This is a genomic window from Kribbella sp. NPDC055071 (assembly GCF_053608045.1).
In genome coordinates, this window is record NZ_JBSGUS010000001.1 from 1 (window position 1) to 113277 (window position 113277).

The following is a 113277-nucleotide window of genomic DNA, read 5'->3' on the forward strand; positions in this document are numbered from 1 at the left end:
GAGAACCGACAAGTTCATGGGATAACCCGTGAGTTGGCGGGCCAGTGGCGGGGTGGGTCTCGGGATGTGGCCGGGGGTGTCCGGGTGGCGGGATTGCCCTGGCGGGGAAGGGGGCTGGGAGGATCTTCTGCCCGGGACGGGATGTGTTCTGAAGGGACGGGAAGAGATCCTCCCGAGTCCGCGGGTCGCGGGCTGCTGGACCGGCGGGTGGATGAATCTGCCCGGGTCGCGACATCCCGAGCCCGGGACACCCCCCACCCCCCCCCGCGCGGCTGGGACGTGCACACCGGCGGACCCGGACCGGCCGGTCCACCGGGTTCTGCACCGAATCACACCGAACCAGACCGGCCCGGGACTACACCGACCAACCGGATCCACATCTCAGGCTCACAGCTCCCGGCGGGATCCGCGTAGCTGCGTCTTTGCCTGGTCGCGGTGGTGTGGGTCAAGGGTCGAGATCGCGCAGCGACGCCGAAGGCGCCCTTGACGCACGCCGCCGTGACTAGCACGATCACGCAGCGGAGACCGCGAACCACAGTCCCTTCGCAAGGCCAGACCTAACTACAGTCCAGCTCTTGCAGCCCCACTACATCTTCCGCGCCAATCGCAGCAGCGCGATGACGGCCCTGTACGGCGTGCGGCGTACGACCACGGTCGTAGGCCGCACTCACTCTTTTGGGTGAACCGACCCTGAGACCCTTGGTTCCGCTTCGTGCGGGTGCGAGTCTTGTCGCATGGGCGTATCGCAGCGCAGTCGACGGTGGTTGGTTCCGGTCACGGCAGTAGCGGTAGTGGCAGGTGTGGGGACGCTCGGGCCAGTGGTCGCGGATGCCTCACCGAAGCTGCCCGGGATCACCGCGCAGGATCTCCTCACCAAGGTGCAGACCGCGAAGGTCGACGGCCTGAGCGGCACGGTCCAGTCCGCGACGAATCTCGGCCTGCCGACGCTGCCCGGTGTCGGGGGCGACGGTGCGAACCAGGCGCTCGAGCTGCTGACCGGCGATCACACCGCCCGGGTCGCGTTCGCCACGCCGGACAAGGCGCGGATCTCGGTCCTGGACAACCAGGCCGAGCGGGTCTGGACGACCGACGGCAAGTCCGCCTGGGCCTACGACTCCTCCAAGCGTGAGGCCGTCAAGCTCACGGTGCCGGCGCACCCGGCCAAACCGGAGCAAGCGGCGCCGCAGGGCTACAACCCGCAGTCGGTGGCCAAGCAGTTCCTCGACGCGATCGACCCGACCACCACGGTCGAGGTCAGCGGCACGGAGAAGGTGGCCGGCCGGGACGCGTACAAGCTGCGGCTGGTGCCGAAGACCGACAAGACCACCGTCGGTTCGGTGACGCTCGCGATCGACTCCAAGACCTACGTCCCGCTCCAGGTGACGGTGATGCCGCGGACGGGCAACGACCCGGCCGTCCAGCTCGGGTTCTCCGCCGTGTCGTTCGACGTACCGGCCGCGAGCACCTTCGCGTTCACCCCGCCGAAGGGTGTGAAGGTGACCGACGAGAAGGCCCCGACCGGCCGTGAGCTCCCGAAGCAGATCACGCCGCCGTCCGGCAAGCCTGGTGTGACCAAGCCCGGGACGAAGCCGGGTGCGGCGCAGGGCGACAAGCCGACGATCATCGGCGAAGGCTGGGAGAGCGTGGCGATGATTCGTGGCGCGAAGCTGACGACGACCGGCAACGGTCCGCTCGACCAGCTCCTGGCGAACGCGCCGACGGTCCAGGGTTCCTGGGGCAAGGGCAAGGTCCTGACCACCAAGATGGTCAGCGCGTTGATCACCGACGACGGCCGCGTCTTCGTCGGCCTGGTCTCACCGGCGACCCTGCAGTCCGCCGCCGCGAAGGCTCCCCGCTAACCGTGAGCACGACGACCCCAGCCCCCACAGGGGCTGGGCACTCATCTGGCCCTTCTTCTGGGCACTCACCGATCATCACCCGCGGCCTCACCAAGCGGTTTCGTGGTGGCCAGATCGCGGTGAACGCGGTGGATCTCGAGGTCCCGGCCGGCAGCGTCTACGGGTTCCTCGGGCCGAACGGCTCGGGTAAGACGACGACGATCCGGATGCTGCTCGGCCTGATCGCGCCGACGTCCGGCTCGGTCGAGCTGCTCGGTGAGCCGATGCCGAAGGCCCACCTGCACGTGCTTCCGCGCGTCGGCGCGCTGGTCGAGGGTCCGGCGTTCTACCCGTTCTGGTCCGGCCAGGCGAACCTGCTCCGCTTCGACGCCGCCGACCGGACCGCCGATCCGAAGACCCGCAAGGCCCGGGCGGGCGAGGCGCTCGAGCGGGTCGGCCTGTCCAACGCGGCCGGCAAGAAGGTCCGCGCGTACTCGCTCGGCATGCGCCAGCGGCTGGCCATCGCGGTCGCGCTGATGCAGCGCCGCGAGCTCCTGGTCCTGGACGAGCCGACCAACGGCCTCGACCCGCAAGGCACCCGCGAAGTCCGGAACCTGATCCGTGAGCTCGCGAACGACGGCACCACGGTCTTCACGTCCACCCACCTGCTGGCCGAGGTCGAGCAGGTCTGCACCCATGCCGCGGTGATGAGCCGTGGCCGGGTGGTTCGCCAGTCCACCCTCGGCGAGCTCCGCGCCGAGCTCCGCCCGCGCCTGATCGTGCGTACGCCGGACCTCGGCCCGGCCGCCGAGACCCTCCAAGGCCTGGGCGTGACCGACCTCAAGACGACTGGCGAGACCGTCGAGGGTGACCCCGGCGAGCTTCCGATCGAGAAGTTCGCCGCCGCGCTGGTGGCCGCCGACGTCCGCATCCACGGCTTCGGCCTGGAGCGACCGAGCCTCGAGGAAGCGTTCGTCGCACTGACCGGGGAGGGCTTCGATGTCGCCGAGTAGCCAGGTCGCCGAGGCGGTGTCGATCAGCCGGCCCAGCGCCGGCCGGCACACGCTCGCGCTGTTCCGGTCGGAGTTGCGGCTCGTGTTCGGCCGCGCCCGGACCCAGGTCGGCCTCGGCGTCCTCGCGGCCGTCCCGCTGCTGATCGGGATCGCGGTCAAGGTCGCCGGCAACGACAACGGTGGCGGTGGATTCATCGACCAGATCGCCGGCAACGGGTTGTTCCTGATCGTCGCGAGCCTCGGGCTCTCGCTGCCGTTCTTCCTGCCGACCGCCGTGACCGTGATCTCGGGGGAGTCGCTGGCCGGCGAGTCCAGCCTCGGCACCCTGCGCAACCTGCTGACCGCTCCGGCGGGGCGTTCCCGGTTGCTCGCGGCCAAGATGGTCGCGCTGGCCGTGTTCTGCCTGGCCGCGACCATGACGATCTGGATCTCCGGTCTGATCGTCGGATTCATCCTGTTCCCGGTCGGCGACGTGCTCCTGCTCTCGGGGTCGACGGTTTCGCTCGGTGAAGGGCTGCTGCGCGCGCTGGGGATTGCCGTGGTGATCTCGGGCTCCCTGCTCGGCCTCGCCGGGATCGGACTGTTCGTGTCGTCGCTGACGTCGACGCCGCTGGCCGCGATGGCCGCCACCTTCGGCACGTTCATCGTGATCGGCATCCTGTTCGCGGTCCCGCAGCTGCACGCGATCCACCCGTGGTTGCTGATGTACCGCTGGCAGTCGTTCGCCGACCTGCTGCGCGATCCGCCGTACTGGCACGACATCGTCCGCAACCTGTTGCTGCAGGCCGGCTATCTCGCCGTCTTCTACACCGCCGCCTGGGCTCGCATCACCAGTCGCGACATCACGTAGGCGGCCTGAGAGACTGGGTCGGTGGAAGCTGACCTGGTCGCCGTACTGCGCTGTCCGGTCTGTGGCAGCGCACTCGCGTTGACCGATCGGACGGCTCGCTGCCCACAAGGCCACGCGTTCGACCTGGCCAAGCAGGGGTACCTCAATCTGTTGCCCTCGGCATCCACCGGCATAGAGGGCGACTCGGCCGCGATGGTCGGCGCCCGCACGGTCTTCCTCGGCGGCGGGCACTACGCGCCGATCCGGGATGCTCTGATCCTGGCCGCCGACCTCCAACCCGACGACGTCGTGGTCGAGGTCGGAGCCGGTACGGCGTACTACCTGTCCGGCGTCCTCGGTGACGCACCGAGCCGCCGCGGCCTGGCCCTCGACGTCTCCCGGTACGCCGCCCGCCGCGCGGCCAAGGTGGATCCGCGGATCGGGTCGGTGGTGTGCGACGCGTGGCAAGAGCTTCCGTTGCTGGACAACTCGGCCCAGCTGATGCTGAACGTGTTCGCCCCCCGCAATGCTGCCGAGATGGCTCGCGTACTCGCGCCGGACGCCACACTCCTCGTGGTCACACCGAACCAGCAGCACCTGACCGAGCTGGTCGGCGTCCTAGGGCTCGTCAGCGTGGATGAGGAGAAAGAACGCCGACTGCAGGAGTCCTTGGCCGGTGAGTTCGTCCGGACGGGCTCCGAGCTGGTCGAGGGCTCGATGCGGCTGGACCGGTCAGCGGTTGAGCAGCTGGTGCTGATGACTCCGAGCGCACGGCACGTGAACCACCGCGAGCTCATGGCCCAGATCGCCGTACTCCCGGAGCCAGAGATCGTGACGCTGTCAGTCACGGTGTCGAGTTGGCGACACCACTCACCAACCGCCAGCTGACCAGGAGCTGCCGGTTGGCGAGTGACGCCGTCCACCAGGTTGCTAGGCCGCGTTGGCGACCAGTTCGCGCGCGACCACGCTGCCGTGCTGCTCAGCGGTCGTGTGGGCCTCCGACTCGGAGACCTTGGCCGCGTCGATCAGCTCCTCCATCCCCGGGGTGACCGGGGCCAAGGTGAGCTCAGCCGCGGCGGTCCGGATGTTCATGCCGAGGACGTCGCCGAAGATGCGCTCCAGGTACGGCGTGCCGTGGTCCCAGCCGTGCTTCGGCGTACCGGGGGCGTAGCCTCCACCGCGGGCCAGCGTGAAGATCGCCGGGCGGCCGGCTGTCGGACCCGGGCCGCGAACCAGCTCCCGGTCGACCAGTAGCAGGTCGATCCAGGTCTTCACGTGCTGCGCGATGCCGTAGTTGTACAGCGGGATCGCCAGCAGGATCGCGTCGGCGGTCTTCACCTCGGTCGCGAGCTCGGCGGCCAGCGCCTGGGCCTCTGCGAGCGGCATCCGGTCGGCGCCGGTGAGGTCCGGCTGTCCGACCTGGGCCGAGGCCAGCGTGGGCCACGCGGTCGCGGGCAGCGGGTGCAGCCCGAGGTCGCGCCGGACCACGACGCCGTCCGGGTGCTCCGCCTTCCAGGCGGCCTCCGCGCTGTCGGCCAGGGCGCGGCTGACGGATCCGTCGAGGCGGATGCTCGCGTCGACGCGTAACAGGGTGCTCATATCTGGGGGTCTCCCTCGGGGGCGTTTGTTAGGTTGTGTCGAAGATAGTCTGTATGGCAGAACATCTTCAAGTCAGATCGTATTCCGAGTGGCGCACACCACGTACGATGGAGGCGTGAGTAGCTCTACGCCCGAGGTCGCGAACCGTGCCGTCCGCGGGGTCGAACCCACCGGCGCGCCGGTGGAGTCCGACCTCGGCTGGGCGCTGGGCGTGGTGTTCCGCAGATACGCGAAGGTGTCCGCCGCGGCGCTGGAGGACCTGCCGGGCGGCCCACGCGGCTATCAGCTGCTGGCGACCACGAACAGCGAAGGCCCGAAGCGCCAGCTCGAGCTGGCCGCGCAGCTCGGCGTGGACCGGACAGTGATGACGTATCTGCTGGACGACCTGGAGAAGGCCGGTCTGGTGCAGCGTCGTCCCGACCCGGCCGATCGACGAGCGCGCCTGATCGTTCCGACCGACCTGGGCGTCGAGACGCTGTGCGACCTCGAGCGTCGCCTGTCCACCGCCGAGGACGAGGTGCTCGGGATCCTGGACGAGGCCGACCGTTCGAGCTTCCGGATGCTGTTGCAGCGCGTCGCGATGATGGCGAACACGGTCGACCCCCTGCACAACGCCTGCGCCCTGGCCGACGAGACAGTCGACCTCGCTAGCACTTAATGCAGTGGCACGAAGCCTGACTCGTAGGCGCGGATCACGGCCTGGGTGCGGTCCCGTGCGTTCAGCTTCGACAGTACGTTGGCCACGTGCGTCTTCACGGTCTGCAGCCCGAGGATCAGCTCACCGGCGATCTCCAGGTTGGACAGGCCGCGCGCCATCAGCCGCAGGACCTCCTGCTCCCGCTCGGTCAGCTGGTACTCGTCCAGGCCGTTCGGGCGGTGTCCTTGCGCGCCGACATGCGCCAGCGCGAGCGCCCGGATCGCCTCGGGGAACAGCAGTGACTCGCTCCCGGCAACCGTGCGGATCGCCGCGATGATGTCGTCCGGCGGCGTCCGCTTCAGCAGGAACCCAGAGGCTCCCGCGCGGAGAGCGTCGTACACGTAGTCGTCGTTCTCGAAGGTCGTGACGACCAGCACCCGCGGCGCCGGATCCAGGTTCTCCAACAGGAGCCGGGTCGCCTGGATCCCGTCCACCGCGGGCATCCGGACATCCATCAGGACGACGTCGGCGCCGGTACGGCGGACCACCGGCAGCACCTCGGCTCCGTCACCGGCCTCGCCGACGACCGTGAGGTCGGGCTCGGCGTTGATGATGGCGCGCAACCCGCTGCGGATCAGCGGCTCGTCGTCGACCACGACCACGGACAGGTTCATGTCATCCCTTCGTCACGCCGACCGGCAGGGTGACCGCGAGCCGCCAACTCTCCTCGTCCGGGCCGGCGTCCACGCTGCCTTGCAGTACGGCGACCCTTTCACGGATGCCGGACAGTCCGCGCCCACCGCCGGAGGTGTCCGCCGAGCCGTTCACCGGGTTGGTCACGGCCAGTCGCAGACCGGACGTGTCGAGGCGGATCGACAGGTCGATGGTGAGCTTGTCGGCGGGGCGACCGGCGTGCCGGATCGCGTTGGTCAGACCCTCCTGGATGATCCGGTAGGCCTCGCGGGAGACGGCCGCCGGCAGCAGGTCCAGCCGTCCGGATCGCTCGATCTCCACGGTGATCCCGCCGGCCCGGGTGGCATCGACCAGCCGGTCGAGCTCGCCGAGCGTCGCCTGCGGAGTGGTCCGGGAGCCGGACCGGCGATCGTCGCGGAGCAGCCCGAGCACGTGGTCGAGATCGGCCAGCGCGGACCGCGCCGACGTTTCGATCGCGGCCAGCGCAGTCTCGGCGAACTCCAGATCGGTCGCGAGCACCCGGCGGGCGGCGGCGGCCTGGATCGTGACGAGGCTGAGGGCATGCCCGACGCTGTCGTGCAGCTCCCGGGCCAGACGGTTGCGCTCGGCAAGGGTCGCGGTCCGGCGTTCGAGCAGCTCGATGCGCTCCGCCGCGGTCGGTCCGAGCATGCGCGGGGCCAGATAGGCGAGCAACGCGCCGACGACGGCCGACAGCATGAACATCGCCGCGATCCCGGCCAGGGCCGCGGCCGGATACCACAGGTCGCGCGACGTGCCACTGATGTCGTACGTCAGCCCCGGAACGATGTCGCGCCGCCCAGGGGAGCGGAACGGCGCCAGCAACCACATGACACTGACTCCGACCACGGTCGCGCTGAGGATGCCGACGACGCCACCCGCGATCAGGTGGAGGCAGAACCAGCTCATCGTCCGGCGCCGCTGTGCCCAGGTCCGGGCCGGCCCGAGCGGGCGCTCCTCGAACCGCACCGCGAGCAGGGACTCGACCGTGATGCCCTCCACCTCACGAACCGCGGGCAGCATCCCGAGCACGATCGGCGGCACGACCACCAGAACCGTGAGGATGATGCCGGTGGCAACATTCGGCAACTGCAGATCCTGCGCGACCGAGCCGAGCGTGCTGTCCACCAGGATGAACGCCAGCACCAGCGCCGCACCGAGGAGCAGATAGACCCAGCGCAGGTACGTCGACGGCCGGACCAGGCTGGTGACCGCGTATCCGGCGTACGACGCCCAGCGCCGTACCGTCGACGGCGACGCCGATGTGCGCCGGCTGCCCGCCTCGGGCACCGGCTCCCGCGCAACTCCGTCCGTCACCCCCTCATGGTGTCAAATCCCGCCGCGGGTCACCTCCCTCCCCGGAGGGAGCGGGGAAACCCTTGCGCCGGACCCCTGAGCGTGGGCTGGGTCACCCCGAGTTCCGGGTTTACGCAAATTTGACGGGGTACGGACGAGTTCGGAGCCGATCGACGTCGCGATCTGCTGTCAAGGCAGGTACGGTCTGTGGTCGGGGCGGGATGCCTTCCCGGCGACGGGCAGGTAGGGGAACGGCTCCAGGACAGGTGGCCAGCGGGCTCAGCGAGGATCTGGCGCGGTGGACGTAAAGTCACCGTGAAGTCCACGTCGGCCGATTGACCACCTTTCCATATTTGATGTTTGATCAAATATCGGACGAGAGAGGTCGAGATGAGGTTGAGGCGTTCCGTCATCGCCATGGTGACGGTCCTGGGGCTCGCCCTGGTCAGTGCGTGCGGTGGCAACGACGACAAAGACAAGGCTGCGGACTCCGGCCTGCAGAAGGTCAGCTACCTGACCTCTTTCAACGCGTTCGGTCGCGAGGCGTACGCGTATGTGGCCCTGGACAAGGGGTATTTCAAGGACGCCGGCTTCGACGTCAAGATCAACCGGGGCTCCGGCACGGTCGACGTGATGAAGCTGGTCGCCGGGGGGCAGGCCGACTACGGCATCGGCGACTTCACCGCGGAAGTGATCACGCTCGGCAAGCAGAAGCTGCCGGTGACCGCGGTGGGCATGATCCACCAGCGCTCGATGGCCGCGATCATGACGCTGGACGGGTACGGCATCAACAAGCCGACCGACCTGGTCGGCAAGTCGATCGGTGACCAGCCGGGCTCGACCAACACGGTCATGTTCCCGGTCTACGCCAAGGCGATCGACATCGACCCGAAGTCGGTCAAGTTCATCCCGTCGCCGCCGGCCGGGCTGCCGGCCCTGCTGGCCAGCCGGAAGGTCGACGGCATCGGCCAGTTCACCGTCGGTGAGCCGCTGATCGAGAAGGCCGACCCGAAGCACCGCAAGGCGATCACGTTCGCCTACGGCGACAAACTGCCGGATCTGTACGGCAACGCGATCATCACCCGGACCGACCTGGCCAAGGATCACCCGGACCAGGTGAAGAAGTTCACCGGTGCGCTGCTCAAGGGCCTGCAGGACGCGTACGACGACCCGGCAGCGGCTGCCGCGACCCTGAAGAAGTATGTGCCGGAGACGGATCTCGCGGTCGCCACCGAAGAGCTCACCATCATGAAGAAGTACATCAAGCCCGATGGTTACGACGGTCCGCTCGGCGCGGTCAACCTCGACCGCGTCAACAAGATCATCGCGCTGCTGGAAGACGCCGACCAGATCAAGCCGAAGGGTTCGGTCAAGGCCGCCGACGTGGTCACGCTCGACCTCGCCCCGAAGGGTTAGGCCGAGCGCACAATGATCCGGCTGGACGGTGTGGGACAGGTCTTCGACGGACGCGAGGGCCGGGTCACGGCCCTCGAGAAGATCGACCTGCACGTCCAAGCCGGTGAGTTCGTCACGCTGATCGGCCGGTCCGGGTGTGGCAAGTCCACCCTGCTCCGGCTGATCGCGGGACTCCTCCCACCGACCTCCGGGACGGTCAAGGTGGCGGGCGACCCCGTCACCGGGCCTCGCCCGGACGTGTCGTTCATGTTCCAGCGCCCGGCCCTGCTGCCGTGGCGGTCGGTCCTGTCGAACGTGCTGCTGCCCGTGGAGATCGCGGGTGGCGGCGGTCGCCGCGGCAAGGCGGCGTACCGGGATCAGGCCCATCAGCTGCTCGAGCTCGTGGGCCTGAAGGGCTTCGAACGACGCCTCCCGCACGAGCTGTCCGGTGGGATGCAGCAGCGGGTGTCGTTGTGCCGGTCGCTGATCCGCGACCCGCAGGTGCTGCTGATGGACGAGCCGTTCTCCGCGCTCGACGCGCTGACCCGGACCGAGCTGTCCGAGGAGCTGCAGCGGATCAAGATGGAGCTGTCCACCACGATCGTGTTCGTCACGCACTCGATCGAGGAGGCCATCGTGCTGGCCGACCGCGTGGTGGTGTTGACTCCCCGGCCTGGGCGGATGCGGCAGATCGTCGACATCGACATCCCGCGGCCGCGCAGCCTCGGCCACAACACCCACCTGACCGAGGTCGCTCGCATCAGCGGGTTGCTGCACGGGCTGCTGGCGGAGAAGGCCGAGCCGGCCGAACGGCGGTTGCTCGACGAAGTGTGGCCGCGATGAGTCGACGTACCTGGTTGACGAGTTCGCCGGCTGCCGCCGTACTGCTCCCTGTTGTTGGGCTGATCGGCGCGATCGGGGTGTGGTGGCTGGCCACGGCCGCGTTTTCGGTCGAGTCGTACCTGGTGCCGAGTCCGCCCGACGTGTTCCACAAGTTCTTCGAGCAGCCGGGGTACCTGCTCGGACACACCGGGACGTCGTTGCTGGAGACGCTCGAGGGCTTCCTGCTCGCGATCGTCGTCGGCGTACCGATCGCCTTGGTGATCGTGTCGTCGACGATCCTCGAGCGGCTGGTCTACCCGTTGCTGCTGATGGTCAACGCGATCCCGAAGATCGCGGTCGCGCCGTTGCTGGTGATCTGGATGGGCTTCGGTCAGTGGCCCAAGGTCGTGATGGTGCTGCTGATGTGCTTCTTCCCGGTGGTGATCTCGACCGCGCAGGGGATGAAGTCGACCCCGGCCGAGCTGGTCGAGCTGCTCCGGTCGCTGAACGCGGGGCGGTCGCAGGAGTTCTTCAAGTTGCGGCTGCGCTACGCGATGCCGCAGATCTTCACCGGGCTGAAGGTCGCGATCTCGCTGGCCGTGGTCGGTTCGGTGATCGCCGAGTTCGTCGGCGCCACCAACGGTCTCGGGTACGTCATCCAGCAGTCCGGCGCGACCGCCGACACCACGCTGGCCTTCGCCGCGATCACGCTGCTCAGCATCATGAGCATCATCTTGTTCTACGGGCTGGTCCTGCTGGAGCACCTCCTGCTCCCATGGGCGCGGGAGACTCAGTGACGGCACAAGCCTCCGACGCGGATCGCCGCGTCCTGGTCCGGCCGGACTGGCTGGAAGCGACGGTCTCCGCGGTCTTCACCGCGCTCGGCTTCGACTCCGCCGACGCGGCCACGATCGCCGGGGCCCTGGTCGAGGCCGACCTGCGCGGCGTCAGTTCGCACGGCGTCATGCTCGTTCCGATGTACGTCGAGCGCCTGAACGCCGGCGGTGTCACCCGCGAACGCGAGCTCGACATCCTGTCCGACGCCGGCGCGGCGATGGTCGTGGACGCCCGCGGTGGGATGGGGCAACTGTCCAGCCCGCAGGCGATGGGACACGCGATCGAGCGGGCCGGCCGGTACGGGATCGGTCTGGTGTCGGTGCGCAACGCGCATCACTTCGGCGCGGCGAGCCGGTGGGCGATGCAGGCCGGCGAGGCGGGGTGTATCGGTATCGCGATGTCGAACACGACGCCGCTGATGCCGGCGCCCGGTGGCGCCGAGCGGGTCGTCGGCAACAATCCGCTGGCGATCGCCGTGCCCACGTCGGCCGGGGTGGAAATCGTGCTGGACATGGCCTTGTCGGCCGTTGCCCTGGGCAAGATTCGGTTGGCCTCGTCGGCGGGGCGGCCGATCCCGGACACCTGGGCGACCGACCAGTCGGGGACGCCGACCACGGACCCGGAGGAGGCCGTGCTCGGGATGCTGCTGCCGGCGGCCGGTCACAAGGGGTTCGGGCTGGCGCTGATGATCGACGTACTGACCGGCGTCCTGAGTGGTGGCGGTTGGGGTGACCAGGTCCGGCCGCTGTATCGAGAGCCGGACCGGCCGAACGACTGCGCACATCTGTTCCTGGCCATCGACCCGGAGTTGATGGGTGGGGTCGAGAGTTTCCGGCGGCGCTCCTCGGGGCTGGCCGCGCGGATCCGGGGCAGCGCGACCGCGCCGGGAGTGAACCGGCTGCATCTGCCGGGGGAGATCGAGGCGGAACGGGCAGCACAGCAGCGGCGGCACGGCGTACTGATCGAGAGGTCGGGGCTGGACGGGCTGCTGGCGACCGCGCGCGCGGTCGGCGCCGTCGTTCCGGCGGGAGGGTTACTGAACTGATGCCGAAGACACAGGTTTCGACGCCTGCGTTGCACACCCCGAACGGCGTGTTCTCGCAGGCCACGATCATCGAGGCGACCGGGCGGATGGTGTTCGTCTCCGGGATGACCGCACGGCGTCCGGACGGCAGCATCGCCGGGGTCGGCGACGTCCGGCAGCAGACCCGGCAAGTGTGCGAGAACGTGGCCGCGGCGGTCCAGGCCGCCGGGGGCACGCTCGCGGATGTGTGCCGGGTCGATGTGTACGTGCGCAACATGGAGGACTTCGCCAAGATCCACGAGATCCGGGCGCAGTACTTCACCGAGCCCCTGCCGGCCTCGACCATGGTCGAGGTCAGCAAGCTCGCGCACCCGGACTACCTGATCGAGATCAACGCGATCGCGGTCGTTTCATGAGGCGTGGGGGTGATTCTCGTGCGTGGCGTCGAGTGGACCTGAGATGCGGTACGTGATGGTGGAGCACGCCGGGGCAGAACGGCCCGGCGTGCTCGAGGGAGAGGTTGAGCTGCGCAACAAGGTGAGACACCCATGAGTGGTCCGATCGAGTTGTTGCCGGGTGGTGGCAAGGGGAGTCGTCGCACGCTCGCGGAGCATGCGGCGGCCGAGCTGCATCAATTGATCCTGTCCGGCGAGATTCCCAGCGGTACGCCGTTACGCCTGGTCGAGCTCGCCAGTCGGCTGGAGATGAGCCAGATGCCCGTGCGGGAAGGGCTCCGCCGGCTGGAGGCGCTCGGGCTGGTCGAGATCATCCCGCATCGTGGCGCGTGGGTGCGTGACCTGTCGGTCGAGGATCTGCGCGACACGCACGAGACCCGGCTGGCGCTGGAGTCTCTCGCCGTACGTGCTGCGGCTGTGCGGTTCAGCGCTACGGATACCGAGAAGGCTGCGGCCGCGTTGGGTGATCACCTTCAGCTCTCTCGTGCGCACGACTCCGCGGGTGCTCGGCAGGCGCATGCGGACTTCCACTTCGCCATCTATCGGGCGAGCGGGTCACAGTGGTTGCCGCGGGCAATCGAGCCGGTCTGGCAGAACAGCGAGCGGTACCGGTTCGGTAGCCGGCAGACCGCGTTCCTGATCGAGCGGAACCGGCAGGAGCACCAGGCGATCCTGGACGCGTGCGCCGAACGCGATCCGGACGGCGCCGAGCTTGCGTTGCGGGCTCACCTTTCGGGTGCGTTCCAGCGGATCAGCGACACCATGACGAGACGGGTCGAGGGAAACCAGCACGAGACGTCGAAGCAGCAGGAGACCTCGTGAAGGCGCGCTTCGACGCCGCGGGTGAGGTCGTGGTGATCACGGGTGGTGCGCAGGGCATCGGCGCGGCGCTGGCTGCTGCTGTGAACGCCGTCGGCGGCACAGCAGTTGTCTTTGACGTTAAACCACCGACTGACGGCGCGGTCGCGTATGTCGAGGTGGATGTGGCGGACCGGTCGGCTGTGCAGGCTGCGGTGGCCGGAGTGCTCGAGCACTACGGGCGGATCGACGGGCTAGTTGCCGGAGCGGCGATTCAGCCTCGGTCGTCGGTGCTGGAGCTGGACGCGTCTGAGTGGACCCGTGTACTGCAGGTGAACCTGGACGGCGTGGTCTGGGTGTGTCAGGCCGTCGTACCGCATATGGTGTCGCGGCGGTCGGGTTCGGTCGTCGTGTTCACGTCGGGGATGGCCGGGACCGGCTATCCGGGTGCCGCGGCGTACGCGTCGAGCAAGTCGGCGCTGGTTGCCTTCGCCAAGACGCTGGCGGCGGAGGTGGCCGAGCACCGGGTGCGGGTGAACGTGATCGCGCCGGGCGTGATCGACACCGAGCAGTTCCGCGGAGCGAACGCCGGTGCGGACCGGGAGCACTGGCACGACACCATAGGTATCGGCGACCCCGAGGACGTGGTCGGCCCGTTGCTGTTCCTGCTGTCCGACGCGGCCGCGATGACCGGGTCGGTGCTGACCCGGGAACGTGCGTTTGCCAAGCTCTCGAGCTCCTGGAGTGTGGAGTGACTGATCAGCTGCCTGTCGCCGTCGTGGGTGCCGGACCCATCGGCCTCACGACGGCCCTCGGCCTGGCGCACTACGGCGTACCGTTCGTGCTGCTCGAGGAGGACGCCGTCCTGTCGTCGGACACCAAGGCGGGTACGACGCTCAGCCGGACGCTGGAGATCTGGAACCGGTACGGCGCGGTCGACGGGATCCTGTCCGCCGCACTGCGGATCGACGAGATCGGTGACATCGACCGGGCCACCAACACGCCGCGGGCGTCGGTGCAGCTGGCCGAGCTGGTCAACGACACGCAGTTCCCGTTCGTGATCAACCTGCCGCAGCAGAAGATGGAGCCGATCCTCGCCGCGGCGCTCGATCAGGAGGTGCTGACCCGGCATCGGCTGCTGTCGTTCGACGTACTGGACGACCGCGTCGTACTGCATGTGGAGACGCCGGACGGGCCGCGCGATCTCGAGGCCTCGCATCTGCTCGCATGCGACGGCGGACGCAGCAAGATCCGGGATGCGATCGGTGTGAAGGTGGTGGGGGAGACCCTGCCCGAGCGGTACATGCTGATCGACGTCCTGGTCGATCTGGACGTCAACAACGCGCGCGACTACCCGTACCTCGCGTACTTCGCGGACCGGTCCGAGTGGATGGTTCTGATCCGCCAGCCGGACAACTGGCGTTTCCTGTTCCCGCTGAGCCCGGGTGCCGAGCCGCCGGGTGACGAGGATCTGCTGGTGAAGGTGAAGCAGTTCATCGGCGAGGTGGACCGGATCGAGCTGCTCGGCTCGGTCGTTTACAACGTCCATCACCGGGTCGCCGACCAGTGGACGCTGGATCGCAAGGTGTTCCTGATGGGCGACGCGGCCCACCTGATCACGCCGATGTGGGCGCTGGGTCTCAACACGGGTGCACTGGATGCTTCCAATCTGCCGTGGCGTCTCGCCTGGGTGCTGCGCGGCTGGGCGGACCCGGAGCTGCTGGACGGGTACGAGCAGGAGCAACGGCCGGTGGCGATCGAGGGCTCGGGTGAGATGGCCGAGGCTGCCCGCAAGTACATGGCGCAGCAGCGCGGTGCCGTCACGGAAGACACCGGCGCGTGGGCAACGGCGTACAACCGGACGCTGCTGAGTGTCCGGCTCGACGTGGAGGGTGTGGGCGACTGGTCGATGGTGGCGACCAGTGCCGCACCACCTGCCGTGCGTGCGGGTGACCGGGCGCCGGACCTGGCGCTGCAGGGTCCGACCGGGCGGGTGACGATCCACGACCTGTGCAAGCACTCGTTCGTCGCGCTCTACTTCACCGACGTACGGCGTCGCCCGGAGATCCCGGTGAACGATTCGCCGGCACTGAAGCACTACGCGGTGTCCCGGTGGGACGCGCCGCACGACTCCGGTCTGCGTGACCGCGCTCTGTTCGATCCGGGCAGCGTTGCCACGAACAGGTACGGCGTACCGCCCGAGAGCGTCGTACTGATCCGGCCGGACGGGCACATCGCGGCGGTGGCTCCGCTGAGCGCCGGTGTGGCCGAAGAGCTTTACGTGCGGATCACTGGCCGCCCTGTCCCCCGGGAGGTTTCGTGAGTTTTGACCAGCACCTGCAGGAAGTTCTCGTGCAGACCGAGGATCTGGAGTGGGTCGAGAAGTCCCTGGCCGGGCTGTCCCACAAGATGCTGTGGCGTGATCCTGAGACCGAGGCATCGATCGCTCTGGTGCGGTTCGAGCAAGGGACCGGGATTCCGACCGAGCACAAGCACGCGTCGAACCAGTTCATGTTCTGCCTCGCCGGGCGGTACGTGTACCTGCCGACCGGGACGACTCTGACGCCGGGCAGCTTCTACTGGAACCCCAAGGGCAGAGTGCACGGTCCGACGCGTGCCGAGGAGACGTCTGTCCTGCTCGAGGTGTACGACGGCCCGCACTATCCGCAGCGGCCGGAGTTCTACGACAACGACGAGGACGCCCGCTGATATGGCCGGCTGGGACATCCACACCCACCTGATACCGCCGACCGTGCTGTCGGCGGCGCACCGGGCTGAGTTCGGTCTGTCGATCGATGACGGCCGCCTGGTGATCGATGGACAGCGACTGCCACTTCAGCGCCTGGCTGACCCGGCCGCACTGCTGCGGTGGGTCGCGGATCAGGGGCTCGATGGTGCTGTGGTGTCCGTGCCGCCTGCGCTGTTCCGGTACGACGCCGGCGTCGAGTGGGCCGAGTTGGTGAACCAGGGACTCCGCGAGCTCGCCACACCGCAGCTGCGCGTCCTCGGCCACCTACCGCTGCTCGACCCGACCGCACCGGCAGTGGCTACCGCACTGGCACAGGAGGGCGTTTTCAGCGGGTTCGCGCTCGGTACGCCGAGCTATGCCGGGCTGGAGCCGGTCTGGCAGGCATTGCACGAGGTGGAGGCGTTCACGCTGATTCACCCCGGTAGCAGTGACGACAAGCGGCTTGATTCGTTCTATCTATCGAATCTGTTGGGGAATCCGTACGAGACCGGGGTGGCAGCGGCGTCTCTGGTTTTCGCGGATGTGCCGGGGCGGTTTCCGGGGATCCGGTTCTGCCTGTGTCATGGGGGTGGGGTGACGGCGGCGTTGGCCGGACGGTGGCAGCGCGGAGTCGATCAGGACCGGCCAGGTATCGAGCCGCTGTCTCTACCGGTCGGTGCGGCCCTGCGGCGCTTCTACGTCGACGATCTGGTCCACGACGACGCCGTACTGGAACTCCTGACGAAGACCTTCGGAGCCGAGCGGGTGCTGGCCGGTAGCGACTGGCCGTTCCCGATGGGCAGTGACTCGGTGTCCCCGGCGCGCTCGACGACTGCCGGCGAGCTGACCCAGCCGCTGGCGAAGGGGGTTGTCGCGTCGTGAGATCCGGCTTTTCGCCGAGGCAAGTTGTGATCAGATATCAAATGTGGGGAACAGGGATGTGCCATGAATAAGCGGGGGACCGTGTTGTTGAGTCATGGGCCGGGGGAGCAGCTGAAGGCCGAGGAGAGCGAACTCGTCGCCGGACCGGGCGAGACGCTGGTGGAGATGCGGGTCGCTGCCGTGACCCAGCAGGACAGGTCGGTGCTGGCGGGCAAGCAGCCCACTGTGCCGTTCACACCCGGTGTCGAGGGCGCCGGCGTGGTCATTACCTCGAATTCGCTGCTGGGCGGGACGCACGTAGTGGTTCGGGGCGCCGGTGTCGGTGTCACCAGGTCGGGTCTGTGGGGCCGGTACGCCGTCGTACCGGATGCCGCCGTACATCGTCTGCCGGCTGCACTGGATGCGGCCGATGCTGTTGCGTTGCTGACGCCTGCGCTGACGGCCCACACCGCCGTACGACGGATCGCAGCCCTGGGCGCGGGTGAGACGGTTGTGGTCACCGGGATCACCAGTCTGGTCGGCCGGATGTGTGCAGCGGTGGCACGGTCGGTTGGTGCCGCAAAGATCATCGGGGTAGCGCGCATCGGCGAGTCCGTCGAGTCAGCGGCCGCACTGGTCGACCAGATCGTCCGCGTGGACGAGCTGGGTCAGGTTGGTCGCGAGCTGCCCTGGTGTGATGCGGCGATCGACACCATGGGCGGCCCGGTGACCAGTGGGGTGCTCGGACACATCTTTCCGGGCGGGCGGATCGCCGTACTGGGTTATCAGGCCGGTGAGTTCACCACGATCGACCTGCATCAGCTGATCGGCCGGGACCTCCGAGTGCTGCCGGTGAACCTGCAGCGGACCGTTTTCGACCCTGGTGCGGTCGGTGAGGCGCTGGCCGACATCGCACCGGCGCCGTGGCGGCCGGAGTACGAGCTGGTCCCCGCGGACCGCCTCGATGAGGTGCTGGATGCGCCGGCTGGGCGGGTTCTGCTGGACCTGACCTCGTTGAGCTGAGCCTGCGCGTGGGCTACCCGGTCTAGGCCACTGACCCGGGTCAGGGCTCCCGCTGAGCAATATTTCCGCGGACGCCCTGAGATGCCCCGGCCTGCCGTACGGTTACCTCCCAGACTTGAATTCAGTGGAGGAGAGAGGCAGCCCGCAACCGATGACCCGACGACTCGAGCTCACGCCGGGAGGGCCGACCGGCCGCCGTACTCTCGCCGAGGAGGCCGCGGCCGAGCTGCACGAGCTCATCCTGTCCGGTGAACTCCCCAGCGGTACGGCGCTGCGGCTGGAAGAGCTCGCCAAGCGGCTGGACATGAGCCAGATGCCGATCCGCGAAGGACTGCGGCGGATGGCTGCGCTCGGGTTGGTCGAGATCGTTCCGCACAAGGGCGCCTGGGTCCGCGAGCTGTCGATGGAGGACCTCCGCGACACCCATGCGACCCGGCTGGCGCTGGAGTCCCTCGCGGTCCGTGCGGCCGCGACCCGGTTCACCGACGCGGACGCGACCCTGGCCCGGGCCGCACTGGCCGAGCACGTCCGGTTGTCGAAGCTCGGCGACAACATCGCGTCCCGGCAGGCGCACACCGAGTTCCACTTCGCGATCTACCGGGCCGGCGGCTCGCGGTGGCTGCCGCGCGCGATCGAGCCGGTCTGGCAGAACAGTGAGCGCTACCGGTTCGGATCGCGCCAGACCAAGGCCCGGATCGAGCAGACGCGCCGCGAGCACCAGGCGATCCTCGACGCCTGCGTCGCCCACGACGAGCTGGGTGCCGACACCGCCCTGCGCGACCACCTCGAAGGCGCGATGCAGCGCATCACCGAGACGATGGAGCGTCGCTCGGCGAAGCCGTAAACACCTCGAACCGGTCCTGCCGCCACCCGGACGCGTCGAAGACCGCCCTGAGCAGGAGCCCGTCACCACGGCTGTTGTACGACGTGATGAGCTCGGGGAGCGACTGGGAGCCGAGGCCGTCGTAGTACTGGTCGAGAGCTCGGCGTCGGCGTTCTTCCGATGCACCAGCCATCTCTTCGAGGGGTGTGCCGGCTGGTGCGCCGACTACCTTGCCGGATCCGACCTGCTCGTCCGGGAGGAGTTCGCGCACCAGCTGTGCACCGGCTTGGACGTCTTCGGCGCGCAGGCGTGCGCCCAGGGCGCGGCAGGGTTTCCGTGCCCGCTGAACGGCCTGCGAGATCGCGATGTGGTCCGGGTGCCCAGTGAGTCCGTCGCTTCCGACGGTGAGGATCAGGTCCGGTTGGACAGTGTCGATGGCCCGCTCGATTGTGGCTGTGAGCTCGTCGGGCTCGGCGCTCGCCAGTGTGTTTGGCCCGCTGGATCCACCGTCGTCGATCCAGCGGGCCGCATCGCTCAGCCATTCGCACTCGTGGATCCCCAGCAGAGCGCAGGAGGCCGGGAGCTTCTCCGCCGCATCCCACATCCCTTGGGTGGCAACGCGCAGTACGACCCGCCAGCCCGCCTCACTCAGGATCAGCGTCGCAGCCCCAGTCGCGAACACCTCGTCATCCGGATGCGCGTGGACAACGAGCGCCGTACGCACTACTAGGCGAGGCGGGCGGGGAAGCCGCCGGTGGCGAGTGGGCCCCAGCGTTCGGGGGTGATGCGGATCAGGCACTTGCCCTGGGTGCGCATGGCCTCGCGGTACTCGTTCCAGTCCGGGTGCTCGCCGGAAATCGCGCGGTAGTAGTCCACCAAGGGTTCCACCGCGTCAGGCAGCTCGATGACCTCGCCGCTGCCGTCCACCTGGACCCATGCGCCGTTCCACTCGTCCGAGAGCACCAGAACGCTGGCCCGGCCGGTGCGCTTCACGTTGGTGCTCTTGGCCCGCTCCGGGTACGACGAGATGACGATGCGCCCCTCGGTGTCGACACCACCCGACACAGGCGACGCCTGCGGCGTACCGTCCGCCCGGGTAGCGATCAACAGCATGTGATGACGTGGGCGAACGAACTCCAGCAGCCCCTCGAGGTCGACCTTGGTGTTGGTGGCAATAGTCCTAGGCATGTTCCCCACCCTATGGCGTGCGCACGAGGTCTGCCGGGGTGATCAGCCGTTCCAGCTCGTTGTCGGTGAGCTGGTTGATCAGGTGCTTGAGGTGCTGGGCCTGCGGAGTCGTGGGGAGCGCACCGGCGAGCAGATCGGGCAGGAGGAGCTCGTAACCGGCCCGGGCGCGGGGTGAGTACCGGTGCCTGGTCCGGGCGACCGCGGAGGAGACGCGGATCGCGTGCTCGTTGCCAGGCGGTACGCCGGGACGGTCGACCTCCCGGGCTGCGAACCGGAACCCGTTCGCCTTGTCGCAGCTCGCACACCCGACCGGTCCGGCGCCGAGGGGGGAACCGCAATCTGGGCAGGTCAGCTCGCCGAGGGCACCGTCCACGACCCGCCAGTCGAACTCCGAGGTGTCCTGCAGGACGATCTCGGCCAGCTCACGGGCTTCCGGCGTACCGGATTCGATCTGGGGTTCGATCTGGGATTCCGTGCAGAAGGCTCGCCAGGCGGCGTCGATGCTCTCCTCGACCTGCTGGAGCGCGGTGATGAACCGCGGGTGATCGACCCGTCGCATGCCTGGACTCTAGAGGTTTGGGCGGGCTGTGGACGACCGGATTGACATGTTCGAACAGGTGTTCGAACATGGGTTCATGACGGGGACTTCGTTCACCAGTACTGCCCAGCCTGGCATGGCCCGGCTGGCGGCGGTGAGCGGGTTCGATCCTGATTGTTTCGACCAGCCGGAGGAAGTGGAAGAGGCTCGGCACGATCCGGAGGCCGGGCCATCCGAGCAACCCGCACCTTCCGCGCCGCGCCTTGCCTCGGTGACCGGCTTCGAGACCCGGATCACTGAGGCACGGGTGCAGCAGGCGCTCGATACGGCTGAGGTGGATCGGGCGTTGCCCACGCTGCCTGCGGTCTCCGAGTTGCTGTCGGGGGCCAGCCTGCGCGGCGGCTCGGTGTATTCGGTGCGCGGGAGCGCAGCGCTGGTGATGGCGTTGATGGCCGGACCGTCCGCGGAGGGTGCGTGGTGTGGGGTGGTGGGGTTGCCGTCGTTCGGCGCGGAGGCGGCGCGCGGTCTCGGCGTCGACCTGGAGCGTCTCGTGCTCGTGCCCGACCCCGGGCACGACTGGCTCAATGTCGTCGCCGCGCTGGTCGACGCGCTGACCGTGGTGGTCGTCCGTCCGCCCGGTGAGGTGACGCCGGGGGAGGCGTCCCGGCTCGCCGCACGGCTTCGGACGCGGGGAGCGATGCTGATCGCGTCCGGTTCCTGGCCGGGGAGTGAGGCGCGGCTGGAGGTGGAGAGCAACACCTGGACCGGCCTGGGTGACGGTGAGGGGCTGCTCACCGCCCGGCAGGCGACGGTCATGGTGTCCGGCCGCAGGGTTGCCGTGCATCCACGGCGGCACCAGGTCTGGTTGCCGGCTCCCGATGGAGCTGTCCGCACCGCGGAGACCGAGTCTGGGTCGGGGTCGCTGCAGTGGCGTGAGCAGGCGGTGGGCTGATGAGCGATCTCACCCGCACGATGGTGATCTGGGTGCCGGATTGGCCGGTGACGGCGGCCGCGGTGGCCACGGGCCGTTCTCCGGCCGAGCCGATCGCCGTTCTGGAGAAGGGCAAGGTGCTCGCCACCTCTGCTGCCGCGCGGGCCGAGGGGGTGCGTCGCGGGCAGCGGGCCCGGGACGCACAGTCGCGGTGCCCGGAGCTCGTCGTACTGAAGTACGACCCGGTGATCGACGCCCGTGCGTTCGATCCGGTGATCGCGTGCCTGGAGGCGCTCATCCCCGGCATCCAGGTGATCCGGCCGGGGATGTGCGCGTTGAAGGCCCGCGGCCCGGCCCGGTTCTACGGCAGTGAGTCCACGGCCGCGGAGAAGCTGCTCGACCGGCTCGAGACGTTCGACGTGCTCGGTGGCCGGATCGGGATCGCCGACGGTCCGTTCGCCGCCGAGCAGGCCGCCCGGGCGAGCTCACCCGAGACACGGATCCACGTGGTGCCGCCGGGGGAGTCACCGGAGTTCCTGGCGCCACTCACCGTCGACGTCCTCGAGCAGCCCGCCCTCGCGGATCTGCTCCGCCGGCTCGGGTTGCGGTCGCTGGGCGCGTTCGCGCGGCTGTCCACCACCGAGGTGCTGTCCCGCTTCGGTCCGTCCGGTGCCTTCGCACACCGCCTGGCTCGTGGGTACGACGATCGCCCGGTCGTCGGCCGGGAGATCCCACCGGAGCTCACCCGCACCCTCGACTTCGAGCCGGCCGTTGACCGGGTCGACCAGGTCGCGTTCGCGGTCCGGTCGGTCGCCGACGAGCTGGTCGTCCGGCTGACCGAGCTCGGCCTGGTCTGTACGACGCTGCGGGTCGAGGTCGGCACCGAGTCCGGGCGGATCCACGAGCGGGAGTGGTTGCACCCGCGCTGGTTCACCGCGGCCGATGTGGTGGACCGGGTCCGCTGGCAACTGCAGGGGAGCGGGACGGCGACGAGTGAGCTGACGTCACCCGTCGTACGGCTCCGGCTCGTTCCGGACCAGGCGGATCCGGTCGGTGCGCATGCCGACGGGCTGTGGGGTGGTGGGCCGGACGAGCGGATCCACCGGGCGCTGTCGCGGGTCCAGAGCATGCTCGGCCACGGTGCCGTCGCGACGGTGGTGATCGGCGGCGGGCGTGGGTTCGCGCAGCGGCAGACGCTGATCCCGTGGGGCGACCGCCCGGTGCCGGCCCGGCCACCGGACCAGCCGTGGCCCGGTGCGATCAGTTCCCCTGACCCCGGTCGCTGGCCGACGCTCGCGCCGACCACGATCTTCCCCAAGCCCCTGCCGGCCCAGGTGTTCTCCGAGGAAGGCACCCTGGTCACGGTCAGCGCCCGCGGCGAGCTCTCCGGCGCCCCCGCCACGTTCCGCCTGGCCCCCGCTCCACAAGTTGCTGATAGCAACAAATTTCACCCCATCACCGCCTGGGCCGGCCCCTGGCTCACCGACGAACGCTGGTGGGACCCCGCCACCGAATCCCGCCAGGCCCGCTTCCAGTTCCACACCGCCGACACCCGAGCCTGGCTCTTCACCCTCGACCAGGCCTCATGGCACGCCCAGGCGACCTACGACTGAAACTGTCGGTGGCATGGTCGACACTGGCGCGATGGACCAACAGAGCGTGGAGGGCAGCGTGGACACCGACGTGGAAACCGGCGCACCAGACAGCCTGGGGCCTGCGCAGTACGGGCCGCATCGGTGGTCGGCGGGGTATCACGACGACGGTCAGAACGCTCGGTTCCGGGCGGCGACGTTCCTGGTCGGAGATCTGCGCGGTGCGCGGTTCGTCGACTGTGATCTGTCCGGGGTGAGGATCACCGACGGGTGTCTCGTGGACGTCGACGTGTCGGGCTATGTCAGCAACCTCGTGATCAACGGCGTCGACGTGACCGAGTACGTCGAGTCCGAGCTCAACCGCCGGCACCCCGAGCGCGTCCAGCTACGCGAGATGGGGGACGCCGACGACTTCAACGCGATGTGGACCACGATGCAGGGACTCTGGGCCGCACTGACCGAGCGCGCCGAGCGCCTCCCCGAGGCGGCCCTGCAGGAGCGGGTGAACGATGAATGGTCCTTCGTCGAGACCCTGCGCCACCTCGTCTTCATCACCGACTCCTGGGTGAGCCGCACCGTCCTCGACGACCCGAAGCCGTTCCACCCCTTGGGCCTGCCACAAACCGCCTACGACCCGGCCGACGCCGCGACCCTGGGCATGACGCTGGACGCGCACCCGACGTACGCCGAAGCCCTGGCCGCCCGCGCCGACCGAGCCGCCATTGCCCAAGCCGTCTTCGACTCCCTGACCAACGCCGACCTGGGCCGCCTCTGCTCCCGATCCCCGGCCCCCGGCTACCCCGAGGAACAACGCCGCGTCGCCGACTGCCTCGCCGTACTCCTCGACGAAGAAATAGAACACCACCGCTTCGCGACCCGTGACCTAACTATCCTCGAATCCCGCTAAGGGGAGCACGACGAGGGGCAGCTCATGAGCGTTGTGGTGCGCGATCTGGGGCCGGAGTTCTTGGCGTTTTGGGACGGCGACCGAGACTGGGAGAAGTACGTCGGCCGGCACCCGCAGGTACTGAACGACCTGACCCGCACCGGGCGGACGCTAACACCTGACCGGCTGGAGAAGGTACTGGCGCAGTACCCGGAGGTGGAGGAGCGGATCCGGGCCAATGCGCGGCGCGGGATGCGGTGGATCGAGGAGGCCGCCCGGCTGGTTGTGCCGGTGCTGGAGGCTGAGGAGGTCGACATCCAGGCGGTTTCGATGGTTGGCGTGAATACGTCGAACGGGTGGGTCGCCGACGACACGCTGTACCTCGCCCTGGAGATGATCCCGGACGAGCGGGCGGCGCGGATCCTTGCCGCGCACGAGATTGCGCATGCGTTGCAGCAGCCGTTGCCGGAGGAGCCGTGGCCCGATGACGGGACACTTGGGCAGGGGATCTACAGCGAGGGGTTTGCAACTGCACTGACCGTCGAGCTGTTCGGAGAGTACGGGTTGGCTGAGCACCTCTGGTTCGGGCCTGGGTACGACGACTGGCTGGCGGACTGTGAGAGGCGGGAGCAGGAGGCGCGGGCGGCGATTCTCGCGGACTTCGACTCTGAGGACGACGGGGTGGTCAACAGGCATCTCGCAATGAACTGCGGAGGTGAGCTTCCTGACCGGATTGGGTACTTCGTCGGAACTCGGCTGATTCAAGCTCTGCGTCGTGATCACAATTGGCCGGAGTTGGCTCGGTGGTCGGTCGAGCGGGCGACCGGTGAGCTCAGGGCGCTGCTGTCGGCAGAAACCGCCGGATCGGGACCGAGGGCGGATTAGCGTGGGTGTATGACTGAGTTGGCTCGGACGTTTCGGTATGACGCGGTGGCGGAGGCTTACCAGCATCGGCCGCCGTATCCGGATGAGGTTTTCGACCGGCTCGACGGGCTGATCGGCGGCGGGCCTCGGCGGGTGCTGGACATCGGCGCTGGGGAGGGAGCGATCGCCCGGCCGTTGGCGGCGCGGGTGGAGCGGGTCGATGCGATCGACTTCTCGCAGGCGATGGTCGACGCGGGCAGGCAACGAGCCGGCGGAGACAACCCGAACATCCACTGGCAGGTGAGCGCCATCGAGACCGCCGACCTCGACGGGCCGTATGCGCTGGTCACAGCCGGCGCGAGCATTCACTGGATGCCGTGGGAGGAGACCTTCGCCCGGATCGTTCCGCACCTGACGCCCACAGCGCAGCTCGTGCTGATCGAGCACGGGCCGGTCGACGTGCCATGGCTGGACGACATCGTGCCGGTGTTCCAGCGCCACTCGCGCAAGCCGGACCACGACCCGACGTTCAACGTCGTCGACGCGATCCGAGAGCGCGGACTCCTGGACCTCTCCGGTACGGCGCGGACCGCGCCGATCACGTATCACCAGCGGGTCGCCGACTACATCGAGCAGTTCCACTCGACGTCGAGTCTGGCCCGGGACCTGATGTCCGCCGAGGAAGCACGAACCATGGACACGGCCATCGAGCAGGCGGTGGCGCCGTACGCACAGGACGGGCTGCTCGAGTTGACGATCGTCGCCCAGCTCAGTTGGGGTCGGCCGCTCATCGTGCACCCTCGCTGAAACCTTGGCCTCGCGACCCTCGTGTGCGGCAAGGTTCGTGCTCGGACAGTTGTCCGCCATCGCAGGAGGGGTAGAGATGAGCGAACAGGTGATACGGCGGCGCACAGTGCTGGGGGCCGCGGGCGTCGCGGTCGCGGCCAGCGGTGTCGTCGACGTACGGCAGGCGCACGCGAATCCGATCCGCAGTGATCCGTTCAGCCTCGGGGTGGCCAGCGGCGACCCGCTGGCGGACCGAGTCATCCTGTGGACCCGCCTGCTGCGTGATGGCGGCCTCGGCGATCGCGCCGTACCGGTCGGCTGGCAGATCGCCACGGACGAGAAGTTCCGGCACGTGGTCCGGGCCGGTACGGCCACGGCTCGCCCGAGCCTGGCCCACTCCGTCCATGTGGACGCCGCCGGGCTGAGGCCGGGCCACGACTACTTCTACCGGTTCCGCGCCGGCAAATACCTCAGCCCCGTCGGACGCACGCGGACGGCGCCTGCCCCGGGCAGTGCCGCCGCACGGCTGCGGTTCGCCGTGGCCAACTGCCAGGACTGGCAGAACGGGTACTTCGGTGCCTACCGGGACATCGCCGAGTCCGACCTCGACCTGGTCCTGCACGTCGGTGACTACATCTACGAGTACGACCCGAAGGCAGACGCGATCCGGCCGCACAACCCGTCGTCCGGGACCGCCGAGGGTGCCGACCAGCTGATCACGCTCGCCGACTACCGCAACCGGCACGCGCTGTACAAGTCCGACCCGGCCCTGCAGGCGGCCCACGCCGCGTTCCCGTTCATCTCGACGTGGGACGACCACGAGACCGAGAACAACTACGCCGGTCTGATCGACGAGCAGGACCCTGCGCCGTGGCACCAGACACCTGAGCAGTTCAAGGTCCAGCGAGCCGCGGCGTACCAGGCCTGGTACGAGCACACCGCGGTGCGGGCGACGAATCGGACCGGATGGTCCGATCTGCGGATCTACCGCCGCTTCGACTTCGGCACGCTGTTGCGGCTGAACGTGCTCGACACCCGGCAGTACCGCACCGACCAGCCCGGCGGCGGGGTGCCGGCCGGCGGACTGCCGTCCGACTTCGGCGCCCAGGCGCTCGGTGACACGAACGTGACGGGCACGCTGACCGGTCCGGTGCAGGAGAAGTGGCTGCTCGACGGCCTGCGTTCGTCGCACAGCCAGTGGAACGTGCTCGGACAGCAGGTGATGATGGCGCCGACCCGCTTCGTCGCCCCGCCGCCGGGTTCGATCGTCAACCTGGACCAGTGGGACGGATACACGCCGCAGCGCCGTCGGCTGCTGGCCGCGATCGCAGCGAGCGAGGCCACGAACCCGGTGGTGATCGCCGGCGACATCCACTCGACCTGGATCAACGACCTGCGCCTCACGGTCGAGGACCCGGCCTCGCCGGTGGTCGCCAGCGAGTTCGTCTCGACGTCGATCACGTCGGACTTCCCGGCCTCGTTCGTACCGATCGCCGAGCAGTCCAACGCTGCCTTCAACCCGTGGGTGCGTTACTTCAACGGCCGTACCCACGGCTGGCTGCGCATGGACGTCGACCGGACGCGCTGGCTGACGGAGGAGCGCTCGGTGTCGTCGGTCGCCGTACCCGATGCGCCGTCGTCCACCACAGCCCGCTGGGCGGTCGAAGCCGGCAAGCCCGGAGTCGTCCCCGCCTAGACGGCGTCCGCGCGTGTCTGTAGGTAGCGCTGCTCGGGAAGGCTCTGCGTCAGCCGCGCAGCGAGCTGATAGGCCTCCCGAGCAGCCTCGCGCGCCCCGGACAGCTCCAACAGATGAGCCCGTACGGCGGCCAGCCGGTGATGGTCCGTGAGCGCCGGATCCACGTCGTCGAGCAACGCCAACCCGGCCGCAGGCCCGTGCACCATCGCGACCGCGACGATCCGGTTGAGCGTCACCATCGGTCCGGGCGCGGTCGACTCCAGGAGTTCGTACAGCATCAGGATCTCGCGCCAGTCGGTCTCCGCGGCACTCGGCGCCGCATCGTGGACGGCGGCGATCGCGGCCTGCAGCTGGTAAGGGCCGACCGGTGCCGACTGCAACGTCGAGTCGATCAACTCGGTGCCCTCGGCAATCGAAGCGGCATCCCACCGCGCCCGGTCCTGCTCCGGTAGCGGCACCAGCGCCCCGTCGGCCGTCGTACGTGCGGGTCGCCGCGCATCTGTCAGCAGCATCAACGCCAGCAACCCGGCCACCTCGCCCTCGGCCGGCAGCAGCTCGCGCAGTTGCCGGGTCAACCGGATCGCCTCGGTGCTCAGCTCGACCCGGTGCAGCGACGCACCGGACGATGCCGTGTAGCCCTCGTTGAAGATCAGATACAGCACATGCAGTACGGCGGCCAGCCGCTCGGGCTGCTCCGACGCCGGCGGCAACGCGAACCGCGCACCCCGCAGCTTCGCCTTCGCCCGGCTGACCCGCTGCCCGATCGTTGCCTCCGGCACCAGAAATGCCCGGGCGATCTCGGCCGTGGTCAGCCCGCCGACGGCACGCAGCGTCAGCGCGACCTGCGACTGCGGTGTGAGTGACGGATGGCAGCACAGCATCAGCAGCGTCAACGAGTCGTCGATCGACGACGCGGGCTCCGGATCCGGACCAACAGCCAGCGACTGCTCCCGCCGCTGCCGCGCCGCCTCGCTCCGTAGCACCTCGATCCGCCGCCGCGACGCGACCGTGATCAGCCAGCCGCGCGGATTCTCCGGTACGCCGTCGCCCGGCCACCGCTGCGACGCGGCCAGCAACGCCTCCTGGACCGCATCCTCGCAAGCGTCGAAATCGCCGTACCGGCGCACGAGTGCACTCAGCACCCGCGGAGCCTGCGCACGCAGCAGCTCCTCGATCATCATCCCCTCAGGGACGTCAGGTCGCGCACCGGCCGGATCTCGACGATGCTGAACGGCGCCTCGGGGATCTCGGCAACGATCTCCACCGCGCGGTCCATCGTCTCGCAGTCCAGCAGGTAGAAGCCGGCCAGCTGCTCCTTCACCTCGGCGAACGGACCATCGGTCGTCAGCACCTGGTTGTCCCGCACCAGCACCTGCTTGGTCGCCCGCGAATCTCCCAGGGACTCCGACACCACCAGCTCGCCGCTGGCGGTGAGCGCCTCGTTCAGAGCGGTGTATCCGGTCATCCCCTCCCGCTTCTGCTCGTCGCTGAGCGAGTCCCAGACCGCCCTGGACTCGGGGTTGCCGTAGATCAGCACCAGGAACCTCATGGCCTCAGCGTAAGCGTCACCCTTGCGTATCGATCGGGTCACCAGTTCGTAGCGCCCATAGCGGGAACGGCGTGAACGCGTTCAGGTAACAGGGGGCAGGCCCTGCCCCGGGATGGCCGGGCGTAAACGTGTCGACGTGCCCAAGTACAGTTACGACCGGTATCAGGGGAGAGAGAGGGGGAGGGGTCGCGTGCCGGAGCTCGAAGTGTCCGACCGGGTGCTGACGATCCCGAACGCGCTCAGCTTCCTGCGGTTGCTGGGGGTGCCGCTGTTCCTGTGGCTCGTCCTCGGGCCGCAGGAGGACGGCTGGGCGTTGCTGGTGCTGGCGATCTCCGGGTTCACCGACTGGGCCGACGGCCAGATCGCCCGCCGGATGAATCAGACCAGCCGGCTCGGGCAGATGCTCGACCCGGTCGCCGACCGGCTGTACATCTTCGCGACCGTCGTCGGCCTGGCCTTGCGCGACATCATCCCGTGGTGGCTGGCGATCGCGCTGCCGCTGCGCGACCTGTTGCTCACGTTCACTCTGCCCGCGTTGCACCGCCGCGGGTTCAACGCGTTGCCGGTGCACTTCCTCGGCAAGTCCGCGACGTTCTGCCTGCTGTATGCGTTCCCGCTGCTCCTGCTCGGTGACGGCGACACCACCCTCAACCTGCTGGCTCGCGTCTTCGGCTGGGCCTTCGCGATCTGGGGGACCGGGCTGTACTACTGGGCCGGCGCTCTGTACTTCGTCCAACTGCGCCACCTCATCCAGACCGTGAAGCCACTCAAGGACACGGCCGGGTAGATCTGTGACTCAGCAAGCCCCCGATAAGAACGCCGACAAGCACGCAGACAAGCACGCCGACAAGCAGGCGACACCCCCGCGGCGCGTCGACGCGTCCATGTCGCTGCTGAACAATCTGATGGCCCACCCGCTCGACGAGGGGTACGCCGTCGCGGCCCGGACCCGCCCGAAACAGGACGGCAAGTCGGTCCGGTCCCGGCACCGGATCATGCTGGTGGTGGCCACGATCGTGCTCGGGTTCCTGCTCGCGATCGCCGCCGCGCAGAACTACCGCAGCGCACCCGAGGCGGAGAAACAGCGCGACGAGCTGATCACCCGGATCAACCAGGCCGACACCCGGCTGAACGGGTTGCGCACCCAGCAGACCCAGCTCTCCGACGAGGTACGGCGGTTGCAGGCGGGCGGACTGAGTAACACCAGCTCGGGTGCGGCCCTGCAGCAGAAGCTCGACGACCTCGAGCTGCAGGCCGGCGCGGTCGCGGTCAATGGTCCGGGCGTCAAGGCGGTCCTGGACGACTCGAAGGACGCCGACTCCAAGGAAGGCCGGCTCCTCGATGTCGATCTGCAGCTGCTGGTCAACGGTCTGTGGATCGCGGGCGCCGAAGCGATCTCGGTGAACGGGCATCGGCTCACCGCACTGACCGCGATCCGCGGCGCGGGCAGTGCGATCACGGTCGACTACAGTTCGCTGACTCCGCCGTACACCGTGCTGGCGATCGGGGACACCGCGACCATGCCGGCCCGGTTCGCGCAGAGCCAGGGCGGTCAGTGGGTGCAGTACCTGGTCAGTAACTACGGTGTCCGGATGACGATCACGACGGAGGATTCCTTGCTGGTGCCGGCCGATGCCACCATCGCGCTGCGATACGCGAAGGTGGGTACCTCGAAGTGATCGCCGTACTCGGACTGGTGATCGGGGTCGTCGTCGGCCTGTGGATCGCGCCCGACGTGCCGGAGTGGGCCCAGCCGTACCTGCCGATCGCCGTCGTCGCCGCGCTGGACGCGGTCTTCGGTGCGCTCCGGGCGTTCCTGGACGGGATCTTCGACGACAAGGTGTTCGTTGTCTCGTTCGTGTCGAACGTCCTGATCGCGGCGCTGATCGTCTACCTCGGCGATCAACTGGGGGTCGGATCACAGCTGTCCACCGGCGTGGTCGTCGTCCTCGGCATCCGGATCTTCACGAACATGGCCGCCATCCGCCGCCACATCTTCCGGGCCTGACATGAGCGACGACAAGACCAGCCCGCCACCGGATCAGCCGGCCGAGTCACCACCACCGGCCGAATCACCACAGCCGGTCGAATCAGCACAGCCGGCCACGCCGACGCCGATGCCCAAGGCCAAGTCCCGGCGGCCCAACCTGGCGTTGCGCCGGTTGCGGTCCGGCTTCAAGCCGTCCCGCGGCCAGGCGATCGTCGCCGTCGTCCTCGCGCTGGTCGCCTGCATGGCCGTGGTCCAGGTCCGGGTGAACCGGGCCGACGACGGTTACCAGAACGCCCGTCGCGAGGACCTGATCGCGATCCTCGACGGCCTCGGTCAGAACACCCGGCGCCTGGAGGGCGAGATCACCGAACTCGAGGAGCGGAAGAGCTTGCTGTCGTCCAGCGCGGACAAGGCCCAGACCGCCCGCCAGCAGGCCGAGGCGCAGATCCGGGTGCTCGGCATCCTGGCCGGCACCACGCCCGCACAGGGCCCCGGCGTCCGGATCACGCTGAACGATCCGCAGGCCAAGATGACCGCGAGCAACCTGCTGGACGCGATCGAGGAGTTGCGCGACGCCGGCGCCGAGGCGATCCAGATCAACGGCACGGCCCGGGTGGTCGCGAGCACGGACTTCACCGACGACGCGCCGGGGATCCGGATCGACGGCAAGAAGGTGACGTCGCCGTACATTGTCGAGGCGATCGGCGAGTCGCACAACCTCGCCGAGGCGGCCAACTTCCCCGGCGGTCTGGTCAGCGAAGTGACCGGTCCGCAGGTGGGTGGGACGGCCGAGGTACAGGAGCTGGAGCTGGTCCAGATCACCGCCACGCACGCGCCGGAGGAGCATCGTTACGCTCGCCCGGCACCCAGCCCGACCAAGTAATCCGAGACTTTCCAGAAATCCGAGACTTTCCAGAAATCCGAGACTTTCCAGAAATCCGAGACTCTCCAGAAAGAGGAGCCAAGGTGTACCCCGAAGACTTGAAGTACACGACCGAGCACGAGTGGGTGAAGTCCGGCGAGGGACCGGTGCGGGTCGGGATCACCGACTTCGCGCAGGACGCGCTGGGTGACATCGTCTACGTCCAGCTGCCCGAGGTCGGCAGCGCGGTGCGGGCCGGTGACGCCTGTGGCGAGCTGGAGTCGACCAAGAGCGTCAGCGACCTGTTCGCGCCGGTCAACGGCACGGTCCGGGCCGTCAACGAAGCCCTCGCGGACCAGCCCGACCTGATCAACAGCGACCCGTACGGCGAGGGCTGGCTGCTCGACATCGAGGTCGAGGACGCGGCCGAGGTCGAGGCACTCATGGACGCCGACACCTACCAGGGCCAGCTCGACCAAAGCTGACTGATAGGTTTACCGGACCTCAACTGCTACTAGAGAGTTGAGGTCCTTGATTCTGCGTCCACACTTGTTCATACGGGGTCTATCGAGAACGTCGCCGGACCGCCGGCGATCGGGAGGATCACAGCATGCCGTTCTGCAACCAGTGCGGGCACGAGAACTCCGAGGGCAGCCGGTTCTGCTCGCAGTGCGGAGCGATGCTCCCTGGCGCGGACCGACCGGCGGCAGCCCCGGCAGGTGCTGGTGTCGTGCCGCCGGCTACCGGTGTCACGCCGCCGACTCCCGGTGTCACCGACACCGCGATGCTGACCCCGATCGGCGCCGAGCCGGAGCCCGAGCGCACCGGTGAGCCGCTGTCGGCCGACGACGAGGCCGCGGTCGGTGCACTGCCGGCCGGGTCCGCGCTGCTGATCGTCCAGCGTGGTCCGAACGCGGGCAGCCGGTTCCTGCTCGACGTCGACGTGGTGACGGCCGGCCGGCACCCGGACAGCGACATCTTCCTCGACGACGTGACCGTGTCGCGCCGGCACGCGGAGTTCCGCCGGGACCCGTACGGCGTGAAGGTCCGCGACGTGGGCAGCCTGAACGGCACCTACGTGAACCGCGACCGGATCGACGAGGTCCAGCTGACCAACGGGGACGAGGTCCAGATCGGCAAGTACCGGCTGGTGTACTACGCCAGTGGCCAGGCCTGATCCCTCGCCTGCCGAGCCCGGTGCCGATGGCCCCACGGGAGGTCTTGCCGGATTTCTGGGCATCGGAGCGGTGCTGCAGCGGCTGCAGGCCGAGTTCACCGACGTCACGATCTCCAAGATCCGGTTCCTCGAGGCCGAGGGGCTGGTGACCCCGGCGCGGACCGCGTCGGGGTACCGGAAGTTCAGCGCGACCGATATCGAGCGGCTGCGGTACGTGCTGACCGCGCAACGTGACCAGTACCTGCCGCTGCGGGTGATCAAGGAACATCTCGGTGCCTTCGACCGCGGCCTGCGCCCGGCGGCCGGTGGTGCTCCGGTCGCGCCGAGTTCGTTGCCGCAGACCCCGGGTCTGCCGGTCGCGGAGGATTTCGGTGCCGCGGGCATCGAGCTCAGGCTGACCCGGGACGAGCTGCTCACGGCCGCGGCGATTTCGGCTGACCTGCTGGGCCAGTTGGAGAGCCATGGCCTGGTCGTGGCCCACGGCAACCATTACGACGGCGACGCGATCGTGATCGCGCGGGTGGCGGCGGAGTTCGCGGCGTACGGGATCGAGCCCCGGCATCTGCGGCCGTTCCGTACGGCGGCCGACCGGGAGGCCGGCCTGATCGAGCAGGTCACCGGCCCGCGCCGGACCGAACAGACCGAGGAGCTGGCCGCGCTCGCGGTCCGGTTGCACTCGGCACTCGTCCGGTCGCGGCTGCCGCGCTAGTGCCCATGAGGGACACCGTGGGCCTGCCCGGGCCTGGCCCGCGGAGTAGGCTGAACGTGTGCGCGAAGTCGACGTGGTCGGAGTCCGGGTGGAGATGCCCTCGAGTCAGCCGATCGTGCTGCTGAAGGAGGTCGGCGGGGAGCGGTATCTGCCGATCTGGATCGGCGCGGCCGAAGCCAGTGCGATCGCCTTCGCCCAGCAGGGCATGGAGCCGCCGCGGCCGCTGACGCACGACCTGTTCGCCGAGACGATCCGGGTGCTCGGGCACACGCTGAGCCAGGTCCGGATCGTGAACCTGACCGACGGTGTCTTCGAGGCGATCCTGGTCTTCGACGACAAGACCGAGCTGTCCGCCCGGCCGTCGGACTCGATCGCGCTCGCGCTGCGGACCGGGACACCGGTGTTCTGCGCCGAGGAGATCCTGGCCGAGGCGGGGATCCCCGTCCCGGACAGTGAGACCGACGGCGCGGACGAGGTGGAGGAGGAAGAGGAGGTCGAACGCTTCCGCGAGTTCCTCGACCAGGTGACCCCGGAGGACTTCGACAAGAGCTGAACCGGTCCGCTCCGGTCACCGGCTGAGGACAAGACCAGATAGGTAACGATTCGTACGACGGCCGCGACACGCTCCCGGCTCGACGCGGTTGTCGTTGACCCTGTTTGGTCGGCGGCTTACCTTGAAGGAGTCGTGGGGTGCTGTTACTCCACGGATGTGAACCGTTCCAGTCGGTATCCAGGGAGGCTCAGGCGTGACACGCACCGGGGACACGGATCTGACGGCGCAGTCGACGTCCGAAGCACGCGCCGAGGCGGCCGCCGCCGCCGGCGTGCAGGGTCTGCTCTTCGACGACGACCTGCGGCCGATGCCGGAGGACGTCGGGTTCCGCGGCCCGACGGCGTGCGCCGCGGCCGGGATCACCTACCGTCAGCTCGACTACTGGGCCCGCACCGGCCTGGTCTCGCCGTCCGTCCGGCCCGCGACCGGCTCCGGCACGCAGCGGCTGTACGGGTTCCGTGACGTCCTGTTGCTGAAGGTGATCAAGCGGCTGCTCGACGCCGGGATCTCGCTGCAGCAGATCCGGACCGCGATCGCCCACCTGAGCAAGCGGGGGATCGACGACCTGACCCAGATCACGCTGATGAGCGACGGCGCCTCGGTGTACATGTGCACCTCGCCGGACGAGGTCATCGACCTGCTGGCCGGTGGCCAGGGTGTGTTCGGGATCGCACTCGGTGGTGTCTGGCGTGAGGTCGAGGGCTCGCTCTCCGAGCTGCCGACCGAGCGTGCCGATGGTCACGACGGCGACGCCGAGTCGCAGTCGCACGCGAACGACGAGCTCGCCGCCCGTCGCCGCGCCCGCATGACGGGCTGAGGTACCCTTTGCTCTAGCCGTACACAGCACTCGGGAGAGACCCGTTGAACCGGGCGCCGAAGGGGCAATTCCTCCCCGGAACCTCTCAGGCCCATGGACCGAGTGTCATAGGCGACTCTGAAGCGTGCGCGTCACCGCGCGGGTAACAGAGGGGGAGGCGACCGGAAGCACTGTCTGCATACGGAGCCTCTTGATGAACAACTCACCCCAGGTCTCGGCCACCTTCGCCGACCGGCACATCGGTCCGCGCCGGGACGAGATCGACCGGATGGTCCAGACCCTCGGGTACGACGATGTCGACGCGCTCGTGGATGCGGCCGTCCCGGCGTCGATCCGCTCGGCCGAGGCGCTCCGGCTGCCCGAGCCGGCCTCCGAGGTCGACGCGCTGACCGAGCTTCGCCAGCTCGCCGCCCGCAACCAGGTCGCCACCTCGATGATCGGCCAGGGCTACTACGGCACGTTCACGCCGAGTGTGATCGTCCGCCGCCTGGTCGAGAACCCGGCCTGGTACACGGCTTACACGCCGTACCAGCCGGAGATCTCCCAGGGCCGCCTCGAGGCGCTGCTGAACTTCCAGACCGTCGTCTCCGACCTGACCGGTCTCCCGACCGCGAACGCGTCCCTGCTCGACGAGGGCACCGCGGCGGCCGAGGCGATGACGCTGGCTCACCGGTCGAACAAGAAGAGCAAGTCCGAGCGCTTCCTGGTCGACGCCGACTGCTTCGCCCAGACGATCGCCGTGGTCCAGACCCGGGCCGAGGCGCTCGGGATCCAGGTCGTCGTCGCTGACACCACCGACGGTCTGCCGGACGGCGACTTCTTCGGTTTCCTGGTGCAGTACCCGGGCTCCGGCGGTGTGGTCCGCGACCTCAAGCCGCTGATCACCGCGGCGCACGGGCGCGACACTCTGGTCGCGGTCGCCTCCGATCTGCTCGCTCTGACCGTGCTGCAGGCTCCGGGTGAGGCCGGCGCGGACATCGTGGTCGGATCGTCGCAGCGCTTCGGCGTGCCGCTGTTCTACGGCGGTCCGCACGCGGGCTTCATGTCCGTTCGGGCCGGTTTGGAGCGATCGTTGCCCGGTCGCCTTGTCGGTGTCTCGGTCGACGCTGACGGCGCACCGGCGTACCGGCTGGCGTTGCAGACGCGTGAGCAGCACATCCGTCGCGAGAAGGCGACGTCCAACATCTGTACGGCGCAGGTCCTGCTGGCCGTGGTCGCGTCGATGTACGCCGTCTACCACGGGCCCGAGGGGCTCGAGGCGATCGCCGAGCGGGTGCACAACTACGCCGGCAAGCTGGCCGAGTCACTGCGTGCGGGCGGCGTGGAGGTCGTGCACAACGACTTCTTCGACACCGTGCTCGCCCGCGTCCCAGGTCAGGCCGCGGATGTGGTCGACGCGGCCCGGCAGAACGGCATCTGGCTGCGGCAGGTGGACGCGGACCACGTCGGCATCTCCTGCGACGAGAAGACCGACGCCGCCGTACTGACCCGGGTTTGTCAGTCCTTCGGCGTCCGGTACGACGACTCCCACGCCGCGCCCGCGATCGCGGTGCCGCGGACGACGGACTACCTGACCCACCCGGTCTTCAACACGCACCGGTCCGAGACGGCGATGCTGCGGTACCTGCGCAAGTTGTCCGACATGGACTACGCGCTGGACCGCGGGATGATCCCGCTCGGATCCTGCACGATGAAGCTGAACGCGACCACCGAGATGGAAGCGGTCACCTGGCCGGAGTTCGCGGACATGCACCCGCTGGCGCCGATCGAGGACGCGGCCGGGTACGTGACGCTGATCGCTCAGCTCGAGCGCTGGCTGGCCGAGGTCACCGGGTACGCGCGGGTGTCGATCCAGCCGAACGCGGGCTCGCAGGGTGAGCTCGCCGGCCTGCTCGCGATCCGCGGGTATCACCGGGCCCAGGGCAACGACAATCGCAACGTCTGCCTGATCCCGGCCAGCGCGCACGGTACCAACGCGGCCTCCGCGGTGATGGCCGGCATGAAGGTGGTCGTTGTCAAGGGCAACGACGACGGCACGATCGACCTGGACGACCTGCGGGCCAAGGCGTCCGAGCACGCGGCGAAGCTGGCCGCGATCATGATCACCTACCCGTCCACGCACGGCGTGTACGAGGAGAGCGTGACCGAGGTCTGCCGGATCGTCCACGACCACGGCGGCCAGGTGTACGTCGACGGCGCGAACCTGAACGCGTTGCTGGGTCTGGCCAAGCCCGGTGAGTTCGGCGGCGACGTCTCGCATCTGAACCTGCACAAGACGTTCTGCATCCCGCACGGCGGTGGTGGCCCGGGTGTGGGCCCGGTCGCGGTCGCCGCGCACCTGGCCCCGTACCTGCCGAATCACCCGCTGCTGGACCAGGCCGGTCCGGAGTCCGGGGTCGGCCCGATCAGCGCGGCGCCGTTCGGGTCTGCGGGCGTGCTGGCGATCTCGTGGGCCTACATCCGGATGATGGGTGCCGAGGGCCTGACCGATGCGACGAAGGCCGCGGTGCTGACGGCGAACTACGTGGCCAAGCGGCTCGAGGGCGTCTTCCCGGTCCTCTACACCGGCGAGAACGGGCTGGTCGCGCACGAGTGCATCCTGGATCTGCGGCCGATGACCAAGGAGACCGGGATCAGCGTCGACGACGTCGCGAAGCGGCTGATCGACTACGGCTTCCACGCGCCGACGATGTCGTTCCCGGTCGCGGGCACGCTGATGGTCGAGCCGACGGAATCCGAGGATCTCGGTGAGCTCGACCGGTTCTGCGACGCGATGATCGCGATCAAGCACGAGATCGACCGGGTCGCGGCGGGGGAGTGGCCGGCCGGCGACAACCCGCTGGTGAACGCCCCGCACACCGCCTCGGCCGTGATCAACGACAAGTGGGAGCACGCCTACACCCGCGAGGAGGCCGCCTTCCCGCGGTCGGTCGACCGGGCCTCGAAGTACTGGCCGCCGGTCCGTCGCATCGACGGCGCCTACGGCGACCGCAACCTCGTATGCTCGTGTCCCGCGCCGGAGGCGTTCGAGTAGGACCACTGGAGGTTGGTGTGACCGACGTACGTCCCGATACTGCCGCTGCGCTGTACGCCGGGGTCGCGACGGCCCAGAGCGAGACCAAGGTGCCGTCGCTGACCGCCGGGGTGATCCGGGACGGCGCGTTGGTGTGGACCGGGTCGCGCGGGCGCGTCGTGAACGCCGACGGGCTCGCGCCGGGTCCGAACGTGCAGTACCGGATCGGGTCGATCACCAAGACGATGACGGCCGTCCTGATCATGCAGTGTCGCGACGACGGGTTGCTCGCGCTGAATGATGCGGTGGGCAAGCATCTGCCCGGGGTCGCGTTCGGCGGGCTGACGGTGCGACAGTTGCTGGCGCACTCGGGCGGGATGAACGCGGAGCCCGAAGGGCCGTGGTGGGAGCGGAATCCGGGCGTCTCGTTCGACGAGCTGGTCGCGGCGATGGACGAGTCGCACCGGGCCGGTGCGGCCGACAAGCGCCATCACTACTCGAACCTCGGGTACGGGCTGCTCGGCGAGATCGCGGCGCGCTTGCGGGGTGAATCGTGGCTGGACCTGGTGCAGTCCCGCGTCCTGGACCCGCTCGAGATGCGGCGTACGTCGTACTTCCCGTTCGGGCACGCGGCGCAGGGGTACTCGGTCCATCCGTTCAGCGGGCAGTTGCTGGAGGAGCCGGCATACGACTCCGATGCGATGGCGCCGGCCGGTCAGTTGTGGAGCACGATCGAGGACCTGGCCAGATTGGCGTCGTTCTGGATCGAGCCGGTGGCCGAGGTGCTGAGCCCGGACACGGTCGAGGAGATGGCGACGCCGGCCGCCGCGGATCCACGCGCCGGGCTGACCTCGTCGTACGGCCTGGGTCTGCAGTTGTCCGCCGACGACCCGCATCTGCTCGTCGGTCACACCGGCTCGATGCCTGGCTTCATGGCCGGTCTCTTCGTGGACCGGGTCCGTCGGGTCGGCGCCGTCACCCTCGGGAACGGGACCTTCGGCCGCGTGGCCGGGCTGGCCCCGGATCTGCTGCGCGTGCTGATGCGGTACGAACCACCGATCGCCCCGGAGTGGGTCCCCGAGCCCGAGCTGTCCCAAGGGGCGGACCTGCTCGGACATTGGTACTGGGGCAACACGCCGCTGACCATCTCCGTGTCCGGCGGCGATCTGACCCTCGGCGGCGGCTTCGCCACCCGCTTGATCCCCCTGGCGCACGACCTCTATCAGGCCAAAGACGGCTATTTGGCAGGCGAAAAGCTCCACGTCACCCGCACCGGTTCGACCGTCGTCCTCACCACCGCCACCTTCGAACTGACCCGCACGCCGTACGGCGAAGGAAGGTGAGGAGCGCCACTCTGGGGGTGGCTGAGTTGACACGGTGAGTGGCCGGGATAAAAGTTAGGGCTGCCTTAGTAAGGCTTGCCTTACTCGACAACTTCCCGGGAGATCTGGTGCCGCATTCTGCGCGTCTGACCGCGTTGCCCTCGCCTGTGCGCAACCCGTTCGATTCCGCGTGGCCGCTCGCTTCGACTGTGTCCGATCGAGACCGGGGGCCGTTGCCGCATGGTTCGCCGGCGGAGGTGTTACGGCGTACGGCGGAGGTCCTGGGTGAGGCCCGCGTCCCGTCGACCGGTGTCGGTGAGTCCGCGGCCCTCGACCTGATCGCGGGGTTGCTCGAGGAGAACGGCATCGACCTGAGCCACCCGCATGCCGCGGCTCATCTGCAGCCGCCGGTGCTGCAGGTCGCGGTGGACGCGGACGCACTGGCGTCGGCGTCGAACGCGTCGATGGACACGTACGACTCCGGCCCGGCGACCCTCGCGATCGAGCGCTGGGTCGTGCAGGCGCTGGCCGGCCTGGCCGGATTCGGCCCGGAGGCCGACGGCGTCCTCACGCCCGGCGGCTCGATCTCGAACCTGCTCGCCGTCCTGATCGCCCGCGACGCCGCGGCCGCCTCCGCGGGTGTCGACGTACGTCGGAATGGCCTGCACGGGCTCGATCACCCGGTCGTGTTCTGCTCCGAGCTCGCACACTTCTCGGTCCAGCGAGCCTGCGCCGCCCTCGGGCTCGGTGAGTCCGCAGCCATCACGATCGCCTCCGACGAGAACTTCCGGATGCGGACCGACGTCCTCGCCGACGAGCTGGCCAAGCCCGGCCGCATACCGGTCGCGGTCATCGCGACGGCCGGTACGACGGACTTCGGCTCGGTCGACCCGATCGCGCCGATCGCGGAGCTGGCCCGGCGGTACGGCGCGTGGATGCACGTGGACGCGGCGTACGGGTTCGGGGCGCTGTTCTCGGACCGGCTCGCGCCGTTGCTGGCCGACCTGGCGCACGCGGATTCGGTCACGCTGGACCTGCACAAGATCGGCTGGCAGCCGGCCGCGACCAGCGTGTTGCTGGTGGCCGACCGCAACCGGTTCACGGCCTTCGACCGCTCGGTCGACTACCTCAATCCGGCCGACGACATCGACTCCGGGCTGGACGGCCTGCTCGGCCGCAGCCTGCAGACCACGCGCCGTCCGGATGCGGTCAAAGTCGCGACCACGCTGACGGCATACGGACGGGCCGGACTGGGCAGAATGCTCGACACCTGCCACGAGCTCGCGCACGCCGCCGCGGCCCGGGTCGTTGCCGACAGCAACCTCGAGTTGCTGGCGCCGGTGACCCTGACCACGGTGTTGTTCCGGGTCGCGGGGCAGGGCTTGGAGGCGACCGCGGCGGACGCCCTCCAGGGCGAGGTCCGGCGCCGGTTGCTGACGTCCGGGCGGGTGCTGATCGGCCGGACCAGGATCCCGGCCCGAGGTGGCCGGCCGGCCGTGGTCGCGTTGAAGCTGACGCTGCTCAACCCGAACGCCACCGCCGCGGACATCGAGAACCTGCTCGACCAGGTGGTCGCCACCGGCCTCGACGTACGGGCGGATCCGACCGGCGCGGCGGAGCGGGGAAGGACCGCGGACAGCGAAGGAGCAGCGTGACAGGACTTTCGGCCGGGGCAGGGACACAGGCGCATCTGAATGCGATCCTGCGGTGCTTCACCCGCGAGACATCGGTTCCGGTGGCGGTCGGTCCGCTGACTCTGAAGGTCGGCGACTCGACCGTGACGGCATGGGTCGAGTACGCGTCGCGGACCGGCTTGCACCAGTTCACCGACGTACTGGTGGACGGCGTACCGCCGGCTCCCGAGGAGCTGGTCAGGGTGCTGTCGACGGACGCGGATCCGGCCGAGATCGACGACCTGGCCGCGCGGACCGCGGAGTCGGTGCGCAACGTCGACCTGTTCTGGGCGCAGGCCGGGGGTGAGCGTGGGCCGGGCAGGTTTCTCGAGGTCGAGCAGGCGCTGCTGCTCGGGCATCTGAACCATCCCGCGCCGAAGAGCCGGGACGGACTGAGCGGTGACGAGCTCGCGGCGTACTCGCCGGAGCTCGGCGGCCGCTTCGCAATGCACTGGTTCGAAGCCGACGCCGAGCTGGTGTCGTCGGACCAGGTGGCCGGCGCGCCCTCGCTGCAAGGACTGGACGCCGTGCAGCTGATGGGCGCGCTGGCCGGTATCACTGCGTCGGCCGGGCGGGTGCTGATCCCGGCCCACCCGTGGCAGGCGGCGTCCCTCCTGACGCGCCCGCGAGTCGCTGCGCTGGTCAAGGCGGGCCGCGTGAAGGCGCTCGGACCTTCTGGAGTCGAGTGGTACCCGACCTCCAGCCTGCGGACGGTCTTTCACCCGGACCGGCCGGTGATGCTGAAGCTCTCGCTCGGGCTGCGCATCACCAACTCGCGGCGCGAGTCGACCCCGACCGAGCTGCGGCGCGGGCTGGAGATCAACCGGCTGCTCGATGCGGCGTACAACGCGGGTACGGCGACAGCCCACCCGCGGTTCACGATCGTCCGCGATCCGGCGTGGATTGCTCTTGACGAAGGTGGACCGACGTTGACCGGTCTCGACGTGGCGGTCCGAGAGGTGCCGGCCGACGTCAACAGCTATGCGTGTCTGGCGGGACTCGTCGCGCCGCGGCCGGGCGGAGCGAGCCGGCTGAGCGCGTTCGCGGCCGAGGACCCGACCGGCTGGGTGGCGGCGTACATCGACAACGTGCTCATCCCGATGCTGCATCTGTACGCCGAAACCGGCATCGGCCTGGAAGCACACCAGCAGAACACGTTGGTGCGGTTGGACGGGCTCGGCCGGATCAAGGGTGGTGCGTACCGCGACAACCAGGGCTACTACCTGGCTTCGTCGTACCTGCGTGGTCTGCTCGCCGTGACCGGGCTGCGCGACTCTACGCTCGCTGTGGTCGACGATCCGATTGTCGACGACCGACTGACCTACTACCTGCTGCACAACCAGGCGCTGGCCGTTGTGGGCTGTCTGGCCGCGGACGGGGTCGCGGACGAGTCCGAGCTGCTGGGCGTCGTACGCGATCGGTTGACGTTGGCGTTGCCGTTGCTGAAGGCGGCCGGACCGGATGGGGACCGGCTGGCTCGGCGGTGGCTCGATGCGGAGACGCTGCCGTGTAAGGCCAACATGATGACCCGGCTGCGCGGCATCGACGAGGTGGTTGCACCACTGGATGCCCAGTCGGTCTACCTCGACATCCCGAATCCGCTCCGGCTCGCATGAGGTGGCACTTGGACAACGGTTTCGATGTGCGGCCGGCCAACGCCGAGGACGCCGCCAGGATCGCGGTGTGGATGGCGCAGCCGCACATCCAGCGATGGTGGCATCAGGACTGGTCGGTGGAGCGCTGGGCCGAGGAGATCACCAGGCAAGCGGCGGGGGAGCATTCGACGCCATGCGTCGCCGCTGTGGACGCGGAGGACTTCGGGTACGTCGAGCTGTACCGCGTCCGGCTCGACCGTCTGGCCGAGTACTACAGCGCTCTGGACAACGACTGGGGTGTGCACGTGGCGATCGGCGACGTCACGCGCGTTGGCCGCGGTCTGGGGCGCCAACTACTGCGTGCTCTTGCGGACGCGCTACTGCGGGCCGATCCGGCCTGTGAGCGCGTTGTGGCCGAGCCCGACATTCAGAACACACCGTCCGTCCGCGCATTCGCGGCGGCGGGATTTGTCCAGCAAGGGGAGCTACAGCTGCCCGAGAAGACAGCGGTACTGATGGTCCGGACCCGGACTGTGGAGGATTGACATGTACGACGTGATCGCGATCGGCTGTGGGCCGTTCAACCTCGGACTGGCCGCGCTGGCGTCCGGTGTGGACCTGGATGTGGCGGTGCTGGACAGCCGGCCGGAGTTCACCTGGCACCGGGGCCTGATGTTCGACGACGCGATGCTGCAGGTGTCGTTCCTGGCCGATCTGGTGTCATTGGTGGAGCCCGCGCATCACCTGTCGTTCCTGTCGTTTCTGAAGGACAACGACCGGCTTTACCAGTTCTACGTCCGGGAGAAGTTCCACCCGACGCGGCGGGAGTACGAGACGTACCTGCGGTGGTGTGCGGCGCAGCTGGACTCCTTGCACTTCGGTCACCAGGTCCGTTCGGCTACCTGGAACGGCTCGGCGTTCGAGCTGACTGTTGAGCGCGGGGATGCGGTAGAGACCTTCGAAGCGCGGCATCTGGTCGTTGGCGTCGGCACCGAGCCGTTCGTACCCGCTGCGCTGAGTGGGCTGCCTTCCGAGCGCTTCCTGCACTCGGCCGACTACCTGTTCCGTCGGGACGACCTGCTGCAGTCAGGACGCGTGACCGTGGTCGGCTCGGGCCAGTCCGGTGCTGAGTGCGCACTCGACCTGCTGCGCGCGAACGGTCCCGCGGTCTCGTGGCTGACGCGCACACCGTCGTTCGCACCACTCGACTACTCGAAGTTGGTGCTGGAGATGACGACGCCTTCGTACGTCGACTATTTCCACGCCCTGGACGAGCCTGCGCGCGACAAGCTCGTGAAGGACCAATGGCGGCACTACAAGGGCATTTCGTCGGAAACCCTCGACGACATTCACGACGTGCTGTACCAGCGGGACTTGAGCGCCGCACCGGTCGACCTGCAGTGCGGTGTGGCCGTGGTGTCCGCTGTGGCTCGCGCAGATGGCCTCGAGCTGACCATGCAGCACGCTGACAGCGGTAAGACCTTCCAGCACCTGACCGGTGCGCTGGTGGCCGCCACTGGCTACCGCAACCGCCCACTACCGTTCATGGCGACCCTGGAGGATCAGGTACGACGGGACGCGGCCGGGCGATGGATGATCAACCGGGACCACAGCGCAGTGACCACCGACGAGTTGGCCGGCCGGATCTTCGTGGCGAACGCCGACTTGCACAGCCATGGTGTTGCCGCGCCGGACCTCGGCATCGGGGCGATCCGCAATGCGACGATCCTGAACAGCATTGCCGGACGAGAGGTGTTCCGGCTACCCAAGTCCACTGCGTTCACGACCTTCGCCATCCCCGGATGAGCGAATGGACCCGTTGCTCGGCAGACCTGCTGGCGAAGCTGATCTCACAGTTCTGCACGGAGAGCCTGCTGCAGCCCGTCGACAACCGTCTCGACCTCGGTGGGGTTTCGTACACGTTCGAAGCGACCCGTGGTGCCTTCGGGAGTTGGCGAGTCGACCCTGACTCGATCCGCCGAACCACTGCTGGCATCCTCGGCAACGACGAGAGCGAGGTGGCCACCGACCCGATCCAGTTCTTCGTCGAGGCAGCCGGCGTACTGGGGTTGGATGGGTCGACCGTGGCCGGGTATGTCGCGGAACTGACCAGCACACTGGCGGCCGACGTACGTCTCGCAGCTACCGCTGTCGCGCCTGCCGAGCTGCTGGAGTTGCATCACAGCCGGCTCGAAGGGTATTTGACCGGGCATCCGTTGCTGGTGGCAAACAAAGGGCGACTGGGGTTCTCTGCGTCGGACAGTCTGCGTTATGCGCCGGAGGCACGGACACCGTTGCGTTTGGTGTGGCTCGCCGTACGGCGAGGTCTGGCCGAGTTCCGCGGTACCCCAGATCTGTCGGAACACGCAGTCATCGTCCGCGAACTGGATCCCGCCACGATCGCGGCCTTCCGCGCCCAGCTGGTCGACCCAGACAGCTATGTCTGGCTCCCATGCCACCCATGGCAACTCGATCACGTGATCCGCACGCAGTGGGCCCGCGAGCTGGCCACCGGTGAGATCGTCGTACTGGGGGAGGGGCCGCACGAGTACCTCCCGACCCAATCCATCCGCACCATGGTCAACGTCTCCTCGGCGGACCGCTACCAGGTCAAGCTTCCCCTGAAGATCCTCAACACATCTGTCTACCGAGGCATCCCCGAACACTGCACGCTGGCCGCTCCGATGATCACGCAGTGGCTGCGCGGCTTCTGGTACCGCGACGAGGTCTTCCAGGAGCTCGGCACCGAGCTGTTGGGCGAAGTCGCCTCGGTGACCGTCCGCCACCCGCAACTCTCCACGGCGCCCGGAATCCCTTACCAGTGGACCGAAACCCTCGGCGTGATCTGGCGAGACCCCGTCGACCCACGGCTGCGTGAGGGCGAGACCGTCTGGCCCCTGGCCGCGGTACTCCACCCCGGCCTGGCCCAAGAAATGATCAAGCGCTCCGACGCCTTCAGCTGGATCAGCGCCCTCCTGGGCACGCTGCTCCGCCCCCTGCTTCATCTGATGCATCACTACGGCATCACCGTGAACCCCCACGGCGAGAACCTGGCCATCATCTGCACCCCCGCCGGCCTCCCGCATCGCCTGGTGATCAAGGACCTGGTCGACGACATCAACCTCTCCACCGCGCACATAGATGCCCGAGGCAACGAACCGGACTTGCACGCCCGCGTCCTGCCGAGGAAGCCCTGGCACATCCTCCGCCAGTACGTCGTGGACGCCCTCCTCCTGGGCGTCCTCAACCCGCTGGCCGACCTGGCCCTGATCCCACCCGACACCTTCTGGTCCCTCACCCGCGCCGAGATCGACCGCTACGCCGACGCCCACCCCGAGTACGCCGACCGCCTGGCAGCCACCGCCTTCACCGGCGAAACCTTCGCCCGCTACCCCCTCAACGCCTACCGCCTGACCCTCGGCTACACCGACCTCGCCACCCGCCCCCCAATCCCCACCACCGGCACCATCCCCAACCCGCTTCACGAGTCACCACGCACGAACTGACGCGCGCCGACCGCACCGATCAGCGTGAGCCAGGCGAGCGTGACCAGAGCGCCGGTGGTCGCGGTCAGTACGGCGTCAGTCGGCGCGTAGAGCTGGGCGGCGGCGCGATCGGGCAGCTAGCGGGCGTAGTCGGTGAGGTGCGCGAGGATCGGCGAGACGACCACGACGAGGCACAGTACCGCGATGAGCGCCGTGACGAGGTGATGGACGAGCAGTGCGACGGCGTGCGCGAGTAATCCGATCAGCATGAGGTACGCCGCCGTACCAGCCAATCGCCTGGTGTCCGCTGCCGCTCCGTCCAGCAGCCTTTGCGTGAGTGCCGCAGCCGTAGTACTTGCCACGGCTGTTGTGGCGACGACAAGCAGTGCGGCCGCGGTCTTGCCCATGATCAGCAGCCCGAGGGCGGGTACGGCGGTCAATGACGTGCGGAGTTGGCGACCGGCGTACTCGTGAGCGACAGGTACGATCCCGATGAGCACCAGGCCGGCCTGGACGTACGGGACGACATCGACCGGAATCGCCGCCCTGACCTGTGCTGCGGCGATGAGGACTGCGACGAGAATCGTCCCGGTCAGGGTGAGAGCCGTGAGTGGCAGCGTCCGGAGTTTGTCGAGCTCCGCGAGTACGACCTCCCGCAACGACATCAGGCGTCCCGCGGCGCGAACACGACCGCCGCGGCCGCGCAGAACGCCAACGCCCAGCCGGCCATCACGAACCCGCCCGGCACTGCGCCCAGCCCGCCCCCGATCTGGCTGGGACCGAAGAGGCGGCGGCCGGCCATGTCAGGCAACCACAGCGCGAGTGGGGTGAGCTTCGACAGCAGGAGCGAGACGGACACGACGGAGCTGTTGACGATCATGACGATCAGCGGGACGAGACCGTTGCGGATCATCACGGTGACCGCCAGGCCGATCAGGCCACTCAACGCCTAGTACAGCGTTCCGCCGAGGCAGCGACTCAGGGCCTCAGGGAGGCCGACGGTCTCGCTTGCAGCGTCGCCGATGACTGCCCTCGCGATGCCGATTGCGAGCGGCAGGGTGACCACGGCGATCGCCAGGACGAACAGGACGACTGTGATCGCCTTCGCGACCAGCAGCCGGACGCGTTGCGGAGTCGCGACGAGGCTGGTGATGATCTGCCGGCCACCATTAATAGCACCGCCGGCATCGGTGCTGTTGGTGGTGTATTCGCTGCTGAAGAGGACGACTCCGATGACGACCGCGCCGACCGTAGCCAGCGGCATGATCGCGAACGCGGTCTCGAGAGGCGACGTGAACCCCCGCTGCGTGGCGCGACCCGCATCCAGCGCGGAACGGATCTGCACTGCGTTGAGCAGGGTCACTCCGATTGTTCCCACCAGGGTCACGCCCAGGCCGACCCGGACCGCCCGGAGGGTGGCTGCCTTACGCAGTTCGGCGACGAGCAACTTCATCGAGCCGCCTCCTGCTCGTTCGTGGTGAGCGCGAAGAATGCCGTTTCCAGATCGGCGTACCCGGCCGTCACCTCGGCGAGCGTGCCGGCCTTGACGATGCGGCCCGCTGCGATCACGACGAGATCGTCGGCCACGCCCGTCACTTCGCTCATCAGGTGGCTGGACAACAGGACCGTGCCGCCGGTCGGCGCCAGCGGCTTCCTCCTCAAAGACGTCGAGCCCGACCGCCTGATCGACGCAGTACGACGAACCCACGCCGGCGAATCCCTCTTCGCCCCCACCATCCCGACCCGCCTGGTCGAGCACTACCTGACCCGCGCCACCCCCGAACCCAAGCTCCCCTCCTGACCCCCCGAGAGTCCCAAGTCCTGACCCTCATAGGCCAAGGCCTGTCCAACCAAGAAATCACCCAAGCCCTCCACATCTCCCCAGGCACAGCCAAAACCCACATAGGCAACCTACGAACCAAACTCCAAGTCCGAGACCGAGCCCAACTGGTAATAGCCGCCTACGACCACCACCTGGTAACCCCGACCCTTCCGCCTAAGGGTCGATCGGCGGTCCCGCCAAGTCCGACTGTTAAGACACGCGATCGGGTCCTTGCCGTCGGGCCTTCACTACCGGTAAGAAGGCTCATGCATTTGCTCCGTGCAGGCGGGGTGTGATGGTGCACATCCTCCCTCCTGATCACGTTCCGCCAGGGCTCTCTACAATTCGGTCACTCTCAGTCGCTCTCAGTCGAGAGCGACCACATGGCGTGGTCGTGTTGACACTTAGCGCGACATCCGGTTTAGTCTGTCAGGTTCGTAGTTTGACTTGGACGGAGTGCACGGGGTGACGCTTGTCGATCCTTCTACAACGGAGAATCTCGTTGTAGATCATGTTTCGCCGACTTCAGCTCCGAGCGCGGTGCCTCCGGTCGGGACGCCGAGTGCCGAGGTTCTCCGCCTGATAGAAGAGCTGACCAGGCACCGGGAAGTCATGACCAGTCACTGGTCGGACGACACCATCTATCCGGGCTTCAGAGCAACGAAGACTGATGACCAGCCAGAGTCGCATGGACAGTGTGGAGTCAGTTCTGCGTGGCTCTTGCGCCGCATGACTCGGTCGTGGCGCTCCCAAGCTCGCTATTGCGTCGGCGACGTCTATTTCACCGCGGGCGAGCGTTCAGTCGAGAAGTTTCACTGTTGGGTTGAGATCGGGGACGAGTCGTCACCGGAGCGTCTGGTCATCGATCTGACGAGCGACCAGTTCAAGGCATTCAACGGTGAGTCGTTGGTCTGCGAGGAGCATGGCAGGCTGATAAGTCGCTCGATCGAATACAGAGCCTCCAGCCGGAGGGCTTTCAAGCAGCTCCGTGGCGACTCTGTCTGGGGGAGATTCAAGGTCCTCGATCGGTCGATGAAGCCGACACCACTTCAGAAGCTCCGCAAAGTATTGCCAGTTGGCACGCACCGCGGACAAAGCGACGTCATTGTTCCAGGCGAGGGTCGGGTTGCCGACGCTCAGGCTGCCTAGACCTTCCTGCTTTCTGTCACACATCCAGTTGAGCTCAGGTGACTGACCGTTGGTGGTCGGTCGGGAGGCAGATCGTTGTCCAGTACCGACCAGGAACCCGATGCTGTTCTGTCGGCCGGTCAAGGGTTGTCGGGCGCCGCAGTCTCGACGCCTCGGGTTTCGCTCGAGACCTGCCGTGGACAGGAAGCGGAGTTCGCGGAGGCGCTAGCGTCTGTGGCGGACAGGTTTGGGGTGGCACGTCGCGCGTTGACCGTCCGGACCTTGCTGCACCTGCCGCGATTGGCTCGGCCCGACGGTACCGTCGCAGCCAATCAGGTGCGAGCCGAGCTGAGGCGCAATGCGGAGCGGTTGCGGCGTGATCAGGAGAGCATCGAGAGCCTGATTCCGAAGGATCGTTATCCGCTGACAGACCTGGAGTTCGTGCGGCTCGGTGGCAGTCAGGCGCATCAGATCTTCAGTACTCTGCACTACTTGCGAAGCGCACGGGCCGGCTCGATCAACTTCGCGTTGGTGGATCCGGTCCGACGAGTGCCGGTGACCTTGTGCAGTGTTTCGCCGCTGGAATGGGTGCGCGTCGGACGGCAGCTTCAGAGTCAGTTCGACGTACCGGTCGGCGCGGCCTGGGACGTATCGCGGGTGTATTCCTTCGACGTAGCCCCGGTCAACGCGATCTCGTACCTCCTGTCGAAGGTTCGGCAGGCGATCCGGCGTGAGATTCCCGGCGTCCAGCTTTTGACAACTGCGGTCGATCCGAACCTGGGTTTCGGCGGTGCGAGCTACCGGTCGTCCAATTGGCAACAGTGGATGTCGATCAAAGCGCGGCCGTACCTGTATGTCGACGGCGTGTACACGAGCCCGCGTCAGCTCCGGACCACCTTTGGTGGCGCGAACCTTGCCGAGCTTCGTCGTATCCACCGCGAACGCCGCTTCGAGCAGAGCCGGGCCGCTCTGCTCGACTCGCTGATCTTCTGCTGCCGGCTCCGCGGTGAGACCGAGCAGGTCGCAGCCGACGAGTACCGGCTCCTGCGTCGCTGACTCCCTAACTCGATCCGCCGTTGAGGGAAAAGGGTGATCTCGCGAGCAAGGCTTCGATGCGGTCGCGGTCCGGCATGGAGTTGGGGAGTGGGAAGTCGGCGACCGCGCACGACATCGCCGCGGCGGCCCACAGTGCGACCTCGCCGGTGAACTTCCGGTCGTTGTCGATCAGCCTGGCTGCGAGGGCTGCGCAGAACGCGTCCCTGGACGCTGCCGACTCCTTGTAGATCGACGGGACGATCGGCACGCTGAGCGCGTCATCGGAGGGTCCGGAATAGATCGTGCAGCCACCGTTGGCCAGCAGGCAGAGCGTCTCCACACCGAAGGCGACCAGGGTTCGGGCGACCGGATCCGGGTCGAACGGGCCAAGGTCCTGGGAGACGAGATACCCGAGCTCCCACGGATGAGCGACAAGGTAGTCGATCCGTGCGAAGGTGTCGCCGGTGATCGGCTCGCCGGCATACGGCTGGCCGGGCGTCACGATCACCAGCGGTCGGCTGCGGCGGACGCGGTGGATCAACGCCAACGTCTGCTGCAGTGTTTCGCGAGGTGTCTCGAACGTCATCAGCACCGCGTCGCAGCCGGCAACCTGATCGTAGTAAGCGGCCAGGTCCTCGGGCTGCAGCGATACCTCGTCCTGGTTGCGCCAATTGACCGCGATGCTGTCGCCCAGTTCCCGCTCGAGAATGCCGGTGAACGGAGTGCGACCACCTCGGACGCGCTTGATCAGGGAAGTGTCGACACCCTCATGGTGCAGATGCTGCATGATCTCGTCGCCGAAACGATCGTCGGCGACTGCGGCGATCAACGAAGTCTTCAACCCGAGGCGAGCTGCCGCAACCGCCTGGGTCAGCGCCTTTCCGCCAGGGGAGAGATCGAAGCCGTAAGCCTCGCTCGAGGTCTCGGGCGCCGGAAGTGACTTGATCCGGAACGTCGCATCCATGACTGCTCCGCCGATCACGATCACCCGGCCGGCCGATGAGGCGTCAAAGGTCGACCTCGGGTCGGCCACGACCTGAGATGTGCGACGCACGAGCTGATTGGCCAGTTCGGTCAGGACGGCGGGTTCGGTGGTGCCTCGAAGTGCTCTGTCGCTGGGTGCCTCGGAAGGCTGATGACCGAGAGCCCCGTGCAGGCGCTGCCAATTGGCCAGGAGCGCAGCGCGGCGACGGCCGAGCGAGCCGCTGTAGAGCTCCCGGGTGACTCGATCGTCAACCTCGGTCTGCAGATGCAGCGCGAGGATTGCGTCGGCGACTACCTGCCGGGTGCCGTGCAGATCCTCTCGCACGCACTTGGCAACCAGGTCGACGGCAGCGACTGCCAAGTGGAGATCGTCGGTGCCGGCGAAGTGGCGGCTTGCGGCCAGGTCCAGCAAGGGAGCCGCGAGACCAGCTCGCTCTGAACGGAGGCGGTCGACGGTGAGGCCGTCACGGGTGCGGAGCTTTTCGAGGACGCTGGCGAGCAAGCGCGCTTTGGCTATCCGCTCGTCGCGGCTACCGGACATCGGGTCCCACCATCTCCTTGGGTAGGCGCCGTGGCCGGGTGGCCACGGCGCCGTTTGTCAGCGTTGTTCTTGGGCGGTGTTGGATTGGGCGTCCGGCAGGCCCGCGCGGAGGTCGCTCGGAGCCACAGTGGTAGGGGGAACGTCGCTGTGGACCGCGTCGACGATGGTGTAGACGCCGAAGCAGACAGCCGTCATTGCCAGTGCGCCGAGGAAGATGAGGACCTTCCTCCAGTTCTTGGCGATCGCGAAGGAAAAGCCGAAGATCAGCAGCAGTGCGAGTGCTTGGTTGCCGGCCATGGTGTCCCTCGTTCCTTGATCTTGCGCGTCCGACGAGCTCGGGGTTCCGGTCCCTGTCGAATCCGCTGGCGATGCTGGTGGCATCTGCCTTCATGGTCAGCTCGTGCAGTTGAGAAATGCAGTAGTGACTTTTGCCACCTGTGGCGTGACTTTGGCACCTGTAGATGGGCACCGGCGCACCGGCGATCTGCCAATCCGACGGCGGATGCTGCCAATTGGCAGCTCAGTCGGCGTCGCCGGCGGCAATCTGGCGATACTTCTCGTCGACCGTGGCGCGGCTGGGGTGTGCGGGGGCGCGGTGATAGTTCTCGGCGAAGCTGGCCATGGCGGCGGCAGCCCAGCGGATGGCGTCACCGGTCAGGGAGACGTCTTCGATCAGGCGGGCTGCCAGAGCGGCGCAGAAGGCGTCTCGGGTGATCGAGGACTCTCTGAGGCCGGAGTGCGGAACCGGGATCGGTTCCTGCGGTTTGCCTCGTTCGTAGATCGTTCCACCGCGGTCGACCAAGAGGCAGAGCGAGCGCAGGCCGAGACTGAGGAGGTCGTCGCTGAGGAGTTGAGGGTCGTACTTCGACTCGTCGGAGAAGGCGAACCCTTCGAGCTCCCACAAGTGGGCGACGAGGTAGTCGATCTGCTTGAGGACAGGGCTGAGCAGGTGACCGTCGGCGTAGGGCTGGCCTGGCGTGACGATGACGACCGGCCGGTCGTCGGCGGCGTTGACGAGATTGAGGGTGTGCCGCAGGACGTACTGCGGCAGCTCGAAGGTCAGCAGAAGGACATCGCACGAGGTGATGGCATCGGCGTGCTGGTCGATGGTGGCGATGTCGAGTTCGACGCCGTCGCGCCAGACGGCTGCGGAGCTGTTTCCCGCCGGCAGTTCGAGGATCCCGGTGGCCGGCGTCCTGACGCTGTGGGTCCGTGAAGAGTGCTCGATTCTCCTCAGCAATGAGGTGTCGACGCCCTCGTTCTGCAATTGCGACTCGATCTCCTTGCCGTCGTCGTCGCTCGCGATCGCTGCGATCAAGGAGACGTCGAGATCCAGATGAGCGGCGGCGACTGCCTGGCTGTAGCCCTTTCCGCCGGGGGAACGGGTGTAGCTCATCGCCATCGTGGAGGTCGCGACGTCGGGGATCGATCTGATCCGCCAGATGTGGTCGATGGCGACCCCGCCGATCACGACGACCTTTCCGGTGGTGCCCGAATCGAGGGTCTGCGCGATCGGAACGGGGAGCGGTTCACCCGGGTCGGTGAGCTCGATGGTCGGAGTTGGATTCAGCAGCAGGGCGGCGAGGCGTTCGAACACTTCGCTCTCGGTGCGGGCTCGGAGGGTGTGTTCGCCGGGTGGTTCCGCTGTCGGTGCCGAGCCGTGCGCGTTGTGAAGCGCCTCCCAGTGCTCGACGAGGGCGCTCCGGCGGTCGCCCAACCCGCCGAATCTGAAGGCGTGGAGGGCTCGTTTGGAGATGTTCTGTGACCTGTACGTGTCGAGATAGATGCCGAGCTTGAGAATGGCGTCGGCGATGATTCGGTCGGTGACGGCGTCGAGTTCCTGGATCTGCTCGACGATCACTTCGATCGCCGCCTCAGCGGGCTTGTTGCCGCTGCGAACCGCCTGATTCTGCACGACTGGCAGTCGTAGGAGCGGCTGTGCGGCGCGCGCCGATTGGAGGTGTTTGGCAGTGAGACCGTCGTAGCGGCGGAGGGATTCGAAGACCGGCACCAAGTACGACGCCTCGGTCAGGCCTTGGAAAATGTGGTCGGACATGCGACCCCCGGCGACGCGACTGTCAAATGTCCATTATGGGTGAAGTTCGGCCGCGCTGTGGCGGGTTCCGCGCGTCGTCGCGGCACAGCGATCGCTTGATTCGACTACTTCAGGGTGGTGATCCAGTGGGTGGCTTGTTTGGCTTGGGTTCGGCGGTGGTCGTAGGTGGCTCCTACGGTGAGGAGGATGAGGCCGGCGGTGGCCAGGGTGATCCAGCGGGGAATGAGGGGGGCCAGGTCGAGGAACTGCCGGATTCCCACGGTGAGGAGGATGGCGGCGCCGATGAGGAAGGGGGCTTGGAGGCTGCGGTGGGTGCCTAGGAGGATGGTGGCGAGGGCGGCGGCCACTACCAGTGTGACGCGGAGCCAGGTTTGGTTGCTGTCGGCAATTATTGTGCTGGGCACGAGGCCGAGGAGGAGGCCGGGGCCCAGGTAGATCCAGCTGGGTTGGGCGCGCCAGGCGAGGACGCCGATCGCGAGCATGACGACGGCGGGTGGGACGGTGTACCACTCGAGCGTGGTGCCGCCGGCGCCGATGACGAAGACGGTGTTGGCGATGATCAGGAGGAGACCGGCTACCAGGAGGCCCGGTCGGCGTCGGGGATTCATGCCGTAGGCAACTAACGGGGCGGCGATGATGGTGAGGACTACGCCGGCTGCGGTGTCGGTGTCGACGGTCGCGGCCATGACCAGGGCCAGGACGGCGGCGCAGGTGGCTGAGCTGATCAGGACTCGTTCGAGCGGCTGAGCGACGTACCGGCAGGCGATGGCGATGCCGGCGGCGCCGACCACGGCGAGGCTGATAGTGCTGGGCCACCGACCGATGTACTCGTCGATGGCGAACAGGACGATGGTGAATTGCGCGGCCAGGGAAGCGACGCCTGCGGCTGGGGCGGCGTCGACGATCTTGCGTACGGCGGCAAGGACGGCTAGTACGGCGGTGATCGCAGCGAGGTAGCCCAGCTGCCGGACGTCGTCGGTCAGCACGCAGAAGGCCAAGTCGACCGCGGCAACGATAGCGGCGGCGACGTGCAGAACAAGCGCGCGCCGGCCAGTACGACGGGACAGCAGGAGTTCAGCGACGCCGAGGGCGACGACCAAACCCGTGGTCAGCCAGCGGCCAGGGCCGGGGAGTTGGGGGAGGCAGGTGGCGACGGCGAATCCGGCTGCCGCGGCGCAGGCGGCCTCGCCCAGCCCCCAAGGGAAGGCGGCCGGCAGGGGACGCTTGCGGAGGATGACGAGTCCGGTTGCGGCGGCGAGGCAGACGACAGCAGTCGTTGCGATGGTCTTCGAGAGCTTCAGCGGATCGAGAAGGTCGGAGTGCGTCGCCACCAGCCCGAGGAACGTGCGACCCGCGCCGGTGATGAGGATGCCGCAGAAGAGCACGGCGGACGTGATTGCGCCGGTACGTCGGACGATCGCGGTGCCCTGCGCCGATAGGACCAGGGTTATGACCACCTGGGCCAGCATGGCGGCGAGCAGTACCGGGAGGCTCGTGCGATCGACCAGGATCAGCGGGAGCGGGAGTTGACCGGCGATGACCGCGGTGACACCGTACGTCACAACGCGTCGGGCGAGTCGGGTCATCAAGAGGTTGATCAAGGCAAGGGATCCGAAGACGATCGCGCTGTACGTCAGGCCGTCGATGGCGGTCGGTGAGATGAGGCCGAGGGCGCGGACGCCGTACAGATCGACGGTGAGGAGGCCGCAGCCGAGGATCGCGAGGGCCTCCGCGGTACCGGTCAACGAACGCCGGCTCGCGGGGATCGAGCCGGCGAACGCGAGGGCGGCGAGCGTCCCGATGATGACTGCCTGGGCTGCGATCGGGAGGCTGTCCCAGGTGACGGCCAGGAAGGTGACGCCGGCTGCGAGGAGCAGGAGTACGCCGAGGCTCAGGAGTGTGCCTTGTGGGCTCAGCCGGTGTCTTCGCTGGGATTTTTGCGGTCGGGGGAGGCGCTGGGGCTCGCTCAAGCGGGACCGGTACGGCGGAGGGGGCGGTGGATAAACCGGTGGATAACTCCAGGAACGCGCAGGTAAAGGGGGTTGTGCGACCGGTTGGGATGGCGGTCCGGCCTCGACGGTCAGTTGTAGCCGGGTGTTGCAGGTCGGGCAGGTGATTGCGGTGGTCGGCATCGGGTCCTCCTCGGGCTCACCTCACTGTCGCGAAGTGGAACGGGCGGCCGCATGAGTACGTCTACCTAATTCGTGACGTAGGCTGCTGCGGTCCGCCTGTCGGCCAGACCGGTGTGACGAACACGGGGAGCAACATGAAGACTGGACACGTCGAGCTCGCGAGGGCTCAGCAGGAACGTTGGCAGACCGCGTACGCACAGCATCCGCGACTCCACGGCGTAGAGCCGTCCGCGGCGGCGCAGTCGGCGGCCGGGACGTTCGGTGCCGCAGGCATCGATGATGTGCTGGAGCTCGGCGCCGGTCACGGCCGGGACGCGTTTTTCCTGGCCAGGCAGGGTTTCAGCGTTCATGCCACCGATTTCAGCGAGTCGGCGCTGGACCAGTTACGGCTGGAAGCGCAGCGTGAGGGGCTGGACGACCGCGTGACGGCCGCGCTGCACGACGTACGTGACCCTCTACCGCCGGCGGACGCGACAGTCAATGCCGTGTTCGCAAATCTCCTGCTGAACATGGCGTTCTCACGCTCCGAGCTGCGTTCACTGGTTGCCGAGATCCACCGAGTGCTCCGCCCTGGCGGCCTTTTCGTGTACGCCGTCTGGTCCGCCGACGACCCGTGTGCACGCCACTGGCAACGGATGGACGACGGGCTGGCCGTGCACGACGGCTTCGTCGGGCGGTTCTTCGACCGCCAACTGATCGACGAGCTGTCCACGGACTGGGCTCCGGTCGAGCTCACGTCGTACGACGAAGGCCCGAAACCGCACCGGATGTGGCGGGTGACCGTCGCGAAAAGGTGAAGTTCACTGCAGGTACGGCGTGCCAGGTTGCGGTGTGGTCACCAAAGCGAAACCTTGCATTGACGAACCCGGGTGGTTCCGTAAGGCTCTGTCCGCGTCTCACCTTCGACCATCGGAGATCAGCAATGCAGTGGTTCATCGACGTCATCACCAAGCGGTACGCGCAGTTCGACGGCCGGGCCCGACGCAAAGAGTTCTGGATGTACGTGCTCTTCTGGTTCATCGGGTCGGTCATCTTCGGCATCCTCGACCAGATCCTCGGGCTCGACTTCAAGTCGGGCAGCGGCAGCAACGCTCTCCGCGCCGGCGGCTGGTTGGAATACATCTACTACTTGGTGCTGCTGGTACCGACGATCGCCGTGTCGGTGCGGCGGATGCACGACAAGGATCGCAGTGGCTGGTGGGTCCTGATCTGGCTCATCCCCTGCATCGGTTGGATCTGGTTCATCGTGTGGCAGGCCCAGGAGGGCACGCCGGGTGACAACCGGTTCGGTCCGGACCCGAAGGGCGGCGAGCGGTTCGGTCAGCCGGGTGCAGGTCCGGCCGAGCCCGGGTACCCGACGGTCTGATCGACGTCACGCAACAGCAAACGCCCCGCGAACCCTCAGTGGTTCGCGGGGCGTTGCTGTTGAATCAGTTGGCCTGGCTCACGCTGGACATGTTGAAGTCCGGCACCAGCAGCGGCGGTGTCGCGGTCCGGGAGAAGACGTCGCCCCACTCGCGCGAGTACGCCGGAACCGTCGCACCGGCCGCGGTGAACCGAGCTAGCAGGTCCAGCGGGCTCTCGTTGAAGCGGAAGTTGTTCACGGCACCGGTCACCTCGCCGTTCTCGACCAGGTAGACGCCGTCTCGGGTCAGGCCGGTGAGCAGCAGGGTCTGCGCATCGACCATCCGGATGTACCACAGGCAGGTGAGTAGCAGGCCGTGGTCGAGCCCGGCGACCAAGTCGTCGGTCGATCCCGAGGCGCCGTCGACGGAGAGCAGGTAGTTGTCGATCGCAGGCGTCGCGGCCGGCGCGCCGATCAACGAAGCCGTGTAGCGACTCGTCATCAGATTCTCGAGCTTGCCGCCGCGGATCCAGTCCGTCGGGGACAGCGTCAGCCCGTTGTCGAAGACGCTCTCCGAGGCGCCGGACGCCCGGGCCATCACGAACGGCAACGATTCCAGCCCCGGCAGGCCAGGGTCGGAGAGCAGGTTCACCGGCTGGGTCGAGAGGGCGTCACCGAGTCTGGTCCCGCCCGCAGGCCGGGAGAAAGCGGTCCGGCCTTCGAAGGCATCGCGACCGTCGAGCTCCCAGAACACATACGTCATCAGGTCGGCGACGGCGGCGGGTGGCAACACGGTCGGGTGCCGGCCCGCGTCGGCGGAGACGGTTCGCTGCGCCCAGCCGAGGCGCCGGGTCAGCTCCGCGTCGATCGCGTGCGGGTCGATGTCGGCGAAGTCGCGGGTCGCCGTGCCGACCCAGGCCGACTGGCTCAGGTCGCTGGACTTGCCGGTCGAACTCACGTATCCGCGGGGGAGGGCGTGGCGCAGCCGGAGTCCGCTGGACGAGCCGACGTACACGGTGGTGACCTCGTGCTCGGCGAACCCGTAGAGCCAGCGGCTCTCCTTGGCCGCGCGCTGCAGGGTTTCGCCGAGGGCGGGGGCGAACGCCTCGTACACACTGACCGAGGTCTCGTCGGGCTCGGCATCCCAGTCGGCATCGGCGGCGCCGTCGACGAGCGGTCGCGCGTCCTCGGCGGGCGTCGACGAGCGGGCGGTGGCGATCGCGGCGGAGACGATCTCGCGGAGCGACTCGTCGGTGGCCGATGATCGGCCGACCACGCCGGCGGCCGTCCCTTCGCCGCTGCCGACCGTCGCGATGACTGTCACGCTCGAGCCGCGCATCGCGCCGTTCGTCGTGAGGGTGTTGTTCGCCCAGCGGAGGTTGGCGCTGGAGGTCTCGGCGACGAGCACGACGCAGCCGTCGGCGCCCTCGGCCGCGGCCTGGGCGAGCCCCCGCTCGATCGTGTCCTGCGGGGACAGCTGAATCCCAGCTGTGTGGCGAGTCGTCACCGGCCGGCCTCCTGCGTGGTGTTGAGAATGCGGACGCTGCGGAACAGCGCGGACGGGCAGCCGTGGGTGACCGCGCCGGACTGCGAGGGCTCGGCCTTGCCGCAGTTCAGCGCGCCGCCCAGGACGTACGTCTGCGGGCCGCCGACCGCCTCCATCGAGCCCCAGAAGTCCGTGGTCGTCGCCTGGTACGCGACGTCGCGGAGTTGGCCGTCGAGCTTGCCGTCGGTGATCTTGAAGAACCGCTGCCCGGTGAACTGGAAGTTGTACCGCTGCATGTCGATCGACCAGGACTTGTCGCCGACGATGTAGATCCCGTTCTGCACTCGGCTGATCAGCTCCTCGGTCGACGGGCCGTCGGCTGCGGGCTGCAGTGACACGTTGGCCATCCGCTGAATCGGGATGTGGCCGGAGGAGTCGGCGTACGCGCAACCGTTGGATCGCGGCGTACCGAGCAGGTCCTCGTTGACCTTCGCCATCCGGCGGTCCACCTGGTAGCCGACCAGCACACCGTCGTTGATCAGGTCCCACTGCTGTCCGGCCACGCCCTCGTCGTCGTACCCGACGGTGGACAGGCCGTGCTCGGCGGTGCGGTCGCCGGTGACGTGCATGACCGGCGAGCCGTACTGCAGCGTGCCGAGCTTGTCGGGGGTCGCGAAGCTGGTGCCGGCGTAGTTCGCCTCGTAGCCGAGCGCGCGGTCCAGCTCGGTGGCGTGGCCGATCGACTCGTGAATCGTGAGCCAGAGGTTGGTCGGGTCGATCACGAGGTCGTAGGTGCCCGGCTCGACGCTCGGCGCGGCCAGCTTCTCGGCCAGCCAGCCGGGGATCTGGGCCAGCTCTTCGTCCCAGTTCCACCCGGTGCCGGTCATGTACTCCCAGCCGCGGCCTGCGGGTGGCGCGACCGAGGACATCGAGTCGAACCGGTCCCCCTGGATGGCGTGGGCGGTCACATTCGGGCCGATCCGGACCCGCTGCTGGGTGTACGACGTCCCCGCGGAGTTCGCGTAGAACTTGCACTCGTGGACGGTGGTGACGCTGACACCCACATGGGCGACACCGTCGGCCTTGAGCAGCCGGTCGCTGTAGTCCGTGAGCAGCGCGATCTTCTCGGCGCGTGGGACGCTGAACGGGTCGATCTCGTACGACGAGACCCAGCTGACGTCGTCGTACGTCGGCTCGTCGGCAAGCTCGATCGGCTCCGCATTGATCGGCCGGGACACCTGGGCCAGGTTGACCGCCTGCTCGGCGATCTGGACCGCTTCGTCCTCGGTGAGCGCGACGCCGGCCGCGAAACCCCAGGTGCCGCCGTGGATGACGCGGACCGCGAGACCGAGGTCCTCGTCGTCCTTGGCGCTCTCCAGCACGCTGTCGCGCAGGCGGATGGACTCGAACCGGATCCGCTCCAGGCGGAACTCGGCGAAGGTGGCACCGAGATCACGAGCCCGCTGGAGGGCAGCCTGGGCTAGCTCGTGACGGGGGAGGGCGAGGAAAGACGCGTCGACTTCTGGCACGATCCCGACCCTATACACGGAACCGGACAATTCCCGGCGGTGTACCCACAATGACAAGAAACCGCCTCACTGAGGGTGTGGCGGGACGGGAGGTCGGGAATCGGTTCGGGCGACGAGGCAGACGTTGTGGCTCGGGTGCGTGGTGGGGAGTCGGCCGCGTACGGCGAGCTGGTGCTGCTGCACGCCCAGATGGCGAAGCGTACGGCGGTGTTTCTGGGGGCAGGTGCCGATGCGGACGACGTAGTGCAGGAGTCGTTCGTGAAGGCGTACCGGGGACTCGGGAGTTTTCGCGCGGACTCGCCATTCCGGCCGTGGTTGCTGCGGATCGTGGCGAACGAGACTCGCAACGCCGTACGGTCCCGCGGCCGTCGTTCCAAGCGGGAAGAGCTGGCCGCTCCACTGGACGTCGTACTGGATCCGGCGGAGGAAGCAGTGTCGTTGGAGCGGCGGTCTGAGCTGTTGGCCGCAGTACGCGCTCTGCCGGACCCGATGCGGCTCGTGGTGACGTGTCGGTACCTGCTGGAGCTGGACGAGCAGGAGACCGCCGCAGTGCTTGGTTGGCCGCGTGGGACGGTCAAATCGCGGCTGCATCGTGCACTGGGTCGACTGCGGGACGCTCTGCCCGACAAGGAGGTGCAGCGATGAACTTGGACGACGAACTGCGAGTCCTCGGCCGGTCTGCCGTCGTACCTCCGGTGTCTGACGATCTGACTGCCGCAGTGCTGTCCCGCGTGGCCAATGTGCGCGTGCGGAGGCGTCTGCGGGACCGCTGGCGTGCGTTTGTGGCCGGTGCGCTCGTGCTGGTCGCCGGTGCCGCGCTGACGCCGCCAGTACGCGCGACAGTCGCACAGTGGCTGAATATCGGGGGAGTACAGGCTCGTCCTGTCGGTACCGGACCGAGCACTGCACCGCCCGTCCCCGGCGTACAGGGACACCTGTCGCTGGAGGAGGCCGCGCGGATCGCTGGGTTCACACCAGTGCTGCCGAAGGATCTTGGCGCGCCAACCGGTGTCGAGGCCACGAAGGGATCGGTTGTGACCAGCTGGCCGGGCATTCGGCTGGAGCAGTTCCAGGCGCGCGTCTCGTACGGGTACATCAAGAAGGTCTACCAGAGTCTCGAGTACGTGCCCGAGGTCGACGGCTATTGGTTCAAGACCCCGCATCAGCTCGTACTGGAGGAGGCGAGCGGGGAGGAACACGTCGTACGCATAGCTGGACCCACGCTGGTCTGGGTACGCGCCGACGTCACGTTCCGGCTCGAAGGCGTCGACAAAGCCAGAGCGACCGAGCTAGCCCGCGGAACCTCCTAGCCGCGCGCGGTGTATCCCGGGTGAGTCCTGATCACCATCCCCCTCGTTTCGTCCTCCAGGGAGAGTTTCATGATCCGCCGCACGCTCATACTGATCGCCGCCCTCCTCGCCGTCGCCGCCCTGGGCACCACGCCCGCCCACGCGGGCGGTCCCACCAGCGTCCTCCTCAGCGCCCCGCCGCACGTAGTTGCCGTCGGCTACGAAGACAAGGCGTACGGCGAACTCCAGCGGCTGACCGACACCTCCGCCACCCGACCCGATCCCGGCACGGAACGACACGACGCCGGCCACTTCGTCCGGGCCACGTGGATGATCCACGACATGTCGGTCTGGCGCATCGACATCATCTACCCGGACGCACCAGGCGGTCCGTGGATCGCCACCTCGGAGTCGTACGACGGTAACGTCGACAGCATCAAGCCCGTCTGGCACGCCGCCGTGGATCCGATCGCGCTGGTGAAACTCCTGGGCACCTTGAAGCTGCTCCCCGGCCAGCACAACGGCGAGCCCTGGTACGGCGACCCAACCGCCGGCCCGGACAACGGCTTCGTCCCCTCCACGGGCGACCCGGTCCCCACCGCACAGCCCGAGTCCGCCGTTGGTTCCACTACGGACTCCGTCACAACCCCGCAGGTCGCAACCCCGCAGCCCGCCACCACTGGCGTGCTGACCGGCTGGCGCTGGATCATCCCAGGCTTCCTCGTCGGGGTAGCAGTAGCAGTCGTCGCGATCCGCCTCCTCCCCAAGCGCCGCTGGGAACTCATCGACGTCGAGCAGTGAATTCTCGGCGAACCAGACCTCGGCCACGGTCTGGTCGGGTCACGCGCCTACTCGCTTTTCGCAGGGATCGCGGTGTGAGGTTTCCCCTTGTGGACAAGGGGTTGTGGCTTGCAGGGGATTTGCGGCGAAGGCGTCAAAGACATAGAGTCGAACACATGTTCGAGACGGATGTGACCACGCTGCCGACGGCCGACCTGCTGGAGTCGGCCGCCGGGCATCGCACGGAGGTGAATCGGCTGGAGGCGCGGCTGCTCGTGCATGCTCAGGTCTACGCAGATCGGTTCCATCCGGATGTGTGTCCGTCTCGTCCCGGCCGCCGGTCCTGCGACGGTCGGGAGCGTGCTGTGGTGCTGGGTGGTGAGGGCTGTCCCGAGATCCTGGAGTTCGCGGTCGCGGAGTTCGGGGTGATGCTGGCGATCTCGCCGGGGGTGGCATCGGGTTTGATTGGTCAGGCGCTGGCTTTGCGGCATCGGTTTCCGTTCACCTGGGCTCGGGTTGTGGCTGGTGAAGCCACTCCGTGGAAGGCACGGCAGATAGCGGCCGCGTGCGTCAAGCTCAGCGAGGATGCCGCTCGGTACGTCGACCAGCGGGTCGCGCGACTGGTCGACTCGATCACCCCCTACCGGCTGGACAAGATCATCGCGGCTGCCAAGATGCACGCCGATCCCGAAGGCGCCCGGGCCGAGGCCGCTGAGAAGGCCCGCGAGCGCGGCGTATTCGCCGGCAGCTCCGACGAGCACGGTACGAGGAAGATGTTCATCAAGGCGCCGTCCGGCGCAGTCGCCCGAAACCTGGCCAAGATCGCCGCGATCGCCGATGCCCTGAAGACCTTCGGCGACACCCGTGCGGTGCAACTGCGGCGCGCGGACGCAGTCGGCATCATGGCAGACCCCCGCTACACCGAAGAACTCCTGGCCCAAGCCCGCCGGCATCGTCTCAACACGCCCGTCACCTCGGGTGCCGCCGCCTCGGGTGCCGCCACGTCGGGTGCCGCCGCCTCGGGTGCCGCCACGTCGGATGCGGCCGCCTCGGACGCCGCCGTCTCGGGTGCCGTCACGTCGGGTGCCGCCGCCTCGGATGCCTCGATTCCGGATGCCTCCATTCCGGACGCCTCCGAGGGGCGGCCAGGCGGCTGGGCCGGTTATCGGTGGAGTGACCGCGATGAGCCGGGCTTTGATCACGTGCCGGGCTTTGATGGCGAGCCGGGGTTTGATGATGAGCCGGGGTTTGATGATGAGGCCGATCGCGACGCGCCTCGCCCTGGAGCCAGCGACTTGCCCGATCCACTCGACGCTCCGCAGGGGAGATCGCTCGAGGCGTTCGACTCAGTTGATTCCGGCGTACACCTCGAGTCCGATTGCGGCGAGCGGATGGACGCTGCCGCGCAGCGCGCCCTGCACGCGCGCCTGGCGCAGCTCAAGCGCGACGCTTACGCCGATCCCGCGGCCGGCGGTCGTGGCGTATCACGACGTCCGGGGCAGACGGAGATCTACGTCCACCTCACCGACCACACCCTGGCCACCGGCACCGGCGTATTGCGCGCCGAAGGCATCGGTCCGATGCTGGCTGACCAACTCGCCGAACTCATCGGGTACGGCCCGTACAGCGTGAAGCCAGTCATCGACCTGAACGAAGGCGTCAGTGTCAACGCCTACGAGATCCCCCACCGGATCCGCGAGCGGGTGAAGCTCATCCACCCGGTCGAACTCTTCCCCTACGGCACCCGCGAGACGCATCCCGGCATGGATCTGGACCACATCCGGCCCTACGACCCACTTGGTCCGCCGGGCCAAACCAGCACCCAAAATCTCGCACCCCTGGGCCGCTTCGGTCACCGGGTGAAGACGCACGGCGTCGGCTGGAGGGTGCGGCGCCTCGATGGCAAGACGCTGGAGTGGACAACGCCCCACGGCTTCACGTTCCACGTCGACCCCACGGGCACCCACCGGATTGAGCCAGACCCGGACTGAGCCTGCGGGTCAGCTGATGGTGGCTGCCAGTTCGAAGCCGGCGAACAACCTGCCGCCGTGGCTGGCGAGGATGCGGTCTACCTCGTCGGCGAGGGTGGTGTCGGCGGCGTGTAGGCCGTCCATCAGGGCGCGGGCGTGGTGGGTGCCATGTGAGATGTCGTAGGCAACGACTTCGCGGAGGAGGCCCTTGCCGGTGCCGGACCAGTGGCCGGCTCCGGTCAGCAACAGCTTCGCGGTGTCCTGCCACAACACCGACGCGATGGCGGTCCGCTCATCGCCCGACGCATCAGCGAGGTCGTTCAGGAGGTTGGTGATCGTGTAGCGCAGGAGGTCCAGCTCCGCGGTGGTCAACGGCTTCGGACCGGCTGCCACCTCGGCGCGGCACTCCTGCTGTAACCGCAGCCCGGAGCCGTCGGAATCCAGCAGTACGACGGACTCGCCGACGAGCCGCATCATGGTCGGCTGGCGGCGCTCCTGGTCCTTGTCGGCGAAGTACCGCAACGACCCCTCGGTGTGTACGAACAGCTCGACGGGCCAGCCGCCGTACTCCAAAGACCGTCGCATCGGGGCCGGTGGTCCGTCGAGGAGGACGGTGATGTCGAGGTCGGACGTTGCCGAGGCGTCACCCCGGGCGACACTTCCGCCGAGCCAGGCAGCGCGGGCATCCGGGTACAGCTCGGCGACGAGTTGACGTGCGAGGTCCATCAGGACAGTTTCAACCAGTCCAGCAGGTTGCGGTACGCATTTGTTGGCGGGATGTGGCCACCTGTGTAAGGCATCCGGGCCGCGCCGGGAATACCGGCTGCTAGGACGTCGGCGTGCCCGGCGGCACGTTCGTCGGTTGAGCCGTACCAGATGCTGACGGGGACGTGGATGCCGGCGAGGTCGAAGCCCCAGTGGGTGGCGAAGGCTACGTGGTCGTCGAGCCAGCCGTCGTGGCTGGTGACGAAGGTGGCGGTTACGCGGGCCATGGCGTTGGCGTTGTCGCGGGCGGGGGGACCGGGTGGGGACTCCGGGTCCGGTGGAATCTCTGGGCCGCCGGCCTCGATGAGCGCCATGATGCTTTGAGCGTGTTCCTGGAGTTGCGGGTGCAGGTCGTCCTCGGTCGGTACTGGGCCGCCGGCAATGGGCGGTGCGTTGCTTCCGATCACGGCGCAGCGCGTTACGTGGTCGGGCAGGAGGGCGGCACACGCTAGTGCGCGGGGTCCGCCGCCTGAGCCGCCGGTGACGGCGAAACGATTCCAGCCGAGGGCATCCGCGAGTACCTCGGCATCGGCGGCCGCTGACGCGACGGTGCGACCCGGCTGGCGGGTGGAGCCGCCGTACCCGGGTCGGTCCAGCGTCACCATCCACACACCCGCGGTCTCGATCGCTGCGACATCAGCCGGCCGTTTCCAGCGCGTGCTCGGCGATCCGGCGAACGACAGCACCGGGGGACCGCCGATAGTGCCGTAAACGGAGTACCGCACTACCCGCTCTCCGACCTGGACCTGACCCTCGCTCAGCACGCCATCCACGAGCGGAGCGTAACCAAGCGGGATCAGCTAACCCAATCATGAGTTATCAAGCTGACATTCTCGGGATTCGAGATCGATGGGTGGTGGTGGGAGGATGCCGCCTAGCGTGTGTCGGCTGCGTGATTCGAAACCTGTCAGGAGTGCTTGTGAGTTCCTCGGTCGCCGGGACCGTTTCGCCGACCCGGCAGGCGTTGCGCCGGGTGCGGCGGGATCGCAGTGCCCGCGTCGGCGTGATCGTGGTCCTGGCGTTGATCGTCATCGCCGCCGTCGCCCCGCTGCTGGTGAAGCTGGCCGGTCAGGATGCGTACACGTACCACATCGACCTCCTGGATCCGGCCCGCGGCAACGCCCCGAAGGGCGCGCTCGGCGGAGTGAGCGGCGACCACTGGTTCGGCGTGGAGCCGTTGACCGGCCGCGATCTGTTCTCGATCGTCGTGCTCGGTCTGCGGACGTCGCTGTTCATCGCGGTCGTTGCCACGGCCATCACCACGGTCGTCGGCACCCTCGTCGGCATCAGCGCGGCCTACTTCGGCGGCTGGTACGACGCGGTCGTCTCCCGCCTGCTCGACTTCCTCTTCGGCTTCCCGCAGCTCGTCTTCATGATTGCCCTGGGCATCATTGTCCCGGCCGGGTTCCCGCGCTGGCTGCTGCTGATCCTGGTGCTCAGCGTGTTCGGCTGGGCCGGCCTGGCCCGGCTGATCCGCAACCAGGCGAAATCCCTGGTCGCCCGCGAGTTCGTCGAGGCCGCCCGCAGCGTCGGTTCGTCCGGCTGGGCGGTGATCACCCGCGAGCTCCTGCCCAACCTGCTCGGCCCGGTCCTCGTGATCGCGACCCTGGCGATCCCCGGCTACATCGGTGCCGAGGCCGCCCTGTCGTTCCTCGGCGTCGGCGTCCCACCACCGACACCCAGCCTCGGCCGATCCATCTCCGACTCGATTGCCTGGGTCTACACCGGCGCGGATCCGTGGTTCCTGGTGTTCCCGGGCGCCATGCTGTTCCTCGCCGTACTCGGGTTCACGTTGCTCGGCGACGGCGTACGCGACGCGTTCGACGTCCGGCTGCGGAGGGACCGCTGAGATGCCCGACCTGGTGTGGTTCGTCATCCGGCGACTCTTCGCCGCGCTGGTGGTGATGCTCGCGCTGAGCCTCGCCGTCTACCTCGTCTTCTACGCGATCCCGGCCGACCCGGCCCGTCTGGCCTGCGGCAAGCCCTGTACGCCGGACCGCCTCGAGCAGGCCCGCCACTTCATGCAACTCGACCAATCCACGATGCAGCAGTACCTGAGCTTCCTTAAAGGCATCTTCGCCGGCCGCACGTTCGGTGACGGTACGGCGGCTGTGCACTGCAACGCACCGTGTTTCGGCTACTCGTTCCCGTTGGCCCGTTCGGTCACGACGCTGATCCTCGACCGGCTGCCGATCACCGCATCGATCGCGATCGGTGCGGCCATCCTGTGGCTGTTGCTCGGGGTCTCGCTCGGCATCGTTGCCGCCCTCAACCGTGGCCGCCTGCTCGACCGACTGGCCGTCGGCGTCGCCCTGGTCGGGGTCTCGACGCCGTCGTTCCTGCTAGGACTACTCGCGATCCTGGTCTTCGGGTTCTGGCTCAACATGGTCCCGGTGAACGGGTACGTACCCCTCACCGAGAGCCCGGTCGACTGGGCCTGGCACCTGGTCACACCCTGGCTGGTGCTCGCAGTCCTACAAGCGGCGTCGTACATCCGGCTGACCCGCTCGCAGATGATCGAGGAGCTCAATCTCGACTACATCACCACAGCGAGGGCCAAGGGCGCGAGCGAGGCGCGAGTCGTCGTTACGCACGGACTGCGCGGCGTCCTGGTGCCGGTGATCACGCTCTTCGGGCTGGATCTGGGTGGTCTGCTCGGTGGTGCGATCCTGACCGAGAAGGTGTTCAGCATGCAGGGCCTGGGCGATCTGTTGATCAACGCGGTCGGCCAGCTGGACGTGGCTGTGGTCGTCGGCGTGACGCTGTTCGCGGCCTTCCTCATCATCCTGGCGAACCTGGTGGTGGACGTGGTGCACGGCATGCTCGACCCGAGGGTGAGTCATGGCTGAGCCTGTATTGGAAGTCCATGACCTGCACGTCACCTTCCGGACCGAGGGTGGCCTGGTCCCGGCGGTCGACGGGATCGACTTCGCCGTCGCGCCCGGCGAGACCCTCGCGATCGTGGGGGAGTCCGGCTCGGGCAAGAGTGTGAGCTCGGCCGCAGTGATGGGTCTGCTGCCCTCGAACGCCGACGTTACCGGCGAGGTGCTCCTGGACGGGCGAGAGCTGATCGGGCTCCCCACCGACGACCTCCGCAAGATCCGCGGCAACGACATCGCGATGGTTTTCCAGGACGCGCTGTCCGCGCTCAATCCGTACTACAGCGTCGGCTGGCAGGTCGCCGAGGCGTACCGGCTGCATCACGACGTCTCGAAGAAGATGGCCCGTCGCCGGGCGATCGAGATGCTCGACAAGGTCGGCATCCCGGACGCCGCTCACCGGGCCGACAGCTTCCCGCACGAGTTCTCCGGGGGAATGCGGCAGCGGGTGGTGATTGCTATGGCTCTGGTGAACGACCCGAGAGTGCTGATCGCGGACGAACCGACGACCGCACTCGACGTGACGGTCCAGGCACAGATCATGCAACTGCTCGCCGATGTCCAGGCGGAGTTCGGTACGGCGCTCGTCCTGATCTCGCACGATCTGGGCGTCGTCGCGGAGGTCGCCGACAACGTGCTCGTCATGTACGCCGGTCGCGCGGCCGAGCGTGGCACGGTCCGCGACCTGTTCTTCCGGGCCGCCCACCCCTACAGCCTGGGTCTACTCGGTGCGATGCCGCGGGTCGACGTACCGCCGGCTCGGCGCCTGACCACGATTCCCGGCAGCCCACCGTCGCCGGGGTCGATCAAGACGGGCTGCCCGTTCCAGCCGCGGTGTGCCTATGCCAAGCAGGTCGGTGAGCGCTGCATCACCGAGCGACCCGAGCTCACGCCGCGACCCGGCGAGGGCGATCACGAGGCGGCCTGCCACCTCGGGCGGAGGCCGGCCGATGTCTGAGGAGCTACTACGCCTGGACGGTGTGAAGAAGTACTTCGGTCTCCGGGGTTCGCCGTGGCGCCGGGCTCAGGCGGTGCGCGCCGTGGACGGCGTGACGCTGGTGGTCCGCAAGGGTGAGACGGTCGGTCTGGTCGGCGAGTCCGGCTCGGGCAAGTCGACGCTCGCGCGGGTCGCGACCCGGCTGCTCGATCCGACCACGGGCCGCGTCGAGATCGGCGGCAAGGACGTCACCAAGGTCCGCGGCCGACGGCTGCGCCCGGTCCGCCGCAAGATCCAGATGGTCTTCCAGGACCTGCAGGCCTCGCTGAATCCGCGCCAATCCGTCGGCACGATCCTGAGTACGCCGTTCCGCGCACAAGGGATCCGTCCGACCCGCAAGCAACTCGTCGAGCTGCTGAACCAGGTCGGCCTGTCCGAGGAGCAACTCGAGCGCTATCCGCACGAGTTCTCCGGCGGTCAACGGCAGCGGATCGGGATCGCCCGGGCGTTGTCGGTCAAACCCGACCTCCTGGTCTGCGACGAGCCCGTGTCAGCGCTCGACGTCTCCGTCCAGGCCCAGGTGCTGAACCTGCTCGCCGACCTCCGCGACGAGCTCGGCCTGTCCTATGTGCTCGTCGCGCACGATCTTGCCGTCGTACGACAGGTCGCCAGCCGGGTCGCGGTCATGTACCTCGGCACGATCGTCGAGGAAGGGCCGGCCGACCAGGTGTACGCGGCGCCGGCCCACCCGTACACGAAGGCCTTGCTGTCCGCCGTTCCGGTGCCTGAGCCCGGTGTGGTCCGGGATCGGATCGTGCTGACCGGCGACGTACCGACGCCGATCGCGCCGCCGTCCGGATGTCCGTTCCGGACGCGGTGCTACAAGGCGCAGGACGTGTGCGCGACGAAACGACCGGTGCTGGAGCCCGTGGAGGGCCAAGAAGAACCCAGCGTCGGACACAAGGCCGCCTGCTACTTCCCTGAGCCCCCACCCTCCTGAGAGGAAACGATGAAGTATCTGACCCGAGCGGTCGCGGTCGCGACCGCGTTGGTGCTAGCAGCGGCCGCCTGCAACGCCAACGACAAGTCCGCCAGTGGCGGCGGTACGACGGCGGCCGCCGAACAAGGTGGCACCTGGCACATCCTGACCACGAGCAAGGAGATCAGCCTCGATCCGGCCAAGAGCCAGAACCTGGGCATCAGCACGATCCACCAGGTGCTGCGCGGTCTGACCTCGTGGAAGACCGACCCGAACAAGCCGCCGGAGGTCGTCCCGGACCTGGCCACCGACACCGGCCAGGTCAGCGACGGTGGCAAGACCTGGACCTACAAGCTGAAGCCCGGTCTCAAGTACGCCGACGGTTCGCCGATCGTTGCCGCTGACATCAAGTACGGCGTGGAGCGCTCGTTCGCCCCGGAGCTGTCCGGTGGTCTTGCGTACCACAAGCCGTTGCTGGTCGGGGCCGACAAGTACACGGGTCCGTACAAGGGCGGCGAGCTCGCCTCGATCGAGACGCCCGACGACTCGACCATCGTCTTCAAGCTGAACAAGTCGTTCGGTGACTGGCCGTGGATCGTCAGCATGCCGGCGTTCTCGCCGGTGCCGAAGAAGGACGACACCGACCCGGCCCACTACGGCGAGAAGCCGATGGCCAGCGGCCCGTACCAGGTCAAGTCGTACGCGCCCGGCTCGAAGCTCGAGCTCGAGCGCAACCCGAACTGGGACAAGTCGACCGACCCGGCGCGCAGCGGCCTCCCGGACGCGATCGTGCTCGACATGGGCCTGCAGCCCGATGTGGTCAACCAGCGGCTGATCGCGGACGCGGGTGACGACAAGTTCGCCGCCACGACCGGTGTCTCGGTGCCGGCGGCGCTGATCCCGACCGTGACGGGCAACCCAGCGGTCAAGGCCCGGGTGGCCACGTCACCGTCCGGTGCGTTGCAGTACCTGGCGATGAACACCCAGCGCCCGGCACTCAAGAACCCGGCCGTCCGCAAGGCGATCGAGTACGCCGTCGACAAGCAGGCCGTCCAGGTCGCCGAGGGTGGACCGGAGTACGGCGGCGAGATCGCGTCGACTCTGATCACGCCAGGCATCGACGGCTACACCAAGTACGACCTGTACCAGGCGCCGCCGGCTGGTGACCCCGACAAGGCCAAGCAACTGCTCGCCGACGCCGGTGTCACCAACCTGAACCTGGTGCTGGCCGCCGACCAGACCAATGGACTCGCTACGGCGCAGGCGGTCCAGCAGGGGCTGAAGCGGGCTGGAATCAACGCCACCATCAAGCCGCTCGACAACGGACCGTGGACGGACCTGGTCACCGGTAACAAGCCGGACTTCGATCTGACCATCTCCGGCTGGCTGCCGGACTACCCGAGTGCACTCGGCAACATCCAGCCGCTGTTCGGGACGTCCGAGATCGGCAACGGTGGCTACAACATGTCTCGGTACTCCAACCCCGCGGTGGATTCGGCGATCGCCGCGGCGACCGGTGAGACGGACCGGACCAAGGCGGCCGGGATGTGGGCCGCGATCGACAAGCAGATCATGGCCGACGCTCCGGTCGTGCCGCTGATCTACGCACGCAACGCGTTCCTGCACGGCTCGAAGGTGCAGAACTTCTACCTGTCGTCCTACCCGCCGTACCCGAATCAGTTGATCGTCGGCCTCAGCAAGTAGGTACTACGTCCGGCCCTCGTTCTCCTGGGCCTCGAAGAGGGTCGGCTGGGTCTCGGCATCGAGTCCCCAGTCGGCCCTCATCACCGTGTAGCCCGCCTTCTCGGCGGCCGCGCAAACCTTGACGTCGTCGTCGACCAGGACCGCGACCGGCCGTTCCGCGGCGAACTGCTTGAGCCGGCCGAGCTTCATCAGCATCGACGGACGGCGGTCGCTGTTCCCGCGCATGTAGACCTTGCCCTCGGGGAAGCCGTTGTCCTTCAGCCACTTCAGCGTCTCCCGCCGGAGCCGCTCGGGCCGCCCGGTCAGGTAGACGATCACGTGATCGACCGCCAGCGTCGTCGCGACGGCCAGCCCTTCTTCGAGCACCGCGTCCTCCTTCGCGTGCGCGAAGAACGAATCCCAGTCCTTCGGCTTCTTCTCGAGGAAGTGGATCCGCCGGCTGGTGTCGGACAGCGTCGCATCGATGTCGAGTACGGCGTACGGCCGTTGATCGTCAGGCACGACCCCCAGCCTCCCAGGTTTCCCGGTCGACGGCGTACTCGACCTCTCCGAACTCCGTCCCGGACAGGGGATCGTCGTAGTGCTCATGGTAGATCCGGACGAACCGCAGCCCCGACCGCCGCATCACCGCGCGAGACCGGTGGTTCACCGCCATCGTGTCCGCGACCACGCGCTGCATCCCGAGCTCGCCGAACGCCTTGTCGATCAGCGCCCGCGTCCCTTCGGTCGCGTACCCCTTGCCCCAGGCAGCGCGATTCAAGCGGTAGCCGACGTCGACGGTCAGTGGATCCTTGGTGGGCTGCAGTCCGAACCACCCGACGAAGACCCCCGCCTTGTCATGCGCCGCGAAGGTGCCCAGCTGCGGGTGGTCGTCGTACACCTTCAGGATCTGCGGCAGTACGACGTTCGCGATCTCCTCCCGTGGTGTGGGCCGACCGGTCAGGAACCGCATCACCTCGGGATCCGAGTCCAGTTCGACCAGCAAGTCAACGTCTCCCGTCCCGAATCGCCGCACCGTCAGCCGCTCAGTCTGCACACCCCGATGCTCCCAGAGGGTGTCCGGAGTGTGGGCGGTGTGGGGTGGTTCTGAGTGTTGAGTGTGCGACTGTCGATGGCTCGGGTTAGCGTTCATCCCGCAATGGACGAGTCGATCACGTTTCTGCACAGCTCGGACTGGCAGCTGGGGATGATGCGCCGGTTCCTGGGGCCGGACGGCCAGGCCCGGTGGGGTCAGGCGCGCCTGGATGCTGTCGCGCGGATCGGCGCGGTCGCGACGGCGACCGGAGCGGCGTTCGTGGTCGTCACTGGGGATGTGTTCGAGCACAACCAAGTCGAGCGGCAGACGATCTTGCGCGCTTGTGAAGCGCTGAAGCGGATCCCGGTCCCGGTGGTCCTGCTGCCCGGCAACCACGACGCGCTCGAGCCCGGTTCGCTGTGGACCTCGAGCCAGTGGCAGGCCCACGCACCTGAGCACGTGACCGTCGTGACCGACACCAAGCCACTCGAGATCGTGCCGGGCGTCGAGATCGTCGGGGCGCCCTGGCGGTCGCGCCGGCCGCTGTCGGATCCAGCCGCACCTGGGTACGCCGACCTCGCACCGGTCGGACCTGGTACGACGAGGATCCTGCTGGCGCATGGTCAACTGACCAGCCTCTCCGGCGGGATGTCCGACGTACCGACGATCGATCAGACCGCGTTGGAGGCGGCGGTCGAGGACGGCCGGCTGCAGTACGTCGGGCTCGGGGATCGGCACTCGACGACGCGCGTGACGGATCGGATCTGGTTCTCCGGGACGCAGGAGGTCACGTCGCCCGAGGAGGACGCCCCGGGGAACGTGCTGAAGGTGAAGGTCGGTGCCGGTGCCGGCGCGATCGAGGTCGAGCCTGTGCGAGTCGGCGGATGGCACATGGTCGACCATCGGGTCGAGCTGTTCGACGAGGAGTCGCTGGGCGCGCTGGAGGACTGGTTCGCGGAGTTGCCGGAGAAGGAGCGGACGTACGTCCGGCTCGCCGGTGACGGGTCGCTGACGCTCCCGTTGCTCAGCCGGCTGGACGCGATGATCGACGCGCAGGGCGAGGTGTTCGCGAGCGTCGAGCGGTGGGCCAAGTTCTGGACCGTGCGGCCGGCACCGGACGCGGCGGATCTGGATGCATTGCAGTTGAGTGGTCCGGCCCGGGCCGCGATGGAGGAGTTGCGCCAGGCACTGGCCGGTGGCGACGAGGACGCGGGTGCGGCGTTGTCGTTGATGCACCGATTGGCGCGGGACGCGGGATGAGGCTGCACAACTTGGCGCTGCGGGACTTCCGCGGCGTCAAGGAACGTACCGTTCGCTTCCCGGCCCTCGGGACCACCGTGGTGGTCGGTGACAACGAGGTCGGGAAGTCCAGTCTGGTCGAGGCGTTCGGGCTGATCTTCGACTTCCCCGACGACTCCAAGTCGACCCGGATCCGCGACATCCAGCCAGTCGGCCAGGACGTCGGCCCGCAGGTCAGTGTCGAGCTGACCCTCGGCGGGCGCGAGCTCACCTACACCAAGCGCTGGCTGAAGAACCGCTCCACCGAGCTGACCATCGCCGAGCCCGACGGGCGTCGGCAGTCCTGGACCGGCCGCGAGGCGCACAACGAGGCCGAGCGGCTGTTCCACGAACACGTCGACCCGGTGCTGTGGCAGACCTTGATGGTCAGCCAGGGCCAATCGTTGATCCTGCCGACGCCGGCCGATGCCGAGCCCCTGATCACCGCGGTGACCGCGGAGTCGGGGACGCCGGTCGACGGTGCCTCGATGCCGTTGGTGTCGGCGGTCGAGCACGAATACCTGCGCTACTGGACGCGTGGCGGCCGCGCGACGGGTGACTTCGCGAAGTCCGAGAAGTCCGTTGCCGCCGCCGAGCTGGCCTCGGCCCAGGCGCTGAAGGCGATGGAGGAGGTCCAGCAGGACATCCGTCGCGCCGAGCGGCTGACCCTCGACCTCGCCGATGTCGACGGCCGTTCGGCCGAGCAGCTGAAGTCGGTCGAGGAGTTGCGCGAACGCAAGAAGGCGACCGACGAGATCCTGCTCCGCCGGGACGCGGTCCGCCACCGCGCCGAGACGGCGCGCGCCCGGCTGGAGAACCACACCCGGACCAGGGTCGAGCGCGAGCGGTTGCTGGACGAGGTCGAGCGGTTCACGAAGGTCGACGGTGAGCTGGCCGATCGTCGCGCCGATGCCGACCTGGTCGCCAAGACCGCGGCCGACCTGGTGCAGGCGGCCGAGGCCGCGCTGGCCGAGGTGGTCGAGCTCAAGGACGTCCGGCGTACCGAGGTGCAGGAGGCCGAGCGCCGGGTCTCCGAGCTGATGGATCGCGCCGAGCTCGACCGGCTGCTCGGTCAGCAGGCCGAGCTGGTCGACGTCCGCGCGCGGATCGCCGCGGCCGGGACGATCCTGGACCGGATCAAGGTCGATGACGCGCTCGTCGCGGCGTTGGAGGACGGGCGGGCGGCGGTCGTCGAGGCCCGGGCCGCGCTGGCGGCCGGCGTACCGGAGGTGCTGGTACGACGTCTTGGCGCCGAGCCGGTGGAATTGTCGGGGACCGGGCTCGACGGTGAGGTGCCGTCGGAGTTGGGCTTCGACGAGTCGACCGAGGTCCTGGTCGCCGGGGAGCTCGTGATCGGCGTGCCTGGCCAGGTCGAGGTCACGGTCCGGGCGGGTGGCGAGGCGGCGACCTTGCGGTCGCGGGTGGACGACGCCGTGCGGCGCGAGAAGGACCTGTTGAAGAAGGCCGGCGTGAAGGACGTTGCGGCCGCGCGGGAGTTGCTGCGGAAGGCGGATACGGCGTCGGCCGAGTTGCACGAGGCCCGTCGGACCGAGAAGTCGCTGACGTCGGGCGGTGATCCGGGGGAGCGGATCGCGGTGCTGACCGCGAGGCTCGGCGACCAGGACGACGAGCCTGGTCAGCAGGCTGCGGTGGAGGGCGTGCCCGGGCAGATGTCGTTGTTCGAGGAGTTCTCGTCACCGCACGACACCTTGTTCGACGACTTCGAACCGGCCAGTGAGCCTGGTGATCTGCCCGGTGATCTGCCCGGCGCTCAGCGAGCCTTGGAGCAGGCGCGGGACGGGCTCGGCGAGGCTGAGCGGTTGCTCGCCGACGCGGAGTTCGCCGCGGCGCAGGCCCGGAAGGCGGCCGACGAGGATCGGTCCGAGGCACAGCAGGCGCGGGCTCGATCGGAGCTCGCCGGAGAGCGGTTGGCCGCCGCGATCGAGGCATTGGAGACGGCCCGGGCGATTCTCGACGACGACGCGGTGTCGGCGGCCGAGGGTGACGCGACGACCGAGGTCGAGACGGTTCTCGAGGAGCTGACCGACGTACAGGAGCAGGTGGATGCGGCCGGGGCCGACCAGGTTGCGGGCGAGTTGACCGATGCGTTGGCGGTGGCTGCGCGGCTGCAAGGTGAGCGGGACACGTTGCGTGATGCGCTCCGGACGACCGAGGGCCGGCTGGAGCAGTCCGGACGGGACGGGTTGGCGACGCGGCGCGATCTGGCCGACGTGGAGTTGGCCGCTGTACGCGCGGAGCACGACAGCCTGCGGCGTCGGGCCGAAGCGGCTCGGCGGGTGTACGAGACGCTCGGCCGGCATCGGGCCGAGGCGCAGACGAAGTACTCCGAGCCACTGCAGAGCCGGATCGAGTCGCTCGGTCGCAGTGTGTACGGGCCGTCGTTCAAGGTCTGGCTGGACGACGATCTCGCGGTGGCCGAGCGAGAGCTGGACGGGGTTCGGCTGCCTGTGGAGGCGCTGTCGACGGGTGCGCAGGAGCAGCTCGCGATCATCACCCGGCTCGCGATCAGTCATCTGGTCAGCACGGGCGAGGGGAGTGTGCCGGTGATCTTCGACGACGCGCTCGGGTGGTCGGACAAGGCGCGCCTGCGGGACATGGGCGGGCTGCTCGGTCGCGCCGGGGATCACGGGCAGGTCATCATCCTGACCTGCATGCCGGACCGCTACGAGTACGTCCCGAAGGCGACGTTCATCAAACTGGACGGATGATCCGCTCGGGCGCGCTGTAGACGACGCAGCGTTCGCCGCGGGCGAAGCCGGCCAGGGTGACGTTGAACTTGCGGGCGAGGTCGACGGCCAGGCTCGAGGGTGCGCCGACCGCGACGATCATGCCGATGCCGGCGGCGACCGCCTTCTGGATGATCTCGTAGCCGGCGCGACCGCTGACCGCGAGGACGAGACCCTTGCGGGAGTGCTGGTTGAGGACGGTCCAGCCGACGACCTTGTCGACGGCGTTGTGGCGGCCGACGTCCTCACGGACGACCACCTTGCTGCCGTCCGTCGTGAAGAGACCGGCCGCGTGCAGGCCGCCGGTCTTGCTGAAGGTCGGCTGGCCGTCGCGGAGCAGATCGGGGAGCCGTCGTACGACGTCGACCGGCACCTCGACGGGATCGACAGGGTCGTAGTCGCGCTCGGCGAGCTCGTCCAGGCTTTGCTGGCCGCAGACACCGCAGGCCGCCGAGGTCACGCCGTACCGCTGGGGTGGTTCGCGGTCGGGCGGGCCGTCGAAGGTGACCGTGACGGTGTTGAACTGCTGCTCCTGGGTCAGCTTGACGTCGGTGCAGTAGGCGACGGTCCGGATCGCGTCCGGGCGGACCGCGAAGCCCTCACCGAGGCAGAAACCGGCGGCCAGCTCGAAGTCGGCACCTGGCGTCCGCATGGTCACGACCAGCGGCTCAGGTGGGCGGCCGGGCCACTCGAGCCGCAGCTCCAGCGGCTCCTCGGTGACGACGACGTCCTCCCGTCGGGACGTCCGCTCGCCGTCCAGCACCTCGACCTTGAACCTCGTCGTCGGCCTCATGGTTATACAGTATGTGCCCTCACCAGCCACGGCGTGGCGCTAGCCAGTCGAGGAAGGTCCAGGCGTAGAAACGCCCGTGCTCACGGATGGCCGGAGTACAGCCGAGGGGTGGCGGCGCATCGGGGTTCTTCATCATGTAGGCGGCAATGAGTGCGACGAAGCAGTCGAGATGTTCGGGCGGCACGTCGGCTGTGAGCGGGCTGCTGTGGATCGCTTGCTCGGTGTCGATGCCGTGGTACCGGGCAACCGGCAGGAGGCTGACCCAGTCCAACCAGCGGGGGCCCAGGGCCAACCAGTTCCAGTCGACGGTCCAGCAGGTGTTGTCGGCGTCGACGATCAGGTTGTCGGGACGCAGGTCGCTGTGGGTTGCCGCCTCTCCGATCAGCGCCGTCGGCGCCATGGCAACGAGGTCGACGAGCTCCGGCAGGATCCGTCGTACCCATGGTTGGAGGCGATCGGGGAGTGGGCGATCCCCGTCGATGATCTGCTGCGGTACGGCGATCGCGGACTCGCCGCTCTCCACATCGCTCAGGAAGGTCCGCAACCCGGCAAACGGACTGGGATCCAGCGCGTCGGTCATTCGCTCGCAGGTCGCGGTCACGACAGCGAAGTCCTCCACGGTCCAGGGTGTTCCAGGCATGCGGCCGTCCACCCACTCCGACACAACGGCGAACCACTGTGCACTGGAGGCGGTGGTGATGATGGCGGGGACGCGGATCGCGCTGGGGAGTTGAGGGACTACCTCGGCCTCGCGTTGGTAGGCCTTGTAGGCGTGGAGGGTGTCGTCGGCGGCCTTGATGAAGACCTTGCGGCCGTCGGCCAGGTGGGCTCGGGCTGCGAAGCCGCCGGTGAAGCCCGAGCCGACGGGCCGGGCGACCTCGACAATTTCGGTGCCTAGGGCAACGGCCAGGGCCTCGTGGAGGGCGACCGGGAGCGCGCTCCAGTCGGGGCGCAGGGAGGTATTGGTGTAGTCGACGTCGGGCGCGCGGCTCATGTCCATAGACGATAGAGCTGCCGGGGTGGCGGGCGCCTGTGGTTTAGCGTGCGGGTGTGGCGGCTTTGCATGTGCTGGACCTGGTCGGGATCTTCGTGTTCGGGATCACCGGTGCGCTGGTCGGCGTACGGAAGAACCTCGATGTGTTCGGGATCCAGGTGCTCGCGCTGGTGACCGGGCTCGGCGGCGGGTTCATCCGGGACGTGCTGATCGGCGACACCCCGCCGGCCGCGCTCAGGGATTGGCGGTATCTCGCGGTGCCGGTCGCGGCCGGGCTGATCACGTTCTTCCTGCACCCGGGCATCGGCCGGCTCGAGCGGTTGGTGAACATCTTCGACGCGGCCGGTCTCGCCCTGTTCTGCGTGACCGGCGCGCTGAAGGCCGTCGAGTACAACCTCTCCCCACTGTCGGCCGCCCTGCTCGGCACGATCTCGGGGATCGGCGGTGGCGTGATCCGAGACATCCTGAGCGGCCGGGTCCCCGTCGTCCTGCGGTCCGAGATCTACGCCACCCCCGCATTCCTCGGCGCCGGCATCGTGGTTGTCGCGGCAGCCCTCGACTACGACGCCCTGTGGGTACCGATCGTCGCGGCGGTCATCTGCTTCGCCATCCGCCTGATCGCGATCCGCCGCGGCTGGAACGCGCCGCTACCCCGCCAGCCGTGACCAACCGTTGACATCGGCAAGCAAATCCAGGTACCGCTGCCACCGCGAGTCGGTCTCCGTACGACGAAGCTCGATCAACTGCTCGCGGAACGCCGGATCGTGCCGCAGCGGATCGTCCGCGGCGAGAGCACGCCAGCTGGCGGCCAACCGCCGTACCGACGCCCGGAAGTCGGCGTCCTGTGCCAACGCGGCCAACTCCAACCAGGCCTCGACCTGCTGCGGCGTGGCGTTGTCGGGCAGGACTGGCGTGAGGTTCTGCCGGGCTGCGGCCAACGACGGGTCGTCGCCGAGGGTTGCGGAGAGGAAGTCGGCGATGAGAGTACGCCGTTCCTCCTCGGATCGGGCAGTCAGCTTGTGCATGAGTTCGAGCTCCTCCGGGGTCAAGTGACGGTGGACCGCGACCGAGAGCACCGCCTCGCGCAGCCGCAACGTCTGGATCTGTAGCGCGACTGCTTCGGAGTGCGCCGTGAGTACGTCGGCCAGCGTCCGCTCCCGCTCCAGGACGGCCCGCACGGTCGCGAGCTCGATGCCGAGCTCCCTGAGGGTGCGGATCAGCTCCAGTCGGGCCAGGGCGTCCGCGTCGTATCTGCGGTGGCCGGCAGCGGTACGGCGTGACGCCAGGAGCCCCTGGTCGGAGTAGTACCGCACCGTCTTCACGGAGACCCCGGCCAGCCGCGCTACCTCGCCGATCGAGTGATCCATGCGCATCACCCTCACATCTCCCGTCGGAGGAGATACAAGCCTAGTTGTGTGCGAAGCGGGTCTTGGGTCGCGCAAACGTGGTGGAGAGGGCGGCGACCAGTGCACAGGCGATGCCGACCGAGAAGGGGACCCAATACGCCTGCGACGGGCCCCAGACATCGACAGCGTGCCCAGAGGCGGCGTTGCCGGGGGCAACACCGAGCAGCATGCCGGTGACGGTCCACGTGATCGCCTCGGTGAGGCGCTGTGGCGGCACCCACTCCTCGATGCAGGCGGTGACGGCGACCATGGTCGGTGCGATCGTCAGACCGCAGCAGAACAGCACCACACCCAGCAGCCACACGCTGTTGACCCAGGGGAGTGGCGCGAGGCTGACAGCGAGCACGATCGTGCCGAACAGCAGGCGTCGCTCCACCGGAGCCCGCCAGTGCACCGAGCCGTACCAGAGCCCGGCCAGCAGGCTGCCGAACGCCCAGACGGCCAGTACGACGCCGGACAGCCCGGCCTGGCCCTTCTCCGTGGTGAAAGCGACCGTGATGACCTCGGCCCCACCGAGAGTCGCTCCGAGCCCGAGACCGATCAGGCTGAGCAGTGCGATCGAGACCCAGGGGAGTGGCGCCTGCTCGGTCCCATCGGACTTCCCGCGACCGGGCGGGTCGGACCCGCGCAACAACGCCAGCCAGATCCCGCCCACGAGTCCCAATACGCCGGCGGCAGACAGAGCGGCGTACGGGCTGACCTGGGTGGCGAGAGCGGTCACAACGACCGGACCGACAACGAACACGACTTCGTCACCGACAGCCTCCAAAGCGAAGGCAGTCTGCAGTGCGCGACCGCGGCCGAGCAGATGTGTCCAGCGAGCCCGGACGAACGAGCCGACCTGGGGACGGGTGCCGCCGGCAACGAACGAGAGGACGTACAGGACCCAGATCGGCGCGCCGGCATTCACCGCGACCAGCAGAGCCGCCAGTCCGAGCGTGCAGAGGATCGAACCGGTCAGCAGCAGAGTCCGCTGACCGAAGCGGTCGACCAGCCTGCCCTGGATCGGGCCGGTCACCGCGCCGGCGATCACCCCGACGCCGGAGACCGCGCCGGCGAGTCCGTAGGAGCCGGTCTCGCGGGCGATCAGGATCACGATGCCCAGGCCCAGCATCGAGATCGGCATACGCCCGAGGATCCCGGCGGCGAAGAAGGCGCCGGCGCCGGGACGACGCATGAGATGGACGTAAGGCTTGAGCATGGGGACCGAGGACACCCTAGCTGGGGCGAACTGAGAAACTTGCATCATGCGAGTCGATGCATCGCCGTACGACGCTGTCCTGCTGTTGTCCTTCGGTGGTCCGGAGAAGACCGAAGACGTCCTCCCGTTCCTGCAGAACGTGACCCGCGGCCGCGGGATCCCGGACGAGCGGCTGAAGGAGGTCGGGGAGCACTACTACGCGTTCGGTGGGAAGAGCCCGATCAACGATCAGAACCGGGCGCTGCTGGAGGCGCTGCGGGAGTCGTTCGACGAGATCGGTCTGGAGCTGCCGATCTATTGGGGCAACCGGAACTGGGAGCCGTACCTGACCGACACCCTGCGCGAGATGGCCGCGGACGGGATCCGGCGTGCTGTGGTGATCGTGACCGCCGCCTACCCGTCGTACTCCGGCTGCCGGCAGTACCGCGAGAATCTCGAGGACGCTGCGCGGGAGGTCCCCGATGCACCGCAGGTCGACAAGCTGCGGCATTACGCGAACCATCCGGGCTTCGTCGGCTCGTTCGTCGAGTCGACCGCCGAGGCGCTGAGCCGGCTGCCGGAGGGGAGTGCGGTCGCTTATGTGACGCATTCCATCCCAACGGCCATGAACGCGACCAGCGGGCCGGACGGCAACGGGTACGTCGACTGGCATCTGGACGTAGCCGCGGAGATCGACGCCGAGCTCCAACGTCGTACCGGCCGGACCCGGCGGTCCGACCTGGTCTACTGCTCGCGATCCGGACCGCCGCAGGTGCCGTGGCTCGAGCCGGACGTGAACGACCACCTGGAGAAGCTGGCGGACGCGGGGGTGCCCGGGGTGGCCGTCGTACCGATCGGGTTCGTCAGCGACCACATGGAGGTCGTCTACGACCTCGACACCGAAGCGGCCGCGACGGCCGAGAAGCTGCGCCTGCCGATGGCGCGGGCCGCGACCCCTGGCACCGGCAAGCTGTTCGTGGACATGCTGCGCGACCTGGTCGTCGAGCGGGCCCAGGCCGAGCGCGGCGAGCAACCGGCCCGTCCGTGCGTCGGCAGACTCGGCGCGGCCTGGGACGACTGCCGGCACGATTGCTGCCCACCTTTGCGCCGACCAACCTCTCCGAAGGAAGCCGTATGAGCACCTCGCAGGATCTGCTCGAGCTGGCGGTCGACGTCGCGACGGAGGCGGCCGCGATGATCGTCGAACGCCGCCGCGGCACGATCACGGTCGCCGACACCAAGAGCACCGTCACGGACATCGTCACCGCGGTCGATCGCGAGTCCGAGGAGCTGATCCGGGCGCGGGTCCTGAAGGCCCGTCCGGACGACTCGTTCCTGGGTGAGGAGGGCGACGACGTGATCGGTACCAGCGGGGTGCGCTGGGTGGTCGACCCGATCGACGGCACGGTCAATTACCTGTACGACATCCCGACGTACGCCGTCTCCGTCGCCGTTGAGGTGGATGGGGAGACGGTCGCCGGGGTGGTGGTGGATGCGCCGAAGGGCGAGGTGTTCACGGCGACCCGGGGCGGTGGGGCGTTCTCGAACGGGTCACCGATCCGGGTGTCTGGCTGTGCGGAGCTGAGTAAGGCGCTGGTCGGGACCGGGTTCGGATACGACCCGGCGCGGCGGAAGATCCAGGCCGAGGTCGTGCAGAAGCTGATCGCGGAGGTCCGGGACATCCGGCGGATCGGGGTCGGCGCGATCGACCTCTGCTATGTGGCGTGCGGCCGGCTGGACGCGGTGTTCGAGCGCGGCCTGAATCCGTGGGACTACGGAGCGGGCGCGCTGATCGCGACCGAGGCCGGTGCGACCGTCGGCGGGCTGAACGGCGCTCCGGTCTCGCCGGAGATGTCGATCGCGACCAGTCCGGCGCTCTTCGCGGCGTTTCACGATCTGCTGGCCGCGGCCGACCCGTTGCGCGGGTAGGCGTCTCTGACTGCTCGTTTCTGCGCAGTACCGCGCAATAATGAGCATTTCGTTGTTCGGTCCTGACATTTGTGGCGACACGCGGGCCAGAGCATGGACCCAGTCGTGCATCTCGGCCCTTTATAGGGCACAATCCCGTCCTCGGGACAGGTACTTGCCGGTCCTGGCCTGGCTGTCAAGGGTTTCGGGGGACTGAGATTCAGCGCGATGCTGGTGCGCGGAATTTCTCGGCCGCTTTACCCGTTCAAGGGCTCAGCAGGCAACACCACGGGTACGAAGAGGGCAGGGAAACACCATGGCGACTGATTACGACGCCCCGCGCAAGACGGACGAGGACACTTCCGAAGAGTCGATCGAGGAACTGAAGACTCGCCGTCACGACAAGAACTCCGGCAAGGTCGACGAGGACGAGGCCGAGGCCGCGGAGAGCTTCGAGCTGCCCGGCGCCGACCTGAGCCACGAAGAGCTGGCGGTGCGGGTGCTCCCGCGCCAGGCCGACGAGTTCACCTGTTCGAGCTGCTTCCTGGTTCACCACCGCAGCCAGCTCGCAGAAACGAAGAACGGGCAGCTGATCTGCCGCGACTGCGCAGCCTGACACCAGCGCCCTTCTTCACAACCCACAGCGGGACCACTCCACCGGAGCGGTCCCGCTGTCACGTTCAGCCCTTCTTCACCAAACCCGAGCGGACTTTGTCGTCCTGCTCGTAGCCAGGTGGGGCGTGGCCGGTGGACTTCAGGTAGTAGGCGGCGGCCTGACGCTCGGCGAAGAGCCTGGCGGCCGCGGCGGCGGCTCCGCTGGCTACGGCCCAGGTGACGACCTCGGCGTACCCGCCCTCGCCCGCCTTCGGCGGCTTACCGCCCGAACCGAGCTTCCACGCCGCACTGACTGCCTTGTTCGCGACCAGCCCCACGACGACCGTGAACACGATCTGTACGAGTTTCCAGCCGACTTTCGCTCCCACCACAGCAACCTCCTAGCGCGTGTCCCCAAAATCAGGATCCGACAGTCAGGATCTTGCCATGCTGTTCCCGGTGAGCGCCGCTGCCAATCGCTCGGGGTGGCGCGTGGCGATCACCCAGTACGGCGCTGGGTCGCGCGGATCCGTGATCTGCACCCGGACCGCCCCCCGCACGTAGCTGCGCAGCAGCAGGTAAGCCTGCGGATCGCAGTCCCGCCCGAACGCGTGGCGGGCGTCGTCTCCGGCCAATGCCTCGACCGGACCCAGGTGAGCCCGCTCGATCACGGCCCGGCCGGCCCGGAGCCGTTCACTGTCCACCTCGACGCGTGCGCCGCCGTACCGGAGGAAGAAGAACAGCAGCAGTACCAGCGCGATGCCGCCGACCAGCACTCCAGCCAGCAGGTTGACCGGTACGGCGACGATCCCGAAGAGCGTGATGACCAAGGCGGTCGCGATGATCCACCAGGACACCGGCACGCTCAGGCGCTCGCGATAGCTAGCCACACCACCAGCCTGGCATGTGACCACACCAGCCGCGTCGGTAGGGTCGCCTCTCGTGACTGAGGTTCTGATCCAGAGACTCGACCCTGACCTGCCGCTTCCGTCGTACGCGCATCCCGGCGATGCCGGTGCGGACCTGGTTGCGGCCACTGACATCACTCTGAAGCCGGGTGAGCGCGGCCTGGTCGGTACGGGGATCGCGATCGCACTGCAGGACGGGTACGCCGCCTTCGTGCACCCGCGGTCCGGACTGGCCGCGAAGCACGGCGTTTCGATCGTGAACGCCCCGGGCACTGTGGACGCGGGCTACCGGGGCGAGATCAAGGTCTGCCTGATCAACCTCGACCCGCACGCCGAGGTGACCCTGCGGCGCGGCGACCGGATCGCGCAACTGGTGATCCAGGCGGTCGAGAAGGCGTCGTTCGTCGAGGTCACCACGCTGCCGGGTTCGGCCCGCGGCGACGGGGGGTACGGCTCGACCGGCGGCTTCGGCGGTGTGACACGCTGACTACCTGCATCCGCTGACCTGACGGATACGCCAGACTACGGCGGGCAGTACCGACACAAAACGAGGAAGTAGAACAGTGATCTTCCGCCGCAAGGCCAAGAACGACGACGTCGACACGACCGCAACGGATGCGGAACCGGGTGCTGCGGACGACCTCTCCGGCGGTGGCCCTGACGACGGCACGGGTACGGCGCAGACCGTGGCCGAGGGGCCGTACGACTCCAGCGAGATCGACCCCGAGGCACTGCAGGCCGAGGACCGGATCGATCTGGGCGCTCTGGTGATCACCGGGATCCCGGGGATGGAGCTGCGGCTGCAGGTCGACGAGCAGTCCGGCGAGGTGCAGGCGATCCTGCTGGTGATCGAGGAGTCCGCGCTCGAGCTGCGTGCGTTCGCGGCACCGAAGTCGGCCGGCATCTGGGACGAGGTCCGGCGCGAGGTCGCCGCGGAGGCCAGCCGGATCGGCGGTACGGCGACCGAGGTCGACGGTCCGTTCGACACCGAGCTGCGGCTCGTGCTGCCGGTCGAGGACCCCGAAGGTCAGATCGTCAGCCAGACCTCCCGCGTGATCGGCGTCAACGGTCCGCGCTGGCTGCTGCGGGCGACCGTGCTGGGCCGGGCCGCAGTGGACCCGGAGGCGGCGCTGCCGATGGAGGAGACGCTGCGCAATGTGGTCGTCGTCCGCGGGGCCGAGCCGATGATCGCTCGCGAGCCGCTGCCGTTGCGGCTTCCGCCGGGCGCTCAGCCGATCGAGGACGAGTCGGCCGAATAGACGAGTCCGAAGAGACGGTGCGACGGACTACACTCGACATCATGGGTAGCGACAAACCCGCGGGGCTGTGGAAGCGCGCCTTCCGGGGACTGGCCGGAGACCGTGACCAGCAGGACGCGGAGGTCCTTCAGGACTTCTCGCGAGACTGCGGGGCGCGGTCCATCACCGGCTGCCACGACCGGGAGATGGTCACGTTGTACGGCACGCTGCGGACGATCACGTTCAGTCCGCGCGGCGGCGTACCGGCCCTGGAGGGCGAGTTGTACGACGGCACCGGCACGGTCAAGCTGATCTGGCTGGGCCGCCGCAAGATCGCCGGGATCCATCCTGGTTCGGAACTGATCGCCTCCGGGCGGATCGGGGTCGTCGACGGCGACCGGGTGATGTTCAACCCGCGCTACGAGCTCCGCCCGACGGCCGCGCATGGCTGAGCCGACGTCGCGCCGCGACCAGATCGAGGAGAACCTCGAAGAGAAGCTGGTCGACATGTTGCAGCCCGAGATCGAGGCGGCCGCGACCGAGCCGCCGGCCGACTCGCCCGAATCTGCCGAGCCCGAGGCTGCGCCCGCCAAGCCGGCGCCGACGACCGACAAGGACTTCTTCCACGCACTCGGTGGTTGGGGTGCGCTGCTCGACATCGGCCTGCCCTGGATCGCGTTCCTGGTCGCGTATGCCGTCACCGATCACAAGCTGCAGCAGTCGCTGATCATCGCGATCGGCATCGCCGCGGTGATCGCGCTGGTGCGGTTGGTCCGGCGGCAGCAGTTGCGCAACGTGGTCGGCGGCTTCATCGGAGTCCTCATCTCCGCCTGGGTCGCGAACCGCACCGGCAACGCCAAAGACTTCTACGTCCCCGGCCTGCTGACCAACCTCGGGTACGGCGCGCTGTATCTCATCACCGTGCTCATCCGCTGGCCACTCTTCGGCGTCCTGTACGGCGTGATCACCCAAACCGGCACGTCATGGCGCCGCGACCCCGCGATGCTCAAGGGATTCTCCCGAGCCACGCTGGTCTTCGTGGCCCTGTTCGCGATTCGCCTGATTGTCCAGGTCCCGCTGTACTTCACCGGCAGCCTGAACGCCCTCGGCATCGCCAAGATCGGCCTGGGGCTGCCGTTCTACGCTCTGGCCCTCTGGCTCGCGTACGCCGCCCTCCGCGGCTCCCTCCCCGCGGAGAAGTGGGACGAAGCCCGGGACCACGTAACCCACCTCCTCCGCGGCAACAAGAAGTAGTACTCCCCGCCTACTCCGTCTTGCGGTGGTGGGGGGAGAGCATGTCTTCCAGTTGTTCTTCGGTTTCGTCTGCGGCTACGAAGAGGAGCTCGTCGTTCAGCTCCAGGGTGCCTTCGGGGTCCGGGCGGAGGACTCGGCCTTCGCGGAGGATGACTACCAGCGCGGTGTCCAGGGGCCAGTCGATGTCGCCGACTCGCAGACCGATCATGGGGGAGTCTTCGGGGAGCGTCAGTTCGACCAGGTTCGCGTCGCCTTGGCGGAAGGTGAAGAGGCGGACCAGGTCTCCTACCGAGACGGCCTCTTCGACCAGGGCGGACATGATGCGGGGGGTGGAGACGGAGACGTCCACACCCCAGGCCTCGTTGAACATCCACTCGTTGCGGGGATGGTTGACCCGGGCAACGGTTCTCGGTACGCCGAACTCGGTCTTGGCGAGCAGGGACACGACCAGGTTGACCTTGTCGTCACCGGTACTGGCGATCGCCACCTGGCAGCGCTGCAACGCTGCCTCCTCCAGTGACGACAGCTCGCAGGCGTCGGCCAGCAGCCACTCGGCCCGCGGGACCGACTCGGCCTTGATCGCGCGCGGGTCCTTGTCGATCAGCAAGACCTCGTGGCCGTTCTCCAGCAGCTCGGCGGCGATGGAACGACCGACGTTCCCGGCGCCGGCGATGGCTACCCGCATCACAGCTCCTCAGGCTTGGTGCCGAGTTGGGACTCGATCGCGGCGGCGTCGCGTTCCAGCATGACGACATGCACGAGATCGCCTTCCTGGATGACGGTGTCGGCCTTGGGCATGAAGCCCTCGCCGAGCCGGGTCAGGAACGCGACCCGGCTACCGGTGGCCTTCTCGATGTCGAACGCCAGCCGGCCGATCCAGTCCGAGTGCACGTGTACCTCGGCGAGCCGGACCGTCCCGGACGGATCGCGCCACTCCGGCTCCGCCCCTTCGGGCAGCAGCCGCCGCATCATCTGGTCGACGGTCCAGCGAACCGTGCCGACCGTGGGGATACCGAGCCGCTGGTACACCTCGGCGCGACCGGGGTCGTAGATCCGCGCGACCACATTGCTGATCCCGAAGTTCTCCCGGGCCACCCGGGCCGCGAGGATGTTGGAGTTGTCGCCGTTCGAGACCGCGGCGAACGCCTCGGCCTCCTCGATCCCGGCCTCGATCAGGATCTCCCGGTCGAACCCCATCCCGACGACGGTCCGGCCGGTGTAGTTCGGGCTCAAGCGGCGGAAGGCATCGGCCGACTGGTCGATGATCGCGACCGTGTGACCGCGTTTCTCCAGGCCGCGCGCGAGCGTCGACCCGACACGGCCGCAGCCCATGATGACGACGTGCACTCGGTGATCACTCCTTGCCCCGCGCGGGGGCCGCTGGCTCGGTTCGGCAGAGATAGACGCTACACCGGACCGGAGGCCGTGCCCGCCACGACCTGGCGCCCTCTACCATCACCGTGTGACATCTCCCGCTCTAGGCGACCTCGGCAAACGGCTTCTGCTTGGTCGCAAACTGCGCAGCACCCAGCTGGGCGAGACGCTGCTGCCCAAGCGCATCGCGCTGCCGGTGTTCGCCAGTGACGCGCTGTCGTCGGTCGCCTACGCCCCGGACGAGATCTTCCTGACCCTGTCGATCGCCGGGCTCGCGGCTTACGGGTACTCGTGGAAGATCGGCCTCCTGGTCGCGTTCGTGATGCTGGTCGTGGTTGCGTCTTACCGGCAGAACGTGCACGCGTACCCATCGGGCGGCGGTGACTACGAGGTCGCGACGGTGAACATCGGCCCGTCGGCGGGTCTGACCGTGGCGAGCGCGCTGATGGTCGACTACGTACTCACGGTCGCGGTATCGATCTCGTCCGGCGTACAGAACGCGAAGTCCGCATTGCCGTTCCTGGCTGGACATGAGGTGCCACTCGCGGTCGGGTTGGTCCTGGTGCTGACCGCGATGAACCTGCGCGGTGTTCGCGAATCGGGTGCGATCTTCGCGATCCCGACGTACATCTTCATGGCCTCCATCATCGGGATGGCGATCTGGGGCCTGATCCGGTTGGGCGCCGGGAACCTGCCGATGGCCGAGAGCGCCGGCTTCGAGGTCAAGTCCGAGCCGGGGCACGACATGTTCAGCGGACTGGCCGCGGTCTTCCTGCTGGCGCGGGCGTTCTCGTCCGGGTGTGCGGCGCTGACCGGTGTCGAGGCGATCAGCAACGGCGTACCGGCGTTCCGCAAACCCAAGAGCAAGAACGCGGCGACCACCCTGCTGCTGCTCGGGACGATCGCGATCACGATGCTGATGAGCATCTTGTTCCTGGCCAACAAGATCAAGCTGCGGTTCGCCGAGGACCCGGCCACCCAGCTGTTCCGCAACGGCGAGGCGGTCGGTGACAGCTATACCCAGAAGACCGTGATCGGTCAGATCAGCGACTCGGTCTTCTCGAACTTCTCGCCGGGCTTCTACCTGGTGATCGGCGCGACCATGCTGATCCTGGTGCTGGCCGCGAACACGGCGTTCAACGGCTTCCCGGTACTGGCGTCGATCCTGGCCAAGGACGGGTACCTGCCCCGCCAGTTGCACACCCGCGGCGACCGGCTCGCCTACAGCAACGGCATCATCCTGCTGGCGCTGTGCGCGATGGCGCTGATCGTCGCGTTCGACGCCCAGGTCACCAAGCTGATCCAGCTCTACATCGTGGGTGTCTTCGTCAGCTTCACGCTCAGCCAGTTCGGCATGATCCGGCACTGGACGCGGCACCTCAAGACCGAGACCGACGGCGGCAAGCGACGGCAGATGATGCGGTCGCGGATCATCAACACGGTCGGCCTGACGATGACCGGGATCGTGCTGGTGATCGTGCTGCTCACCAAGTTCACCCACGGGGCCTACATCGCGATCATCGCCATGGCCGCGCTGTTCCTGCTGATGAAGGGCATCCGCCGGCACTACGACACCGTCGGCCGGCAGATGGCGATCGAGGGCGACGACCCGCTGATGCTGCCGTCCCGGGTGCACGCGATCGTGCTGGTCTCGAAGCTGCACAAGCCGACGCTGCGGGCGCTGGCCTTCGCCAAGGCGGCCCGGCCCTACATGCTCGAAGCTGTCACGGTCGATGTCGACCGGGACGAGTCCGACGCCCTCCAGGCCGAGTGGGACGCCCGGGGCATCCCGATCGCGCTGAAGCGCCTGGCCTCGCCGTACCGGGAGATCACCCGGCCGATCCTGCAGTACGTCCGTGATATCCGGCGGCAGTCGCCCCGCGACGTAGTTATGGTCTACATCCCCGAGTACGTGGTCGGACACTGGTGGGAGCACATCCTGCACAACCAGAGCGCACTGCGGCTGAAGGGCCGGCTCTTGTTCACACCTGGTGTCATGGTTACGTCCGTTCCTTACCAGTTGCTCTCGTCGCAGGGGGCCGAGGAACGGCAGGACCGGGTAGAGCGGGTGGCAGGCCAGGTACGGCGTGGAGCCCGCAAGGCGTCAGGAGATCGGTGACAGACGAGAACATCGTCGGGACAGTAGTTGAGCTGGAAGTAGGGCCGGTAGCGCACGGAGGCCACTGTGTGGCCCGCCACGAGGGCCAGGTGGTCTTCGTCCGGCACGCGCTGCCGGGGGAGCTCGTGCACGCTCGGATCACCGAGCAGAACGCGAAGTACCTGCGGGCGGACGCCGTCTCCGTACTGACGCCGTCCCCGCAGCGGATCGAGCCGCCCTGCCCGTACGCCGGTCCCGGCCTGTGTGGAGGGTGTGACTTCCAGCACGCCAACATCGTCGAGCAGCGGCGCCTGAAGGCGACCGTCGTGTCGGACACGCTGCGCCGCATCGGCGGGATCGAGCGCACGATCGTGATGGAGTCCCCGGGTGACGACGGCCTGGGCTGGCGGACCCGGATGCAGTACGCCGTAGTCGACGGGCGGCCCGGGATGTACGCGCACCGGACCCACGACCTGATTCCGCTCGACCAGTGTCTGATCGCCCACCCGGACACTCCGGAGGTGCTGAAGGAGCGCTGGCCGGGCGTGTCGTCGGTGCGGTCTGTGGTGTCGTCGGAGGGCAATACCGCCGTACAGACCGATGATGACCCGGCTGGGCGGGTTGTGGAGGTCGTCCGGGACCGGCGGTTCCGGGTGGAAGCCAGTGGGTTCTGGCAGGTGCACCCGGCGGCTCCTGAGACGCTGGTGGACGCTGTGATGAGCGGACTGGAGCCGGCGGCGGGGGAGACCGCGCTGGACCTGTACTCGGGCGTGGGGCTGTTTGCTGCGTTCCTGGCCGAGGCGGGCTGCAAAGTGCTCGCGATCGAGGGTGACAAGGACGCCGTACGGAATGCGCGGCGGAATCTGCACGACCTGCCGGACGTGACGCTGGAGAACGGCGATGTGGACCGAGTACTGAACACAGCCGCCGGCCAGGGCCTGGAGCACGTCGACCTCGTCGTACTGGACCCACCGCGGACGGGTGCCGGGAAGGACGTCGTACGGCGGATCGCGGCCCTGTCACCGCGACGAGTCGCTTATGTGGCGTGTGATCCGGCGGCGCTGGCCCGTGATCTGAAGACATTCGGACGGCTCGGCTACGGGATCGCGTCGCTGCGGGCCTTCGACCTGTTCGGGATGACCCACCACATCGAATGCGTCGCCATTCTGGAGCCCGTGGACGGTGAAGTGGCCAGTGGGGGTGGGCTCGGGTAGCGTTCCAGGCCTGGATTCCAATGCGCTGGAGACCTGATGCCGCTCGTTGACCTGGATGACCCGGAGGAGTTGCGCGCCCGTTGGACCGCACTCGCCGCGGTCGCCCATGCCACCGGGTTCGACCGCCGGTGGTACGCCGATGCCGACGGCTATCACCATCAGGACGAGACGGGCTCCGTGCTGCAGCTGAACCGGCTGGGCGACGGGCGGGCGGTGCTGTTCGGGTTCCACACGCATCACAGCCAGACCGCTCGGGCCGACCTGTTGGCGGGTTCGCCGGACTGGATCGGTCAGCCGGAGGTGCGGCGGCGGGCGGCGACCAAGGAGCTCGGGTTCGTCTACGGCGCGTTCAACGGGACGTGGGCGCGGGCGTCGTACCCGGGGGATCCGTGGCAGCCGGCGGAGGACGGGTTCGCGCAGATCGGGCAGTGGGTGACCTCGGACGAGGCCGCGGCCGAGGAGATGATCGAGTGGGTCGCCGAGTGGGTTGATTACCTCGGCGGGCTGGACGAGCTGCGGCCGTTCGGGGTGGAGCTGATCCGGGTGGCCGGCTCCTCCGGCGTGACCGAGGCGGCGCTGGGGTCGTTCTTCGACCACTTCGGGATCGACCGGCGGTCGCCGGTCCAGCCCGACCTCGCGGCGGGGGTCGCCGCGGGCGAGGATTTCACCCGGAACCTTGCGGTACCGGAAAGTTTCGCCGACGACCCTGACACAGCCGAGGTGTCGGTCGTTGAGGATGTTGTGATTGGAGCACCCGACGGCCCGCCGGTGGACGACGAGGAAGAATCGTTCGTCGTCCCACCCGGTTTCAGCCCGTTCACCGGCCAGCCGATCGACGACACCACCCAGGCACCCCCGGCCCAGCCCCCTGCCGCGATCCAGCCTGCGCCGGTCCAGCCGAGTGCGTCTGTTCAGGCGCCTGCGGCGCAGCGGGTCACGCGGGAGGAAGAGTACGGCGTCACCGGCAAGAAGCAGGGCTGGTTGCGTCGCCGCAGGCCCGAGGACGAGTCTGCCCCAGCCGAGCACGCCGGGGTCGAACCAGCCGCGGTCGAGCCTGAGCCGGGCAGCTATGTGCAGGGCGGCTATGCCCAGGGCGGCTATGCCCAGGGCGGCTATGCGCAGGGCGGCTATGCCCAGGGTGGTTACAGCCAGGGCGGTTCTCCCCAGGGCGGTTATCCCCAGGGTGGGCCTGCGCCGGGGACGTACTTGCCGGACGGTATGACGGGCAACGGCTTGCCGGTCCGGTCGTACGAGCCATCTGTCCCGTTGTCCGAACCGCCGCGCGTCGGTGGAGGCGTACACGAAGGTGAAGACTTCTACGCGAGTCTCTTCGCCGACACGCCCTCGGCCACAGCGCCCGCGTCCGACGACGAACAGGACTGGGAAACAGCCGAACAACCCGCCTGGTCCGACCAAGACCCCACCAGCGAGCAAAACCCCTTCGCCCCCCACGCCCCCGCCACCCCGCCCAACGAGTGGACCGGCCCAGCCTGGATCAACGGCCAATGGGTAGAAGACCAAACCACCAACCCCACCCCACCTCCCGACTCCCAGCCCACCGCACCATCGCACCCTCCAGCCCAGCCCCAGTTCCCAGCATCAGCCGAGTCCCAGTTCCCGACGCCAGCCGAGTCCCAGGATTCGCCGTTCGCACCGGCCGCCACTGACTCACCGTTCGCACCGCACCTGGGGCGTGCCAGCGCACCGCACCCGGGTGCTGCTGACGTGCGTCCGGGTGCTCCTGAGTCGCCGTTCGCACCGCACCTAGGTCATGCAGGCGCACCACACCCGGGTGCTGCTGACGTGCGTGCGGGTGCTCCCGAGTCGCCGTTCGCACCGCACCCAGGTGCTGCAGACGTGACGTCCCCCGGTGCTCCTGCTGACGTCCGGCCGGGTGCCGCTGAGTCGCCGTTCGCACCGCACCTAGGTCGTGCAGGCGCACCGCATCCCGGTGCTGCTGACGTGCCGGGTGCCACTGACCCGCTGTTCGAGCCGGACCCCGGTGCTGCAGGCGCACCGCACGCGGGTGCTGCTGAGGCGCACTTCGTGCCGCAGTCGGGTCGTGCTGGCTTGTCGGGTGCTGACGAGTTGCAGGATGACGACGCGCCGACCGCGGAGATCGCGGCGGTGCTCGAACCTGCGGAAGCGCTCCGGCCCGCGGATGCGCTGCAGCACACAGAGGTGCACCAGCCTGCGGAGCTGCGTGAGTCCGCGGAGCTGCGTCGGCCTGCAGAGGTGAGCCAGCCTGCAGAGGTGAGCCAGCCCGCGGAGCTGCATCGGCCCGCGGAGGTGCTGGAGTCTGCGGTGGTTGAGGAGGAGCCGGCTTCGTTTACCGGGCCTTCGCCGTTCGCGCCGGCTGATCCGTCGTTGGAGGCGGACGTTGTTGCGGCGGATGACAGCGATGACCAGACCGCTGAAATCCCGGCGATCACAGCTGAGTCCGGCCCGGAGCTCGCGGACCTGCCCGGTGTCCAGGCGGAGGACGACGAGGACGCGGTCCACGGCGTACCTGCTCCGGCTGCCAAAGCGCAGGTCGACCCCCACCCGCAACCGCAGCCCTGGCCGCAACCCCAGCCACGCCCCGAGCCCTGGCCACAGCCGGAGCCCCACCCAGCCCCTTGGCCCCAGCCCACTCCGCCTCACCCGGATCCCACCCCCGGCCCCGATCCGTACCCGCGCCCAACCCCGCAACCCACCCCGGATCCGTACCCCCGGCCGACTCCGCAGCCCGAGCCGATCCCGGACCCGTACCCGCGGCCAACGCCCGAGCCGGAGCCGATTCCGGACCCGTACCCGCGACCGATCCCGAACCCGGAGCCGACGCCCGCGCCACGCCCGGAGCCGACCCCGGACCCCGTGCCGACGCCAGAGCCGGACCCCCAGCCCTGGCCGGATCCGGAACCCACTCCGCAACCGGATCCCGAGCCCGGACCTCAGCCCGAGCCGGACCCCGCTCCTTGGCCCGACGCCGAGGCTGAGGAGCCCGCGTACGTCGACCACGCGGCCCGGTTCAACAGCCCGGACAACACCCAGCACGCACCCGAAGATGACGAGCCAACCGGCTACGTCCCGGTCGTAGACCTGTCCGTAGACGCAGACGAGCCAACCGGTGTGATCCCCGCGGTCCCGTCAGAGTCACGCAACGACTACGACGACCGCACAAACGACCAGCCTGAAAGCGACCACACCCACGCCGCCGGCTACGCCACCAACGGATACGCCCAAACCACGAACGCCCACGCTGCCAACGACCAAACAGCCAACGGTCAAACCAACGGCCAGGCTGCCAACGGCGACGGTTCCAATGAGCACCCGGCCAACGGTCACGCCGCCAGCGAGCAGACGGGCAACCGACAAGCGGGCAACGAGCGGGCTGGCAACGGGCAAGCTGGCAACGGGTTTGACGCCAACGGCGACGCTGCTGACGGTCGGGACTCCGATGATCTTGTAGCCAACGGGCATGGCGTCAACGAGCAAGCACGCAGCGGGCAGGCTGGCAATGGGTTTGATGCCAACGGCCACGCTGCTGACGGTCGGGGCTCCGATGGTCTTGCGGCCAACGGGTATGCCGCCAACGGTCACGCTGCCAACGAGCAAGCACGCGGCAGGCAGGCTGCCAACGGGCACGTCGACGACCACGGGACCAACGGGCACGGGACCAACGGCCCGGCCGCCAACGGGCACGCCGCTAATGGGCAGGGCTCGAATGGGCAAGGCTCGAATGGGCAGGGCTTGGATGGGTATGGGATTGCGGAGCACGCCGCCGAGGTGGTTGCTCGGATGTCTATTCCCGGGCTCGGGCTGGTCGGTGCGGACGGGCCGCGGATTCAGCCGCAGCCGGGGTCGATCGAGGAAGCGATGCGGTCCGAGATCGAGCGGCCGCGGCCACGCCCGACCGATTCCGAGGCGATGAAGGCACTGCACGACTGGTGCCGGGCCCGGACCGCGATCGTCCCGTCCGGGTTCACCATCCAGGTCCAGGTCCTCGACCCGGCGGCACCGTCGTACCGGTTCGATCTCGAGCCGCCGGAGGTCGACGACCCGGAGTTCGCGGCGGACAAGCTCAGCGGGCTGCTCGGGGATCTGTGGCAGACCGAGGCGCAGACCGAGCCGGGCGGCTGGTTGTTCGCGCGGATCGACGCCGCCGGCCGGACGCTGCGGATCGACCGCTGGTACGACCAGGTCCCGGACTGGTGGGACAACCCGATCGAGCCCCGTCTCGACATCAACGGTCTGGTCCGGCGCCTGTACAACCGCGGTCCCGACTGGCAACCGTCGTACCTGGAGAAGCTGTACACCAGCGCGGGATAGCGTGGGTGTCATGCTTCTCAGGATCTTCACCGAACCCCAGCAAGGCGCCTCGTACGACGACCTCCTCGCAGTGGCACGTAAGACCGAGGAGAACGGCTTCGACGCGTTCTTCCGATCCGATCACTACCTCGCGATGGGTGCGGAGGGCCTGCCCGGCCCGACCGACTCATGGATCACGCTGGCCGGCCTGGCCCGGGAGACCAGCCGGATCAAGCTCGGCACGCTGGTCAGCTCGGCCACCTTCCGCAACCCCGGCGTCCTGGCCATCTCGGTCGCGCAGGTCGACCAGATGAGCGGTGGGCGGGTCGAGCTCGGACTCGGCGCAGGCTGGTTCGAGGCCGAGCACAAGGCGTACGGACTGACGTTCCCCACCACCGCCGACCGCTTCGACCTCTTCGCCGAGCAGCTCGAGCTCATCACCGGTCTGTGGGACACGCCGGTGGGGGAGAAGTACCAGTTCCAGGGCGAGCGCTACCAGATCACCGACTCACCGGCGTTGCCGAAGCCGGTCCAGCAGCCGCACCCGCCGATCATCATCGGTGGTAGCGGCAAGAAGCGCACCCCGGCCCTCGCCGCGAAGTACGCCGCCGAGTTCAACGCGAACTTCTGCTCGGTCGACGACGCCAAGGTCCTCTTCCAGCGAGTCCAGGCCGCCTGCGAAGCCGCCGGCCGCGACCCGAAGACGCTGACGCTCTCCACGGCCCACACCGTCGTCGTCGGCAAGGACGACGCCGAGGTCAAACAACGCGCCGACGCCATCGGCCGCGACGTCGACGACCTCAAGGCCAACTCCATCGCCGGCACCCCCGCCGAGGTAGTAGACCGTCTGGGCCACTTCGCCGCCGCCGGCTCCCAACGCCAGTACGTCCAGATCCTCGACCTCCACGACCTCACCCACCTCGACCTCATCGCCGCCGAAGTCCTCCCCCAGGTCTCCTAACGCCCCACAACCCGGAATAACGACCGAGTTATTCCGGGTTACACTCCTTAAGTCGGAATATCTCCGACGATATTCCGACGTGAGGATGCGGCGATGGTCGAGCTGGACTGGCCGCCCCACGCTCCTGAGGTGCGGGCGTGGCGGCAGCGCAGCCGGGGCGGTACGGCGGAGGACCGCACCCTTGGCCAGGTCGTCACGATGCGGCCCCCGCTGATCGGAGATCGCGACGTTCCCCTGCGTCATGAGCTGGTCGCAGCCATGGAAGGCTGCCTGCGTGAGATCGCCGCACTCGATCTCTCCCATGGTGCCGAGCTCGCCGCTCTCGAGACGCTGCTGCTGCGGACGGAGTCGGTCGCCTCGTCGAAGATCGAGCAGATCGATGCCTCGGTGGACGACTACGCCCGGGCCTTGCACGGCATCAAGTCGAATCCCTCGGCGACGTCCATGGCGGCGTCGACCGCGGCGTTGGCTGCCCTGATCAGCTCGGTCGACGATGGCGCGAAGATCGAGACGACGATGGTCCTGATGGTGCACCTCGCGTTGATGGTCGACGACCAGTACGAGCATGCGTACGCCGGCCGTTTCCGGGACATGCAGAACTGGATCGGCGGCAGCGATCACTCACCACGGAACGCGATCTATGTACCGCCCCCGCCGGAATCGGTCGACGGATACATGACCGACCTGATGGCGTTCGCGAATCGCCTCGACCTTCCGGTGCTGGCACAGGCGGCGATCGTGCACGCGCAGTTCGAGTCGATCCACCCGTTCACCGATGGCAACGGCCGGATCGGCCGGGCGCTGATCAACACCGTGCTGCGCAGGCGTGGTGCAACCCGGCGGGTCGTCATCCCGCTCGCCTCCGCCTTGGTGGCACGTCGGGACGACTACTTCGACGTACTCGGCGCATATCGCGAGGGCAGGGTCGAGCCGATCATCCGCGCGTTCACTGCGGCCGCGGAGATCGCGGCTCGCGAGTCGCGGGTGACTGCGACTCGGATTGCTGGGCTCGGCTCGACCTGGGAGCAGGTCGCGGGCATTCGCCGAGGGAGTGCAGCGGAGCGATTGCTCGGCACGCTCGCCGCGACGCCGATCTTCTCGGCCGATGAAGCAGAGGAGGCGATCGGTGGGGCCTCCAGCAGTGTGTACGCCGGTATCGAGCGGCTGCACTCCGCCGGCGTGCTCCGCCCGTTGACGGATCGCACCCGGAATCAGGTGTGGGGTGCCGTGGACGTGCTCGACGAACTGGAGGACCTCGGGGCCCGGATCGCCGTCGCCGCGCGCCACAGCCGGCACGACTCCTGACCGCGTGCCGAAGTGGCTCGATGTCGTGTATCTTGATGTCGAGAGAGTTTGGTGGCGAGGTTAGGGGAGCCTGATCTCGCGGCCGGGCGGCGGGCTGGGCAGGATGGGCCCAGCGGATCAGAGACTGGACAGAGGAGCAGGTTGATGGCGAGCGTCGACAGCTTCGGTGCCAAAGGGGCACTCGAGGTCAGCGGACAGTCGTACGAGATCTTCAGGTTGGCGGGCATCGAGGGTGCGGACACGTTGCCGTACTCGCTGAAGGTGCTGCTGGAGAACCTGTTGCGCACCGAGGACGGCGCGAACATCACGGCCGAGCACATCACCAAGCTCGCCGGCTGGGACCAGAACGCGGCTCCCGACACGGAGATCCAGTTCACCCCGGCACGGGTGATCATGCAGGACTTCACCGGCGTTCCGTGTGTGGTCGACCTGGCCACGATGCGCGAGGCGGTCGCAGAGCTGGGCGGCGACCCGACCAAGATCAACCCGCTCGCCCCGGCCGAGCTGGTGATCGACCATTCGGTCATCACCGACGTGTTCGGCCGCGCGGACGCGTTCGAGCGCAACGTCGAGTTCGAGTACCAGCGCAACGGTGAGCGCTACCAGTTCCTGCGCTGGGGCCAGACCGCGTTCGACGACTTCAAGGTCGTCCCGCCGGGCACCGGCATCGTGCACCAGGTGAACATCGAGCACCTCGCCCGGACCGTCATGGTTCGCGACGGTGTGGCGTACCCGGACACCTGCGTCGGCACGGACAGCCACACCACGATGGTCAACGGCCTGGGCGTCCTCGGCTGGGGCGTCGGCGGTATCGAGGCCGAGGCCGCGATGCTCGGCCAACCGGTCAGCATGCTGATCCCGAAGGTCGTCGGCTTCAAGCTGACCGGCTCGGTGCCGGCCGGCGCGACCGCGACCGACGTGGTGCTCACGATCACCCAGCAGCTGCGCAAGCACGGCGTGGTCGGCAAGTTCGTCGAGTTCTACGGCGAGGGCGTCGCGGCGGTGCCGCTGGCCAACCGCGCCACGATCGGCAACATGAGCCCGGAGTTCGGCTCGACCTGCGCGATCTTCCCGATCGACGACGTGACGCTGGAGTACCTGCGGCTGACCGGCCGCAGCGACCAGGACGTCGCCCTGGTCGAGGCGTACGCCAAGGAGCAGGGCCTGTGGCACGACCAGTCGGTCGAGCCGCGGTTCTCGGAGTACCTCGAGCTGGACCTGTCGACCGTCGTACCGTCGATCGCCGGCCCGAAGCGGCCGCAGGACCGGGTCGCGCTGAGCGAGGCCAAGGAAGCCTTCCGCGGTGCGCTGACCGACTACGCGACCGAGGAGCTCGAGGTCGACCCGTCGGAGACCGGCAGCTTCCCGGCCAGCGACGCGCCGAACGGCCACGGTCATGTCGACGACGCTCCGCACACCCCGCACGGTGGCCCGGGCCGTCCGTCGAAGAAGACCAAGATCACCCTGAACGGCGCGGAGACCGAGCTCGACCACGGTCATGTCGTGATCGCCAGCATCACCTCCTGCACCAACACGTCGAACCCGTCGGTGATGATGGCCGCCGCGCTGCTCGCGAAGAACGCGGTCGACAAGGGTCTGTCGAGCAAGCCCTGGGTGAAGACGTCGCTGGCCCCGGGTTCGAAGGTCGTCACGGACTACTACGAGAAGGCCGGCGTCACGCCGTACCTCGACAAGCTGGGCTTCCAGCTGGTCGGCTACGGCTGTACGACGTGCATCGGCAACTCGGGCCCGCTGCCCGACGAGGTCGCGGCCGGGGTGCGCGAAGCCGACCTCGCCGTCGTCAGTGTGCTGTCCGGCAACCGGAACTTCGAGGGCCGGATCAACCCCGACGTCAAGATGAACTACCTGGCCAGCCCGCCGCTGGTGATCGCCTACGCATTGGCCGGGTCGATGGACTTCGACTTCGAGACCGATGCCCTGGGCAAGGACACCGACGGGAACGACGTGTTCCTGAAGGACATCTGGCCCGCGGCCGACGAGGTCGAGCGCGTGATCGCGAGCTCGATCAGCAAGGAGATGTTCACCAAGGACTACGCCGACGTCTTCGCCGGTGACGAGCGGTGGCAGTCGCTGCCGACGCCCGAGGGCAAGACGTTCGCCTGGGACGCGGAGTCGACGTACGTGCGGAAGCCTCCGTACTTCGAGGGGATGGCGCACGAGCCGTCGCCGGTCACCGACATCGCCGGCGCCCGGGTGCTGGCCAAGCTGGGTGACTCGGTCACGACCGACCACATCTCCCCGGCCGGCTCGATCAAGGCCGACGGCCCGGCCGGCAAGTATCTGGCCGAGCACGGCGTCGACCGCAAGGACTTCAACTCCTACGGCTCGCGGCGTGGCAACCACGAGGTCATGATCCGCGGCACGTTCGCGAACATCCGCCTGCGCAACCAGATCGCGCCGGGCACCGAGGGTGGCTTCACCCGCGACTTCACCAAGGCCGACGGTCCCGTCACGAGCATCTACGAGGCCTCCGAGGCGTACGCCGAAGCCGGTACGCCGCTGGTGATCCTGGCCGGCAAGGAGTACGGCTCGGGCTCGTCACGCGACTGGGCCGCCAAGGGTACGGCGTTGCTCGGCGCGCGGGCCGTGATCACCGAATCCTTCGAGCGGATCCACCGGTCGAACCTGATCGGCATGGGTGTGCTGCCGCTGCAGTTCCCCGACGGCGAGAACGCGGAGTCCCTCGGCCTGACCGGCGAGGAGACCTTCGACATCACGGGCGTGACCGCCCTGAACGACGGCGACGTTCCCCGGACCGTCCACGTCAAGGTCACCGCACCCGACGGCGGCGTGAAGGAGTTTGACGCGGTCGTCCGCATCGACACTCCGGGCGAGGCCGACTACTACCGCAACGGCGGCATCCTGCAGTACGTGCTCCGGTCGCTGATCGCGGGCTGATACCCCAGCAGAACAAGGGCGCGACCGGATCCCGGTCGCGCCCTTCGGACATGTCACCGACAGCCGAGGCCGTCCTTGTAACCGTGGGCCGGGAGCCCGCTCTTCGAGTCGGGCTTCCGCTTTCCCGCGATCTCGTCGGCGTACTGCCAGACCAAGTCGGACCAGGCGCCTTCGGCCTTCATCTCCTGCAGGATCTTCCACGAATGGCTGGTTTGCATCGCGGCGACCGCCTGCGCCACCTTGGCCTTGTCACCGGACTTCTTCGCCGCGGTCCACTGGTCGAGCCAGGCGCAGCTCACCGCACCGGTCACTCGTGCGCCCAGCTGGTAGCGCTGGATCACCGTCTCCTTGTACAGCGGGGTCTTCGTGAAGCCGGCCGGGAGCGGGAGGCCGACGAGCATGCTGTCGACCGCCGCACGAACCTTCTCCGGATGAAGCACACTGGCCGGCATCGCGCTCAGCCACGTGGTGACGTCGACCGAGTGCAGCTTGGCCAGCACGTCGCGGTAGGCCTGCTCGGAGCCGAGGTCCGCTCGCGTCTCCACGAACGTCTTGCCCCTCGGTGGCAGCATCGTCGCGAAGTCCGTCCCGTCGTTGGTGTAGCGGAACAGCGTGGCGTTCTGGCCGAGCACCTGGATGGTGTCGTGCTTGGCAGTGTCTCGCAGCCGGCCGTCGTGATAGACCTTGTAGTCCCTGGCCGCGTACCAGGTGATCTGGAAGCTCTGGTCGCCGTTCTTCAGCGTCATGTCACCGGACTCGGCGGTGAACTCGCTGACACTGTCGACCTTCCAGGCCGGGTCGTCGATCAGGATCCGCTCGTTGGCCTCGGCGACCGCGCGGACCTCAGCGGCGTACGCGGGCTGTGGCGCCCCGATCGGTGCAACGAACGGGGCGACCGGGCTGTCCTTGGGCAGGATCGCTCCGACGACGCCGACGGCGGCCGCGACCGCCACCGCAGCGGCGGCGCCGATGACGACCCGGCGGCGCCGGGTCGGACGCAGCCGGGTGGTTGGTTCGGTGGTGCTCAAGATGGCCTCCAGCAGATCTGACTCGGCGCGATCAGTCGGCAGCTGCCGGACGCTGTCGTCGCCGAACGGGTTGGCCCGCGCGATCAGGTGGTCGAGTTCGCGGTCGTTCATCGCTCCTCCTGAGCCGCTCGCGGTGTTCTGTCATCCCGTTCATGTCCGTGATCCGTGTACGCATCTCCCAGCAGTTTTCGCAGCCGGCCGCGCGCCCGGTGCAGCCGGGTCCGCACTACCCGAGCCGGTACGTCGAGAACGACGGCGGCCTCCTGGGGCTCGAGATTCTCCCAAGCGGTCAGCATGATCAGCTCGCGATCGGGCTCGCTCAGGCCGGCCATCGCCGCGACGACAACGGCGTTCGTCTCGACGGCGTCGGCATGATCCGGTACGACGTCCTGCAGCTGCACGCGCAGCCGCTCACCGAGCTGGTTGCGGCGCTGGGCACCGCGCCGGTGGTTGGCCAGCACCCGCCGGGCAACGCCGTACAGCCACAGCCGCGCGGTGCCATCGGTGGGCACCTGGTCGAAGCGGCGCCAGGCGACCAGCATCGTGTCGGCCACGACGTCGGCGGCATCGTCGGGGGAGCCGCAGCGGCGCAGCGCATAGCCGAGGAGCCCCCTGAAGTGCTCCTCGAACAGCCGTCCGAACTCCTGCTCCGCCGTCGAACCGATCCGCGCAGGCATCGGGACCGGCAGACTCGGCGTTGAGGTCATACCTCATCCATGTCCGGCAGTATGTGCCGCATCTCAGGTCAATCCGGATTTGTCCGTGCGCTGCGCGGCCAGGGTTGCTGAGCGGTCGGGTCAGCGGGCTTGGGTCTTGCCGGGGTCGGGCGCGGCGGCGGTGTAGGTCGAGGCGGTTGGGGCGGCGCCGGACGGATTGGTGGCGGGCGGGGTCTGGGCGGCGAGAAGCTCTGCGGGGGTGACCTCGTGAGGTGGTGATGCTGCTTCGACAGGCCGCGGCTCCGGTTCCGGGCCGCCGGGGACGCTTCTGACCGCTGCGTCGGCGGCCAGGACGAGGACGCCGCCGGTGTCCCGGCCGACTTGGTACGCCGCCTGCTCGCCAGCGGATGCGTCGGCTCCGGATCTCCTGGCTCCGGATCTCCTGGCCCCGGTTCTGGCGGGGATGAGTGGCTCGGTCGCGTTGATCCGTGCCCACTGCCGGCCGGCCGCGTAGTAGGCGTCCTCCTGATCCGGCTCCCAATCCATGGCTTCCATCGTGGCGTGCAGGCCTGGACGCCGGGCCTCGGCGACCGAGTTGATCGCGGTGATCCATCGGTTGGCCTTGGGGCTTCGGATCAGCTCGTCGTACACGTGCGCGCGCGCCTGCTCGAGTGGCTCGTCGCGGGCCTCGGCGAGACGATCGACGAGCCCGCGGACGCCCGCTCTCGGCAGTGCGAGCTCCGGGTCCGCAGCGAACCTGGCGCTCCAGGCCCGATCGGCGGGCAGACCACGGCCTGCGTCGGTTCGCTCGATCGGGCTGGCGAGATAGGCCTCGGACATCCCGGCCGCAGCCATCACCGACTCGGTGAGCTGTGCTGCTCGCTCCGCGGCCAGGGCGCGGTCTAGCTTGCCCGGGTTCGCCGGCAAGGATTTGTCCAGCGCGTTGCCCGGTCGTGGCGACAGGTCATGCGGCCCGGCAGTCCGCAGCGCCTCGGACACGACGTCGTACGCCGCGTTCCGCGCCTCCTGCGGCGTCCGACCGACGGCCTGTCCGAGCTCCTTGATCACGTTCCGGTGGAGAAGGATGGTGCCGTCGAGGTCCGTGCGGCTGCGGCCGGTGTCCATCCTCCCGAGCCGTTTGATCGTCCCGTTCCACCAGGGGGTGCCGGCTCCGACGGTCCGGTGCGCGGCGCTGATCAGCGCCTGGATCTGGCGGTACGCCGCGGAGGATTTGTCGAGCTCCGGTCCAGCCATCCGCATCACCTTTCTGTCCGCCCTGATTTCTACGCGCTGGGCGTCGAGCGTAATCAGGCCGCGGGGTCAGGGACTTGTCGGTGATAGCGGTTTTACTGATCCCATGGCCGCGGATCGCGAGAAACCGAAGGACGTGATCCTTGCCGCCTGCCAGGAGTACGGCGAGGACACGGTGATCGACTGGTGTGTCGCGTTCCTGACCGGCGAGATCGACGGGAAGGCGGCGTACGGCGTTGACTTGCCGAAGCTGATCGCGATCACGGGGAGTGCCAACCCAGGCGGGTGGTCCGCGCCGGTCGACCCGGTGAACTACTACTGGATCCGGGTCTGGGCCGCGCGGGTCTTCCTCTACGTCTGGCGTGACGACGTGGTCGATGCGCTGCTGGTCGCCGTGACCGATCCGGCCTGGCGAGTTCGCGAACACGTCGCCCGCATCACCGCCCAACGCGAGCTCGGCCAGCTCGCCGATGCGCTCGCGCCTGATCTGTCCCACGAGCTTCCCAGGGTCCGCGCCACCGCGGCACGCGCACTCGGTGCCGCGGGTGAGTCCGAACACGCCCAGGCGTTGAAGGACCTGGCCGACGACCCTGAATCCATAGTCCGCACGGCCGCAGCCAAGGCCCTGTCCCGATTGGAGCAGCGACTGGATCGCACGTTCGAGTGACGGCTTCCGCCGTTCGCGGGACGGGCACGTCGCCCCCCGCGGCCGGATCGGCCTCAGGCGGCTAGGGCGGCCTTCAGTTTCCCGGCGTACTCGGCGGCTTCGGCGTCGTCGGCGTACTTGGTCCGCGGCCAGAAGAACCCGCGCAGTCCGTCCCCCTTCGTCCGTGGCACCACGTGCACGTGAAGGTGAGGGACAGACTGCGACACAACGTTGTTGGCGGCAACGAACGACCCTTGCGCGTCGAACGCCGTACGCACGGCATCGGCCACCGACCGGGCCGCCCCGAACAAGGGCACCATCAGCTCGTCCGGCAGCTCGACCAGCGTCGGCACGTGCTCACGCGGCACCAGCAGCGTGTGCCCCTTGAAGACCGGCCGTACGTCGAGGAACCCGACGACCTCCGGTGTGTCGAGCACGATCTGGGCAGGCGTCGTACCGGCGATGATTGAGCAGAACAGACAGTCGGCCATCAGCCCAGCTTCTCGTCCAGGAAGCACCAGCGCCAATTCTCGCCCGGTTCGAAGCTGCGCATGACCGGATGTTTGGTCTGGTCGAAGTGCTTGCTGGCGTGCTTCGACACCGACGAGTCGCAGCAGCCGACGTGACCGCAGCCGAGGCAGAGCCGCAGGTGCACCCACGTGCCGCCGTCGGCGAGACACTCCTCGCAGCCGTCGGGCGTGTTCGGCGCGACAACGACCGGGGCCTGTTCGAGGTGCTCACACGCGCCACCCACCGGAATCTTGATGCGCAGGTCGTCCGACTGGCCGCCGACGTCGTCGTCCTCGTCGCGATCCAGGATCGACTCCTCGATGTCGAGCGAGTTCTGCGCCCGCTGCAGTACCTCGTCGGCGACCAGGCCGGCGTCGCGCACCTTCAGGATGTGTCCGCGTTCGGCCTCGAGCATGGCGATCCGCAACCTGCGGTAGGCCTCGCTCGGCGTCTCGTACACGCTCTCCGGCCGGCCGAGCCGCTCCCACGCAGCCTGCGCCCGGGACTCCCCGCGCTGCCGCAACAACGCGACCACCTCGGGCGGATCGTTCGACGTGACTAGCTCCTGCAGCTTCTCCTCCGCGGCGCGATGCGCACCCTGCAGTACGGCGGCCTCCTGCAGCGCGTCCTCCGCCGGATCCGGTCCCGGCAGGCGGAGTCGTCGTACCAGCCAGGGCAGAGTCGAGCCTTGCACGAGCAGCGTGCCCGCGGTCACCGCCAGCGCGATGAACACGAGGACCTCGCGGTGCGGCGTGTTCTCGGGGAGAGTGAAGACCGCGGCCAGCGTGACCACGCCGCGCATCCCCGCCCACGAGACGACCAGCAGAGCGCGACCGCTCACCGGTCCCGGTCGCGACGGACCGAGCATGCGGCGGGACAGATACGTGGTCGGGATGACCCAGATCGGCCGGAGCAGGATGACCGCGAGGAACACCGCGACGGTCGAGAGCGCGATCAGCCATCCTGGCAGCGGGCTGCTCGCCAGCTCGTCCAGGATCCAGCGGGTCTGCAGGCCGATCAGCAGGAAGACCGTGTTCTCGAGCAGGAACTGGAATGTTCGCCAGTTGGTCCGCTCCGAGATCCTCGACTTGGCCGACTGGATGATCGGTGCCTTGTGACCGAGCAACAGCCCAGTGACCACCACCGCCAGGACGCCGGACGCGTGGATGAAGTGGTTCTCCGCCGCGATGTAGGCGACGAACGGTGCCGTCAGGCTGAGCGTGGTGTCGAGCACCGGATCGGTGAACTGCTTGCGGAGCTTCGCCAGGACGAACGCCACGATCAGACCGATCGCGACACCGCCGCCGGCGGCGCGGAGAAAGTCGAGGCCGACGCCCAGGACGGTCGGCGCGACTGCTGCCGCGGCAACCGCCGTACGGAGGCAGACCAGTGCGGTCGCGTCGTTCACCAGGCTCTCGCCCTCGAGGATCGTGACGATGCGGCGGGGGAGTCCGACCCGCTTGGCGATTGCGGTCGCGGCGACGGCGTCCGGTGGGGCGACGACCGCGCCGATCGCGAAGGCAGCCCAGAACGGCAGCGGTTCCTGACCGTTCGCCTCGGCGACGGAGCCGAGCAGCCACCAGGCGACGAGGCCGACACCGAGCGCGGTGAACGCGACGAGACCGACCGACAGCAGGCCGATCGACCGGCGGTGCTTGGAGAAGTCGACCAGGCTGGTCTTGATGGCCGCCGAGTACAGCAGCGGTGGCAGGAACCCGACCAGCACGACCTCGGGGGCGAGCTCGATCCGGGGGATGAAGGGGAGATACGACGCCGCGATCCCGATGACCACGAGCAACAGGGGAGCCGAGATGCCGAGCCGCCGAGCCAGGGCGGCCCCGGCCGCGACCACGGCGACGAGGGCAACGACCTCTATCGCGATATGCACGCGCACAGTGTCGCAGTGCCGGGCGTTTTTCGGCGCCTGGTTCGCCGACGGCTGAGCGGGCCGCCGATCTGGAATCTGTCGGCTTCGTCGTTTAGCGTGTGCGCAACGGGTTCCAGCGATCACCGGGAGTGACTGATGCATCGTCGGGTTGTCGCGTTGGCTTCAGCGCTCGTTGTCCTCGGCACCTCCTTGGTGGCGCTCCCGGCTGCAGCGGCCGGTGTCGTCAACGGGTGTGTGGCCTCTGTCCCCGAGCCTGGTACGACGACACTCGTGCGGATCTGCTATTCGCTCTTCAAACCCGCTGATGCTTCGGCCGCCCACACCGTGCCGTTGATTTTCCACAGCCACGGATGGGGTGGCAGCCGGACCAAGGATCCGGCCGCGTTCAAGGCGTGGCTCGATGCGGGCTTCGGCGTCCTGAGTTTCGATCAGCGCAGCTTCGGTGAGAGTACGGGCGTCGCGCACGTGATGAACCCGGACTACGAGGGCCGCGACGTGGTGAAGCTCGTCGATCTGGTGGCCGGTCTGGATTGGGTGACGAAGCAACGACCTGGTGATCCGCTGATCGGGGCGATCGGTGGGTCGTACGGCGGCGGGTACCAGTTCGCCGGGGCGTTCACCGAGCTGCGGGACCGCGGCCGGACCCGGTTCGACGCGCTCGCGCCGGAGATCACTTGGTGGGACTTGAAGCAGAGCCTCGCTCCGGACGAGACTGCTCGGACGATGTGGTTGTCGCTGTTGTATGCGGGCGGTGGCAGTCATCTTCCGCCCGCGGTGCAGGCGGGTTTCCTTGCGTTGATTGCCACCGGCACTTGGCCGGCGGGCAAGGCCGGGCGCGAGCTGGACGCGTTCTTCGCGCACAACGGCCCGGCCTGGCAGGTTGCACAGGGACGGAAGCTCGACATCCCGGTGTTGTTCGGACAGGGGATCTCGGACAATCTGTTCAATCTCAACCAGGGGCTGGCGAACTTCGATCGCGCGCTGACCCCGCGGGCCCGGTCGCGGTCGATCTTCGTCGGCTACAACGGGGGTCACACGCTGCCGAGCGTCGTACCGCCGGGGTTCGCGACGCCGGGGGATCCGTGTTCGATCGCGCTGGGGGCGCCGACGTTCTCGGACCTGTCGGTGCGGTTCATGGCGCAGCAGTTGCTGGGGACGGCGAGTGGTCTGTCGGGGTTCGGTGCGTACCACCTGTCGACCGCGGACGGTCGTTGCCTGACGCAACGGAGTCTGCTGTCGAACAAGCGTTATGCACTGGGGAAGATCCTCGCCCCGACCGGGGCCGGGCTGCCGCTCAACCTGAAGATCGCCGCCGGGCCGCTGACTGTCACGGGCACGCCGCGGATCTCGGCGAAGGTCTACACCCTGGTCCCGCAGTCCTCGGCGTTCTTCGCGTTGAGTGTCGGCACGAACCCGCTCACCGCGAGAGTCGTGCAGAACAACACGATGCCGCTCCGGGAACAGCATGTCGCGAAGGGCGTCCGCCGTACGATCGAGCTGCCCGCGATCGCGGTCGACGTCCCCGCCGGGCAGAACCTGTACCTCACCGTGTCCCCACTGGCCGACATGTACGCCGGCCAACGGGCCCCACTCCCAGCCGCCCTGCTCCTGAAGAACGCCACGCTGAGCCTGCGCTCAGTGCATTAGCGGATCTTGTCGAGGTGCTGCTTGTACACGGTCAGGAACGGCTCCTCGGTGGCGACGGCGTCGACCAGCCAGTCGCACGTCTGGCGCGCGGTCGCGATCACGTCGGCCGGGTATCCGTACTTCACCTGGTGCTCGGCGAACTCGTCCTCGTCGTCGATGAGCACGGTCCCGTCCCGCCGCTTGATCACATCCAGATCCAGATCGATCATCGTGACCACATCGTCGGAAAACTCCACCGGCGTAGTGATATCGCAGTAGATCTCCGTCCACCGCGGCTCATCGTTGAAGATCGCCGTGAACCACTTGTCCCGCGGAAACAGCTGCACGACCGCTTGCTCCTGCCGAACCACCGGCTCATCCCCCCGCTGCGACACCGACCCAGCCGGCGCCCCCAACCACACCCCGAACTCGTCCTCCCCCAACCCCCGCATCCACTGATGCCAATGCAGCTTCTCGTCAAACTTCCGATAAACCACCCGAACATCACGCATACCCGCAACTTATCGCGCCGAAGTGCTACGCCCCGCAGGCACCTGGTCACAACCAATGTCAAAAGTGGCAATCTCCCCCGGGCCTGTTGACTAGACCGGTGTGCGTCGATCACTCCTAGTCCGCCCTCAACATCACTGAGTGGCGCACCTCGGGGGTGCTACGTCTACAGCCTGTCGTCGACGGCGCCGTCGTACGTTCGAACCGATGATCTGAACATCACCGCCAACGGCTACCTGTCCAGCTTCGCCATCTACGACTCGCTGCTCCGGTCGCGGCAGGCTCAGCAACCGGCTGCCGGCGGTGGACGGCTGCTCAGCGACACCCAGTACAACTCGCGCGGGCTTGCGGTCGTCAAGAATTCCGACCTCTGGGACTCCGGCGCACCTTCGGGGACGCTGGCGGAGGTCCCCGACGCGTCCACCCCGAACGAGACTCAGCTGACCTACGACGGTGCCGGTCGTGTGACCGTGTCGACCTTTGCCATCTCTGCGCAGACACAGTGGTCGACACGCACGCTGTACGGCGGGGATACCGTCACGACCCTGCCTCCCAACGGAGCTCCGGCCACCGCAGAGGTCAAGGACGCACGTGGCCAGGTGATCGAGCGTCGTGAGTACGACGGTGGCACCGTGACGCCGGGCTACATCGCCAGCAACTACAGCTACGACGCCGGCGGCCGGCTCATGCAGATGACCACTGCGGGGTCGACCTGGTCCTACGGTTACGACCTGCTCGGCCGAAAGATCAGCTCGATGGACCCCGACTCCGGGACCACGTCGTACGAGTACGACGATGCCGACCGGATCGTCTCGGTCACGAATGCCAATCAGAAGAAGCTGATCAACACCTACGACAACCTCGATCGGAAGACCGCCGTCCACGAGGGGTCGCAGACGGACGCCAACCTCCGGCTCACGTGGGACTACGACGTGACCGACAAGGGACAGCTGTACCAGTCGTCCCGCTACCCGGCCGGCAAGAGCGGTCCGGCGTACAAGTCGAAGATCTGGTCTCGCAACGAGCTCTATCTGCCCGAGAAGACGAGCGTGGTCATCCCTGCGCAGGAGGACGAGCTCGCCGGGACCTACGCGTCGGTGATCAGCTATGCGCCCGACGCGGAGACCGTCGACTCCACTTATGTGCCCGGTGGCGGGACGCTCGGAACGGAGACGCTGAAGTACACGTACAACCAGCTGGGTCAGCCGACGCAGATGCAGAGCGGCGACGCCATCTATGCGAACGACGTCAAGTACACGCCCCTCGGTGACCCGGAGCGGTACGAGCTGGGCAACAACCACGACATGGACATCATCAACACCTTCGAGCCGGGCACTCGGCGGCTGAAGGACACGCTGGCCGGTGATGTCACGATCGTTGCCAATCACCACTACACGTACGACGCAGCCGGGAACCTGCTCCAGGACAACAATCTGGCGGGGTCCAACGACTCACAGTGCTACGACTACGACGCACACCGGCGGTTGACCGCAGCCTGGACGCCGGAGAGTGCGAACTGTGCGACGGCACCTTCGATCGCCGGTCTAGGCGGTGCTGCTCCGTACTGGCAGTCATGGACATACACCGCCGACGGCCAACGGAAGACGCAAACCGACCACACCTCGACCGGAAACACCGTCGGCACCTACACGTATGACACGAGCCAGCCGCACACCGTCAAGTCAGTCGCTACGACTGGTGCCGCGCCGAAGCCAACCGCGACCTACGCGTACGACGACGCCGGTAACACAACGAGTCGACCTGACCCAACTGGCACCGGCCAGACGCTGGCGTGGGACGCGGAAAACAAGCTGCAGAAGCTCACGAACTCCGCGGGCGACACGTCGTACGTCTACGACGCGGACGGCAACCTGCTGCTGCGGAAGAGCCCCGGCAAGTCGACGCTGTACGTCGGGTCGCTCGAGGTCACCCTGGATACGACGACCAAGGCCCTGACGTCGAAGCGCGAGTACTCGATCGGTGGACAGGCGATTGCGGTTCGGTCGAGCACGACCGACCTGAAGTGGCTGGTCCCGGATCACCACGGGACGACCAGTGTGGCGGTCGATTCCAAGACGCTGGCCGTCACGACGCGGTACACGACTCCATTCGGGGAGTCTCGAGGCGCTGATCCATCCGGTTGGCCCGATGATCACGGCTTCTTGGGTAAGCCGCAGGACAAGTCGACGGGGCTGACGCATGTAGGTGCGCGCGAGTACGACCCGACGACGGGTCGGTTCCTCAGCGTCGATCCGCTGATGGACACCAGCGACCCGCAGCAGATGCTGGGCTACACCTACGGCAACAACAACCCATCCACGATGTCAGACCCCAGCGGCCTGCAGGTGAACAGCGACGACGGCAGCCACGGCGACGCCCCCGACACCCGAGTTCCCACGACACCCACGGGACCCGGCGCCAACACAGACGGCACGAACCAATCCACCACCGGCGGCGACCAGACCGGCGACTCCGGCGCCGGAGGCAACGACAACGACAACTCCAGCGGCGGAGGCGACGGCTCCTGGTTCAAGAAGACCGTCCACAGCACCGTGCACATCGTGGACCTCGGCAACAAGGCATGGAGTGACTACACCGCCGGTATTGGCGCCCAAGCCCTGGACACCGCCAAGGGTCTAGCGATCGGCGCATTCCAGCAAGCCAAGTGCATGGCAATCAGCGACTGCAGCGCCCAGATCGACATGGTGACGACCATCATCCGCAACCCTGGCTCGCTCTGGAACGCCATGGTCGAACCAGTAAAACAAGACTGGACCAACGGCCACCAGGCCAAAGCCTCCGGCCGAGTCACTTTCATGATCGCAGAAACCCTAGTAGGCACCAAGGGCGCCGGCCGCCTAGCCTCCACCGCCTCAGCCGCAACCCGAGCCGGCGAAGGTGCCGCCGCAAAGGCTGCGGCAAGTAGCGCTGCTGCCAAAGCTTCACAGGCCCCGGTAAAGATGCTTGAACGGACCGCTCCGAGTCCGGTGAAGCCTGCATCCGCGCTGGCGCGATGGGATGAATTCCTAGGGCCTGGAGAGCACACAAACCTGCATCCGCGAACGGGCCAGATGGACCCCGATCGGATCGTCTCGTCGGACGGCACCCGCAGTATCAGGTTCGGCGACCATGAGATGGGCAGCGCACCGACCAAGTTCCATTATCATGAGGAGACCTGGCAATATGATCCGATCGGCAACATGTGGAATGTCGATAATGTCCTGGTGAGAGTGCCTTTCCCGAAGGGGTCTTGGTAAAGTGCTTGGCAGAATTGTCGATAATGACGCCGTCCCCGGCGGCAGACTGGCCTTGGATACAGTAGTCGGTCGGCTGACCGGCTACTGGCGCGGACGAGAGTCCGTGGACGTCGATAAGACCGTCGATGTCGAGATCGATGTGCATCGGTCGTATGACGCTCGCAGCTTTGAGAAGGTGGCTGAATGCTCGCGAGGCTTCAGCGTTGAATCGGAGACCTTGACGGTAGTCTGCGGGATCGTCACTGAGGTTGACTTTCAGGACGTCCTGACCCTCGCCGTGGGGGAATCTTCGTTGAGGTTCGACGTCGAAGGCGATGTACCGATGGGCATCGAAGGCGCAACTGTGCGAGTTGTGGTGGATGACCTTGAGATCTATCCCACCGGAGTCTGATCTGCCCGGTCTAACGGGACGCACTTACGCCAACATGCGGGATTATCGCGAGGTTCTTCTGATCGCGCGGTTGGAGGCGATGTCGCCGGTTGCGAGGTCGGTCTTTGCTGGGCTGTGCGCGGAGCGACTTTGGCCTCTGTACTTGCGATTTGCCCGGGCCACCCACGCAGCAGGCGAGGAGCAGCTGGCCGCTGCCTTTCAGCATGGTTGGGACGCAGTACAGGGACTACAGGTAGATTTGGCGTCCGAACGTGAGTTCACGCAAGCATCGGTTCCTAGTGATGAGACGGATTGGACCCTCGAGAGCGGGTACGGACAAAGTGCAATCGCGTGTCTTGCATACTTCCTACGCACATGCACTACCGGCGATGTCCAGGAGGCAGTGTGGTCGGCGCGCCAAGTGTATGAAGCGGCAGATTATGCGGCGCAACATTCGCTCGCAGATCTCGACCTGAACTCGTTGGAATCCGAACAGGTCCTGTTGGCGCATCCTCTCGTACAAGCTGCCCTTGCTGGTATCGAGGCGGATCTCGCGGGTGCTGCCAGGGTGACATCGACAGATTGGACCGGCTTGCGCGAGCAGGTGCGTCGAGAAGCGATGGATTGGGCCGCGCAGATGCCGTAGGCAACGAACCAGGTCAGCGAAGGCAATGAAGATGCTGATGGTGGCCCGATACGACCGTGCGAAGCCCGCGTCGTTGAGCCGCTCACCGCATGGATCGTGAGCCTGACTTCGGGTTGCGGACGGACTCGGTTCGCTGG

General features: G+C 68.0%; 111 protein-coding genes and 1 riboswitch. Of the genes, 75 read left to right on the forward strand and 36 right to left on the reverse strand.

Going from position 1 to position 113277, the window contains the following annotated elements; genetic code table 11:
- Positions 1-734: 734 nt before the first annotated feature.
- From ACWF4Z_RS00005 to ACWF4Z_RS00020, 4 genes are all read left to right on the forward strand, one after another.
- Positions 735-1859 carry a LolA family protein gene (locus ACWF4Z_RS00005; protein ID WP_452240651.1) on the forward strand — a complete coding sequence of 375 codons (1125 nt, stop codon included), beginning with the start codon at positions 735-737 and terminating at the stop codon, positions 1857-1859.
- Positions 1860-1987: 128 nt separating this feature from the next.
- On the forward strand, positions 1988-2851 hold the full coding sequence (locus ACWF4Z_RS00010) for an ATP-binding cassette domain-containing protein (RefSeq protein ID WP_452240652.1): 864 nt from the start codon (positions 1988-1990) through the stop codon (positions 2849-2851).
- Positions 2838-3701 carry an ABC transporter permease gene (locus tag ACWF4Z_RS00015; RefSeq protein WP_452240653.1) on the forward strand — a complete coding sequence of 288 codons (864 nt, stop codon included), beginning with the start codon at positions 2838-2840 and terminating at the stop codon, positions 3699-3701. Before ACWF4Z_RS00010 ends, ACWF4Z_RS00015 begins: the two co-directional genes overlap by 14 nt.
- A 21-nt stretch (positions 3702-3722) precedes the next feature.
- On the forward strand, positions 3723-4568 hold the full coding sequence (locus ACWF4Z_RS00020; protein WP_452240654.1) for a putative RNA methyltransferase: 846 nt from the start codon (positions 3723-3725) through the stop codon (positions 4566-4568).
- Between the two features lie 42 nt (positions 4569-4610).
- Here ACWF4Z_RS00020 and ACWF4Z_RS00025 read toward each other — a convergent pair whose 3' ends face one another.
- Positions 4611-5279 (reverse strand): FMN-dependent NADH-azoreductase, encoded by a 669-nt coding sequence (locus ACWF4Z_RS00025; RefSeq protein ID WP_452240655.1) that lies wholly within the window; start codon positions 5277-5279, stop codon positions 4611-4613.
- Between the two features lie 115 nt (positions 5280-5394).
- Between ACWF4Z_RS00025 and ACWF4Z_RS00030 the strand changes: the two genes are divergently transcribed.
- Positions 5395-5937: a MarR family winged helix-turn-helix transcriptional regulator gene (locus ACWF4Z_RS00030; protein ID WP_452240656.1), complete on the forward strand. Its 543-nt coding sequence runs from the start codon at positions 5395-5397 to the stop codon at positions 5935-5937.
- Here ACWF4Z_RS00030 and ACWF4Z_RS00035 read toward each other — a convergent pair.
- The gene (locus ACWF4Z_RS00035) at positions 5934-6590 is read right to left on the reverse strand and encodes a response regulator (protein WP_452240657.1); all 657 of its coding nucleotides are present in this window, start codon (positions 6588-6590) and stop codon (positions 5934-5936) included. The genes ACWF4Z_RS00030 and ACWF4Z_RS00035 overlap by 4 nt on opposite strands.
- A 1-nt stretch (position 6591) precedes the next feature.
- Positions 6592-7944, reverse strand: a complete 1353-nt coding sequence (locus ACWF4Z_RS00040; RefSeq protein WP_452240658.1) for a sensor histidine kinase — start codon at positions 7942-7944, stop codon at positions 6592-6594.
- 369 nt (positions 7945-8313) lie between these two features.
- Here ACWF4Z_RS00040 and ACWF4Z_RS00045 point away from each other — a divergent pair, with 369 nt between their 5' ends.
- The 12 genes from ACWF4Z_RS00045 (at position 8314) to ACWF4Z_RS00100 (ending at position 18710) form a co-directional block, all read left to right on the forward strand.
- Positions 8314-9339, forward strand: a complete 1026-nt coding sequence (locus tag ACWF4Z_RS00045; RefSeq protein ID WP_452240659.1) for an ABC transporter substrate-binding protein — start codon at positions 8314-8316, stop codon at positions 9337-9339.
- Between the two features lie 12 nt (positions 9340-9351).
- A complete protein-coding gene (locus tag ACWF4Z_RS00050; protein ID WP_452240660.1) occupies positions 9352-10161 on the forward strand; it encodes an ABC transporter ATP-binding protein in 810 nt (269 codons plus the stop codon).
- Positions 10158-10937, forward strand: coding sequence for an ABC transporter permease (locus tag ACWF4Z_RS00055; RefSeq protein WP_452240661.1), 780 nt, complete (start codon positions 10158-10160; stop codon positions 10935-10937). The genes ACWF4Z_RS00050 and ACWF4Z_RS00055 overlap by 4 nt, the downstream gene beginning before the upstream one ends.
- A complete protein-coding gene (locus ACWF4Z_RS00060) occupies positions 10934-12022 on the forward strand; it encodes an Ldh family oxidoreductase (RefSeq protein ID WP_452240662.1) in 1089 nt (362 codons plus the stop codon). Before ACWF4Z_RS00055 ends, ACWF4Z_RS00060 begins: the two co-directional genes overlap by 4 nt.
- The gene (locus ACWF4Z_RS00065; protein ID WP_452240663.1) at positions 12022-12417 is read left to right on the forward strand and encodes a RidA family protein; all 396 of its coding nucleotides are present in this window, start codon (positions 12022-12024) and stop codon (positions 12415-12417) included. Before ACWF4Z_RS00060 ends, ACWF4Z_RS00065 begins: the two co-directional genes overlap by 1 nt.
- Positions 12418-12549: 132 nt before the next feature.
- The gene (locus ACWF4Z_RS00070) at positions 12550-13278 is read left to right on the forward strand and encodes a GntR family transcriptional regulator (protein ID WP_452240664.1); all 729 of its coding nucleotides are present in this window, start codon (positions 12550-12552) and stop codon (positions 13276-13278) included.
- Positions 13275-14009 (forward strand): SDR family NAD(P)-dependent oxidoreductase, encoded by a 735-nt coding sequence (locus ACWF4Z_RS00075; protein ID WP_452240665.1) that lies wholly within the window; start codon positions 13275-13277, stop codon positions 14007-14009. Before ACWF4Z_RS00070 ends, ACWF4Z_RS00075 begins: the two co-directional genes overlap by 4 nt.
- Positions 14006-15577, forward strand: a complete 1572-nt coding sequence (locus ACWF4Z_RS00080) for an FAD-dependent monooxygenase (RefSeq protein WP_452240666.1) — start codon at positions 14006-14008, stop codon at positions 15575-15577. Before ACWF4Z_RS00075 ends, ACWF4Z_RS00080 begins: the two co-directional genes overlap by 4 nt.
- Positions 15574-15963, forward strand: coding sequence for a cupin domain-containing protein (locus ACWF4Z_RS00085; RefSeq protein WP_452240667.1), 390 nt, complete (start codon positions 15574-15576; stop codon positions 15961-15963). The genes ACWF4Z_RS00080 and ACWF4Z_RS00085 overlap by 4 nt, the downstream gene beginning before the upstream one ends.
- Before the next feature lies 1 nt (position 15964).
- Positions 15965-16864: an amidohydrolase family protein gene (locus tag ACWF4Z_RS00090; RefSeq protein WP_452240668.1), complete on the forward strand. Its 900-nt coding sequence runs from the start codon at positions 15965-15967 to the stop codon at positions 16862-16864.
- 63 nt (positions 16865-16927) lie between these two features.
- Positions 16928-17866 (forward strand): alcohol dehydrogenase catalytic domain-containing protein, encoded by a 939-nt coding sequence (locus ACWF4Z_RS00095; protein ID WP_452240669.1) that lies wholly within the window; start codon positions 16928-16930, stop codon positions 17864-17866.
- A 151-nt stretch (positions 17867-18017) separates the two neighbouring features.
- The gene (locus ACWF4Z_RS00100) at positions 18018-18710 is read left to right on the forward strand and encodes a GntR family transcriptional regulator (RefSeq protein WP_452240670.1); all 693 of its coding nucleotides are present in this window, start codon (positions 18018-18020) and stop codon (positions 18708-18710) included.
- Here ACWF4Z_RS00100 and ACWF4Z_RS00105 read toward each other — a convergent pair.
- Genes ACWF4Z_RS00105 through ACWF4Z_RS00115 form a run of 3 tightly spaced genes read right to left on the reverse strand, consistent with a single transcriptional unit; the run spans position 18673 to position 20436 of the window.
- On the reverse strand, positions 18673-19488 hold the full coding sequence (locus ACWF4Z_RS00105; protein WP_452240671.1) for a PIG-L deacetylase family protein: 816 nt from the start codon (positions 19486-19488) through the stop codon (positions 18673-18675). The two genes, ACWF4Z_RS00100 and ACWF4Z_RS00105, sit on opposite strands and share 38 nt — an antisense overlap.
- On the reverse strand, positions 19416-19877 hold the full coding sequence (locus tag ACWF4Z_RS00110) for a PPOX class F420-dependent oxidoreductase (RefSeq protein ID WP_452240672.1): 462 nt from the start codon (positions 19875-19877) through the stop codon (positions 19416-19418). The genes ACWF4Z_RS00105 and ACWF4Z_RS00110 overlap by 73 nt, the downstream gene beginning before the upstream one ends.
- Before the next feature lie 10 nt (positions 19878-19887).
- Positions 19888-20436 (reverse strand): hypothetical protein, encoded by a 549-nt coding sequence (locus ACWF4Z_RS00115; RefSeq protein ID WP_452240673.1) that lies wholly within the window; start codon positions 20434-20436, stop codon positions 19888-19890.
- 76 nt (positions 20437-20512) lie between these two features.
- On the opposite strand from ACWF4Z_RS00115, the gene ACWF4Z_RS00120 reads away from it, so the two are divergent.
- The 6 genes from ACWF4Z_RS00120 to ACWF4Z_RS00145 all read left to right on the forward strand — a co-directional run bounded on the left by ACWF4Z_RS00120 (position 20513) and on the right by ACWF4Z_RS00145 (position 27170).
- The gene (locus ACWF4Z_RS00120) at positions 20513-21367 is read left to right on the forward strand and encodes a hypothetical protein (protein WP_452240674.1); all 855 of its coding nucleotides are present in this window, start codon (positions 20513-20515) and stop codon (positions 21365-21367) included.
- Positions 21367-22959, forward strand: a complete 1593-nt coding sequence (locus ACWF4Z_RS00125) for a DNA polymerase Y family protein (RefSeq protein ID WP_452240675.1) — start codon at positions 21367-21369, stop codon at positions 22957-22959. The genes ACWF4Z_RS00120 and ACWF4Z_RS00125 overlap by 1 nt, the downstream gene beginning before the upstream one ends.
- 31 nt (positions 22960-22990) lie before the next feature.
- A complete protein-coding gene (locus ACWF4Z_RS00130) occupies positions 22991-23845 on the forward strand; it encodes a DinB family protein (protein WP_452240676.1) in 855 nt (284 codons plus the stop codon).
- Between the two features lie 24 nt (positions 23846-23869).
- Positions 23870-24709, forward strand: coding sequence for a hypothetical protein (locus ACWF4Z_RS00135; protein ID WP_452240677.1), 840 nt, complete (start codon positions 23870-23872; stop codon positions 24707-24709).
- 9 nt (positions 24710-24718) lie between these two features.
- The gene (locus ACWF4Z_RS00140; protein WP_452240678.1) at positions 24719-25495 is read left to right on the forward strand and encodes a class I SAM-dependent methyltransferase; all 777 of its coding nucleotides are present in this window, start codon (positions 24719-24721) and stop codon (positions 25493-25495) included.
- A gap of 76 nt (positions 25496-25571) precedes the next feature.
- Positions 25572-27170 carry an alkaline phosphatase D family protein gene (locus ACWF4Z_RS00145; RefSeq protein ID WP_452240679.1) on the forward strand — a complete coding sequence of 533 codons (1599 nt, stop codon included), beginning with the start codon at positions 25572-25574 and terminating at the stop codon, positions 27168-27170.
- On the opposite strand, the gene ACWF4Z_RS00150 is transcribed toward ACWF4Z_RS00145, so the two are convergent.
- Entirely contained in the window at positions 27167-28351 is a 1185-nt protein-coding gene (locus ACWF4Z_RS00150) for an RNA polymerase sigma factor (protein WP_452240680.1), read from the reverse strand. The genes ACWF4Z_RS00145 and ACWF4Z_RS00150 overlap by 4 nt on opposite strands.
- Entirely contained in the window at positions 28348-28719 is a 372-nt protein-coding gene (locus ACWF4Z_RS00155) for a YciI family protein (protein WP_452240681.1), read from the reverse strand. Before ACWF4Z_RS00155 ends, ACWF4Z_RS00150 begins: the two co-directional genes overlap by 4 nt.
- Before the next feature lie 190 nt (positions 28720-28909).
- On the opposite strand from ACWF4Z_RS00155, the gene ACWF4Z_RS00160 reads away from it, so the two are divergent.
- The 16 genes from ACWF4Z_RS00160 (at position 28910) to ACWF4Z_RS00235 (ending at position 45936) form a co-directional block, all read left to right on the forward strand.
- On the forward strand, positions 28910-29506 hold the full coding sequence (locus ACWF4Z_RS00160; RefSeq protein WP_452240682.1) for a CDP-alcohol phosphatidyltransferase family protein: 597 nt from the start codon (positions 28910-28912) through the stop codon (positions 29504-29506).
- Between the two features lie 4 nt (positions 29507-29510).
- Positions 29511-30398, forward strand: a complete 888-nt coding sequence (locus tag ACWF4Z_RS00165) for a DUF881 domain-containing protein (RefSeq protein WP_452240683.1) — start codon at positions 29511-29513, stop codon at positions 30396-30398.
- Complete coding sequence (locus ACWF4Z_RS00170) at positions 30395-30727, forward strand: small basic family protein (protein ID WP_452240684.1); 333 nt, start codon at positions 30395-30397, stop codon at positions 30725-30727. Before ACWF4Z_RS00165 ends, ACWF4Z_RS00170 begins: the two co-directional genes overlap by 4 nt.
- A gap of 1 nt (position 30728) precedes the next feature.
- The gene (locus ACWF4Z_RS00175; protein WP_452240685.1) at positions 30729-31592 is read left to right on the forward strand and encodes a DUF881 domain-containing protein; all 864 of its coding nucleotides are present in this window, start codon (positions 30729-30731) and stop codon (positions 31590-31592) included.
- An 83-nt stretch (positions 31593-31675) separates the two neighbouring features.
- Positions 31676-32056 (forward strand): glycine cleavage system protein GcvH, encoded by a 381-nt coding sequence (gcvH, locus tag ACWF4Z_RS00180; RefSeq protein WP_452240686.1) that lies wholly within the window; start codon positions 31676-31678, stop codon positions 32054-32056.
- 125 nt (positions 32057-32181) lie between these two features.
- Positions 32182-32748, forward strand: a complete 567-nt coding sequence (locus ACWF4Z_RS00185; protein WP_452240687.1) for an FHA domain-containing protein — start codon at positions 32182-32184, stop codon at positions 32746-32748.
- 70 nt (positions 32749-32818) lie between these two features.
- Positions 32819-33457 (forward strand): transcriptional regulator FtsR, encoded by a 639-nt coding sequence (gene ftsR, locus ACWF4Z_RS00190; protein ID WP_452240688.1) that lies wholly within the window; start codon positions 32819-32821, stop codon positions 33455-33457.
- Between the two features lie 58 nt (positions 33458-33515).
- Entirely contained in the window at positions 33516-34010 is a 495-nt protein-coding gene (locus ACWF4Z_RS00195) for a bifunctional nuclease family protein (protein WP_452240689.1), read from the forward strand.
- Between the two features lie 193 nt (positions 34011-34203).
- On the forward strand, positions 34204-34827 hold the full coding sequence (locus ACWF4Z_RS00200) for a MerR family transcriptional regulator (protein ID WP_452240690.1): 624 nt from the start codon (positions 34204-34206) through the stop codon (positions 34825-34827).
- A 21-nt stretch (positions 34828-34848) separates the two neighbouring features.
- Positions 34849-34938: riboswitch (glycine riboswitch) on the forward strand.
- 82 nt (positions 34939-35020) lie between these two features.
- A complete protein-coding gene (gene gcvP, locus ACWF4Z_RS00205) occupies positions 35021-37861 on the forward strand; it encodes an aminomethyl-transferring glycine dehydrogenase (protein WP_452240691.1) in 2841 nt (946 codons plus the stop codon).
- Between the two features lie 17 nt (positions 37862-37878).
- Positions 37879-39183 carry a serine hydrolase domain-containing protein gene (locus ACWF4Z_RS00210; protein WP_452240692.1) on the forward strand — a complete coding sequence of 435 codons (1305 nt, stop codon included), beginning with the start codon at positions 37879-37881 and terminating at the stop codon, positions 39181-39183.
- Between the two features lie 188 nt (positions 39184-39371).
- Positions 39372-40817: a pyridoxal phosphate-dependent decarboxylase family protein gene (locus tag ACWF4Z_RS00215; RefSeq protein ID WP_452240693.1), complete on the forward strand. Its 1446-nt coding sequence runs from the start codon at positions 39372-39374 to the stop codon at positions 40815-40817.
- Positions 40814-42451: an IucA/IucC family protein gene (locus tag ACWF4Z_RS00220; RefSeq protein ID WP_452240694.1), complete on the forward strand. Its 1638-nt coding sequence runs from the start codon at positions 40814-40816 to the stop codon at positions 42449-42451. The genes ACWF4Z_RS00215 and ACWF4Z_RS00220 overlap by 4 nt, the downstream gene beginning before the upstream one ends.
- Positions 42448-42975, forward strand: a complete 528-nt coding sequence (locus ACWF4Z_RS00225) for a GNAT family N-acetyltransferase (RefSeq protein WP_452240695.1) — start codon at positions 42448-42450, stop codon at positions 42973-42975. The genes ACWF4Z_RS00220 and ACWF4Z_RS00225 overlap by 4 nt, the downstream gene beginning before the upstream one ends.
- Position 42976: 1 nt before the next feature.
- Positions 42977-44236 carry a lysine N(6)-hydroxylase/L-ornithine N(5)-oxygenase family protein gene (locus tag ACWF4Z_RS00230; protein ID WP_452240696.1) on the forward strand — a complete coding sequence of 420 codons (1260 nt, stop codon included), beginning with the start codon at positions 42977-42979 and terminating at the stop codon, positions 44234-44236.
- Positions 44233-45936, forward strand: coding sequence for an IucA/IucC family protein (locus ACWF4Z_RS00235; protein WP_452240697.1), 1704 nt, complete (start codon positions 44233-44235; stop codon positions 45934-45936). Before ACWF4Z_RS00230 ends, ACWF4Z_RS00235 begins: the two co-directional genes overlap by 4 nt.
- A 116-nt stretch (positions 45937-46052) precedes the next feature.
- On the opposite strand, the gene ACWF4Z_RS00240 is transcribed toward ACWF4Z_RS00235, so the two are convergent.
- Genes ACWF4Z_RS00240 through ACWF4Z_RS00255 form a run of 4 tightly spaced genes read right to left on the reverse strand, consistent with a single transcriptional unit; the run spans position 46053 to position 47520 of the window.
- On the reverse strand, positions 46053-46580 hold the full coding sequence (locus ACWF4Z_RS00240) for a hypothetical protein (protein ID WP_452240698.1): 528 nt from the start codon (positions 46578-46580) through the stop codon (positions 46053-46055).
- A complete protein-coding gene (locus ACWF4Z_RS00245; protein WP_452240699.1) occupies positions 46580-46861 on the reverse strand; it encodes a hypothetical protein in 282 nt (93 codons plus the stop codon). Before ACWF4Z_RS00245 ends, ACWF4Z_RS00240 begins: the two co-directional genes overlap by 1 nt.
- 3 nt (positions 46862-46864) lie before the next feature.
- Positions 46865-47368, reverse strand: a complete 504-nt coding sequence (locus ACWF4Z_RS00250) for a hypothetical protein (protein WP_452240700.1) — start codon at positions 47366-47368, stop codon at positions 46865-46867.
- Entirely contained in the window at positions 47365-47520 is a 156-nt protein-coding gene (locus tag ACWF4Z_RS00255; protein WP_452240701.1) for a hypothetical protein, read from the reverse strand. Before ACWF4Z_RS00255 ends, ACWF4Z_RS00250 begins: the two co-directional genes overlap by 4 nt.
- 22 nt (positions 47521-47542) lie before the next feature.
- Between ACWF4Z_RS00255 and ACWF4Z_RS00260 the strand changes: the two genes are divergently transcribed.
- The 4 genes from ACWF4Z_RS00260 to ACWF4Z_RS00275 all read left to right on the forward strand — a co-directional run bounded on the left by ACWF4Z_RS00260 (position 47543) and on the right by ACWF4Z_RS00275 (position 49921).
- A complete protein-coding gene (locus ACWF4Z_RS00260; protein WP_452241308.1) occupies positions 47543-47716 on the forward strand; it encodes a hypothetical protein in 174 nt (57 codons plus the stop codon).
- 56 nt (positions 47717-47772) lie between these two features.
- On the forward strand, positions 47773-48033 hold the full coding sequence (locus ACWF4Z_RS00265) for a response regulator transcription factor (RefSeq protein WP_452241298.1): 261 nt from the start codon (positions 47773-47775) through the stop codon (positions 48031-48033).
- Between the two features lie 169 nt (positions 48034-48202).
- A complete protein-coding gene (locus ACWF4Z_RS00270) occupies positions 48203-48886 on the forward strand; it encodes a hypothetical protein (RefSeq protein WP_452240702.1) in 684 nt (227 codons plus the stop codon).
- Positions 48887-49117: 231 nt separating this feature from the next.
- Positions 49118-49921, forward strand: coding sequence for a Mom family adenine methylcarbamoylation protein (locus tag ACWF4Z_RS00275; protein ID WP_452240703.1), 804 nt, complete (start codon positions 49118-49120; stop codon positions 49919-49921).
- A 4-nt stretch (positions 49922-49925) separates the two neighbouring features.
- Here the strand turns inward: ACWF4Z_RS00275 and ACWF4Z_RS00280 are convergent, their stop codons facing one another.
- The 4 genes from ACWF4Z_RS00280 to ACWF4Z_RS00295 all read right to left on the reverse strand — a co-directional run bounded on the left by ACWF4Z_RS00280 (position 49926) and on the right by ACWF4Z_RS00295 (position 55451).
- Complete coding sequence (locus tag ACWF4Z_RS00280) at positions 49926-51425, reverse strand: carbohydrate kinase family protein (RefSeq protein ID WP_452240704.1); 1500 nt, start codon at positions 51423-51425, stop codon at positions 49926-49928.
- A gap of 57 nt (positions 51426-51482) precedes the next feature.
- Complete coding sequence (locus ACWF4Z_RS00285; protein ID WP_452240705.1) at positions 51483-51722, reverse strand: hypothetical protein; 240 nt, start codon at positions 51720-51722, stop codon at positions 51483-51485.
- A 223-nt stretch (positions 51723-51945) separates the two neighbouring features.
- The gene (locus tag ACWF4Z_RS00290; protein ID WP_452240706.1) at positions 51946-53481 is read right to left on the reverse strand and encodes a PfkB family carbohydrate kinase; all 1536 of its coding nucleotides are present in this window, start codon (positions 53479-53481) and stop codon (positions 51946-51948) included.
- Between the two features lie 104 nt (positions 53482-53585).
- Positions 53586-55451 (reverse strand): SCO7613 C-terminal domain-containing membrane protein, encoded by a 1866-nt coding sequence (locus ACWF4Z_RS00295; protein ID WP_452240707.1) that lies wholly within the window; start codon positions 55449-55451, stop codon positions 53586-53588.
- A 296-nt stretch (positions 55452-55747) separates the two neighbouring features.
- On the opposite strand from ACWF4Z_RS00295, the gene ACWF4Z_RS00300 reads away from it, so the two are divergent.
- Positions 55748-56410 carry a class I SAM-dependent methyltransferase gene (locus ACWF4Z_RS00300; RefSeq protein WP_452240708.1) on the forward strand — a complete coding sequence of 221 codons (663 nt, stop codon included), beginning with the start codon at positions 55748-55750 and terminating at the stop codon, positions 56408-56410.
- Positions 56411-56535: 125 nt separating this feature from the next.
- A complete protein-coding gene (locus ACWF4Z_RS00305) occupies positions 56536-56979 on the forward strand; it encodes a DUF805 domain-containing protein (RefSeq protein ID WP_452240709.1) in 444 nt (147 codons plus the stop codon).
- Between the two features lie 64 nt (positions 56980-57043).
- Here the strand turns inward: ACWF4Z_RS00305 and ACWF4Z_RS00310 are convergent, their stop codons facing one another.
- Both ACWF4Z_RS00310 and ACWF4Z_RS00315 read right to left on the reverse strand, forming a co-directional pair.
- The gene (locus ACWF4Z_RS00310) at positions 57044-58465 is read right to left on the reverse strand and encodes a metallopeptidase TldD-related protein (protein ID WP_452240710.1); all 1422 of its coding nucleotides are present in this window, start codon (positions 58463-58465) and stop codon (positions 57044-57046) included.
- Complete coding sequence (locus ACWF4Z_RS00315; RefSeq protein WP_452240711.1) at positions 58462-59973, reverse strand: TldD/PmbA family protein; 1512 nt, start codon at positions 59971-59973, stop codon at positions 58462-58464. Before ACWF4Z_RS00315 ends, ACWF4Z_RS00310 begins: the two co-directional genes overlap by 4 nt.
- Before the next feature lie 126 nt (positions 59974-60099).
- Here ACWF4Z_RS00315 and ACWF4Z_RS00320 point away from each other — a divergent pair, with 126 nt between their 5' ends.
- The 4 genes from ACWF4Z_RS00320 to ACWF4Z_RS00335 all read left to right on the forward strand — a co-directional run bounded on the left by ACWF4Z_RS00320 (position 60100) and on the right by ACWF4Z_RS00335 (position 64033).
- A complete protein-coding gene (locus ACWF4Z_RS00320) occupies positions 60100-60618 on the forward strand; it encodes an RNA polymerase sigma factor (protein WP_452240712.1) in 519 nt (172 codons plus the stop codon).
- Entirely contained in the window at positions 60615-61283 is a 669-nt protein-coding gene (locus ACWF4Z_RS00325; RefSeq protein ID WP_452240713.1) for a hypothetical protein, read from the forward strand. Before ACWF4Z_RS00320 ends, ACWF4Z_RS00325 begins: the two co-directional genes overlap by 4 nt.
- Positions 61284-61352: 69 nt before the next feature.
- Positions 61353-62063 (forward strand): hypothetical protein, encoded by a 711-nt coding sequence (locus ACWF4Z_RS00330; RefSeq protein ID WP_452240714.1) that lies wholly within the window; start codon positions 61353-61355, stop codon positions 62061-62063.
- A 155-nt stretch (positions 62064-62218) separates the two neighbouring features.
- Positions 62219-64033 (forward strand): hypothetical protein, encoded by a 1815-nt coding sequence (locus ACWF4Z_RS00335; protein ID WP_452240715.1) that lies wholly within the window; start codon positions 62219-62221, stop codon positions 64031-64033.
- Between the two features lie 9 nt (positions 64034-64042).
- Here the strand turns inward: ACWF4Z_RS00335 and ACWF4Z_RS00340 are convergent, their stop codons facing one another.
- Together ACWF4Z_RS00340 and ACWF4Z_RS00345 are read right to left on the reverse strand one after the other, a co-directional pair.
- Positions 64043-64738: a nucleotidyltransferase domain-containing protein gene (locus ACWF4Z_RS00340; protein WP_452240716.1), complete on the reverse strand. Its 696-nt coding sequence runs from the start codon at positions 64736-64738 to the stop codon at positions 64043-64045.
- The gene (locus ACWF4Z_RS00345) at positions 64738-65550 is read right to left on the reverse strand and encodes an alpha/beta fold hydrolase (protein ID WP_452240717.1); all 813 of its coding nucleotides are present in this window, start codon (positions 65548-65550) and stop codon (positions 64738-64740) included. The genes ACWF4Z_RS00340 and ACWF4Z_RS00345 overlap by 1 nt, the downstream gene beginning before the upstream one ends.
- Before the next feature lie 146 nt (positions 65551-65696).
- Here ACWF4Z_RS00345 and ACWF4Z_RS00350 point away from each other — a divergent pair, with 146 nt between their 5' ends.
- Genes ACWF4Z_RS00350 through ACWF4Z_RS00370 form a run of 5 tightly spaced genes read left to right on the forward strand, consistent with a single transcriptional unit; the run spans position 65697 to position 71276 of the window.
- Positions 65697-66626 (forward strand): ABC transporter permease, encoded by a 930-nt coding sequence (locus ACWF4Z_RS00350; protein WP_452240718.1) that lies wholly within the window; start codon positions 65697-65699, stop codon positions 66624-66626.
- A 1-nt stretch (position 66627) separates the two neighbouring features.
- On the forward strand, positions 66628-67626 hold the full coding sequence (locus tag ACWF4Z_RS00355; RefSeq protein WP_452240719.1) for an ABC transporter permease: 999 nt from the start codon (positions 66628-66630) through the stop codon (positions 67624-67626).
- A complete protein-coding gene (locus ACWF4Z_RS00360; protein ID WP_452240720.1) occupies positions 67619-68614 on the forward strand; it encodes an ABC transporter ATP-binding protein in 996 nt (331 codons plus the stop codon). The genes ACWF4Z_RS00355 and ACWF4Z_RS00360 overlap by 8 nt, the downstream gene beginning before the upstream one ends.
- Positions 68607-69593, forward strand: coding sequence for an ABC transporter ATP-binding protein (locus tag ACWF4Z_RS00365; protein ID WP_452240721.1), 987 nt, complete (start codon positions 68607-68609; stop codon positions 69591-69593). The genes ACWF4Z_RS00360 and ACWF4Z_RS00365 overlap by 8 nt, the downstream gene beginning before the upstream one ends.
- A gap of 9 nt (positions 69594-69602) precedes the next feature.
- Entirely contained in the window at positions 69603-71276 is a 1674-nt protein-coding gene (locus tag ACWF4Z_RS00370) for an ABC transporter substrate-binding protein (protein WP_452240722.1), read from the forward strand.
- A gap of 3 nt (positions 71277-71279) precedes the next feature.
- On the opposite strand, the gene ACWF4Z_RS00375 is transcribed toward ACWF4Z_RS00370, so the two are convergent.
- Both ACWF4Z_RS00375 and ACWF4Z_RS00380 read right to left on the reverse strand, forming a co-directional pair.
- Positions 71280-71777, reverse strand: a complete 498-nt coding sequence (locus ACWF4Z_RS00375) for a phosphatase domain-containing protein (protein WP_452240723.1) — start codon at positions 71775-71777, stop codon at positions 71280-71282.
- On the reverse strand, positions 71770-72312 hold the full coding sequence (locus ACWF4Z_RS00380) for a GNAT family N-acetyltransferase (protein ID WP_452240724.1): 543 nt from the start codon (positions 72310-72312) through the stop codon (positions 71770-71772). Before ACWF4Z_RS00380 ends, ACWF4Z_RS00375 begins: the two co-directional genes overlap by 8 nt.
- 102 nt (positions 72313-72414) lie before the next feature.
- Between ACWF4Z_RS00380 and ACWF4Z_RS00385 the strand changes: the two genes are divergently transcribed.
- Both ACWF4Z_RS00385 and ACWF4Z_RS00390 read left to right on the forward strand, forming a co-directional pair.
- The gene (locus tag ACWF4Z_RS00385) at positions 72415-73551 is read left to right on the forward strand and encodes a metallophosphoesterase family protein (RefSeq protein ID WP_452240725.1); all 1137 of its coding nucleotides are present in this window, start codon (positions 72415-72417) and stop codon (positions 73549-73551) included.
- Entirely contained in the window at positions 73548-76298 is a 2751-nt protein-coding gene (locus tag ACWF4Z_RS00390; RefSeq protein ID WP_452240726.1) for an AAA family ATPase, read from the forward strand. The genes ACWF4Z_RS00385 and ACWF4Z_RS00390 overlap by 4 nt, the downstream gene beginning before the upstream one ends.
- On the opposite strand, the gene fdhD is transcribed toward ACWF4Z_RS00390, so the two are convergent.
- Both fdhD and ACWF4Z_RS00400 read right to left on the reverse strand, forming a co-directional pair.
- Positions 76282-77109, reverse strand: a complete 828-nt coding sequence (fdhD, locus tag ACWF4Z_RS00395) for a formate dehydrogenase accessory sulfurtransferase FdhD (RefSeq protein WP_452240727.1) — start codon at positions 77107-77109, stop codon at positions 76282-76284. The two genes, ACWF4Z_RS00390 and fdhD, sit on opposite strands and share 17 nt — an antisense overlap.
- Positions 77110-77128: 19 nt before the next feature.
- Positions 77129-78103, reverse strand: coding sequence for a phosphotransferase family protein (locus tag ACWF4Z_RS00400; protein WP_452240728.1), 975 nt, complete (start codon positions 78101-78103; stop codon positions 77129-77131).
- 65 nt (positions 78104-78168) lie between these two features.
- Between ACWF4Z_RS00400 and ACWF4Z_RS00405 the strand changes: the two genes are divergently transcribed.
- Positions 78169-78768, forward strand: a complete 600-nt coding sequence (locus tag ACWF4Z_RS00405) for a trimeric intracellular cation channel family protein (RefSeq protein WP_452241299.1) — start codon at positions 78169-78171, stop codon at positions 78766-78768.
- On the opposite strand, the gene ACWF4Z_RS00410 is transcribed toward ACWF4Z_RS00405, so the two are convergent.
- Both ACWF4Z_RS00410 and ACWF4Z_RS00415 read right to left on the reverse strand, forming a co-directional pair.
- Positions 78751-79470 (reverse strand): MerR family transcriptional regulator, encoded by a 720-nt coding sequence (locus ACWF4Z_RS00410; protein ID WP_452240729.1) that lies wholly within the window; start codon positions 79468-79470, stop codon positions 78751-78753. The two genes, ACWF4Z_RS00405 and ACWF4Z_RS00410, sit on opposite strands and share 18 nt — an antisense overlap.
- Before the next feature lie 40 nt (positions 79471-79510).
- Complete coding sequence (locus ACWF4Z_RS00415; protein WP_452240730.1) at positions 79511-80710, reverse strand: MFS transporter; 1200 nt, start codon at positions 80708-80710, stop codon at positions 79511-79513.
- A gap of 46 nt (positions 80711-80756) precedes the next feature.
- Between ACWF4Z_RS00415 and ACWF4Z_RS00420 the strand changes: the two genes are divergently transcribed.
- The 3 genes from ACWF4Z_RS00420 (at position 80757) to ACWF4Z_RS00430 (ending at position 83213) form a co-directional block, all read left to right on the forward strand.
- Complete coding sequence (locus ACWF4Z_RS00420; protein ID WP_452240731.1) at positions 80757-81827, forward strand: ferrochelatase; 1071 nt, start codon at positions 80757-80759, stop codon at positions 81825-81827.
- The gene (locus ACWF4Z_RS00425; protein ID WP_452240732.1) at positions 81824-82618 is read left to right on the forward strand and encodes an inositol monophosphatase family protein; all 795 of its coding nucleotides are present in this window, start codon (positions 81824-81826) and stop codon (positions 82616-82618) included. The genes ACWF4Z_RS00420 and ACWF4Z_RS00425 overlap by 4 nt, the downstream gene beginning before the upstream one ends.
- Before the next feature lie 295 nt (positions 82619-82913).
- Positions 82914-83213 carry a DUF4193 domain-containing protein gene (locus tag ACWF4Z_RS00430; protein WP_360375811.1) on the forward strand — a complete coding sequence of 100 codons (300 nt, stop codon included), beginning with the start codon at positions 82914-82916 and terminating at the stop codon, positions 83211-83213.
- 64 nt (positions 83214-83277) lie between these two features.
- Here the strand turns inward: ACWF4Z_RS00430 and ACWF4Z_RS00435 are convergent, their stop codons facing one another.
- Both ACWF4Z_RS00435 and ACWF4Z_RS00440 read right to left on the reverse strand, forming a co-directional pair.
- Complete coding sequence (locus ACWF4Z_RS00435) at positions 83278-83580, reverse strand: DUF4235 domain-containing protein (protein WP_452240733.1); 303 nt, start codon at positions 83578-83580, stop codon at positions 83278-83280.
- Between the two features lie 45 nt (positions 83581-83625).
- Positions 83626-84081, reverse strand: coding sequence for a DUF3093 domain-containing protein (locus ACWF4Z_RS00440; RefSeq protein WP_452240734.1), 456 nt, complete (start codon positions 84079-84081; stop codon positions 83626-83628).
- Between the two features lie 52 nt (positions 84082-84133).
- On the opposite strand from ACWF4Z_RS00440, the gene dut reads away from it, so the two are divergent.
- From dut to ACWF4Z_RS00460, 4 genes are all read left to right on the forward strand, one after another.
- Positions 84134-84586, forward strand: coding sequence for a dUTP diphosphatase (dut, locus tag ACWF4Z_RS00445; RefSeq protein ID WP_452240735.1), 453 nt, complete (start codon positions 84134-84136; stop codon positions 84584-84586).
- A gap of 76 nt (positions 84587-84662) precedes the next feature.
- Complete coding sequence (locus tag ACWF4Z_RS00450) at positions 84663-85358, forward strand: DUF3710 domain-containing protein (RefSeq protein WP_452240736.1); 696 nt, start codon at positions 84663-84665, stop codon at positions 85356-85358.
- A 41-nt stretch (positions 85359-85399) separates the two neighbouring features.
- Positions 85400-85789: an OB-fold nucleic acid binding domain-containing protein gene (locus tag ACWF4Z_RS00455; protein WP_452240737.1), complete on the forward strand. Its 390-nt coding sequence runs from the start codon at positions 85400-85402 to the stop codon at positions 85787-85789.
- A complete protein-coding gene (locus tag ACWF4Z_RS00460) occupies positions 85782-86591 on the forward strand; it encodes a DUF3159 domain-containing protein (protein WP_452240738.1) in 810 nt (269 codons plus the stop codon). Before ACWF4Z_RS00455 ends, ACWF4Z_RS00460 begins: the two co-directional genes overlap by 8 nt.
- A gap of 10 nt (positions 86592-86601) precedes the next feature.
- Here ACWF4Z_RS00460 and ACWF4Z_RS00465 read toward each other — a convergent pair whose 3' ends face one another.
- Both ACWF4Z_RS00465 and ACWF4Z_RS00470 read right to left on the reverse strand, forming a co-directional pair.
- Positions 86602-87276: a potassium channel family protein gene (locus tag ACWF4Z_RS00465; RefSeq protein ID WP_452240739.1), complete on the reverse strand. Its 675-nt coding sequence runs from the start codon at positions 87274-87276 to the stop codon at positions 86602-86604.
- Positions 87276-87938, reverse strand: a complete 663-nt coding sequence (locus tag ACWF4Z_RS00470; protein ID WP_452240740.1) for a potassium channel family protein — start codon at positions 87936-87938, stop codon at positions 87276-87278. The genes ACWF4Z_RS00465 and ACWF4Z_RS00470 overlap by 1 nt, the downstream gene beginning before the upstream one ends.
- Before the next feature lie 115 nt (positions 87939-88053).
- On the opposite strand from ACWF4Z_RS00470, the gene ACWF4Z_RS00475 reads away from it, so the two are divergent.
- The 6 genes from ACWF4Z_RS00475 (at position 88054) to acnA (ending at position 100752) form a co-directional block, all read left to right on the forward strand.
- A complete protein-coding gene (locus ACWF4Z_RS00475; protein WP_452240741.1) occupies positions 88054-90084 on the forward strand; it encodes an APC family permease in 2031 nt (676 codons plus the stop codon).
- Positions 90081-91277: a class I SAM-dependent RNA methyltransferase gene (locus ACWF4Z_RS00480; RefSeq protein WP_452240742.1), complete on the forward strand. Its 1197-nt coding sequence runs from the start codon at positions 90081-90083 to the stop codon at positions 91275-91277. The genes ACWF4Z_RS00475 and ACWF4Z_RS00480 overlap by 4 nt, the downstream gene beginning before the upstream one ends.
- 36 nt (positions 91278-91313) lie before the next feature.
- Positions 91314-95588: a hypothetical protein gene (locus tag ACWF4Z_RS00485; RefSeq protein WP_452240743.1), complete on the forward strand. Its 4275-nt coding sequence runs from the start codon at positions 91314-91316 to the stop codon at positions 95586-95588.
- A gap of 10 nt (positions 95589-95598) precedes the next feature.
- Positions 95599-96528: an LLM class F420-dependent oxidoreductase gene (locus ACWF4Z_RS00490; protein ID WP_452240744.1), complete on the forward strand. Its 930-nt coding sequence runs from the start codon at positions 95599-95601 to the stop codon at positions 96526-96528.
- Between the two features lie 93 nt (positions 96529-96621).
- Positions 96622-97833: a Fic family protein gene (locus ACWF4Z_RS00495; protein WP_452240745.1), complete on the forward strand. Its 1212-nt coding sequence runs from the start codon at positions 96622-96624 to the stop codon at positions 97831-97833.
- Between the two features lie 144 nt (positions 97834-97977).
- Positions 97978-100752, forward strand: coding sequence for an aconitate hydratase AcnA (gene acnA / locus ACWF4Z_RS00500; protein WP_452240746.1), 2775 nt, complete (start codon positions 97978-97980; stop codon positions 100750-100752).
- 53 nt (positions 100753-100805) lie between these two features.
- On the opposite strand, the gene ACWF4Z_RS00505 is transcribed toward acnA, so the two are convergent.
- From ACWF4Z_RS00505 to ACWF4Z_RS00515, 3 genes are all read right to left on the reverse strand, one after another.
- A complete protein-coding gene (locus tag ACWF4Z_RS00505; RefSeq protein ID WP_452240747.1) occupies positions 100806-101891 on the reverse strand; it encodes a hypothetical protein in 1086 nt (361 codons plus the stop codon).
- Positions 101888-102487, reverse strand: coding sequence for an RNA polymerase sigma factor (locus ACWF4Z_RS00510; protein ID WP_452240748.1), 600 nt, complete (start codon positions 102485-102487; stop codon positions 101888-101890). Before ACWF4Z_RS00510 ends, ACWF4Z_RS00505 begins: the two co-directional genes overlap by 4 nt.
- Before the next feature lie 90 nt (positions 102488-102577).
- Complete coding sequence (locus ACWF4Z_RS00515; RefSeq protein ID WP_452240749.1) at positions 102578-103690, reverse strand: hypothetical protein; 1113 nt, start codon at positions 103688-103690, stop codon at positions 102578-102580.
- 103 nt (positions 103691-103793) lie between these two features.
- On the opposite strand from ACWF4Z_RS00515, the gene ACWF4Z_RS00520 reads away from it, so the two are divergent.
- Positions 103794-104354, forward strand: a complete 561-nt coding sequence (locus tag ACWF4Z_RS00520; protein WP_452240750.1) for a HEAT repeat domain-containing protein — start codon at positions 103794-103796, stop codon at positions 104352-104354.
- A gap of 53 nt (positions 104355-104407) precedes the next feature.
- Here ACWF4Z_RS00520 and ACWF4Z_RS00525 read toward each other — a convergent pair whose 3' ends face one another.
- Both ACWF4Z_RS00525 and ACWF4Z_RS00530 read right to left on the reverse strand, forming a co-directional pair.
- Positions 104408-104824 (reverse strand): HIT family protein, encoded by a 417-nt coding sequence (locus ACWF4Z_RS00525; RefSeq protein ID WP_452240751.1) that lies wholly within the window; start codon positions 104822-104824, stop codon positions 104408-104410.
- Positions 104824-106731 carry a Na+/H+ antiporter gene (locus tag ACWF4Z_RS00530; protein WP_452240752.1) on the reverse strand — a complete coding sequence of 636 codons (1908 nt, stop codon included), beginning with the start codon at positions 106729-106731 and terminating at the stop codon, positions 104824-104826. The genes ACWF4Z_RS00525 and ACWF4Z_RS00530 overlap by 1 nt, the downstream gene beginning before the upstream one ends.
- 135 nt (positions 106732-106866) lie before the next feature.
- Here ACWF4Z_RS00530 and ACWF4Z_RS00535 point away from each other — a divergent pair, with 135 nt between their 5' ends.
- The gene (locus ACWF4Z_RS00535; RefSeq protein ID WP_452240753.1) at positions 106867-108378 is read left to right on the forward strand and encodes a CocE/NonD family hydrolase; all 1512 of its coding nucleotides are present in this window, start codon (positions 106867-106869) and stop codon (positions 108376-108378) included.
- On the opposite strand, the gene ACWF4Z_RS00540 is transcribed toward ACWF4Z_RS00535, so the two are convergent.
- A complete protein-coding gene (locus ACWF4Z_RS00540; RefSeq protein ID WP_452240754.1) occupies positions 108375-108869 on the reverse strand; it encodes a DUF402 domain-containing protein in 495 nt (164 codons plus the stop codon). The genes ACWF4Z_RS00535 and ACWF4Z_RS00540 overlap by 4 nt on opposite strands.
- A 462-nt stretch (positions 108870-109331) precedes the next feature.
- Here ACWF4Z_RS00540 and ACWF4Z_RS00545 point away from each other — a divergent pair, with 462 nt between their 5' ends.
- The 3 genes from ACWF4Z_RS00545 (at position 109332) to ACWF4Z_RS00555 (ending at position 113140) form a co-directional block, all read left to right on the forward strand.
- Positions 109332-112124: an RHS repeat domain-containing protein gene (locus ACWF4Z_RS00545; protein WP_452240755.1), complete on the forward strand. Its 2793-nt coding sequence runs from the start codon at positions 109332-109334 to the stop codon at positions 112122-112124.
- A gap of 103 nt (positions 112125-112227) precedes the next feature.
- Positions 112228-112515 (forward strand): hypothetical protein, encoded by a 288-nt coding sequence (locus tag ACWF4Z_RS00550; RefSeq protein WP_452240756.1) that lies wholly within the window; start codon positions 112228-112230, stop codon positions 112513-112515.
- A gap of 34 nt (positions 112516-112549) precedes the next feature.
- Positions 112550-113140: a DUF416 family protein gene (locus ACWF4Z_RS00555; RefSeq protein ID WP_452240757.1), complete on the forward strand. Its 591-nt coding sequence runs from the start codon at positions 112550-112552 to the stop codon at positions 113138-113140.
- Positions 113141-113277: the final 137 nt, after the last annotated feature.

Coding starts and splice junctions, on each gene's coding strand:
- ACWF4Z_RS00535 (WP_452240753.1), top strand. CDS start 106,867: ATGCATCGTCGGGTTGTCGCGTTGGCTTCAGCGCTCGTTGTCCTCGGC.
- ACWF4Z_RS00145 (WP_452240679.1), top strand. CDS start 25,572: ATGAGCGAACAGGTGATACGGCGGCGCACAGTGCTGGGGGCCGCGGGC.
- ACWF4Z_RS00540 (WP_452240754.1), bottom strand. CDS start 108,869: ATGCGTGATGTTCGGGTGGTTTATCGGAAGTTTGACGAGAAGCTGCAT.
- ACWF4Z_RS00390 (WP_452240726.1), top strand. CDS start 73,548: ATGAGGCTGCACAACTTGGCGCTGCGGGACTTCCGCGGCGTCAAGGAA.
- ACWF4Z_RS00360 (WP_452240720.1), top strand. CDS start 67,619: ATGGCTGAGCCTGTATTGGAAGTCCATGACCTGCACGTCACCTTCCGG.
- ACWF4Z_RS00140 (WP_452240678.1), top strand. CDS start 24,719: ATGACTGAGTTGGCTCGGACGTTTCGGTATGACGCGGTGGCGGAGGCT.
- ACWF4Z_RS00430 (WP_360375811.1), top strand. CDS start 82,914: ATGGCGACTGATTACGACGCCCCGCGCAAGACGGACGAGGACACTTCC.
- ACWF4Z_RS00035 (WP_452240657.1), bottom strand. CDS start 6,590: ATGAACCTGTCCGTGGTCGTGGTCGACGACGAGCCGCTGATCCGCAGC.
- ACWF4Z_RS00225 (WP_452240695.1), top strand. CDS start 42,448: ATGAGGTGGCACTTGGACAACGGTTTCGATGTGCGGCCGGCCAACGCC.
- ACWF4Z_RS00410 (WP_452240729.1), bottom strand. CDS start 79,470: ATGGATCACTCGATCGGCGAGGTAGCGCGGCTGGCCGGGGTCTCCGTG.
- ACWF4Z_RS00175 (WP_452240685.1), top strand. CDS start 30,729: ATGAGCGACGACAAGACCAGCCCGCCACCGGATCAGCCGGCCGAGTCA.
- ACWF4Z_RS00255 (WP_452240701.1), bottom strand. CDS start 47,520: ATGAGCGAAGTGACGGGCGTGGCCGACGATCTCGTCGTGATCGCAGCG.
- ACWF4Z_RS00510 (WP_452240748.1), bottom strand. CDS start 102,487: ATGACCTCAACGCCGAGTCTGCCGGTCCCGATGCCTGCGCGGATCGGT.
- ACWF4Z_RS00100 (WP_452240670.1), top strand. CDS start 18,018: ATGACCCGACGACTCGAGCTCACGCCGGGAGGGCCGACCGGCCGCCGT.
- ACWF4Z_RS00495 (WP_452240745.1), top strand. CDS start 96,622: ATGGTCGAGCTGGACTGGCCGCCCCACGCTCCTGAGGTGCGGGCGTGG.
- ACWF4Z_RS00490 (WP_452240744.1), top strand. CDS start 95,599: ATGCTTCTCAGGATCTTCACCGAACCCCAGCAAGGCGCCTCGTACGAC.
- acnA (WP_452240746.1), top strand. CDS start 97,978: ATGGCGAGCGTCGACAGCTTCGGTGCCAAAGGGGCACTCGAGGTCAGC.
- ACWF4Z_RS00305 (WP_452240709.1), top strand. CDS start 56,536: ATGCAGTGGTTCATCGACGTCATCACCAAGCGGTACGCGCAGTTCGAC.
- ACWF4Z_RS00185 (WP_452240687.1), top strand. CDS start 32,182: ATGCCGTTCTGCAACCAGTGCGGGCACGAGAACTCCGAGGGCAGCCGG.
- ACWF4Z_RS00465 (WP_452240739.1), bottom strand. CDS start 87,276: ATGCGGGTAGCCATCGCCGGCGCCGGGAACGTCGGTCGTTCCATCGCC.
- ACWF4Z_RS00300 (WP_452240708.1), top strand. CDS start 55,748: ATGAAGACTGGACACGTCGAGCTCGCGAGGGCTCAGCAGGAACGTTGG.
- ACWF4Z_RS00515 (WP_452240749.1), bottom strand. CDS start 103,690: ATGGCTGGACCGGAGCTCGACAAATCCTCCGCGGCGTACCGCCAGATC.
- ACWF4Z_RS00250 (WP_452240700.1), bottom strand. CDS start 47,368: ATGAAGTTGCTCGTCGCCGAACTGCGTAAGGCAGCCACCCTCCGGGCG.
- ACWF4Z_RS00400 (WP_452240728.1), bottom strand. CDS start 78,103: ATGAGCCGCGCGCCCGACGTCGACTACACCAATACCTCCCTGCGCCCC.
- ACWF4Z_RS00520 (WP_452240750.1), top strand. CDS start 103,794: ATGGCCGCGGATCGCGAGAAACCGAAGGACGTGATCCTTGCCGCCTGC.
- ACWF4Z_RS00025 (WP_452240655.1), bottom strand. CDS start 5,279: ATGAGCACCCTGTTACGCGTCGACGCGAGCATCCGCCTCGACGGATCC.
- ACWF4Z_RS00050 (WP_452240660.1), top strand. CDS start 9,352: ATGATCCGGCTGGACGGTGTGGGACAGGTCTTCGACGGACGCGAGGGC.
- ACWF4Z_RS00065 (WP_452240663.1), top strand. CDS start 12,022: ATGCCGAAGACACAGGTTTCGACGCCTGCGTTGCACACCCCGAACGGC.
- ACWF4Z_RS00355 (WP_452240719.1), top strand. CDS start 66,628: ATGCCCGACCTGGTGTGGTTCGTCATCCGGCGACTCTTCGCCGCGCTG.
- gcvP (WP_452240691.1), top strand. CDS start 35,021: ATGAACAACTCACCCCAGGTCTCGGCCACCTTCGCCGACCGGCACATC.
- ACWF4Z_RS00125 (WP_452240675.1), top strand. CDS start 21,367: ATGAGCGATCTCACCCGCACGATGGTGATCTGGGTGCCGGATTGGCCG.
- ACWF4Z_RS00335 (WP_452240715.1), top strand. CDS start 62,219: ATGTTCGAGACGGATGTGACCACGCTGCCGACGGCCGACCTGCTGGAG.
- ACWF4Z_RS00370 (WP_452240722.1), top strand. CDS start 69,603: ATGAAGTATCTGACCCGAGCGGTCGCGGTCGCGACCGCGTTGGTGCTA.
- ACWF4Z_RS00115 (WP_452240673.1), bottom strand. CDS start 20,436: ATGCGACGGGTCGATCACCCGCGGTTCATCACCGCGCTCCAGCAGGTC.
- ACWF4Z_RS00415 (WP_452240730.1), bottom strand. CDS start 80,710: ATGCTCAAGCCTTACGTCCATCTCATGCGTCGTCCCGGCGCCGGCGCC.
- ACWF4Z_RS00235 (WP_452240697.1), top strand. CDS start 44,233: ATGAGCGAATGGACCCGTTGCTCGGCAGACCTGCTGGCGAAGCTGATC.
- ACWF4Z_RS00455 (WP_452240737.1), top strand. CDS start 85,400: ATGGGTAGCGACAAACCCGCGGGGCTGTGGAAGCGCGCCTTCCGGGGA.
- ACWF4Z_RS00330 (WP_452240714.1), top strand. CDS start 61,353: ATGATCCGCCGCACGCTCATACTGATCGCCGCCCTCCTCGCCGTCGCC.
- ACWF4Z_RS00045 (WP_452240659.1), top strand. CDS start 8,314: ATGAGGTTGAGGCGTTCCGTCATCGCCATGGTGACGGTCCTGGGGCTC.
- ACWF4Z_RS00505 (WP_452240747.1), bottom strand. CDS start 101,891: ATGAACGACCGCGAACTCGACCACCTGATCGCGCGGGCCAACCCGTTC.
- ACWF4Z_RS00110 (WP_452240672.1), bottom strand. CDS start 19,877: ATGCCTAGGACTATTGCCACCAACACCAAGGTCGACCTCGAGGGGCTG.
- ACWF4Z_RS00095 (WP_452240669.1), top strand. CDS start 16,928: ATGAATAAGCGGGGGACCGTGTTGTTGAGTCATGGGCCGGGGGAGCAG.
- ACWF4Z_RS00135 (WP_452240677.1), top strand. CDS start 23,870: ATGAGCGTTGTGGTGCGCGATCTGGGGCCGGAGTTCTTGGCGTTTTGG.
- ACWF4Z_RS00285 (WP_452240705.1), bottom strand. CDS start 51,722: ATGGCCGGCAACCAAGCACTCGCACTGCTGCTGATCTTCGGCTTTTCC.
- ACWF4Z_RS00070 (WP_452240664.1), top strand. CDS start 12,550: ATGAGTGGTCCGATCGAGTTGTTGCCGGGTGGTGGCAAGGGGAGTCGT.
- ACWF4Z_RS00055 (WP_452240661.1), top strand. CDS start 10,158: ATGAGTCGACGTACCTGGTTGACGAGTTCGCCGGCTGCCGCCGTACTG.
- ACWF4Z_RS00130 (WP_452240676.1), top strand. CDS start 22,991: ATGGACCAACAGAGCGTGGAGGGCAGCGTGGACACCGACGTGGAAACC.
- ACWF4Z_RS00525 (WP_452240751.1), bottom strand. CDS start 104,824: ATGGCCGACTGTCTGTTCTGCTCAATCATCGCCGGTACGACGCCTGCC.
- ACWF4Z_RS00290 (WP_452240706.1), bottom strand. CDS start 53,481: ATGTCCGACCACATTTTCCAAGGCCTGACCGAGGCGTCGTACTTGGTG.
- ACWF4Z_RS00460 (WP_452240738.1), top strand. CDS start 85,782: ATGGCTGAGCCGACGTCGCGCCGCGACCAGATCGAGGAGAACCTCGAA.
- ACWF4Z_RS00555 (WP_452240757.1), top strand. CDS start 112,550: ATGCGGGATTATCGCGAGGTTCTTCTGATCGCGCGGTTGGAGGCGATG.
- ACWF4Z_RS00015 (WP_452240653.1), top strand. CDS start 2,838: ATGTCGCCGAGTAGCCAGGTCGCCGAGGCGGTGTCGATCAGCCGGCCC.
- ACWF4Z_RS00325 (WP_452240713.1), top strand. CDS start 60,615: ATGAACTTGGACGACGAACTGCGAGTCCTCGGCCGGTCTGCCGTCGTA.
- ACWF4Z_RS00155 (WP_452240681.1), bottom strand. CDS start 28,719: ATGAGGTTCCTGGTGCTGATCTACGGCAACCCCGAGTCCAGGGCGGTC.
- ACWF4Z_RS00365 (WP_452240721.1), top strand. CDS start 68,607: ATGTCTGAGGAGCTACTACGCCTGGACGGTGTGAAGAAGTACTTCGGT.
- fdhD (WP_452240727.1), bottom strand. CDS start 77,109: ATGAGGCCGACGACGAGGTTCAAGGTCGAGGTGCTGGACGGCGAGCGG.
- ACWF4Z_RS00240 (WP_452240698.1), bottom strand. CDS start 46,580: ATGTCGTTGCGGGAGGTCGTACTCGCGGAGCTCGACAAACTCCGGACG.
- ACWF4Z_RS00420 (WP_452240731.1), top strand. CDS start 80,757: ATGCGAGTCGATGCATCGCCGTACGACGCTGTCCTGCTGTTGTCCTTC.
- ACWF4Z_RS00005 (WP_452240651.1), top strand. CDS start 735: ATGGGCGTATCGCAGCGCAGTCGACGGTGGTTGGTTCCGGTCACGGCA.
- ACWF4Z_RS00090 (WP_452240668.1), top strand. CDS start 15,965: ATGGCCGGCTGGGACATCCACACCCACCTGATACCGCCGACCGTGCTG.
- ACWF4Z_RS00385 (WP_452240725.1), top strand. CDS start 72,415: ATGGACGAGTCGATCACGTTTCTGCACAGCTCGGACTGGCAGCTGGGG.
- ACWF4Z_RS00340 (WP_452240716.1), bottom strand. CDS start 64,738: ATGGACCTCGCACGTCAACTCGTCGCCGAGCTGTACCCGGATGCCCGC.
- ACWF4Z_RS00280 (WP_452240704.1), bottom strand. CDS start 51,425: ATGTCCGGTAGCCGCGACGAGCGGATAGCCAAAGCGCGCTTGCTCGCC.
- ACWF4Z_RS00230 (WP_452240696.1), top strand. CDS start 42,977: ATGTACGACGTGATCGCGATCGGCTGTGGGCCGTTCAACCTCGGACTG.
- ACWF4Z_RS00485 (WP_452240743.1), top strand. CDS start 91,314: ATGCCGCTCGTTGACCTGGATGACCCGGAGGAGTTGCGCGCCCGTTGG.
- ACWF4Z_RS00120 (WP_452240674.1), top strand. CDS start 20,513: ATGACGGGGACTTCGTTCACCAGTACTGCCCAGCCTGGCATGGCCCGG.
- ACWF4Z_RS00425 (WP_452240732.1), top strand. CDS start 81,824: ATGAGCACCTCGCAGGATCTGCTCGAGCTGGCGGTCGACGTCGCGACG.
- ACWF4Z_RS00150 (WP_452240680.1), bottom strand. CDS start 28,351: ATGATGATCGAGGAGCTGCTGCGTGCGCAGGCTCCGCGGGTGCTGAGT.